Origin of the sequence: Ensifer sp. (assembly GCF_031989085.1) — a bacterium.
GTDB lineage: Bacteria > Pseudomonadota > Alphaproteobacteria > Rhizobiales > Rhizobiaceae > Ensifer.
Window position 1 is genome coordinate 115,344 of sequence record NZ_DALZXU010000009.1, and the last position, 113,510, is coordinate 228,853.

101 protein-coding genes, 1 tRNA gene and 1 pseudogene (2 of these 103 cut by a window edge) are annotated in these 113,510 nt (G+C 63.5%); 64 read left to right on the plus strand and 39 right to left on the minus strand.

Annotated features, from left to right (window positions below; all coding sequences use genetic code 11):
- From RTP54_RS26695 to RTP54_RS26710, 4 genes are all read left to right on the plus strand, one after another.
- On the plus strand, positions 1 to 55 hold the final stretch of the coding sequence (locus tag RTP54_RS26695; protein ID WP_312366740.1) for a MarR family transcriptional regulator. The gene continues 476 nt to the left of window position 1, outside the view; 55 of the gene's 531 nt are visible here — the last part of the coding sequence; its start codon lies off the left edge, out of view; the stop codon is at positions 53 to 55.
- Complete coding sequence (locus tag RTP54_RS26700) at positions 52 to 819, plus strand: DNA alkylation repair protein (RefSeq protein ID WP_312366742.1); 768 nt, start codon at positions 52 to 54, stop codon at positions 817 to 819. Before RTP54_RS26695 ends, RTP54_RS26700 begins: the two co-directional genes overlap by 4 nt.
- Positions 820 to 829: 10 nt before the next feature.
- The gene (locus tag RTP54_RS26705) at positions 830 to 1,174 is read left to right on the plus strand and encodes a DUF6616 family protein (RefSeq protein ID WP_312366744.1); all 345 of its coding nucleotides are present in this window, start codon (positions 830 to 832) and stop codon (positions 1,172 to 1,174) included.
- A 65-nt stretch (positions 1,175 to 1,239) separates the two neighbouring features.
- Positions 1,240 to 1,998, plus strand: coding sequence for an alpha/beta fold hydrolase (locus tag RTP54_RS26710; RefSeq protein WP_312366746.1), 759 nt, complete (start codon positions 1,240 to 1,242; stop codon positions 1,996 to 1,998).
- Positions 1,999 to 2,080: 82 nt separating this feature from the next.
- Here the strand turns inward: RTP54_RS26710 and RTP54_RS26715 are convergent, their stop codons facing one another.
- Positions 2,081 to 2,626: a TetR/AcrR family transcriptional regulator gene (locus RTP54_RS26715; protein WP_312366747.1), complete on the minus strand. Its 546-nt coding sequence runs from the start codon at positions 2,624 to 2,626 to the stop codon at positions 2,081 to 2,083.
- A 105-nt stretch (positions 2,627 to 2,731) separates the two neighbouring features.
- Here RTP54_RS26715 and RTP54_RS26720 point away from each other — a divergent pair, with 105 nt between their 5' ends.
- Positions 2,732 to 4,240, plus strand: coding sequence for a DHA2 family efflux MFS transporter permease subunit (locus tag RTP54_RS26720; protein WP_112807419.1), 1,509 nt, complete (start codon positions 2,732 to 2,734; stop codon positions 4,238 to 4,240).
- Positions 4,241 to 4,285: 45 nt separating this feature from the next.
- Here the strand turns inward: RTP54_RS26720 and RTP54_RS26725 are convergent, their stop codons facing one another.
- Both RTP54_RS26725 and RTP54_RS26730 read right to left on the minus strand, forming a co-directional pair.
- Complete coding sequence (locus RTP54_RS26725) at positions 4,286 to 6,220, minus strand: tetratricopeptide repeat protein (protein ID WP_112807666.1); 1,935 nt, start codon at positions 6,218 to 6,220, stop codon at positions 4,286 to 4,288.
- Between the two features lie 121 nt (positions 6,221 to 6,341).
- Complete coding sequence (locus RTP54_RS26730; protein ID WP_112807421.1) at positions 6,342 to 6,497, minus strand: hypothetical protein; 156 nt, start codon at positions 6,495 to 6,497, stop codon at positions 6,342 to 6,344.
- Between the two features lie 258 nt (positions 6,498 to 6,755).
- Here RTP54_RS26730 and RTP54_RS26735 point away from each other — a divergent pair, with 258 nt between their 5' ends.
- From RTP54_RS26735 to RTP54_RS26745, 3 genes are all read left to right on the plus strand, one after another.
- Positions 6,756 to 8,060 carry an MFS transporter gene (locus RTP54_RS26735; RefSeq protein WP_112807668.1) on the plus strand — a complete coding sequence of 435 codons (1,305 nt, stop codon included), beginning with the start codon at positions 6,756 to 6,758 and terminating at the stop codon, positions 8,058 to 8,060.
- Complete coding sequence (locus RTP54_RS26740) at positions 8,047 to 8,235, plus strand: DUF1192 domain-containing protein (protein WP_112807423.1); 189 nt, start codon at positions 8,047 to 8,049, stop codon at positions 8,233 to 8,235. The genes RTP54_RS26735 and RTP54_RS26740 overlap by 14 nt, the downstream gene beginning before the upstream one ends.
- Before the next feature lie 351 nt (positions 8,236 to 8,586).
- On the plus strand, positions 8,587 to 9,105 hold the full coding sequence (locus RTP54_RS26745) for a DUF1465 family protein (protein ID WP_112807670.1): 519 nt from the start codon (positions 8,587 to 8,589) through the stop codon (positions 9,103 to 9,105).
- A gap of 188 nt (positions 9,106 to 9,293) precedes the next feature.
- Here RTP54_RS26745 and rpmE read toward each other — a convergent pair whose 3' ends face one another.
- Positions 9,294 to 9,515, minus strand: coding sequence for a 50S ribosomal protein L31 (rpmE, locus tag RTP54_RS26750; RefSeq protein WP_053249635.1), 222 nt, complete (start codon positions 9,513 to 9,515; stop codon positions 9,294 to 9,296).
- Between the two features lie 209 nt (positions 9,516 to 9,724).
- On the opposite strand from rpmE, the gene RTP54_RS26755 reads away from it, so the two are divergent.
- Both RTP54_RS26755 and RTP54_RS26760 read left to right on the plus strand, forming a co-directional pair.
- Positions 9,725 to 11,527, plus strand: a complete 1,803-nt coding sequence (locus tag RTP54_RS26755; protein ID WP_312366752.1) for an ABC transporter ATP-binding protein/permease — start codon at positions 9,725 to 9,727, stop codon at positions 11,525 to 11,527.
- A 132-nt stretch (positions 11,528 to 11,659) separates the two neighbouring features.
- Positions 11,660 to 12,652, plus strand: a complete 993-nt coding sequence (locus tag RTP54_RS26760; protein ID WP_112807426.1) for a Bug family tripartite tricarboxylate transporter substrate binding protein — start codon at positions 11,660 to 11,662, stop codon at positions 12,650 to 12,652.
- 349 nt (positions 12,653 to 13,001) lie between these two features.
- On the opposite strand, the gene RTP54_RS26765 is transcribed toward RTP54_RS26760, so the two are convergent.
- From RTP54_RS26765 to RTP54_RS26790, 6 genes are all read right to left on the minus strand, one after another.
- Positions 13,002 to 14,651, minus strand: a complete 1,650-nt coding sequence (locus RTP54_RS26765; RefSeq protein ID WP_312366754.1) for an FAD-binding dehydrogenase — start codon at positions 14,649 to 14,651, stop codon at positions 13,002 to 13,004.
- A gap of 180 nt (positions 14,652 to 14,831) precedes the next feature.
- Positions 14,832 to 15,863 (minus strand): peptidoglycan -binding protein, encoded by a 1,032-nt coding sequence (locus RTP54_RS26770; RefSeq protein ID WP_112807429.1) that lies wholly within the window; start codon positions 15,861 to 15,863, stop codon positions 14,832 to 14,834.
- A 3-nt stretch (positions 15,864 to 15,866) separates the two neighbouring features.
- Complete coding sequence (locus RTP54_RS26775; RefSeq protein WP_112807431.1) at positions 15,867 to 16,970, minus strand: MotA/TolQ/ExbB proton channel family protein; 1,104 nt, start codon at positions 16,968 to 16,970, stop codon at positions 15,867 to 15,869.
- Positions 16,971 to 17,225: 255 nt separating this feature from the next.
- Positions 17,226 to 18,026, minus strand: a complete 801-nt coding sequence (locus RTP54_RS26780) for an inositol monophosphatase family protein (RefSeq protein WP_112807433.1) — start codon at positions 18,024 to 18,026, stop codon at positions 17,226 to 17,228.
- Between the two features lie 278 nt (positions 18,027 to 18,304).
- Positions 18,305 to 19,510, minus strand: a complete 1,206-nt coding sequence (locus tag RTP54_RS26785; RefSeq protein WP_312366761.1) for a tetratricopeptide repeat protein — start codon at positions 19,508 to 19,510, stop codon at positions 18,305 to 18,307.
- A gap of 9 nt (positions 19,511 to 19,519) precedes the next feature.
- The gene (locus RTP54_RS26790) at positions 19,520 to 20,173 is read right to left on the minus strand and encodes a thiamine phosphate synthase (protein ID WP_112807435.1); all 654 of its coding nucleotides are present in this window, start codon (positions 20,171 to 20,173) and stop codon (positions 19,520 to 19,522) included.
- Positions 20,174 to 20,275: 102 nt separating this feature from the next.
- On the opposite strand from RTP54_RS26790, the gene RTP54_RS26795 reads away from it, so the two are divergent.
- Complete coding sequence (locus RTP54_RS26795; protein ID WP_312366764.1) at positions 20,276 to 21,055, plus strand: sulfite exporter TauE/SafE family protein; 780 nt, start codon at positions 20,276 to 20,278, stop codon at positions 21,053 to 21,055.
- A gap of 97 nt (positions 21,056 to 21,152) precedes the next feature.
- On the plus strand, positions 21,153 to 21,413 hold the full coding sequence (locus RTP54_RS26800; protein WP_112807439.1) for an ArsR/SmtB family transcription factor: 261 nt from the start codon (positions 21,153 to 21,155) through the stop codon (positions 21,411 to 21,413).
- A gap of 149 nt (positions 21,414 to 21,562) precedes the next feature.
- Here RTP54_RS26800 and RTP54_RS26805 read toward each other — a convergent pair whose 3' ends face one another.
- A complete protein-coding gene (locus RTP54_RS26805) occupies positions 21,563 to 21,736 on the minus strand; it encodes a YdcH family protein (RefSeq protein ID WP_082366862.1) in 174 nt (57 codons plus the stop codon).
- A gap of 212 nt (positions 21,737 to 21,948) precedes the next feature.
- Here RTP54_RS26805 and RTP54_RS26810 point away from each other — a divergent pair, with 212 nt between their 5' ends.
- The 7 genes from RTP54_RS26810 (at position 21,949) to RTP54_RS26840 (ending at position 26,214) form a co-directional block, all read left to right on the plus strand.
- Complete coding sequence (locus RTP54_RS26810; protein ID WP_077500646.1) at positions 21,949 to 22,152, plus strand: YdcH family protein; 204 nt, start codon at positions 21,949 to 21,951, stop codon at positions 22,150 to 22,152.
- Positions 22,153 to 22,205: 53 nt separating this feature from the next.
- The gene (gene purE, locus RTP54_RS26815; protein WP_038576471.1) at positions 22,206 to 22,670 is read left to right on the plus strand and encodes a 5-(carboxyamino)imidazole ribonucleotide mutase; all 465 of its coding nucleotides are present in this window, start codon (positions 22,206 to 22,208) and stop codon (positions 22,668 to 22,670) included.
- Entirely contained in the window at positions 22,667 to 23,716 is a 1,050-nt protein-coding gene (locus tag RTP54_RS26820) for a 5-(carboxyamino)imidazole ribonucleotide synthase (protein WP_312366771.1), read from the plus strand. Before purE ends, RTP54_RS26820 begins: the two co-directional genes overlap by 4 nt.
- 176 nt (positions 23,717 to 23,892) lie before the next feature.
- A complete protein-coding gene (ykgO, locus tag RTP54_RS26825; RefSeq protein ID WP_053249625.1) occupies positions 23,893 to 24,018 on the plus strand; it encodes a type B 50S ribosomal protein L36 in 126 nt (41 codons plus the stop codon).
- 79 nt (positions 24,019 to 24,097) lie between these two features.
- On the plus strand, positions 24,098 to 24,712 hold the full coding sequence (locus tag RTP54_RS26830; RefSeq protein ID WP_112807445.1) for a hypothetical protein: 615 nt from the start codon (positions 24,098 to 24,100) through the stop codon (positions 24,710 to 24,712).
- Between the two features lie 107 nt (positions 24,713 to 24,819).
- Entirely contained in the window at positions 24,820 to 25,137 is a 318-nt protein-coding gene (locus tag RTP54_RS26835; protein ID WP_312366773.1) for a hypothetical protein, read from the plus strand.
- A gap of 66 nt (positions 25,138 to 25,203) precedes the next feature.
- The gene (locus RTP54_RS26840) at positions 25,204 to 26,214 is read left to right on the plus strand and encodes an alpha/beta hydrolase (protein ID WP_312366774.1); all 1,011 of its coding nucleotides are present in this window, start codon (positions 25,204 to 25,206) and stop codon (positions 26,212 to 26,214) included.
- A 1-nt stretch (position 26,215) separates the two neighbouring features.
- Here the strand turns inward: RTP54_RS26840 and pyk are convergent, their stop codons facing one another.
- Together pyk and RTP54_RS26850 are read right to left on the minus strand one after the other, a co-directional pair.
- Positions 26,216 to 27,655: a pyruvate kinase gene (gene pyk, locus RTP54_RS26845; RefSeq protein ID WP_112807451.1), complete on the minus strand. Its 1,440-nt coding sequence runs from the start codon at positions 27,653 to 27,655 to the stop codon at positions 26,216 to 26,218.
- Entirely contained in the window at positions 27,655 to 28,131 is a 477-nt protein-coding gene (locus RTP54_RS26850; RefSeq protein ID WP_112807674.1) for a DUF1036 domain-containing protein, read from the minus strand. Before RTP54_RS26850 ends, pyk begins: the two co-directional genes overlap by 1 nt.
- A gap of 192 nt (positions 28,132 to 28,323) precedes the next feature.
- Here RTP54_RS26850 and RTP54_RS26855 point away from each other — a divergent pair, with 192 nt between their 5' ends.
- From RTP54_RS26855 to RTP54_RS26865, 3 genes are all read left to right on the plus strand, one after another.
- Entirely contained in the window at positions 28,324 to 29,118 is a 795-nt protein-coding gene (locus tag RTP54_RS26855; RefSeq protein ID WP_112807453.1) for an N-formylglutamate amidohydrolase, read from the plus strand.
- Positions 29,119 to 29,135: 17 nt separating this feature from the next.
- Entirely contained in the window at positions 29,136 to 29,441 is a 306-nt protein-coding gene (locus RTP54_RS26860) for a DUF1244 domain-containing protein (protein WP_112807455.1), read from the plus strand.
- 228 nt (positions 29,442 to 29,669) lie between these two features.
- Positions 29,670 to 29,936, plus strand: a complete 267-nt coding sequence (locus RTP54_RS26865; protein WP_112807457.1) for a DUF2312 domain-containing protein — start codon at positions 29,670 to 29,672, stop codon at positions 29,934 to 29,936.
- A gap of 122 nt (positions 29,937 to 30,058) precedes the next feature.
- Here RTP54_RS26865 and RTP54_RS26870 read toward each other — a convergent pair whose 3' ends face one another.
- Entirely contained in the window at positions 30,059 to 31,930 is a 1,872-nt protein-coding gene (locus RTP54_RS26870; protein ID WP_112807459.1) for a DUF882 domain-containing protein, read from the minus strand.
- A gap of 180 nt (positions 31,931 to 32,110) precedes the next feature.
- Positions 32,111 to 33,707 (minus strand): annotated as a pseudogene (locus tag RTP54_RS26875) (sigma-54-dependent transcriptional regulator).
- Positions 33,708 to 33,842: 135 nt separating this feature from the next.
- On the opposite strand from RTP54_RS26875, the gene RTP54_RS26880 reads away from it, so the two are divergent.
- From RTP54_RS26880 to RTP54_RS26890, 3 genes are read left to right on the plus strand one after another with little or no spacing between them, the layout of a single operon-like run.
- Positions 33,843 to 35,702 (plus strand): M3 family oligoendopeptidase, encoded by a 1,860-nt coding sequence (locus RTP54_RS26880; RefSeq protein WP_312366780.1) that lies wholly within the window; start codon positions 33,843 to 33,845, stop codon positions 35,700 to 35,702.
- Positions 35,703 to 35,761: 59 nt separating this feature from the next.
- Positions 35,762 to 36,919 carry an aminodeoxychorismate synthase component I gene (locus RTP54_RS26885; protein ID WP_312366782.1) on the plus strand — a complete coding sequence of 386 codons (1,158 nt, stop codon included), beginning with the start codon at positions 35,762 to 35,764 and terminating at the stop codon, positions 36,917 to 36,919.
- Positions 36,916 to 37,542 carry an aminotransferase class IV family protein gene (locus tag RTP54_RS26890; RefSeq protein ID WP_312366784.1) on the plus strand — a complete coding sequence of 209 codons (627 nt, stop codon included), beginning with the start codon at positions 36,916 to 36,918 and terminating at the stop codon, positions 37,540 to 37,542. Before RTP54_RS26885 ends, RTP54_RS26890 begins: the two co-directional genes overlap by 4 nt.
- On the opposite strand, the gene RTP54_RS26895 is transcribed toward RTP54_RS26890, so the two are convergent.
- On the minus strand, positions 37,507 to 38,457 hold the full coding sequence (locus RTP54_RS26895; RefSeq protein ID WP_162703347.1) for a GGDEF domain-containing protein: 951 nt from the start codon (positions 38,455 to 38,457) through the stop codon (positions 37,507 to 37,509). The genes RTP54_RS26890 and RTP54_RS26895 overlap by 36 nt on opposite strands.
- A gap of 162 nt (positions 38,458 to 38,619) precedes the next feature.
- On the opposite strand from RTP54_RS26895, the gene RTP54_RS26900 reads away from it, so the two are divergent.
- The 8 genes from RTP54_RS26900 (at position 38,620) to RTP54_RS26935 (ending at position 47,949) form a co-directional block, all read left to right on the plus strand.
- On the plus strand, positions 38,620 to 39,498 hold the full coding sequence (locus RTP54_RS26900) for a heme-dependent oxidative N-demethylase family protein (RefSeq protein ID WP_409517219.1): 879 nt from the start codon (positions 38,620 to 38,622) through the stop codon (positions 39,496 to 39,498).
- 134 nt (positions 39,499 to 39,632) lie between these two features.
- Complete coding sequence (locus tag RTP54_RS26905; protein WP_112817083.1) at positions 39,633 to 41,084, plus strand: homospermidine synthase; 1,452 nt, start codon at positions 39,633 to 39,635, stop codon at positions 41,082 to 41,084.
- A 170-nt stretch (positions 41,085 to 41,254) separates the two neighbouring features.
- Complete coding sequence (omp10, locus tag RTP54_RS26910) at positions 41,255 to 41,623, plus strand: outer membrane lipoprotein Omp10 (protein WP_112807469.1); 369 nt, start codon at positions 41,255 to 41,257, stop codon at positions 41,621 to 41,623.
- Positions 41,624 to 41,854: 231 nt separating this feature from the next.
- Positions 41,855 to 43,702: a 5'-nucleotidase C-terminal domain-containing protein gene (locus RTP54_RS26915; protein ID WP_312366795.1), complete on the plus strand. Its 1,848-nt coding sequence runs from the start codon at positions 41,855 to 41,857 to the stop codon at positions 43,700 to 43,702.
- Positions 43,703 to 43,818: 116 nt separating this feature from the next.
- Complete coding sequence (hemH, locus tag RTP54_RS26920; protein WP_112817085.1) at positions 43,819 to 44,856, plus strand: ferrochelatase; 1,038 nt, start codon at positions 43,819 to 43,821, stop codon at positions 44,854 to 44,856.
- Between the two features lie 102 nt (positions 44,857 to 44,958).
- On the plus strand, positions 44,959 to 45,957 hold the full coding sequence (locus RTP54_RS26925) for an SPFH domain-containing protein (RefSeq protein WP_312366929.1): 999 nt from the start codon (positions 44,959 to 44,961) through the stop codon (positions 45,955 to 45,957).
- Positions 45,958 to 45,960: 3 nt separating this feature from the next.
- Positions 45,961 to 46,419, plus strand: coding sequence for an NfeD family protein (locus tag RTP54_RS26930; RefSeq protein WP_112817087.1), 459 nt, complete (start codon positions 45,961 to 45,963; stop codon positions 46,417 to 46,419).
- A 105-nt stretch (positions 46,420 to 46,524) separates the two neighbouring features.
- Positions 46,525 to 47,949, plus strand: coding sequence for an outer membrane beta-barrel protein (locus RTP54_RS26935; protein WP_312366798.1), 1,425 nt, complete (start codon positions 46,525 to 46,527; stop codon positions 47,947 to 47,949).
- Positions 47,950 to 48,227: 278 nt separating this feature from the next.
- Here RTP54_RS26935 and galU read toward each other — a convergent pair whose 3' ends face one another.
- Positions 48,228 to 49,115 carry a UTP--glucose-1-phosphate uridylyltransferase GalU gene (gene galU, locus RTP54_RS26940; protein WP_112807481.1) on the minus strand — a complete coding sequence of 296 codons (888 nt, stop codon included), beginning with the start codon at positions 49,113 to 49,115 and terminating at the stop codon, positions 48,228 to 48,230.
- Positions 49,116 to 49,509: 394 nt separating this feature from the next.
- Here galU and RTP54_RS26945 point away from each other — a divergent pair, with 394 nt between their 5' ends.
- Together RTP54_RS26945 and RTP54_RS26950 are read left to right on the plus strand one after the other, a co-directional pair.
- Positions 49,510 to 50,730, plus strand: coding sequence for a lytic murein transglycosylase (locus tag RTP54_RS26945; RefSeq protein ID WP_312366800.1), 1,221 nt, complete (start codon positions 49,510 to 49,512; stop codon positions 50,728 to 50,730).
- Positions 50,731 to 50,815: 85 nt separating this feature from the next.
- A complete protein-coding gene (locus tag RTP54_RS26950) occupies positions 50,816 to 52,051 on the plus strand; it encodes a DUF459 domain-containing protein (RefSeq protein WP_409517220.1) in 1,236 nt (411 codons plus the stop codon).
- A 135-nt stretch (positions 52,052 to 52,186) separates the two neighbouring features.
- Here RTP54_RS26950 and RTP54_RS26955 read toward each other — a convergent pair whose 3' ends face one another.
- Both RTP54_RS26955 and gltB read right to left on the minus strand, forming a co-directional pair.
- On the minus strand, positions 52,187 to 53,644 hold the full coding sequence (locus tag RTP54_RS26955; RefSeq protein WP_112807684.1) for a glutamate synthase subunit beta: 1,458 nt from the start codon (positions 53,642 to 53,644) through the stop codon (positions 52,187 to 52,189).
- 104 nt (positions 53,645 to 53,748) lie between these two features.
- Positions 53,749 to 58,473: a glutamate synthase large subunit gene (gene gltB, locus RTP54_RS26960; RefSeq protein ID WP_312366805.1), complete on the minus strand. Its 4,725-nt coding sequence runs from the start codon at positions 58,471 to 58,473 to the stop codon at positions 53,749 to 53,751.
- Positions 58,474 to 59,019: 546 nt separating this feature from the next.
- Between gltB and RTP54_RS26965 the strand changes: the two genes are divergently transcribed.
- Positions 59,020 to 60,066, plus strand: a complete 1,047-nt coding sequence (locus tag RTP54_RS26965; protein ID WP_312366806.1) for a low specificity L-threonine aldolase — start codon at positions 59,020 to 59,022, stop codon at positions 60,064 to 60,066.
- 26 nt (positions 60,067 to 60,092) lie between these two features.
- Here the strand turns inward: RTP54_RS26965 and RTP54_RS26970 are convergent, their stop codons facing one another.
- Positions 60,093 to 60,950: a LysR substrate-binding domain-containing protein gene (locus RTP54_RS26970; protein ID WP_112817091.1), complete on the minus strand. Its 858-nt coding sequence runs from the start codon at positions 60,948 to 60,950 to the stop codon at positions 60,093 to 60,095.
- Between the two features lie 96 nt (positions 60,951 to 61,046).
- Here RTP54_RS26970 and RTP54_RS26975 point away from each other — a divergent pair, with 96 nt between their 5' ends.
- Positions 61,047 to 62,036 (plus strand): bile acid:sodium symporter family protein, encoded by a 990-nt coding sequence (locus tag RTP54_RS26975; protein ID WP_312366807.1) that lies wholly within the window; start codon positions 61,047 to 61,049, stop codon positions 62,034 to 62,036.
- A gap of 54 nt (positions 62,037 to 62,090) precedes the next feature.
- Here RTP54_RS26975 and RTP54_RS26980 read toward each other — a convergent pair whose 3' ends face one another.
- Complete coding sequence (locus tag RTP54_RS26980) at positions 62,091 to 62,552, minus strand: Hsp20 family protein (RefSeq protein WP_077500592.1); 462 nt, start codon at positions 62,550 to 62,552, stop codon at positions 62,091 to 62,093.
- Between the two features lie 396 nt (positions 62,553 to 62,948).
- Here RTP54_RS26980 and RTP54_RS26985 point away from each other — a divergent pair, with 396 nt between their 5' ends.
- The gene (locus tag RTP54_RS26985) at positions 62,949 to 63,920 is read left to right on the plus strand and encodes an alpha/beta hydrolase (RefSeq protein ID WP_312366811.1); all 972 of its coding nucleotides are present in this window, start codon (positions 62,949 to 62,951) and stop codon (positions 63,918 to 63,920) included.
- Between the two features lie 27 nt (positions 63,921 to 63,947).
- On the opposite strand, the gene hisN is transcribed toward RTP54_RS26985, so the two are convergent.
- Positions 63,948 to 64,721 (minus strand): histidinol-phosphatase, encoded by a 774-nt coding sequence (hisN, locus tag RTP54_RS26990; protein WP_112817095.1) that lies wholly within the window; start codon positions 64,719 to 64,721, stop codon positions 63,948 to 63,950.
- 312 nt (positions 64,722 to 65,033) lie between these two features.
- The gene (locus RTP54_RS26995; protein ID WP_312366931.1) at positions 65,034 to 65,915 is read right to left on the minus strand and encodes an N-formylglutamate amidohydrolase; all 882 of its coding nucleotides are present in this window, start codon (positions 65,913 to 65,915) and stop codon (positions 65,034 to 65,036) included.
- A gap of 195 nt (positions 65,916 to 66,110) precedes the next feature.
- Here RTP54_RS26995 and cpdR1 point away from each other — a divergent pair, with 195 nt between their 5' ends.
- From cpdR1 to RTP54_RS27010, 3 genes are all read left to right on the plus strand, one after another.
- Positions 66,111 to 66,473: a response regulator CpdR1 gene (gene cpdR1 / locus RTP54_RS27000; RefSeq protein ID WP_025424823.1), complete on the plus strand. Its 363-nt coding sequence runs from the start codon at positions 66,111 to 66,113 to the stop codon at positions 66,471 to 66,473.
- Between the two features lie 273 nt (positions 66,474 to 66,746).
- Positions 66,747 to 66,821 (plus strand) — tRNA-Val (locus RTP54_RS27005).
- A gap of 278 nt (positions 66,822 to 67,099) precedes the next feature.
- Positions 67,100 to 67,792 (plus strand): alpha/beta hydrolase, encoded by a 693-nt coding sequence (locus RTP54_RS27010; protein ID WP_312366820.1) that lies wholly within the window; start codon positions 67,100 to 67,102, stop codon positions 67,790 to 67,792.
- A 107-nt stretch (positions 67,793 to 67,899) separates the two neighbouring features.
- Here the strand turns inward: RTP54_RS27010 and RTP54_RS27015 are convergent, their stop codons facing one another.
- From RTP54_RS27015 to RTP54_RS27030, 4 genes are all read right to left on the minus strand, one after another.
- Complete coding sequence (locus tag RTP54_RS27015) at positions 67,900 to 68,172, minus strand: hypothetical protein (RefSeq protein WP_112807503.1); 273 nt, start codon at positions 68,170 to 68,172, stop codon at positions 67,900 to 67,902.
- 35 nt (positions 68,173 to 68,207) lie between these two features.
- A complete protein-coding gene (locus RTP54_RS27020) occupies positions 68,208 to 68,390 on the minus strand; it encodes a hypothetical protein (RefSeq protein ID WP_112833932.1) in 183 nt (60 codons plus the stop codon).
- 115 nt (positions 68,391 to 68,505) lie between these two features.
- Positions 68,506 to 69,444, minus strand: coding sequence for a 4-hydroxy-tetrahydrodipicolinate synthase (gene dapA / locus RTP54_RS27025; RefSeq protein WP_312366823.1), 939 nt, complete (start codon positions 69,442 to 69,444; stop codon positions 68,506 to 68,508).
- A gap of 11 nt (positions 69,445 to 69,455) precedes the next feature.
- Positions 69,456 to 69,956, minus strand: a complete 501-nt coding sequence (locus tag RTP54_RS27030) for a hypothetical protein (protein WP_312366825.1) — start codon at positions 69,954 to 69,956, stop codon at positions 69,456 to 69,458.
- Between the two features lie 300 nt (positions 69,957 to 70,256).
- Here RTP54_RS27030 and ilvD point away from each other — a divergent pair, with 300 nt between their 5' ends.
- Both ilvD and RTP54_RS27040 read left to right on the plus strand, forming a co-directional pair.
- Positions 70,257 to 72,095: a dihydroxy-acid dehydratase gene (gene ilvD / locus RTP54_RS27035; RefSeq protein ID WP_112807511.1), complete on the plus strand. Its 1,839-nt coding sequence runs from the start codon at positions 70,257 to 70,259 to the stop codon at positions 72,093 to 72,095.
- A 164-nt stretch (positions 72,096 to 72,259) separates the two neighbouring features.
- On the plus strand, positions 72,260 to 72,688 hold the full coding sequence (locus RTP54_RS27040; protein WP_312366828.1) for a lipocalin-like domain-containing protein: 429 nt from the start codon (positions 72,260 to 72,262) through the stop codon (positions 72,686 to 72,688).
- A 35-nt stretch (positions 72,689 to 72,723) separates the two neighbouring features.
- Here the strand turns inward: RTP54_RS27040 and RTP54_RS27045 are convergent, their stop codons facing one another.
- Positions 72,724 to 73,128: a GFA family protein gene (locus RTP54_RS27045; RefSeq protein WP_312366830.1), complete on the minus strand. Its 405-nt coding sequence runs from the start codon at positions 73,126 to 73,128 to the stop codon at positions 72,724 to 72,726.
- A gap of 165 nt (positions 73,129 to 73,293) precedes the next feature.
- The gene (locus RTP54_RS27050; protein WP_162719508.1) at positions 73,294 to 73,701 is read right to left on the minus strand and encodes a GFA family protein; all 408 of its coding nucleotides are present in this window, start codon (positions 73,699 to 73,701) and stop codon (positions 73,294 to 73,296) included.
- 100 nt (positions 73,702 to 73,801) lie between these two features.
- Between RTP54_RS27050 and RTP54_RS27055 the strand changes: the two genes are divergently transcribed.
- Positions 73,802 to 74,260 carry a MarR family winged helix-turn-helix transcriptional regulator gene (locus tag RTP54_RS27055; RefSeq protein WP_312366833.1) on the plus strand — a complete coding sequence of 153 codons (459 nt, stop codon included), beginning with the start codon at positions 73,802 to 73,804 and terminating at the stop codon, positions 74,258 to 74,260.
- A gap of 145 nt (positions 74,261 to 74,405) precedes the next feature.
- Here RTP54_RS27055 and RTP54_RS27060 read toward each other — a convergent pair whose 3' ends face one another.
- The gene (locus tag RTP54_RS27060) at positions 74,406 to 74,852 is read right to left on the minus strand and encodes a MarR family transcriptional regulator (protein WP_312366835.1); all 447 of its coding nucleotides are present in this window, start codon (positions 74,850 to 74,852) and stop codon (positions 74,406 to 74,408) included.
- 61 nt (positions 74,853 to 74,913) lie between these two features.
- On the opposite strand from RTP54_RS27060, the gene RTP54_RS27065 reads away from it, so the two are divergent.
- From RTP54_RS27065 to RTP54_RS27080, 4 genes are all read left to right on the plus strand, one after another.
- Complete coding sequence (locus RTP54_RS27065) at positions 74,914 to 75,642, plus strand: thioredoxin family protein (RefSeq protein ID WP_312366836.1); 729 nt, start codon at positions 74,914 to 74,916, stop codon at positions 75,640 to 75,642.
- Positions 75,643 to 75,841: 199 nt separating this feature from the next.
- Positions 75,842 to 76,306, plus strand: coding sequence for a DUF1579 domain-containing protein (locus RTP54_RS27070; RefSeq protein ID WP_112807686.1), 465 nt, complete (start codon positions 75,842 to 75,844; stop codon positions 76,304 to 76,306).
- 70 nt (positions 76,307 to 76,376) lie between these two features.
- Complete coding sequence (locus RTP54_RS27075) at positions 76,377 to 77,147, plus strand: VOC family protein (RefSeq protein WP_312366837.1); 771 nt, start codon at positions 76,377 to 76,379, stop codon at positions 77,145 to 77,147.
- A gap of 288 nt (positions 77,148 to 77,435) precedes the next feature.
- The gene (locus RTP54_RS27080) at positions 77,436 to 79,196 is read left to right on the plus strand and encodes a GGDEF domain-containing protein (RefSeq protein ID WP_112807527.1); all 1,761 of its coding nucleotides are present in this window, start codon (positions 77,436 to 77,438) and stop codon (positions 79,194 to 79,196) included.
- 115 nt (positions 79,197 to 79,311) lie between these two features.
- On the opposite strand, the gene RTP54_RS27085 is transcribed toward RTP54_RS27080, so the two are convergent.
- Positions 79,312 to 80,220 carry a LysR family transcriptional regulator gene (locus RTP54_RS27085; protein WP_312366839.1) on the minus strand — a complete coding sequence of 303 codons (909 nt, stop codon included), beginning with the start codon at positions 80,218 to 80,220 and terminating at the stop codon, positions 79,312 to 79,314.
- Between the two features lie 111 nt (positions 80,221 to 80,331).
- On the opposite strand from RTP54_RS27085, the gene RTP54_RS27090 reads away from it, so the two are divergent.
- From RTP54_RS27090 to RTP54_RS27150, 13 genes are all read left to right on the plus strand, one after another.
- Positions 80,332 to 81,366 (plus strand): aldo/keto reductase, encoded by a 1,035-nt coding sequence (locus tag RTP54_RS27090; protein ID WP_312366932.1) that lies wholly within the window; start codon positions 80,332 to 80,334, stop codon positions 81,364 to 81,366.
- Between the two features lie 132 nt (positions 81,367 to 81,498).
- Positions 81,499 to 84,825 carry a transglutaminase family protein gene (locus RTP54_RS27095; protein WP_312366840.1) on the plus strand — a complete coding sequence of 1,109 codons (3,327 nt, stop codon included), beginning with the start codon at positions 81,499 to 81,501 and terminating at the stop codon, positions 84,823 to 84,825.
- Positions 84,826 to 87,234 carry a circularly permuted type 2 ATP-grasp protein gene (locus tag RTP54_RS27100; RefSeq protein WP_112807533.1) on the plus strand — a complete coding sequence of 803 codons (2,409 nt, stop codon included), beginning with the start codon at positions 84,826 to 84,828 and terminating at the stop codon, positions 87,232 to 87,234.
- A gap of 16 nt (positions 87,235 to 87,250) precedes the next feature.
- Positions 87,251 to 88,129, plus strand: coding sequence for a transglutaminase family protein (locus RTP54_RS27105; RefSeq protein WP_312366842.1), 879 nt, complete (start codon positions 87,251 to 87,253; stop codon positions 88,127 to 88,129).
- 209 nt (positions 88,130 to 88,338) lie between these two features.
- The gene (locus RTP54_RS27110) at positions 88,339 to 89,631 is read left to right on the plus strand and encodes a TadE/TadG family type IV pilus assembly protein (protein ID WP_312366933.1); all 1,293 of its coding nucleotides are present in this window, start codon (positions 88,339 to 88,341) and stop codon (positions 89,629 to 89,631) included.
- 226 nt (positions 89,632 to 89,857) lie between these two features.
- Complete coding sequence (locus RTP54_RS27115; RefSeq protein ID WP_112807539.1) at positions 89,858 to 92,323, plus strand: glycogen/starch/alpha-glucan phosphorylase; 2,466 nt, start codon at positions 89,858 to 89,860, stop codon at positions 92,321 to 92,323.
- Positions 92,320 to 94,530, plus strand: coding sequence for a 1,4-alpha-glucan branching protein GlgB (gene glgB, locus RTP54_RS27120; RefSeq protein WP_312366843.1), 2,211 nt, complete (start codon positions 92,320 to 92,322; stop codon positions 94,528 to 94,530). Before RTP54_RS27115 ends, glgB begins: the two co-directional genes overlap by 4 nt.
- 124 nt (positions 94,531 to 94,654) lie before the next feature.
- Positions 94,655 to 95,917, plus strand: coding sequence for a glucose-1-phosphate adenylyltransferase (glgC, locus tag RTP54_RS27125; protein ID WP_112807543.1), 1,263 nt, complete (start codon positions 94,655 to 94,657; stop codon positions 95,915 to 95,917).
- A gap of 11 nt (positions 95,918 to 95,928) precedes the next feature.
- Complete coding sequence (gene glgA / locus RTP54_RS27130; protein WP_312366844.1) at positions 95,929 to 97,371, plus strand: glycogen synthase GlgA; 1,443 nt, start codon at positions 95,929 to 95,931, stop codon at positions 97,369 to 97,371.
- Between the two features lie 6 nt (positions 97,372 to 97,377).
- Positions 97,378 to 99,006, plus strand: a complete 1,629-nt coding sequence (locus tag RTP54_RS27135) for an alpha-D-glucose phosphate-specific phosphoglucomutase (RefSeq protein ID WP_112817111.1) — start codon at positions 97,378 to 97,380, stop codon at positions 99,004 to 99,006.
- A 161-nt stretch (positions 99,007 to 99,167) separates the two neighbouring features.
- Complete coding sequence (gene glgX, locus RTP54_RS27140; protein WP_312366846.1) at positions 99,168 to 101,132, plus strand: glycogen debranching protein GlgX; 1,965 nt, start codon at positions 99,168 to 99,170, stop codon at positions 101,130 to 101,132.
- Positions 101,133 to 101,206: 74 nt separating this feature from the next.
- Complete coding sequence (locus RTP54_RS27145) at positions 101,207 to 101,695, plus strand: MaoC family dehydratase (RefSeq protein ID WP_112807551.1); 489 nt, start codon at positions 101,207 to 101,209, stop codon at positions 101,693 to 101,695.
- A 63-nt stretch (positions 101,696 to 101,758) separates the two neighbouring features.
- Positions 101,759 to 102,292, plus strand: coding sequence for a GNAT family N-acetyltransferase (locus RTP54_RS27150; RefSeq protein ID WP_312366849.1), 534 nt, complete (start codon positions 101,759 to 101,761; stop codon positions 102,290 to 102,292).
- A 46-nt stretch (positions 102,293 to 102,338) separates the two neighbouring features.
- On the opposite strand, the gene RTP54_RS27155 is transcribed toward RTP54_RS27150, so the two are convergent.
- The 5 genes from RTP54_RS27155 to RTP54_RS27175 all read right to left on the minus strand — a co-directional run bounded on the left by RTP54_RS27155 (position 102,339) and on the right by RTP54_RS27175 (position 108,710).
- Complete coding sequence (locus RTP54_RS27155) at positions 102,339 to 103,463, minus strand: zinc-dependent alcohol dehydrogenase family protein (RefSeq protein WP_312366850.1); 1,125 nt, start codon at positions 103,461 to 103,463, stop codon at positions 102,339 to 102,341.
- Positions 103,464 to 103,584: 121 nt separating this feature from the next.
- Positions 103,585 to 104,136, minus strand: coding sequence for a sarcosine oxidase subunit gamma family protein (soxG, locus tag RTP54_RS27160; protein ID WP_112833920.1), 552 nt, complete (start codon positions 104,134 to 104,136; stop codon positions 103,585 to 103,587).
- Positions 104,129 to 107,122 carry a sarcosine oxidase subunit alpha gene (locus tag RTP54_RS27165; RefSeq protein WP_312366852.1) on the minus strand — a complete coding sequence of 998 codons (2,994 nt, stop codon included), beginning with the start codon at positions 107,120 to 107,122 and terminating at the stop codon, positions 104,129 to 104,131. Before RTP54_RS27165 ends, soxG begins: the two co-directional genes overlap by 8 nt.
- Positions 107,119 to 107,439: a sarcosine oxidase subunit delta gene (locus RTP54_RS27170; RefSeq protein WP_112807559.1), complete on the minus strand. Its 321-nt coding sequence runs from the start codon at positions 107,437 to 107,439 to the stop codon at positions 107,119 to 107,121. The genes RTP54_RS27165 and RTP54_RS27170 overlap by 4 nt, the downstream gene beginning before the upstream one ends.
- 17 nt (positions 107,440 to 107,456) lie before the next feature.
- On the minus strand, positions 107,457 to 108,710 hold the full coding sequence (locus RTP54_RS27175) for a sarcosine oxidase subunit beta family protein (RefSeq protein ID WP_312366855.1): 1,254 nt from the start codon (positions 108,708 to 108,710) through the stop codon (positions 107,457 to 107,459).
- A 337-nt stretch (positions 108,711 to 109,047) separates the two neighbouring features.
- On the opposite strand from RTP54_RS27175, the gene rpsU reads away from it, so the two are divergent.
- The 3 genes from rpsU to RTP54_RS27190 all read left to right on the plus strand — a co-directional run bounded on the left by rpsU (position 109,048) and on the right by RTP54_RS27190 (position 111,032).
- Positions 109,048 to 109,260, plus strand: coding sequence for a 30S ribosomal protein S21 (gene rpsU / locus RTP54_RS27180; protein WP_025424858.1), 213 nt, complete (start codon positions 109,048 to 109,050; stop codon positions 109,258 to 109,260).
- Between the two features lie 262 nt (positions 109,261 to 109,522).
- Positions 109,523 to 110,407: a tetratricopeptide repeat protein gene (locus RTP54_RS27185; protein ID WP_112807563.1), complete on the plus strand. Its 885-nt coding sequence runs from the start codon at positions 109,523 to 109,525 to the stop codon at positions 110,405 to 110,407.
- 148 nt (positions 110,408 to 110,555) lie between these two features.
- Complete coding sequence (locus RTP54_RS27190; protein ID WP_112807565.1) at positions 110,556 to 111,032, plus strand: DUF992 domain-containing protein; 477 nt, start codon at positions 110,556 to 110,558, stop codon at positions 111,030 to 111,032.
- 169 nt (positions 111,033 to 111,201) lie between these two features.
- Here the strand turns inward: RTP54_RS27190 and RTP54_RS27195 are convergent, their stop codons facing one another.
- The 3 genes in view from RTP54_RS27195 to RTP54_RS27205 are tightly spaced (at most 9 nt apart) and all read right to left on the minus strand, a layout consistent with a single transcriptional unit that may run on beyond the window.
- On the minus strand, positions 111,202 to 112,602 hold the full coding sequence (locus RTP54_RS27195; RefSeq protein WP_112807567.1) for an NAD(P)(+) transhydrogenase (Re/Si-specific) subunit beta: 1,401 nt from the start codon (positions 112,600 to 112,602) through the stop codon (positions 111,202 to 111,204).
- A 9-nt stretch (positions 112,603 to 112,611) separates the two neighbouring features.
- Complete coding sequence (locus tag RTP54_RS27200) at positions 112,612 to 113,031, minus strand: proton-translocating transhydrogenase family protein (RefSeq protein ID WP_112807569.1); 420 nt, start codon at positions 113,029 to 113,031, stop codon at positions 112,612 to 112,614.
- Positions 113,031 to 113,510, minus strand: partial view of a Re/Si-specific NAD(P)(+) transhydrogenase subunit alpha gene (locus RTP54_RS27205; RefSeq protein ID WP_312366862.1) — the end only. The gene runs 669 nt beyond the window's last position; only the last 480 of its 1,149 coding nucleotides appear in the window; its start codon lies beyond the right edge, outside the window; the stop codon is at positions 113,031 to 113,033. Before RTP54_RS27205 ends, RTP54_RS27200 begins: the two co-directional genes overlap by 1 nt.

Genomic DNA, 113,510 nt, shown 5'->3' on the forward strand with positions numbered 1-113,510 from the left:
CGACGCCGGCCGAAAGGCTGCGCTGGAGACGGCAGATGGCGAGGCAACGCAATGAGCGCCGTCTCGCGGCGCGTCGTCGATATCGACCCGCAACATCTGCAGCAACTGAACGCCGGAACCACGGAAGCCGCAACGTTGACGGAATGCCTTGCCGTCGATTTCGAGGCGTTGATGCGGGCGGCCGTGCCGGAGGTCGGTGACGATGCCCTCGCGGCCATCGGCGCCCTAGCCAGCAGCGGCATCTCCAGGCGTATGGCGCTATCAGCCGGATTGATCCGCGAGCGGCTCGGAGACGGCGCCGTCGCGACCTTGCAGCAGCATCGCTCGGACACCGTTCGAAGCTGGGCTTGCTTCATGATCGGCGCTCATCCGACACTTGCGCTGGAAGACCGCCTCGCCGCAATCCGCCCCTTGGCAGACGATCCGCATTTCGGCGTTCGCGAATGGGCGTGGATCGCGGTGCGCCCGCAACTTGCGCAGGACGTTGCCAAGGCGATTGCGCTTCTTGCCGACTGGACGTCGTCGCCCTCCGACCGGCTGCGCCGGTTCGCCAGCGAAGCAACGCGTCCGCGCGGTGTCTGGTGCAGCCATATCGTCGCACTCAAACGCGACCCGCAAATGGCGCTTGCCATCCTTGAGCCCCTGAAGGCGGACCCGTCGCGCTACGTCCAGGATTCCGTCGGGAATTGGCTGAACGATGCCGCAAAGGATCGGCCGGACTGGGTGCGCCAACTCTGCGCCTCCTGGCAAAGCGGCCACGAAAGCGCGGCAACCGCGCGGATCTGCAAGCGCGCCCTTCGATCCCTGGATCGCCACTGAAAGAAAAGACATGACCCATTACCTGAGCGAACTCTACACCCCGAAAGAGGCCTGGCTTGCGCTTGACGCCGCCGCGCGCAACCGGTTTTTCGAGGCCGTCGGCAGCGGCCTGGCCGGGCTCTCTGCCCTCGGGGTGGAACCGATCGCCTTCGGCGCGGTTGATCCGAGCAAACGTCACGCCGCGCCGCATCGCTACTTCGCCCTCTGGCGCTTTCCGGACGAAGGCGCCTTGGACGCTCTTCTTGCCGGCATCGCCGCATCCGGCTGGCACGACTATTTCGAGACGGTCAACGCCGCTGGAAAAGCGGTCGACCTGGCCGGACATCTTGGCCAGTTGGCTGCCACCGGCAGCTGACGTAGCCTTCTGCAACGGCTAGAGTGGATGGATCGAGCACCCTCCAGGCAAGGCCGGTGGTAGCCATGACGCAAGTGACGCGACATCTCATCGCCCGAAGCGATGGCGCCAGAGTGGAGCTTTTTCAAGCCCGCTCTCCGGCCGCGGCGTCCGCCGGAGCAATCCTGTTTGTCCATGGCAATCAAGCGGGCCAGCGCCTTGGAGCGGTGGAAAACGTCGATAACGGCACACTGCTGCGCTTCTCAGCCGGCTTGAACATCACGGCAGCTGCGGTCTCGCAGCCTGGCTTCGGAGCATCCGAGGGCCCACCCGATTTCTGCGGTCCGGGTACCCAGCAGGCGATCCTGGCCGCCCTGTCGTTCTTGCGAAAACAACCCTATGTCGATCCTGGCCGCATCGTGCTTTGTGGCAACAGTCGTGGCGCTGTCGCATCGGCAATGGTCGCCACCCAGGTTGCCGATCTGCGCGCCGTTGTGCTGATGAGCGGCGTCTACGATCTCGAGGCGGCTTTTGAAGGCAGTCCGCAAGGCCTCCAACTGGCGATCGAGAAGGAGGCGGGCCTGTCGCGCGACGCTTTTCTTGCTCGCTCGGCTCTCCATCATGCCCATAAGATCCGATGTGAGGCGATGTTGCTGCATGGACGGCGTGACGATCGCGCGCCTGTTGCCCAGGCCGAATTGTTCGCACAGGCGCTCTCAGACGCCGGGCTCCCGGCAACGCTCAGCCTCTTCGACTGCGGCCATCAGATTCCGAGGGACTATGTGCGCGCGGCCCTTCACCCGTTCCTCAGGGGCATATTCGCTCCGGCTGTCACGCTTCATTAGGCAACGATAGCGTCCTTCCGTCAGGACATGCGGAAAGGCAGAGGCATGGCGAGTTTCTGTGTGCCTCTAAACCGGAAACGCCCTAGGAGGCATCCGGCACCAGAGCGACGATATCGCTGAAGATGTCGCGCCACTCCGTGTCGTCCATGTCGACGAAGCCAAAACTGCGCAACAGGAACGCGCCTTCGGTGGCCAGAAAGGCGATGCGCGCGCGGCGCCCCTCCTCGGTCGATAGATCGAGACTGTCGAGCCGCCCTCGATACCAGATCCGGTTCTTCTCCATATGCTCTTCACGCTGCAGAAGGGCGGCCATCATCCCCGACGTTCGCGCGTTTTCCGCCGTGTTCAGGTGCTCGGTAACCTCGGCATGGGCGCGCATGGCGGTCGCCGCGTCGGAGGTATCCCCCACCTTCGCCGCCACCGCATTGTCGAAATGATTGAACCACCGCTCCATCATCGCGTCGATCAGGCCATCCTTGTTGCCGAAGCAATATTGAACGCCGCCCTTGGTAATGCCCGCCGCCTTGGCGACCGCGTCTATCGTCAGGCCGGCTGCACCCACGGCGCTGACCACCGCCTCCGCCGCGTCCAGCACCTTGTCGCGATCGATCGTCCGGCGTCGCCCCATGTCAGATTCCCTCTTTCAATTCCATACGTATGTATTTATATAATCGCCCTGATGTCAACAAGGCCATAGGTCCCGCCGCGGGCGGGACGGCCACAGAGGTGTACCATGTCCCCGCATAATCGCTGGCTCATTCTGGCCATCGTGTCGAGCGCGCTGTTCCTGATCGTCGTCGATATGACCGTGCTCTACACGGCCCTGCCGCGGCTGACGCACGATCTCGGCGCTTCGGCGTCGGAAAAACTCTGGATCGTCAACGCCTACGCGCTTGTCGTTGCAGGCCTTCTGCCCGGGCTCGGCACGCTCGGCGACAGGCTCGGCCACAAACGGCCCTTCATCGCAGGCCTCGCCGTGTTCGGCCTTGCCTCGCTGATCGCCGCCTATGCGCCCAACCCGTCGGTCCTGATTGCCGGCCGCGTGCTTCTGGCCGTCGGCGCCGCGCTGATGATGCCGGCGACGCTGTCGATCATCCGGTTGACCTTCACCGACGAACGCGAGCGGGCACTGGCAATCGGCGTCTGGGCGGCCATCGCGTCGGGCGGCGCGGCCATCGGTCCGGTGCTCGGCGGCTTCCTGCTCGAGTACTTCTGGTGGGGCTCTGTCTTTCTCATCAACGTGCCGATCGTCGCAGTCGCCTTGCTGCTCGGCGTTGTCGTGCTGCCCGACAGCAAGGGCAACAAGGACCATCCCTGGGACCCGCTCGGCTCACTTCAGATCATGGTCGGCCTGATCGGCCTTGCCTATGCCATCAAGGAGATGAGCAAGCGCGAACCTTCGGCCGAGGCAGCGGTCGCCGCCGCTGCGATCGGCGCTGCTGCCCTCGTCCTGTTCGTGCGCAGGCAGAGACGCAGCCCCCACCCGATGATCGACTTCGGCCTGTTCCGCAACGCGGCCTTTTCCTCGGGCGTCGCTGCAGCCCTCGTGGCGTCGGCGGCCCTCGTCGGCGTCGAGCTCGTGCTCACGCAGCGACTGCAGCTTGTCTCAGGCTATTCGCCGCTTGAGGCCGGCATCTTCATCCTGCCGATCCCGCTTGCCGCCTTCATCGCCGGGCCGCTCACCGGCATGATGCTGCCACGCCTCGGCCCCGAAATCGTGCTGCGCACAGGCCTGATCACCGCGGCAGCCGGACTTGGCGCCTTTCTAGCCGTGCACGAAGCCGGCATGCTCGGCCAGATCGTCAGTCTTGTCGTTCTTGGCCTTGGCATCGGCGCATCGATGACGGCCGCCTCCAGCGCCATCATGTCCAATGCTCCGCCGGAGCGCGCCGGCATGGCGGCCTCGGTCGAGGAAGTGTCCTTCGAGCTCGGCGGCGCCATCGGTATCGCGGTTCTCGGCAGCGTCATGTCCGTGGTCTACACCGCGTTCATCGTGCTACCGGAAGGCGCTGGCGTATCGCCGATTGCCCGCGACAGCCTCGACGAGGCCTTGCTGCTGGCTGAAAAGCTGTCGCCCGAGACGGCCGAAAGCCTGGTGGCGCTCGCAAGGGCAGCCTTCGAAAAGGCATTTGTCGCCGTCGTGCTTTCGGCAACCGGCCTGCTGCTTGCAACCGGCGCCGGCATCTGGTGGTGCACGCGCGGCAAGGTGGGGCGACCGGTTCAAACCCACCGCGGCCATTGATCCCCATGGTCCGCGCGCCGATGCTGGCGCGCGGAGCAGCCGCGATCAGTGCCGCACCGCCTCGCATTGGGCGATGGCCTCGACCATGGCCTGGAACCGCACATGGTGGCGGACGGCATCGAGATCGGAATCCTGTTTGAACCAGAGCAACTGGTAGCAGGAACTCTGTGGCAACAGGCTCTCCAGCATGTCGAGCGCCGTGTCGACATCGCCAAGGATCGAGTAGACGCAGGCCGTGTTGTAACGCGCCACGACATCATCGGGATCGATGGCGATCGCACAGGCCGCCCATTCGCGCGCCCTGTCCGCCTCGCCCATATGGGCAAGCGCGAGCGCGCCGCGGTGGGCCGGCCCGGAATTTTCAGGGTGGGACTCCAGCGCCCGTTCCGCGCGCGAAATGCCGATCTTCGCCCAATGTCCGCGTTCGGTCTCCAGGCCGATCGACTTGTACGCGCTCATCAGATGGATCGGCGAAAGATAATCGTCCGGCCGGATTTCCGCCGCCCGCTTGAAGAACTCGATCGCCGTCTCGAATTCGCCGCGCATGAAGAGAAAGCGGCCATAGTGAAAGTTGGCCTCGTAGAGCTGGGGATCGAGCGCCAGGGCGCGCTCGAACTCGACGACGGCCTCCTCGCTCTGCCCGTCCTGATGCAGGACCAGGCCCCTTGAGGCGTGGGCCTCGGCGAGATCCGGATCAAGCGCCAACGCCCGCGCGGTCGTGTTCAGGATGCTTTCCAGCGGATACTCGTGTTCGTGCCAGTCGCGAAGGGCGGATTCGCAGTCGGCGATGCCGGCATAGGCGCGGGCAAAGTTCGCGTCGAGCTCGACGGCCTTCTGGAACATGCGCCGGGCAAGCAGCAGATAGGAGCGGGTCCAGGCATGCGAGAACCGCCGGCCACGCAGATAATAGGTATAGGCCTCGACGCTCGTCGTCGGGTCGCGCTCGATCGCCTTCTTCTCCTCCGGCAAGAGCTTGATGCGCAGCTGGTTGACGATGGCGTGGGTAATCTCGTCCTGGATGGCAAAGATGTCGGTCAGGTCGCGGTCGTAGCGGTCGGCCCACAGATGCGTGCCAGTCAGCGCATCGATGAGCTGCCCGGTGATGCGCACCCGGCCGCCGGCCTTGCGAACGCTGCCCTCGAGTATGAAGCGAACGCCGAGCTCCTGCGCCGCCGTCTTCACCCGGACCGACCGGCCCTTGTAGGTAAAGACCGTGTTGCGAGCGACGACATGCAGCTGCGAGATCTTCGAAAGATCGGTGATGATGTCCTCGGTGATCCCGTCGGAGAAATACTCCTGTTCCGGATCGTGGCTCATGTTGGTGAAGGGCAAGACCGCCACCGACAGGCCGTAGCCGTCGTCCACTGTCACCGGATGCGTGCCGTTCGCCACCTTGGCGATCTTGGTCGGCGCCCCGAGCGCCACGGAATAGACGTGCACGCCGGCTGCAATGTTCTTCAGCGCGTGCTGACCCTTGTCGACGAAGCCGACATCGAGCCGCGAGCCGACATGGTCGCGCACGGAGGCGGAGACGGCGATGCCGGAGGGTTCGGCCAGCCCCTCGAGACGGGCCGCGACGTTGACGCCATCGCCGAAAATGTCGCCATCCTCGACGATCACGTCGCCCAGATGCACGCCGATGCGCAGCTCGATGCGCTTCAGCTGCGGCACGTCCTCGTTGCGGATCAGCATGCCGCGCTGGATATCGACGGCGCAGGCGACCGCGTGCACGACACTGGCGAACTCCACCAGGATGCCGTCGCCGGTCAGCTTGACGATCCGGCCCTTGTGCCGGCTGACCTTCGGGTCCACCAGCTCGTTCTTGTGCCGCTTCATGGCGGCCAGCGTACCGGTTTCGTCAGCGCCTATGAGACGACTGTAGCCCACGACATCGGCAGCGAGGATGGCGGCAAGGCGGCGTTCCAAGTAACCCCCGAATTCATCTCCTTGATGAAGCGGACAATCTAGCGCGTTCTTCATCATCTGTCCTGCGCACTTTTCCAGCTACTACTATTGATCGAGTAACGGGATAGCAGAGTAGATCCGATGGTGCAGTTTCCAAAGGTACAACCGAGGCGCACACAACGACAGATTGGGCCGATTAGGGTCGAATGAGCACCGTGATCATCATCATGACGATCGCAAAGACGGCGATCTTCCAGAAGTCGCGCCGTTGCCTGAGCCCCGGCAGGCCGATCGGCCAGACCAGCTGGATGGCCATCGCCAGAAGCAGAATGATCGCCAGCGCCTTCGACATATCCAGCCTATCCCGGGATTTATTCCCAAACCCGGCGCCAGTGTCACGCCGCCGTCACCTTGTCGTCGCATGGAACGGCGCCTACCGCTTCGGCCTGCAACCGCGTCAACCCGAAATTCGATTCCGAATTACGGGATGATGCGTTAGAGGGCTATTGTTTCCGTCACCGATTTGCAATGACCGGCCGGACAGAATCCGGCTGGCAATTCGGGGCATGCCGCCCTAACTTGCTGACGGCAGAACGATTTCGGATGGATGATGAGAAAAAACCTGCTTCCCGTCGCCTCTCTCCTGCTGGGCACGCTGTTTCTCTTCCTGGGCAACGGCCTGCAGGGCCTGCTTCTGCCGGTCAGGGGCACCGCCGAAGGCTACCCCACCACCATCCTCGGCCTGATCGGCACGTCCTGGGCTGCGGGCTTCGTGCTTGGCTGCTTCTTCGCCCCGAACGTGGTCAAGCGCATCGGCCATGTGCGCGCCTTCAGCGTCTTTTCGTCGCTGATTGCCATCGTCGCGCTGACCACCGGCATCCTGATCGACCCCACCTGGTGGCTGATCCTGCGGGCGCTCACCGGCTTCGCCACCGCCGGCACATCGATGATCATCGAAAGCTGGCTCAACGAGCGCGCCACCAATGAGAGCCGCGGCGTCATCTTTTCCCTCTACATCGCCATCACGCTCTTCGGCGTCGTCGGCGGCCAGATGATGATCCCGTTCGGCGATACCTCGACCAGTACCCTCTTCATGATCTGCGGCATTCTCTATTGTGTCGCGATGCTGCCGACGCTGTTGTCGAAAGCCGCAACGCCGCAACCGCTGAAACAGGTCCAGCTCGACCTGCGCGGGCTCTATCGCAATTCCCCGGTCTCGTTCCTCGGCATCCTGCTCGTCGGTATCGCCAACGGTGCCTTCGGCACGCTCGGTGCCGTTTTCGGCCGCCAGGCAGGTCTCTCCGACAGCACCGTGGCGGCGATGATGAGCGTGGCGATCTTTGCCGGCGCCGTCATGCAGTTGCCCGCCGGACGCCTCTCCGACCGCATCGACCGGCGCTACGTGCTAGCAGCCCTCGCCGCCGTCGGCGCACTTGCGGGGCTCCTGATCTTCCTGGTCGAACCGACCCAGGTCTGGATCGTGCTGACGCTGATCGCGATCTATGGCGCCGCGGCCAACGCGCTCTACCCGATCGCCGTTTCGCATGCCAACGATTTCGCGACCGCCGAGGATTTCGTCAAGGTTTCCGGTGGCTTGCTGCTGCTCTATGGTATCGGCACCATCATCGGCCCGACCATCGGCGGCCCGGTCATGACCGCAACCGGCCCCTATGGCCTGTTCATGATCACCGCCTGCGCCCATATTCTCATCACCGCCTACGCCATCATCCGCAGTCGCATGCGTGCACCGGTTCCCGTCGCCGAGCGCGATGCGTTCTCGCCGATCAATGCCGGCACGACCATGACACCGGAGAGCCTGCAGCTGTCGCCGCGCGCAGCGCCTTTCGACGAAACACATGACGAAGGCGGCGATATCGACCCGGAACAGGAGGAAAAGCCGAATGGGCCTGTTTGACGAAGACCAGCCAAAGAAGAAACTTGCGCACGAGATCGGCAGCGACCTGTCCCTGTTGTCGGTCGACGAACTCAGCCAGCGCATTGCTCTTTTGAACGAGGAAATCGCCCGACTCGAGGCGGAGCGTGAGCGCAAATCCGCAAGCCGATCGGCCGCCGAAAGCCTGTTTCGCTGACAGCGGCACAAGGACATCCGGACCGAAACGACGCTTTCTTAACGGTATATTAAGCATTTTCCGCGATAGTCTTCCTATCCGGAGCTTTCCGGACTCAGACAATTTCTCCGACTGGCGAATGGGTCTGATTTTTCTCCCTGTTTTACCTTGAGAGCCGCTTTCCGCGGCTCTTTTTTTGTTTTGTCATAGGGTGCTGCAAAGAATTGTGGAGATTAACCCTTTCTTAAGAATGCTCTTGCGCGAAATGCGCTATGGCATCATTCTTCAGCCATAGAGGCCGGCAAGGAAACTTTTCCCAAAGCCGCCCGTTACCCGACTGTCGTGATGCGTTTGAACCAGGGAAAACAGGTCATGTCCGAACGAGGATTGAATACCGTCAGTTTCGCGGGCCACGCGGCGGCGTCGGCGCAATTCAAGGCGCTCTATTCGGAAGGCATGGGTCTGGTCGAAGAAACGGCGAGCTATCTCGACGGCCCGGGACGGCTGGCATCCAAGGTCCTGCCGCGCATGGCGTCGGTGCTCTACGCAGCGGAATCCATGCGCCTGACCACGCGCCTGATGCAGATGGCATCCTGGCTCCTGCTGCAGCGCGCCGTCAACAACGGCGAGATGAGCCGCGACCAGGTGCTTTCGGAAAAGAGCAAGGTTCGCCTCGACAGCTTCAACGTCGACCGCGCCGCACCGGGCTGGAACGAACTGCCGGAAGCCTTCCGCGATCTGATCGAGCGTTCGCTGCGCCTGCAGAACCGCGTCGCCCTGCTCGACCGCGAGATCTACCGCCCGCAGGAAGCCTCGACCTTCGTTCCGGACAACCAGAACGGCGTCAAGGCTCAGATCAAGCTGCTCCAGACGGCCTTCGGCACCAACTGATTTTCAAGAGTATTCGGCAGTCCTCTGCCAGCGAAACGGACCCGGCCCTCAAGCCGGGTTTTTTCATGCGCCGTTTCGGCGACCCACCTTCGCCCGGCGACAGGAGGTCCATGGGGCGACAAATAAACGCAGAACAACAAAAAGCCCGGCAGAGCCGGGCTTCGAAAACGCGCCAAGAGAGCGTGCGATTAGAGGCCGAGGCCTTCGAAACGCTTCTTGAACTTGGAGACGCGGCCGCCGCGGTCCATGAGCTGCTGGTTGCCGCCGGTCCAGGCCGGGTGCGACTTCGGGTCGATTTCCAGGTTCATGGTGGCGCCTTCAGAACCCCAGGTCGAGCGGGTTTCGTACTCGGTGCCGTCAGTCATGACCACCTTGATCAGGTGATAGTCGGGATGGATATCTGCCTTCATAATGATCTTCCTAGAGTTCCAGGGTCCAATTGTCGCAAGGCATTGCGACTTCGAGACCGAACACGTAAATGAAGCCGCAGACCGCCAGATGGGCCACGGCTTCCCAATTCGATGCCGTGCCTATACATGAAGGTCTGCGGGATAACAAGTGCCGCGCGGAAGACTCATGGGCAAACCCGCCCCCTCCGTGATTGGCGAACGGGGGTCATGTGTCCGAACGAGAAAACCAGTCGCCAGCGCGCAAATCCATTCGCCCTCTCGCCACGCTGATACCCTACCTCAAGCGCTATCGCTATCTGGTCATCGGCGCCGGGATTTCGCTCGTCGTTGCCGCGGTGACCACCCTGACACTGCCGCTTGCCGTCAGGCGCATGGTCGACAACGGCTTTTCCAATTCCGACAGCGGTTTCATCAATACCTACTTCGCGATGCTGATGATGCTTGCCATCATCCTCGCCCTGGCAAGCGCGGCGCGCTACTACTTCGTCATCACCCTTGGCGAGCGCATCGTCGCCGATCTCAGGCGCAATGTCTTCAGGCACGTCACCCGCCTCTCCGCCTCGTTCTTCGACGTCAACCAGTCGGGCGAGATCGTCTCGCGCCTGACGGCAGACACGACGCAGCTCAAATCCGCCGTCGGCGCCACGGCTTCCGTCGCGCTGCGCAACCTGATCCTGTGTCTCGGCGCCATCGGCATGATGGTCTATACCAGCCCGAAGCTGTCGAGCCTGGTGCTGGCCGCCATCCCGGTCATCGTCTTCCCGCTGGTCGGCTTCGGCCGCTCGGTACGCCGCCGCTCGCGCCAGGCGCAGGACACGCTGGCGACGGCCTCGGCCTATGCCGGCGAGGCGATTGCCGCCTCGCGCACGGTCCAGGCCTTCAACAGCGAGGACATCGCCAACAATCGCTTCGGCTCGGCCGTCGAGGACGCCTTCGGCGCGGCCCGCTCGGCGATCAAGGCGCGCTCCATGCTGACGGCCTTCGCCATCACCATGGTGTTCGGCAGCGTCGTCGCAGTGCTCTGGTTCGGCGCACGCGACGTGCTCGCGGGCAATCTGTCGGCCGGAACGCTCAGCCAGTTCCTGCTCTATTCGGTCTTTGCCGCGGGCAGCCTCGGCTCGCTGTCCGAAGTGTGGGGCGAACTCTCGCAGGCAGCCGGCGCCGCCGAGCGGTTGAACGAACTGTTGAGTGAGGTTCCCGACATCAAGGCGCCGGAAAACCCTGTTGCCATGCCGCAGCCGGCGCTCGGCGCCATCAGCTTCGACAATGTCTATTTCGCCTATCCCGCACGCCCCGATTACAAGAGCCTCAACGGCCTGAGCCTGACGGTCAAACCAGGCGAAACCGTCGCCATCGTCGGCCCGTCGGGCGCCGGCAAGAGCACGGTCTTTTCGATGCTGCTACGGTTCTACGATCCGACGAAGGGCACCGTCACCGTCGATGGCGTCGATATCCGCAGCGCCGACCCCAAGGAACTGCGCGACCGCCTGGCGATCGTGCCACAGGACGTCACCATCTTCGCCTCCTCCGTTCACGACAACATCGCCTTCGGCCTGCCCAGTGCGAGCCGCGAGGCGGTGCGCGCCGCGGCCATCGCCGCCCAGGCCGACGAGTTCATCGGCCGGATGGAAAACGGCTACGACACGCTGGTCGGCGAGCGCGGCATCACGCTTTCCGGTGGCCAGCGCCAGCGCATCGCGATTGCACGCGCCATCCTGCGCAACGCGCCGATCCTGCTGCTCGACGAAGCCACCTCGGCGCTCGACGCCGAAAGCGAAACCCTGGTGCAAAAGGCACTCGAAGGCCTGCTGCACGAGCGCACCACCCTTGTCATCGCCCACCGGCTCGCAACCGTACTGAAGGCCGATCGCATCCTCGTCATGGAACATGGCCGCATCGTCGAAGAGGGCACCCATGCGTCGCTGATCCGCAAGGACGGGCTCTATGCCAAGCTCGCCCGGCTGCAGTTCAACCACGGCGCCGAGGAACTGTTCCTGAAGACGGTCAAGTAATACAAACACGACGATAGTCGCATGCCGGCGTGCCCCGCATGCCATTGCAGCTCAAAAGCCGGACCCTATTCTATAGGTGCCGGCTTTTTTCGGCCGCCACGACAGACGTGGACTGTTCAGGGAGGAACATTGATGACGTTTTCGAACTTGACCCGACGCGCAGCAATTGCGCTCGGCTTCACCGCACTCACCATCTTCGGCTCCGGTATCCAGGCAAACGCCCAGGGCTTTCCGGATCGCGCCGTCACCCTCGTCGTTCCCTTTGCCGCCGGCGGCTCGACCGACGTGGTGGCGCGCATCGTCGCGCAGAAGATGTCGGAGGATCTCGGCCAGCAGGTCATCGTCCAGAACGTCGCCGGCGCCGGTGGCAACCTCGGTGCCGACAATGTCGCGCGCGCCGACCCGGATGGCTACACGATCCTGATGGGCACGGTCGCGACCCACGCCCTCAACCCGCTGATCCTCAAGACCAAGCCCTATGACCCGGAGAAGGATTTCGCGCCGATCTCGCTTCTGGTCGTCGTGCCGAACGTTCTGGTGGTCAACCCGGCGCTACCGGCCAAGACGGTCGAGGAACTGCTGGCGCTCCTGAAGGCCAAGCCCGACGAATATGCCTATGCCTCGTCGGGCAACGGCACGCCGCTGCATCTGTCCGGCGAACTCTTCAAGAAGATGGCCGGCGTCAACATGCAGCATATCCCCTACAAGGGGGCCGGCCCGGCGCTGAACGACGTCATCGGCAATCAGGTCCCGATCATGTTCGACAACCTGCCGTCCTCCTCCGGCCACATCAAGGCCGGCACCTTGCGGGCGCTGGCGGTGACGACGGCCGAACGCGCGCCGTCCTTCCCGGATGTTCCAACCGTCGCCGAGGCCGGTATTCCGGGCTATGAAACCTACACCTGGAACGCGCTGTTTGCCCCGGCCAACACGCCCGAGCCGGTTGTCGCCCGCCTCAACGAGGCCGCCAACAAGGCGCTTGCCGACCCGGCCGTGGTCGAGCGCATGAAGGAGTTCAGCGCCACCATCGTCGGCTCGACACCCGCGGAACTCGGCGCCCACGTGAAGGCGGAACTGGCGAAATGGACGCCTGTCGTTCGCGACGCCAACATCCAGATGGATTGATCGCGGTTATAGGACCGGATCGGCGGATCGGCCCCTCATCCGGCTGCCGCCACCTTCTCCCCGCTCGGCGGGGAGAAGGGAACCGGAGCGACGTCTCGCCAAGCTCTTCAGCATCCTTCGTGCGAATGTCTGAACGCACAGCGCTCTAGCGTTCGCATCCGGCACGATGCCAAAGACACGCTGTGCACCCTTGGCGGTCCCGACCAAAAATCGCTTCGCACTCGCCCTGGAGATCCTGGCTACGACAAGTGTCGGGCCGGCTGTGACATTCGTCCCCTCTCCCCGCCCGCGGGGAGAGGGTTAGGGCGAGGGGCCACGCCACCGGGCAACAATGCTCGGGCGGCTCCCCTCAAACCGTCCCCCCGGCACCCCGCCCGGCCACCCGGCCGGAATAGATGCAGCCGCCGAGAAACGTGCCTTCCAGCGCATTGTAGCCGTGCATGCCGCCGCCGCCGAAGCCGGCCACTTCCCCCGCAGCATAAAGCCCCGGCACCGGTTCGCCCGATTGTTCCAGCACCTGGCCCGACAGGTTGGTCTGCAGCCCGCCCAGCGTCTTGCGTGTCAGGATGTGCAGACGCACGGCAATCAGCGGTCCGGCCTTGGGATCGAGCAGGCGGTGCGGCTTGGCCGTGCGCAGCAGCCGGTCTCCGCGGTAGGATCGCGCCCCGCGGATTGCCGTGACCTGCGCATCCTTGGAGAACGGGTTGGCGATCTCGCGGTCGCGCGCCTCGATCTGGTCGCGCAGGTGATCGAGCGAAAGCCGGTTCTCGCCGGTCAGAGCATTCATCGCCGGCACGAGATCGTCGAGCCGGTCGCGCACCAGGAAGTCCTCTCCCTTGTCCATGAACGCCTGAACAGGTCCGGGCGGGTTCTTGCCCAGCCGCTTGAGCAGGAGCGAGATGTTCTTGCCGGTCAGATCCGGGTTCTGCTCTGAACCGGAGAGCGCGAACTCCTTCTTGATGATCGCCCGCGTCAGGATGAACCAGCTGTAGTCGTGGCCGCTGTCGCGGATGGCCTTGAGCGTGCCGAGCGTGTCGAAGCCGGGCATGGCCGGCGCCGAAAAACGGTTGCCGTCGGCATCGCACCAGAACGACGACGGGCCCGGCAGGATGCGAATGCCATGGTCCGGCCAGATCGGGTCGAAATTCCGAAGCCCCTCGGTATAGTGCCACATGCGATCGGCGTTTATCACCGCGCCGCGGGCGCGGCCGGCGATTTCCAGCATGCGGCCGTCGACATGGTGCGGCACGCCACAGACCATCGTCGCCGGCGGTTGGCCGAGCCGCTTGCGCGGCCAGTTGCGCCGCACCAGCTCATGGTTGCCGCCGATGCCGCCAGACGTGACGATGACAGCGCCCGCCGATATCTCGAAATCACCGTCCACGTCACGCGTGCTGCGTACGCCCCGGCCGACCGGATCGGCTTTCAGCACGGCCCCGCGTGCACCGGTGACCGCGCCATCCGTCACCACCAGTTCGTCGACCCGATGGCGGAAGCGAAAACGGACCAGACCGCGACTTTCCGCCTCCCGCGTCAACCGCACGAACGGCTCGATGACGGCGGGGCCGGTGCCCCAGGTCACGTGGAAGCGCGGTACCGAATTGCCGTGTCCATGCGCAAGGCCGCCGCCGCGCTCGGCCCAGCCCACGACAGGGAACCAGCGCATGCCGAGCGAATGCAGCCAGCTGCGCTTTTCACCGGCAGCGAAATCGAGATAGGCATCTGCCCACAAACGCGGCCAGTGATCCTCCGGGCGGTCGAACTGAGACGACCCCATCCAGTCCTGGCGAGCAAGTTCCCGGCTGTCCCTGATACCCATGCGGCGCTGCTCGGGACTATCGACGAAGAACAGGCCGCCAAGTGACCAGAAGGCCTGGCCTCCGAGGTTCGGCTCCCCCTCCTGATCGAGAACGATCACCTTGCGACCAAGAGCCGCCGCCTCGGATGCCGCCACAAGTCCGGCAAGCCCGGCACCGACCACCAGTACGTCACAATCCATCCAAGGTGCCTCCCCGCATCCTCAGGAGATGCGAGCCCGCGCGTTGATCCTCGGGGACACCAGCCCTCTCCGGCATCCACGAGGACGCAGGCTTCGCACATCCCTCGGCGCCAAGTGTTACGCGCACGTCAAGGTCAATTCAAGTGCAATGGCGCGCCGGCTCGGCGTCGCCTGCCGACCCTATTTCTCGGTCAGCTTCAGCTCGATGCGGCGGTTCTGCGATCGCGCCTCGACGCTGTCCCCCGAAGCGATTGGCTGATACTCGCCGAAACCGGCTGCAACCAGCCGGTCGGCCGGCACGCCCTTCGAGATCAGGAACTTGACGACGGATGTGGCACGCGCTGACGAGAGCTCCCAGTTGTCGGCATATCGGCCGGTGCCGGAAAGCTGGACGTTGTCCGTGTGCCCGTCGACGCGCAGCACCCAATTGATCTCGGCCGGGATTTCCTTGGCGAGATCGAGCAGCGCCGTGGCGAGCTTGGCCATTTCGACCTGGCCTTCGGGATTGAGTTCGTTGCCGCCAGAGGGGAACAGCACCTCGGACTGGAAGACGAAGCGGTCGCCGACGATGCGAATGTTTTCGCGATCGGACAGGATTTCACGCAACCGCCCGAAAAAATCGGATCGATAGCGGTTCAGCTCCTGAACCCGCTGCGCCAGCGCGACGTTCAGCCGGCGGCCGAGATCGGCGATCTTGGTCTGCGAGGACGCGTCCTTGGCTTCGGAGGCCTGCAGGGCCTCTTCGATCGCCGCGATCTGGCTGCGCAACGCAGCGATCTGCTGGTTGAGAAGCTCGATCTGGCTCATGGCCCGCGCGCTGGTCTGGCGCTCGGCGTCGAGCTCGGCACCGACGCGTCCGAGCTTCTCGCTGGCGGCATCGGCGCTGCCGGCGCCCTTGTCGAGCAAGGCCTGGAGGCGGGATCGTTCGCCTTCGGACTGGGAGAGGGACGCCTGCAGGTTGGCGAGCGAATCCTCAAGATCCTGCTTGCCGCTCTTTTCAAGTGCAAGCAGTTGCGTCAGCTCGTTGATCTGGCTGTTCAGCCGCGTCAGCACCTCGTCCTTGCCACTGATCTCGCGGCTGAGCAGGAATTGCGCCAGCACGAAGACGCTGAGCAGGAACATGATCGACAGGAGCAGCGTCGACAGCGCGTCGACGAAGCCGGGCCAGTAATCGATCGTGCGCTGTGTGCGGCCTTTACGGGCAAGCGCCATGGATCATTCCCCTCCGGTGTCGTCCGCATGGCTGAGCTTGGCCTGCGATCCGGACTTTTCACCGTTGACGGCGATACGCTCGGAGTGACCGATGCGCGTGGTCAGCTTGTCCAGCGTCTTGCGCATGGCCTTGGCCTCTTCCTGCTGCGCCTCGATCCAGTCGCGCAGCATCTGCTGCTCGCCTCGCATGTTCTTGACCAGGCCCTGAATGCCCTCGGCAAGGCTCGCCATTGCCGCGGTCGTGCGCTGGTTGGATCCGCCCTCGTGGTTGAGGCGGACGAGCTGGTCGGTCAGTCGCTTCAGCTCCTCGACGGGAGCGCCAGTCGGCAGGCCACCGTCCACCGACAGTTCCGAACCGACGTCGGTCACGGAGGACAGCCAGTTCTCAAGCTCGGTGTAGAAGCGGTTCTGCGCCCGGCCCGCCTGCAGGTCGAGGAAGCCCAGGATCAGCGAGCCGGCAAGGCCGAAGAGCGAGGTCGAAAACGCCGTGCCCATGCCGGTCAGCGGCGCCGACAGCCCCGTCTTCAGAGCGCCGAGCACGTCCTCGGTGCTGCCGGACCCGGCATCCAGCGACTGGATGACGGTATTGATCGAGCCGATGGTGCCGAGCAGGCCCCAGAAGGTGCCAAGCAGGCCGAGGAAGACCAGCAGGCCGGTGAGATAGCGTGTGGTGTCACGCGATTCATCGAGCCGCGTAGCGATCGAGTCCAGGATCGAGCGAAGCGCCGTCGTCGAGATCGCCGTCTGGCGACCGCCGATCAGCGCGCGCATCGGCGCCAAAAGCACCGGATCGCGCCCGACCTTGTCGGCGCTGCCGGCAGCACGGAAGGAGTTGAACCAGCGCACTTCGGGACGAAGTCCGAGCACATGGTTGAACGCCAGGAGGATGCCGATCAGCAGCACCCCGAGGATCAGGCCGTTGAGGCCCGGATTGGCAAGGAAAGCATTGTGCGCCTGCCGAAAGAGGATCGCGCCGACGAAACCGACGATGATCAGGAAGATCACCATGGTCCAGAAGAAATGCATGGGGCTCGAAAGCTTATGCGGGTTGTAATCTGCGTCCACGCCTTCCCGACCGTCCCACCCGGACAGATGCAGTTTCGTCATGGGTATACCATTCTCCCGGTTGCAAATGGCGGAACGGTGCCGCGACGCGTCGGAGCCTACTGCATAATTCCTCAAATCGGAATCGATTTAAGGAGAAAGTTGTGCCGTGGCTTCGGTGCGCCGGACCATCCACAGCGCATCCCTTGCGAGGTGTCGCGCTGTAGGCGAACTTTGTGCCGAATTGAAGGAAAAACAAAAGCCTCCGACGCACCGGGCGCCGGAGGCTTGATATCCGGATCGCGTTCGAACCGCCGATTACTTCGCCGGGACCGGACGATGAACGACGTCGCGCAGCGCCTTGGTGATGTATTCGTTGCCGCAGATGATCGAACCATCGTCGACCGGCTTGGCGCCGCCGTTGATATCCGTCGTCCAGCCACCCGCTTCGCGGATCAGAAGCACGCCGGCCGCGATGTCCCAGGCCGCAAGGTCGCGCTCCCAGTAGCCGTCGAAACGACCGGCCGCCACATAGGCGAGATCGAGCGAGGCCGAACCCATGCGGCGGATGCCGGCGACTTCGCCCATCACGTGGCGCAGTTCGATCAGGTACTTGCCGTGGTTGCCGCGGCCGAGATGCGGCGTGCCGGTGGCGATCACCGCGTCCGAGAGCGCCTTGCGGGCCGCCACGCGCAGGCGACGGTCGTTGAGGAAGGCGCCACCGCCACGCTCGGCGGTGTAGAGCTCGTCGGTTGCCGGGTTGAAGACGACGGCGCCGACGATCTCGCCCTGGCGCTCGAGCGCGATCGAGACCGCAAAATGCGGAATGCCGTGCAGGAAGTTGGTGGTGCCGTCGAGGGGGTCTACGATCCAGCGGTGGGCGCCATCGGTACCGATGATCTCTTCGCCTTCCTCACCGAGGAAACCGTAGGTCGGCCGCGCCTTCAGCAGCTCTTCGCGGATCAGCTTTTCAGCCTTGCGGTCGGCCTGGGACACGTAGTCGCTCGGCCCCTTGAGCGAGACCTGCAGGTTCTGAACTTCACCGAAATCGCGTGCCAGCGACTTGCCAGCCTTGAAGGCGGCCTGAACCATGACATTGAGAAGAGCTGAGCGGGCCATCTGGCGATCCTTGTGAAGCGAAGGCCGATCGAGCCTTCCCGATCGGACATTGAACCTGGGTGACGGAACATGGGGAGGCACCTGCCGGTCGGGCAAGGCCTGTGATGATGTTCCATCGTCAAAAAACCGAGTGAAGATCACTCCGCCCGGGGCGGGCCGGAAAACCGGGGCGCCAGGGGCTGAAATCGGGGCTTCAAGACCACAAAAACCCCGGAAGTTCAAGAGAAATAGCGCCTGAACCCCGCGAACGGCCAAGATTCAGGCGACTGAAATACCGGTCAGGTCGAACGGAACTTGTTGGCGGCACTGAGCGCTGCCTTCTGCTGCTGCTCGTTGAGGCCGAGGTAGAAATCCTCCAGCGCATCGTCCTTGAGCCCGGCGCGGCGCGACAGCACATACCACTTGGCCGCCTCGACCGGGTTGGGCCGGGTGCCGATGGCGTTGACGTAGAGATGCGACAGCCGGTTCTGCGCCACGACGTTGCCGCCTTCGGCCGCCCGCTTCATCCAGCCGAAGCCGTCTTCCAGGTTGCGGTCGCCGGCAATGCCTTCGATCATCCAGATGGCGATGTCGAGCTGAGCGGTGTCGTAGCCGGCATGGGCGGCGCGCAGCAGCCATTCCCTTGCCCGTGCCCGCTTGCCCTCGTCGATACCGTCGACGTTCACATAGATCTGCGACAGCGCGTATTGCGCGTCGGCGATCCCCTGCTCGGCCGATTTTTCGTAGTAGGGCATGGCTGCCTTCAGACCCTTCGGGCCCGGACTGTCGGCGACCAGCGTCTGGCCGTAATTGAACTGGGCCGATGCATTGCCGAGGTCGGCCGCCTTCTTCATCAGCTCTTCCGACTTGGCGCGGTCGCGCTTGACGTAGCGTCCTTCCATCAGGATCAGGGCATATTTGAACATGGCAGCCGGGTCGCCGTTTTCGGCCGCCTGCCCATACCAGAATGCCGCCTGCTTGGCGTTGCGCACGACCCCAAGCCCCTGCTGCAGGATTTCGGCGACAAGCGTCTGGGCCGCGGGATCGCCGAGCTGCGCGCGCGGCAGGGCGAGATCCATCGCGGTCAGATAATAGCCACGCTGAAAGGCGCCATAGGCCTCGTCCACCTTGCCGGCGAAGGGCTTTTCCGCAGGCAGAGCCGGCAATTGAGCGCCCATGCGGTCAAAGACGGTGACGCCCTGCGAGGGCACCGTGCCGTCCGCGGCCTTCTTCTTGTCCGCCGCACCGGCCGGCTTGCCCGCCGGCGTGCCTTCTCCCGGCATCGCCGCACCATTGAACGGAGTAATGCGGCCACGCTTGGCAGCGCCGCCGTCCTCCGGGCTGGCGCCCTGCTCCAGCGTCGGTACAGGCGTTTTCTGCGCGGGAACCTGTTGTTCCTGCGCTGGAACCGGCTGCTCCTGCGCAAACGCCGGCATCGCCACGGCAGCGGCGACGGCAAGAAGGGCAACGCCCCAATGGAGCTTTGACGACGGGCGGTTCAACATCGATAGGTCTTAATCTTCAAACCGTGGCGCTTTTTCGTCAAGAAGCGCGTTGACCGCCGCGACCACTGAAGGCGCCTGGCCGGGCTCGCCAAAGACGGCCAGGCGAAGGGCGACGAACTCGGCGCCGGTCTCGGCAGCCGCCAGCGCCGATTGCGGGTCGGTGCCGCCCATGACGATGCAAGGGATCTCGATCATCGACGCCCACCATTCGGCCAGCGCCAGGTTCTTCGGATGTGCATCCGGCTTGATGTCGCCATCGATCTTGCCGAAGAACACGTAATCCGGCCGCACTTCGCCGATTTCAAGCGCGTGATGACGGTCGGCCGCGTTGCCGCCGCCGACGATGAGCTTCGGCGTATGCTTCTCGACCGCCTCGCCGAGCGCCTCGGCATTGCCGGAGATGTGCAGGCCATCGGCCTTGGCTCGGCCGGCGACGCGGGTATCGCCATCGATCAGCGCAGCAGCACCCGCTTCCTGGATGACCGGCACCAGAAGCTCGGCGTGTTTCTGGAACTCGCTGTCATCGAGGCCGTATTGCGGCACGATCACCGAGGCGACGTCGCCGCCCTTCAAGGCGTCGGCAAGCACCTTGGCGCGTTCTGCCGGATCGGCGATCTCAGGTGCGATCAGCACCAGGCGGCAGCGTTCACTTGTCTTGCTCATGACATCCATTTCCGGCTGCACCCGCCTGTCGGCGGAAACCAGCGCTCGATTTCGTTTGGGAAAACCGATAGACGGAGACGTCAAAAGGATCAACCGCCACCGATGCTTCCCGACCTGGACTTCTATCTCGTCGCCATCCCGGCGGTTCTTCTCGTGGGCCTCAGCAAGGGCGGCATGGGCGAAGCCCTCTCGCTGATGGGCGTGCCGATCCTGTCGATGGCCGTCTCGCCGGTTCAGGCCGCAGCACTGCTATTGCCGATCCTGATCGCGATGGACCTCGTATCGCTCTGGATGTGGCGCAAACATGGCGACCGCAAGACGCTGGTCATGCTCTTGCCCGGCGCGATCGCCGGCATTCTCATCGGCTGGGCAACATCGGCCTATGTCTCGCGCGATTTCCTGCGCCTGATCATCGGCCTCATCACCGTGCTGTTCGTCCTGCGCTATGTCTACAATGTCTGGCGCATGCGCAATGGAATAACCATCGCGCCCAAGCAGCAGCGGGCCGGTCCCGCCGCGCTCTGGGGTTCCTTTGCCGGCTATGGCAGCTTCGTTGCGCACGCCGGCGGCCCGCCCTTCCAGATCTACGCCCTGCCGCTGCAACTCGATCCACGCGAATATACCGGCACGATCGTCCGCTTCTTCGCCATCCTCAACGCCGTCAAGCTCATCCCCTATTTCGCGCTGGGCCAGCTCGACATGAGCAATCTCAAGATCTCCGCGACGCTGTTTCCGCTGGCGATCGTCGCCACCGTCTGTGGCGCCTTCATCGTTCGTCGCATGAAGCCGCAGATCTTCTACCCCTTCATGTATAGCATGGCCTTCATCGCCGGTCTGAAGCTGTTGTGGGACGGCCTGAACAGCCTGCTGGCCGGGGCATGATCGCATCAAAGCAATCGGTTATGTTGCAAAGCAAAAGACGAATGCCGCATTGCACAATTTTCTTGCCGCCCCGCAAGAATTCGCCTAACCTCTGTTCATGACCATTGCGGACCCCTTCGATGCCATCGCAGATCCCAACCGGCGATACCTGCTGGAGGAGTTGCGACGCGCGCCGAAGACGGTCAACGAACTGGCCGTGGGATTGCCGATCAGCCGCCCGGCGGTATCGCAGCACCTGAAGGCGCTTCTGGATTGCGATCTGGTTTCGGTCGAGGCCAATGGCACTCGCCGCATCTACACCATCAACCGCCCGGGGTTCGACAGGCTGAACCTTTGGCTCGATCAGTTCTGGGCGTGAGCGTAACCGTTGGCTGACACAAATCGACCGGGTCTCAAACCCGGTCGAGCGATCCGTATCTTCCGTTGAGGGGGATTGGTTGTGAACCTTGTCGCGCCGTCTCCTACGAGAGGACGCCTCCCGTTGTTACTGGGAAATACCGCTTACAATCAGTGAGTCGAGGAACGAATCCTTTCGATTTCGTCCTTGATGCGCAGCTTCCTTCGCTTGATGTCGCTGATCATTTCGTCCTCGGTGGACGGCTGGTTCATTGCTGCATGAAGCTCCTGCTCCAGTGCGCCATGTTTTTTCTCAAGCGTTGCAAGATGAGCCTCAATGGTCATTGGCAGTCCCTTCCTTTTGCTTGCATCCGGCAGGTAAATGCCGGATGTTCCATGGTTGTAACCTTACTACTGTGCCACGCCATTTTTCATTTGTCGAAGGCGAAATGATGACGACGGATAACTTCCCGTTACCGCCCAAGATGTGATAGAGCGGCGCATGAAATTCCGGTTCGAGGAGGACTTCGCAACCGGGCTGATGGGGATCGCTTTGCATGCCGGACCAGGACCAGGCCGAACTCAGATTGACCGCCGCGCGGCTGAGGCAGGAACATGAAGACTATGATGCCGCCATCAACGCCATGATCCAGACCGGCTGCGATGCGCTGAGAGTCCAGCGCATGAAAAAGAAGAAGCTGGTCATCAAGGACAAGATTACCAAGATCGAAGACCAGATCATTCCCGACATTATCGCCTGAAGCGGAACATCAAAGACGTGCTCGACACCACGACCCCACCCGTCGCCATCATCATGGGCAGCCAGTCCGACTGGGAGACGATGAAGAACGCCGCCGACACGCTCGACGCGCTCGACATCGCCTATGAAGCCCGCATCGTCTCCGCGCACCGCACGCCCGACCGGCTCGTCAGCTTCGCCAAGGGCGCGCGCGACGAAGGCTTCAAGGTCATCATCGCCGGCGCCGGCGGCGCTGCCCATCTGCCGGGCATGTGCGCCTCGATGACGCCGCTGCCGGTCTTCGGCGTGCCGGTGCAGTCGAAGGCGCTGTCCGGCCAGGACAGCCTGCTGTCGATCGTGCAGATGCCGGCCGGAATTCCCGTTGGGACGTTGGCCATCGGCCGCGCCGGCGCGGTCAACGCGGCACTGCTGGCAGCAGCCGTGCTGGCGCTCAGCGACAACGACCTGGCCGACCGCCTCGACGACTGGCGCGAGCAGCAGACCGTTGCCGTCGCGGAGTATCCGGTAGACGACGCATGACCACCATCGGCATCATTGGTGGCGGCCAGCTCGCCCGCATGCTGGCCATGGCCGCCGCACGGCTGAATTTCCGCACCGTCATTCTCGAGCCACAGCCCGACTGCCCCGCAGCGCAGGTGGCCAACGAGCAGATCGTCGCCGCCTATGACGACGAGCGCGCCCTCGATGCGCTGGCTGCAGCCTGCGATATCGTCACCTACGAATTCGAGAACGTGCCGGTCGCTGCCGCCGAGCGGCTTGCCCTCGACAGGCCGGTCTTCCCGCCGCCGAAAGCGCTGGAAGCCGCCCAGGACCGCCTCGTCGAAAAACGCTTCCTCAACGACAGCGGCATCGCCACCGCCCGCTTCCACGCCATCGACAGCCAGGCCGATCTGGAAGCCGCCCTCGCCGACTTCGGCGGCTCCGGCGTGCTGAAGACCCGGCGCCTTGGCTACGACGGCAAGGGCCAGCGCGTGTTCCGGTCCGGTGACGACAGCCCGCAGGGCGCTTTCGAAGCGCTCGGGTCGGTGCCGCTGATCCTGGAAAGTTTCGTACCGTTCGAACGGGAAATCTCGGTTATCGCCGCCCGCTCGACCGATGGAACGGTCGCCTGCTACGATCCGGCGGAAAACGTCCATCGCAACGGCATCCTCCACACCTCGACCGTCCCTGCCGAAATCGGCGCCGCGACCCGAGACACCGCGCACGCCGCGGCCAAGGCCATCCTCGATGCGCTCGGCTATGTCGGCGTCATCGGCGTCGAGTACTTCGTTCTGGCCGACGGCAGTCTGGTTGCCAACGAAATGGCGCCCCGCGTGCACAATTCCGGCCACTGGACGGAAGCCGCCTGCATCGTCTCGCAATTCGAGCAGCACATCCGCGCCGTCGCCGGCCTGCCGCTCGGCAATCCCGTGCGCCACTCCGACTGCGTGCTGCAGAACCTGATCGGCGACGACATCGAGGATGTGCCCGCCTGGCTTGCCAAGGACAACGTTCTGGTCCATCTCTACGGCAAGACGGAAGCGCGACCGGGGCGCAAGATGGGTCACATCACCCGCCTCACCTGAGCCTCAAGGCCACAGAAATGCGGGGCAAGGCGCCAAAATCCGGCCTCTTGCGGTTGACACAACTGGGGTGACACGGTATTTGCCATCCCACCTTATGGAGCGCGCTGAATGGCGCGCTTTTGATTGTTAGAAATACCGGGCGAATTTTGTTTCCCCGAAACCTGCGGATCAGGAAAATGAAGATCAAGAATTCGCTCAAGTCGCTGAAGACCCGCCACCGCGAAAACCGTCTGGTTCGTCGCAAGGGCCGCATGTACATCATCAACAAGCAGAACCCGCGCTTCAAGGCACGTCAGGGCTGAGGCCCGACCGGCTTCTGTTTCGACCTCGCTTCGGCGATGTCCCAGAATTGATTTTGAAACTATTCCGTGGCGAGCTAACATGCTCGCCATGCGAGTTTTTGTACCCCTGATTCTGGCGTGTTCCGCCCTCCTCGCCGCTTCGACTGGAGCCGGCACCCTTGCTCTCGCCGCAGAGGCGACACCGCAAACGGAGGCCGCCAGCCTCACCACGCCCAAGCAGCGACTGGACACTCTGTTCGCCGACCTGAAAAAGGAACGGGACGCCGACAAGGCGCGTGAACTGGCCAACCAGATCCGCATGGAATGGCAGGATTCCGGCAGCGCCACGGTCAATCTGCTGATGCAATGGGCCGACAAGTCGATCACCGACAACAAGCAGGCGGCCGCCCTCGATATCCTCGACCAGGTGATCACCCTCGCGCCCAGCTACGTCGAAGGCTGGAACCGCCGTGCGACGCTGCACTACACCATGGGCAACTATCGCAAGTCGATGTCGGACATAAATCACGTCCTGTCGCTGGAGCCGCGCCACTTCGGCGCGCTCGCCGGCATGGCCGCCATTCTCGGCTCGGCCGGCAAGGACGAGCTGGCGCTGCGCGCCTGGGAGCAGTTCCTGGCGATCTATCCCGCCGACCGCAAGGCACAGGAGCAAATGGGCGAGCTGACCGAGAAGCTCGCCGGCAGCAAGACGTAAAGTCGCCGGATGCCTTCCGCATCCCCCGGCGATCCTGAGCCTTGCCGTGGCCGCGCGTCGGTTCATCGAGCCGGTCTGGCTCGAACAGGATCGTGGCCGGATCTTTGATGCACCCCCTGCCCCTTCGCGATGGACCTGCAGCCGTACGAGCCTGTTACCGTCGCGCGTCGCGCCTGTCTCCCGACGGCCCTGAATTCGGTCCGTTCAGCTTTTGCGCGAGCGCCGGCTGGCAGAGCCACGCACGGGTCGAATGCGGCGACCGCATCGTCGACATCATTGCCGATCAGTTCGGCGCCCCTCCCGTTCCGATCACCGGCCAGCAGGATCGCCGCTACGGCAGGGGCGAGGCCGACGGTCCCTGCCGGCGTTTATTCTCGCCCGTCATCGCGCCGTCGACGAAATCTGGCCACGATGGCTCTGCATGAGCCTGATGGCTGCGACAGCCGTCACCTGAACCCCTAAGCCGCCGAGCAAGAGGATCCGCCGAGACAATGGTTCTAGCCGTTCTGTTCATCGTCGCTCTGACCCTCGCAGGCATTGCCTACAGCCTGCGCAGTGCGCGCCACATCAGCGCCCGGTTCCCGAATGCGGGCGAACTGATCGACGTCGGCGGCTTCCGCATGAACAGCGTCCACCTGCCGGCGACGGCCGGCGCGGACCTCGCGCCCCTCGTCTTCATCCATGGCGCCAGCGGCAACCTGCTCGACCAGATGCACGCTTTTGCTCCAGCCTTCGGCGGCAGGGCGGAAATGCTTTTCGTCGACCGACCGGGCCACGGCTATTCGGAGCGCGGCGGGCGGGAAAACGACCGTCCCGACGGCCAGGCAGACGCAATTGCCAAGCTCATGGACAAGCGAGGCATGGCGCGGGCGATCATCGTCGCACACTCCTTCGGCGGTGCGATTGCCGCGAGCTTCGCGCTGCGTCATCCGGAAAAGGCCGCCGGGCTCATTCTGCTCGCGCCCGCCACCCACCCCTGGCCCGGAGGCATCGACTGGTATTACCGCTGGACGGCGCTTCCCTATGTCGGATGGTTGTTTGCGCACACGCTGGCAGCGCCGATTGGCCTCCGGCGGATCGAAAGCGGCACGCGCTCGGTCTTCTATCCCAACCGCCGGCCTGACGATTACGTCGACAAGACGGCGCCGCATCTGGTGCTGAGACCGCTCGCCTTTCGCAACAACGCGGTCGATGTCGCCAATCTGCACGCATATGTCAGCGAGGTTGCACCGCGATACGGCGAGATCGCCGCCCCGACGATCATCGTCAGCGGCGACAGCGACGATATCGTGCTCGCCGACATCCACTCACGCGGCCTGGCGCGCGACATCGCCGGAGCGCAACTGCTTTGGATCGGCAACCTTGGCCACAAGCCAGATTACGTCGTCACCGATGTCGTCGTGGCGGCGGTCGAGAAGCTCTCCGGCCACCCCACCGACCTCGACAAAATAACAAGGCGGGCCGAGGCCCGCCTTATCATGCAACCGAAAGAGGCTCGTTAGATCAGATGCCGCTAAGGCCATCCGAGCCGATATAGGCGATGCGCAGCATGTTGGTTGCGCCCGGGGTTCCGAGCGGCACGCCGGCCGAGATGATGACGCGTTCGCCGGGCTTGCCGAAGCCCTCATGGGCGACGATGCGGCAGGCGCGATTGACCATGTCGTCCAGATCGGTCGCGTCCTCGGTGACGACGCAGTGCAGGCCCCAGACGACCGAAAGGCGACGGGCCGTCTGCACGATCGGCGACAGCGCGATGATCGGGACCTGCGGGCGCTCGCGGGCGGCGCGAAGGCCGGTCGTGCCGGATGACGTGTAGCAGACGATTGCCGACAGCCGGAGCGTCTCGGCGATCTGGTGGGCAGCGAGCGAAATCGCGTCGGCACCGGTTGCCTCGGGCGGGGTGCGCTGCGCGTAGATGATGCTGGAATAGTGCGGGTCGCGCTCGACGTTGCTGGCGATCGACGCCATGGTCGAGACGGCTTCGACCGGATAGTCACCGGAGGCCGATTCCGCCGACAGCATGATCGCGTCGGCGCCTTCGAACACGGCGGTCGCCACGTCGGAGACTTCGGCGCGCGTCGGGACCGGTGCGGAGATCATCGATTCCAGCATCTGGGTGGCAACGACCACCGGCTTGCCGGCGCGGCGACATGCGCGCGTCAGCTGCTTCTGCAGGCCCGGCACGGATTCGAGCGGCATTTCGACACCAAGGTCGCCACGCGCCACCATCAGCGCGTCGGACAACTCGATGATCTCGTCGATCCGCTCCAGCGCCTGCGGCTTCTCGATCTTGGACATCAGGCCGACGCGGCCACGGGCGATCTTGCGAACCTCGGCCAGATCCTCCGGACGCTGGACGAAGGACAGCGCCACCCAGTCGAATTCGCCCGTCGCCAGAACGGCGTCGAGGTCGGAGCGGTCCTTGTCGGTCAGAACGCCGACAGCCAGCAGCGTGTCGGGCAGGCTGACACCCTTGCGGTCGGAAATCCTGGTGCCGGCAACCACCGTCGTGACGATGCTCTTGCCGTCGGTCTTTTCAGCGCGCAGGTGCAGCTTGCCGTCGTCGATCAGCAGGCGATGGCCGGGCTTGACCGCTTCGAGGATTTCCGGGTGCGGCAGGAACACGCGGGTGCTGTCGCCCGGCTCGTCCTTGTTGTCGAGGGTAAAGGTCTGGCCGACCTTGAGCTCGACCTTGCCTTCGGCAAACTTGCCGACGCGCAGCTTCGGACCCTGAAGGTCGCCGAGAATGCCGATCGGCCGACCACAGCGCGCTTCAACCGCACGGATGCGCTGCACCAGCGTGCGCATCACCTCGTGGCTCGCGTGGCTCATGTTGATACGGAACAGATCGGCCCCCGCCTCGTGAAGCTTCTGGATCATCTGCTCGTCGGAGGACGCCGGTCCGAGCGTGGCGAGGATTTTGACTTTTCTGTTCCGCTTCATCAATTCTGGCTTTCCTGCGTGCCGGGCGTTTCCGAAAGCTGAACCATCCAGCTTCCTTGCCGCCCCGTGTCGTATTCCTTGAATCCCATCCGCTGGAAGCCGCGGGCGAAGCAGTCCTGCACGCCCGAGATCTTGAATTCGTTTTCGGCGACGCACATGTTGACGTCGCCGGTCCAGCGGCCGCCGCGGGCCGCATCTTCAGCGTAGAGATAATAGTATCGCGATTGAAGTTCGCCCTCGATCAGGGTCGCGCAGGAGGTGGCGGGAACCTGCCACCAACCCTCGGTAACCCAGCCCTCCTTGGCCCGGTAACCGATCGCCACGCCGACCAGGTTTTGCGTTCCGTTGCAGACGCGAAAATCTGCGCGGGCCTCGCCAGCGAACAAAAATGAGCCTGAAATTGCCAGCGAAAACAGGAGGATCCCCCCCAATGTCGACAGCCCCGGCTTCGCTTTGGAAAATGGATATCTGGACACGGTTTCCAAGGGAACTCCGTTTTGATTTGTGTGGCCTTTCTTGCGACGGCCAGCCCGGAAAGTCAACGCAACTCTAATCGATTACATCGCGCTGATTGCGTGCCGATTGCGCAATACAGTTGCGTTTTTCTTGTGAATGTCGCCGACGCGTGCAATCAAAAAGAACACCGACCGAAAGCTGACTGGAACGGCATGCAACCCTATTCGCCCTATGAGGTTATCGAAGCCAACCCCACAACCGGCCTGGTCCTGCTCGCCGATCACGCCATGAACCGCCTGCCGGCCGAATATGGTAGCCTCGGCCTGCCGGAAGCCGCCTTCCAGCGGCATATCGCCTATGACATCGGCGTCGAACATCTCGTTCGCCGGCTCTCGGCCGCGCTCGATGCACCGGCCGTGCTCGGCTGCTTTTCGCGCCTCCTGATCGACCCCAATCGCGGCGAGGACGATCCGACGCTGATCATGAAGATCTCCGACGGCGCGATCATCCCGGCAAATCACCCGATCACCGGCGAGGAATGGGACAACCGGCTAAACCGTTTCCACCGCCCCTATCACCACGCGGTGGCCGAGACGCTGGAGCGATGTGCGGCAGCGTCCGGTGGCGCGCCGCTGGTCATTTCCATCCATTCCTTCACGCCCGCCTGGAAAGGCATTGCCCGCCCCTGGCATGCGGCCGTGCTTTGGGACAACGACCCGCGTGCCGTCCTGCCGCTGATCGAGAAGCTCGAGGCACCGGGCGACATCGTCGTCGGCAACAACGAGCCCTATGACGGCGCCTTGCGCGGGGATACGATGTTCCGCCACTGCATGGCGCCGGGCATTCCCCACGCGCTGATCGAAGTTCGGCAGGACCTGATCTCCGACGAGGCCGGTATTGCCGCATGGACGGATCGGCTGGCCCCTGTTCTTGCCGGTCTCAATGCACGCCCCGAATTGCACCGCTACCAGCGCCACCCCTCGCGCACCGGCGCCTACGACAACTGAGACGAGGAACCACGGTCATGACCGATCTTACTGCGGACCAGATCACCGCCTTCGAGGCCGCCGCCTTCCGGCGCCTCACCCAGCACCTGCGTGAACGCAGCGACGTGCAGAACATCGACCTGATGAACCTGGCCGGCTTCTGCCGCAACTGTCTGTCCAATTGGTATCGCGAAGCGGCCAACGAGGCCGGCGTGCCCCTCGACAAGGAGCAATCCCGCGAGATCGTCTACGGCATGCCCTATGAAGAATGGCGAGCCTTGCACCAGAAGGAAGCCTCGAGCGAGCAAAAAGCCGCCTTTGAGGTCAATCGCCCGAAAGAATAGGGCTTGAAACGCGCGGCGATTGCTGGAATTCGGTTGCCGCGCTTTAAGCTGTTGTTTTTGTGCATGTCGTCATCGCCAATCCGCCCAACAATTTCGCGCGACGTGGCTTTGCGCCGGCCGACTGCCACGGAAATGCCCGTGTTGTTGCGCAATGGCCCTTGACCTTGGCCGCCGTTCGCGGCACGTCACGGCACCCAAGAATTTCATTCCCCGCAAAAGGAGAAGACCATGTCGGATGCACACGGCGTCGCACGCGACCAACTCCGCGCTTTCATCGAACGGATCGAGCGCCTGGAAGAAGAAAAGAAGACCATCGCCGACGACATCAAGGACGTCTACGGCGAAGCCAAGTCCACCGGCTTCGATGCCAAGATCTTGCGCAAGGTCATTTCCATCCGCAAGCAGGACGCCGACGAGCGCATGGAGCAGGAAGCGATCCTGGACACCTACCTGCAGGCGCTCGGCATGATCCCGGCCGCGGCCGAAGACGAATAGTCTCTCCGCAATAGACAACAAAAAACCCGCCGGTCTCGCCGGCGGGTTTTTTGTTGATCGTAGAGCATTTCCAGGAACGGCCCGCTCCCGGTTGTGTCGGAAGCGTTCCAGATGCGCAAAGCTCAGTTGGTGCTGAACTTCTTCACTTCCATGAAATTCACAGCGGAGCCGCTGAAGCGGGCAGTATCGACCGACGAGCCTGCAGTGCTGTTGAAGCCTGCGGCATAGACGGTCGTCGGCGCGGTGCGCAGCGTCTTGGAGACGAAGCGCGGAGCCTTCACCGGCTTGGAAAGCGTGGCGACCCGGCCGGCCGAAAGCGCCCATTCGGAGATGATCTTCTGCGTCAGCTTCGGCTCTGTGCGAACCGACGAACGGGTCGCGGCTTCGGCATCGTGCTTCTTCGGACGACCACCCTTGGCCGGCGCTTCAGCCTCGGTGGCCAAGGCGCTGTCAAAGGCGTTGGCACGAGCATTGGTCGACGCCTGCGGTGCATAGGCGGCCATTTCCACCGGCTGGCGGGCAGGCTGGCGCTCAGTTTCTGTCGGCGCGGCCAGAGCGACGCGCGTCGATGCCTGGGCTGCGGTGTCGCGCGGCGGCACGGCCGAGGCCATGACCGGGCGTTCTGCAAAGGCTGGAACGGCGACCTTGGCGTCTGCGACGGCAGCAAGGGCCGCTTCGCCAGCCGGGCGCATGGCCGGCACCGGCACGAAGCCGAGCGCCTGCATGTCTGTTGCCAGCGGATCGACCGAGGCGACAAGCGTTTCGCCGGCGGCGGCATTCGCAGTCCCGCGATCAAGCATCTGCGGGACCGGCACCTTCATGGAAGCCAGATCGGCAAATTCGCTCGGCATTTCCGGCGTCTGCGGCAGGGCAGCCGCAAGCGCTTCCTGGGCCGGGTTCTGCTGCGGTGCAACCAGCGCAACCGCTACGCCACCGTTTCCAGTCGGATCCTTGAAGGCGGGGCGAACGGCCGGGACCGGCGCATTGATATTTTGATCGGCGGCAACCGTCGGCTGCTGCTCGGTCGCGACAGAGCCGGCGACACCAGGCAACGCTTCCTGAGCTGCCGGGGCAGACGCCGTCTGCACCTTGGCAGGCGCTGCGCCACCCTCGTCGTCGGAGCCCGGACCGGCTGCGATTGCCGAGGGTTCTTCATCCTCGTCGCCGCCGGCGCCGAAGAGCATCGCGAACAGGTTGCCGCGGCGCTTGCCACTCTCGGCATCGCCAGCCTTGGCGCCACCGCCGGCAACTTCCATTGCCGAGGCACCAACGCGACGCTTGTAGTCGGCCACGGCCTGGTTATAGCCCGGAAGCGGCTTGCCGTCGGAGGGGACGTGCATGGTCTTGCCGTCGGGGAAAAGACGGGCGAGTTCGTTGCGGCTCATGCGCGGCCAGGCGCGAACGCCGCCGACATCCATGTGCACGAACGGCGAGCCCGATGTCGGGTAATAGCCGACGCCGCCAACCTCGAATTTCATGCCGATTTCCCGCACCGTCTTCAGCTTGACGTCGGGAATGTAGAAGTCCATCGCCTTGCCGAGCATGTGCTGGCTCTTCTTGGCAACGCCCTTGGAGCGCGAGCGCAGCATGCCGTTGGTGGCAGGCGAACGGTAGGCCGAAACGACGTGGATGTAATCGCGCGAACCGCTCTTGGTATAGACTTCCCACACCAGATCGAGCAGGCGCGGATCCATCTTCGTCGGCTCGTTGCGACGCCAGTCGCGCAGGAAGCGGTTGATCTGCTGCAGGCCCTTCGGGTCATAGCGACCGTTGCGCTTGTAGGTGATCTGCGCCTTTTCCTGCGTATGGATGAAATAGAGCTTGAGCGTCCGCGTCTGGCCGGCGGCCTCGACGGGAGGCGCCATGCCAGGCGTAACCAGCGACACCGCAAGGACGATCGACGTCAGAACCTGCGGTACCTTACGGGTCATCGCCGAGCAGAGTCTGCTAGCTAAGGAGCCGAGAGGCTTCTTAAAACCGAACAAATTTGGCATTCAATCCCCGTCCGACGGACAACCGTGCTTCGCTGTCTCAGATGACTGTCAAATAAGGTGACAGCATGGCATATATGCCACAGTCGTCACCGCCCCTTATAATATAGTGAACACTTCACTAACAAGGTCTAAACGGCGGCGATCCAATTGCACGGCTAATGAATCGTGAATGCGTCGATTTTATGCCGCCTCTCGCAGGGGATTGTCGGGATCGATGCCGTAATCCTTGAGCTTTCGGTAGAGCGTCGACCGGCCGATGCCGAGCTTGCGCGCCACCTGGCTCATCTGGCCCCGGTAGAATTTCAGCGCGAAACGAATCAGTTCCTCCTCCACTTCGGCCAGTTTGCGCACGTCTCCGCCCTCGTCGACGCTGGCAATCGCGTTCTCCATGCGGCCATCATGCGTGCCCTCGGTTTCCATGGATTTGGCCGTGCTGGCAAAATCCGGATAGACGCTTGCGGCCGGGTCGACGGCAGCGGCCGGCCGCTCGGGCCCGGCATCGCCCCAGGAAAAGCCGGTGCGGTCGGAGACGACGTAGCCGGGGATCTGGGTGGCGATCTGCGGGAAATCCTTGACCGTCAGCTCATGGCCTTCCGCAAGCACCACGGCGCGGAAGATCGCATTTTCCAGCTGGCGGATATTGCCCGGCCAGTCATAGGCGGTCAGCAGGGCCATCGCGCCGCCCGATACGGTCAGCGGCGTGCTGAGCCGCTGCTCGGACGCAAAGCGGTCGACGAAGGAGCGCACGAGAACCGGAATGTCCTCCTTGCGCCGGCGCAACGCCGGAATGGTGATCGGGAAGACGTTGAGGCGGTAATAGAGGTCCTCGCGGAAGCGGCCCTCGCGCACCTCGTTGATCAGGTCCTTGTTGGTGGCTGAGATCAGCCGAACGTTGACCCGGTGCGGATGGCGCGCGCCGATCGTTTCGATCTCGCCTTGCTGGACGGCGCGCAACAGCTTCACCTGGACTTCGAGCGGCAGGTCGCCGATCTCGTCGAGGAAGAGCGTGCCGCCGTCGGCATCGACGAACTTGCCGCTGTGTTTTTCCGTCGCGCCGGTAAACGCGCCCTTCTCGTGGCCGAAGAGAATGCTCTCGACCAGATTGTGGGGGATGGCGCCACAGTTGACGGTAATGAACGGCTTGCCCGAGCGGTCGCTGGCCGACTGGATGGCGCGGGCGACCATTTCCTTGCCGACGCCGGACTCGCCTTCGAGCACGATCGGAATGTTGGACTGCGCGGCCCGGCGGGCAAGATCGATCACCCGGATCATCGCCGGGCTCGCCGACACCACGTCTTCGAAGCCGACGGCACCGCCGCGCGGACGACGGGAGGTCTTTACCTTGCCGTCACGGCTCGCCATCTTCAGCGCGTTGCCGAGCGCCACCGACAGCCGTTCCGGCGAAACCGGCTTGACCAGGAAGTCGAACGCCCCGGCCTGCATCGCATGCACCACGGTCTCGATGCCGCCCTGCCCCGTCTGCACGATGACGGGCGTATCGACGCCCCGTTCCGCCAGCGCTTCCAGAAAGCCGTGACCGTTCATTTCCGGCATCAGCAGGTCGAGAAGGATGACGTTGATGATGCCGCCCTTGCGCTCGAGCAGCTCCAGGCCGCTGCGGCCGTTGTCGGCGAGATGCGCAACGTGACCGAGACGCTCGATCATGTTGGTCAGCAACCGGCGCTGCACCGGATCGTCATCGATGACAAGAATGTGTGATGTCACGGAAGCCTCCTGCTTTGGACACGCGGTACTTTTGGCCAACGTCATGTGCCAAATCACGTCAGGCATCTGTGCCATAAAGGGCTGAACATCATGTTTTGAGAAATGCTTGCATTTTATCCATTGGCGGCGATAGCAATGGAACCCGTATCGCTTGCCTCTTCCTGTCACGAACATGAGAAATCCGACGATGACCCTCCACACCTTCGCTCCCGAGAAAACCGTCGTGCGCGCTGCTGCCGGCCCCGCAGCAGGTGCCGCCGCCGCGCTCGGCGATCTGCCCTCCTGGCGGCTGGAGGACCTCTACCCGTCCGCGAATTCGGAGGAATTCCGCTCCGACATGAAGAAGGCCGAAGCGGATGCGGTCGCGTTCGAAACAAGGTGGAAAGGCAAGCTTGCCGACGCCGCGACAAAGAGCGGCAACGACGGCATCGGTGCCGCCGTGAAGGAGTTCGAGGCGCTGGAAGACGTTATGGGACGCATCGCGTCCTTTGCCGGCCTCACCTATTTCTCCGACACCTCGAAGCCGGAAAATGGCAAGCTCTATGGCGACGTGCAATCGAAGCTGACCGACATGTCGGCCCATCTCCTGTTCTTCTCGCTCGAGCTCAACCGCATCGACGATGGCGTGATCGACGCAGCGCTTGCCAACGACAGCCTGGCCGCCCATTACCGGCCCTGGCTTCTCGACCTGCGCAAGGACAAGCCCTACCAGCTCGACGACAAGCTCGAGCAGCTGTTCCTCGAAAAATCGATGACCGGGGCCGCCGCCTTCAACCGCCTGTTCGACGAGACCATGGCGTCGCTGACCTTTGTCATCGATGGCGAGACGATGCCGCTCGAAATGGCGCTGAACCTTTTGCAGGATCCCTCGACCGAGGTGCGCAGAAAGGCGGCGATGGCGCTGGCCGAAACCTTCAAGGCCAACATCCGCACCTTCACGCTGATCACCAACACGCTCGCCAAGGACAAGGAAATCTCCGACCGCTGGCGCGGTTTCGAGGATATCGCCGACAGCCGCCACCTTGCCAACCGCGTCGAGCGCGAGGTCGTCGATGCGCTGGCGGAAGCGGTGAAATCAGCCTATCCGCGCCTCTCGCACCGCTATTACGCGATGAAGGCAAAGTGGCTCGGCATGGAACAGATGGATTTCTGGGATCGCAATGCGCCGCTGCCGGAAACGCCGAACGCGCTGATCTCCTGGAACGAAGCCAAGGACACCGTGCTTTCGGCCTACCATGCCTTCGATCCGGAAATGGCCGCGATCGCCCGTCGCTTCTTCGACGACAGCTGGATCGATGCGCCGGTTCGTCCCGGCAAGGCGCCAGGCGCCTTCGCCCACCCCACAGTGCCCTCGGCCCACCCCTACGTCCTCGTCAACTATATGGGCAAGCCGCGCGACGTGATGACGCTTGCCCACGAACTCGGCCACGGCGTGCACCAGGTGCTCGCTGGCGGCCAGGGCGCGCTGATGGCCTCGACGCCGCTGACCCTCGCCGAAACCGCATCGGTCTTCGGTGAAATGCTGACCTTCCGCGCCCTTCTCGACCGGACGAAGGACAAGCGCGAGCGCAAGGCGATGCTCGCCCAGAAGGTCGAGGACATGATCAACACGGTCGTTCGCCAGATCGCGTTCTACGAGTTCGAGCGCAAGCTGCACACGGCGCGCAAGGACGGCGAACTGACCGCGGACGATATCGGCAATCTCTGGCTGTCGGTGCAGGCGGAAAGCTTCGGCCCGGCGATCCGGGTCTCCGAGGGCTACGAGACCTACTGGGCCTACATCCCCCACTTCATCCACTCGCCATTCTACGTCTATGCCTATGCTTTCGGCGATTGCCTGGTGAACTCGCTTTATGCCGTCTACCAGAATGCCGAGACGGGGTTCCAGCAGAAGTACTTCGAACTCCTGAAAGCGGGCGGCACGAAGCATCATTCGGAATTGCTGGCTCCGTTCGGCCTCGACGCCACCGATCCGTCGTTCTGGGCACAGGGCCTGTCGATGATCGAAGGGCTTATCGACGAACTCGAGGCGCTTGATAAGGCGTGATCCGGCGCGGGCCGAGCCCGCTCTCGATCATTGGGCAGGCTGGCAGCAAAGCGGCATCGATGAACGAAAACGCACCCTATGTGCTTTTCCGGGACGACAGCGAAAACCGGACCACGGTTTTCGCCCAACCGGAGCGCGTCGTCACGGCGCGCACCAAGGCCGAGTTCCACCGCGGCCTTGCCGAACTTGAACGGGCCCATGCGGCCGGCAAATGGATTGCCGGATACATGGCCTACGAGGCCGGCCATCTGTTCGAGGAGAAGCTGAGCGCCTTCGCGAAGGAGGGACGCGAAACGCCGTTGATGTCCTTCGGCATCTTCGACGCGCCGAGCGACGACCATCCGCTTGCCGAGCCGCAACGACGGATCGAGAACGAACCCTTTCTCGCCAATCCGCGCGCCGCCTGGGATTTTCCGACCTATCGCCAGCGGTTCGAGCGGCTGCATCAGCACCTGCGCCAGGGCGATTGTTACCAGGCAAACCTGACGATGCCGATCCGGGCGCGCTGGTCCGGCGATCCTCGCGCCGCCTTCTGGTCGCTGATCGAGCGCCAACCGGTCAAGTATGGCGCCCTTGTCGCGCTCGACGGCCCCATTCTCGTCTCGCGCTCGCCCGAGCTCTTCTTCCGGGTCGATGCCGACAGGTGGATCGAGACGCACCCGATGAAGGGCACGGCAAAACGCGGCAGGTCGACGCAGGAAGATGCCGACATCATCGCGGCCATGCGCGCCGACGAGAAGACGCAAGCCGAAAACCGCATGATCGTCGACCTGCTGCGCAACGACATCTCGCGCATCACCGAGGTCGGAACGCTCGACGTGCCCAGGCTCTTCGACATCGAGACCTACCCGACCGTGCACCAGATGGTGAGCCACGTCAGGGCCAAGCTGCGACCCGAAGTCGGCATCACGGACATCTTTGCAGCCCTCTTCCCTTGCGGCTCGATCACCGGCGCGCCGAAGATACGGGCGATGGAGATCCTGCACGATCTGGAAGACGGCCCGCGCGACGCCTATTGCGGTGCGATCGGCTTCATCGCGCCTGGCGGGGTCATGCGCTTCAGCGTCGCGATCCGCACCATCTCGCTGTTTGCCGATGGCGAGGCCGTGTTCAATGTCGGCGGTGGCATCGTCTTTGATTCCGGCGCCCAGTCGGAATATGACGAATGCCTGCTCAAGGCGCGCTTTGCCCTTGGCGACGCCGAGATCGCCCGATGACGGATTTCTCGCTGATCGAGACCCTGCGCTACGAGCCCGATGCCGGTTTCGTGCGCTTGCGGCTGCACCTCGCCCGGCTGAAGAGATCGGCACGCAGACTGGGCTTTGGCGGCGCCGAGCGGGCGCAAGAGGAACTGCAAAAGGCCGTCGCGGGTGCGGCTGGCCCCCTTCGGATCCGACTGACGCTTGACCGGCAGGGCGCCATCGCCGTGACCACGGCAGCCTTTGCGCCGCTTTCCGCAGACGCGGTCTGGCGCGTGGGTCTCGCCGAGACACGGCTTTCGTCCGAAGACAAACTCTTGCGGGTCAAGACGACGCGGCGCAGCGTCTATGAGACGGCGCGCGCCGAATTCCCGTCAGCCGAGGTCGACGAGGTGCTTCTCCTCAACGAAAAAGGCGAAGTCTGCGAAGGAACAATCACCTCGATTTTCCTCGACGACGGCAGCGGCTTCCTGAAGACGCCGCCGATCGCCTGCGGACTTCTGGCCGGTGTGCTCAGGACCGAACTCATCTGCCAGCGGCGGGCGCGCGTCGCCCGGCTTTCTCCGGACGACCTGGCAAAAGGCGATCTCTATGTCGGCAATTCGCTACGGGGCCTGATCCGGGCGAAGCTCCGGGTCTGAGCCCGGCAGGGTATAGCGTTTCACCCGGTCGCGCCCGTCGCGCTTGGCAAGGTAGAGCGCCTCGTCGGCGCGGGCATAGATGTCCTTGACGCCATCGCCTTCGCGATATTCGGCAAGCCCCACCGAGCAGGTGTAGTAGAACTCCGGAATGCTGGCGAGCGGCCTGGCGCTGCGCACCTTGTCGAGCAGACGGTCGAGGATCATGTTGCCTTCGCTGATCGTGGTGTCGGGCAGGATCAGCATGAACTCTTCGCCGCCGATGCGGCCAAAGCAATCGGAGCGGCGCACGAATTCCTGCATCTGGCGGGCGAAGTCGAGCAGGACCTCATCGCCTTGATGGTGGCCGTAGCGATCGTTGATCGCCTTGAAGTAGTCGATGTCGATGATCGCGACGCATCCCCACATATGCGGGTTCTGGGCGCAATTGGCGATAAACTCGCCGAGGCGTCCCATGGTGTGGCGCCGATTGGGGACGTTGGTCAGCTCGTCGACCTGCGAGGCCCTGAGTGCGAAATCCCGATCCTGGCGCAGCGCCCGCTCCTCGACACGGACGGTGGTGATGTCGACGGCAACACACAGCATGCATCCCTTGGCATCGACGGTTTCCGTCATCCACAGCCAGCGGCCGTCATGCAGGTCGGTCTCCACCGTGCGAAACGGGATCTTGCCGCGCCGATTGATCGTCGAGGCTATCCAGCCTTCGATGTCGTCGGTCGAAATTACCGTTCCGCGACCGGCCGCATGGTTGCGCCGGATGATCTCCGCCCAGGTCGGCGTCTCGTCGGCGCCAACGAAGTAAGCGGCGCGAAAAGCCTCGTTGGCAAATTGCAGCCGATCGTGCTGGTCGTAGAGCGCCATCAGCACGGGCGTTTGGGCCTGCAGGCCCATCAGGGTCTTTATGTGGTCGCCGGTCACGTTCAGTCTGCAACGCCTCCATTTCGGGCAAGGAACCAACAATCATGGCGCGTGGCGGTTGATTGTAACAAAGCTATAGCACGAAGAGCTTGTGACAAGCTTCGGCCCATGCGAAACGAAAGGGAATATGGTTAAATCGCGAGAATGATCCGGTCATCGCGCATGAAACACACGCCCTACGACGGCTCCTCCAAGCCCTTCACCATCGGCCTCGCACAACTCGACCCCGATCGCTGGATCGAGCCGGACGACCAATTGCAGCACTATCTCGACCAGAAGGCCCATTTGCTGGCGCGCTCCCGCGACGCCGTCTTCGTTGCAGAAGACGACACGCAGCAGGCACAGAAGGAGGTCCTGCAGACCCTCTGCGCGTACCTGCCGGCACGCTATCCCGAACTCTACCATCGCGATGGCGATGCGATGCTGGTCGGCGGGAGGCGCGTGGCGCTATCGGGCGACGAGGCGCTGGTCGTTGCCGGCTCGCTCATTCAGGACGATCTGGCGATCATGCAGCGCAGCGTTCGCGGCTGGCGCCTTGGCGCCGCCTTTATCGCCTTTCCCTCGTCCTGGTCGCTCGCCGAGAAATTCGGACGCACGATGGACGAGATCCACGCGCCTGTTCCCGGCTTCGAACACGGCACCCGCAATGCCGAGCTCATTGCCCGCATGTTCGACAACCTGCCGCCCGGCCGCTTCGTCGAGCGCTTCAACTGGGCCGTCAATGTCGACGGTTCGCTGCATCTGCCGAAGTCGAAATCCGAAGGTGTCTCGGCCGCCGCCATCGATCTGACCGAAGAGAGCGCCTTCATCCGCATCGAGCGCCAGACGCTGCGAAAACTGCCCGAAACCGGCGCGATCGTCTTCACGATCCGCATCTACTCCGATCCCCTGGCGCTGCTGCGACAGCGGGCGGACGCGGCCGCCCTGGCGCTTTCGTTCATCGAGCAATTGCGCGCGCTCGACCTGCAGCAGGCGGCCTATAAGGGCCTGGTCAGCAAGCGTGACGCGCTCATTTCGGCGCTTGTTTCCATCGCTGGTTAAACAAAATCGCATATTAGCGTTGACCGGCCGGCCCTTTATTGTGACAGCAATCTGTGCTCTAGGGCCTATCAAACGGCGCGAGCCGCGTTATTCAACATCGTCTCAGGGAAAGTTTCCTCAGGAGTAAGACCAAAATGGCAGACACCAACTATCCGGTTTACGGCGAGATCACCGGCCCGATCGTCATGATCGGCTTCGGTTCGATCGGCCGCGGCACCTTGCCGCTGATCGAGCGCCACTTCAAATACGACAAGAACCGGTTGATTGTGATCGAGCCGCGTGAGGATGCAGCCGACAACGAGATCTTCGAGCGCCACGGCGTGCGTCACGTTCGCGCCCACGTGACGAAGGACAACTACAAGGAGCTTTTGAAGCCGCTCCTGACCGAAGGCGAAGGCCAGGGCTTCTGCGTCAACCTGTCGGTCGACACCGGCTCGGTGGATCTGATCAAGATGTGCCGCAAGCTCGACGTCCTCTACATCGACACCGTCGTCGAGCCGTGGCTCGGCTTCTACTTCGATGCCGAAATGGACAACGCATCGCGCACCAACTACGCCCTGCGCGAAACGCTGCGCAAGGAAAAGGAAAAGAACCCGGGCGGCACCACGGCCGTTTCGACCTGCGGCGCCAACCCGGGCATGGTCTCGTGGTTCGTCAAGCAGGGCCTTCTGAATCTTGCCAACGATCTCGGCGTCAAGTTTGAAGAGCCGCATCAGGACGACCGCGAAGGCTGGGCGAAGCTGATGAAGAAGGTCGGCGTCAAGGGCATTCACATCGCCGAGCGCGACACCCAGCTGACCAAGAAGCCGAAGCCGCTTAACGTCTTCTGGAACACCTGGTCGGTCGAAGGCTTCATCTCCGAAGGTCTGCAGCCGGCCGAACTCGGCTGGGGCACCCACGAGAACTGGATGCCGAAGAACGCCAAGAAGCACAAGAAGGGCTGCAAGGCAGCGATCTATCTGGAGCAGCCGGGCGCCAACACCCGCGTGCGCAGCTGGTGCCCGACACCCGGCCCGCAATACGGCTTCCTCGTGACCCACAACGAGTCGATCTCGATCGCCGACTTCTTCACCGTGCGCGACAAGGACGGCGAAGTCACCTATCGCCCGACCTGCCACTATGCCTACCATCCGGCCAACGACGCGGTGCTCTCGCTGCACGAAATGTTCGGCAATGGCGGCAATGCGCAGCCGGTCCATCACGTCCTCGACGAGAAGGAACTCGTTGAAGGCGTCGACGAACTCGGCGTCCTGCTCTACGGCCACGACAAGAACGCCTACTGGTTCGGCTCGCGCCTGTCGCTGGAAGAAACCCGCCGCATAGCCCCCTACCAGAACGCCACCGGCCTGCAGGTCACCTCGGCCGTTCTCGCCGGCATGGTCTGGGCGATCGAAAACCCGAAGGCCGGCATCGTCGAAGCCGACGAGGTGGACTACAAGCGCTGCCTCGAAGTGCAGCTGCCCTATCTCGGCCCGGTCGAAGGCCACTACACCGACTGGACCCCTCTCGACGGTCGCCCGGGCCTGTTCCCGGAAGACATCGACACCAAGGATCCCTGGCAGTTCAAGAACATCCTCGTTCGCTAAGCTGCTGACATCGCGATACATCCAGCCCGGGGCATTTCTGCCCCGGGCTTTTTTGTCCATATGGGAAAAGCCCGGCGTGCTCGCCCGACCGCTCTTGCTTTCAACTCTTGATCGCGGCATGGTTCGGCGAAACGAAACGGACGCTCGGCACCTAGCGAGGGAAATCGCCAATGAAGCCATTCGCAATTCTGACCGTTGTCGCGACCGCCGCGGCTCTGGCCTCCTGCCAGTCGTCGCCCCGGGAGGTCGGAGGGGCACCGCCCGCACGCCAGGCAGCTGGTGTCGAAGGCGCCTGGTCGGATCCGAACGGCATCGTGTCGACTTTCGCTGGAGGGACCTTCTCGACCCGCACCACCGACAGCAACCAGCTCCTGGCATCGGGCAACTACGTCAAGCTCAGCCCGACGCTGGTCGAGATCAACATGACCTCGCTGGTTCGCAACACCCAATCCAAGGTCAATTGCGCTCTGGTGACGACAAACCAGCTCAATTGCACCACAGATGCCGGTGCCCAGTTCTCGCTGGCGCGTCGCGGCTGAAAGCAATTTCCGGCAATGGATCGAAGCCCCCGCAAGGGGGCTTTTTTTGTTGAATTTGTATGACTTAACCCTAGTTACAAATCAGACAACCGGAGGATGGTTTTAGCGCTTGAAGTCGCGTCGAAGTGATGAAAACATCCGCTCCGGCAAAGCCACCCCGGTCGGGGGGACGGGATCCGTGACACAGGTCTGCAGCCGGCCGGAAGACAACAGGCAAAACAGGAGAACATCATGATCAGACACATGCGGACCGGCCTGATGACCGCGTCCATTTTCGCCCTTTCCTCGGGCGCAGCCTTCGCCGATTATGAACTGAACATCCTGCACATCAACGATCTCCACTCCCGCATCGAATCGATCAACAAGTTCGATTCGACCTGCTCGGCTGAGGAGGAAGGCAAGAACGAGTGCTTCGGTGGCGTCGCCCGCCTGAAATCCCTGATCGACCAGAAACGCCAGGACCTCTCTGGCAAGAACGTGCTGCTTTTGAACGCTGGCGACAACTTCCAGGGATCGCTGTTCTTCACCACCTACAAGGGCCTGGCTGAAGCCGAATTCCTGAACCTGATGAAGTTCGACGCGATGACCGTCGGCAACCACGAATTCGACGAGGCGGAAGATGGCCTTGCCGGCTTCCTCGACAAGATCCAGTTCCCCGTCGTTACCGCCAACGTCCTGCCGAGCCACAAGTCCAAGATCGGCGACCGCATCAAGCCGTCGATCGTGCTCGACCTGGGCGGCCAGAAGGTCGGCATCGTCGGCGCGGTCGCCAACGACACGCCCGAGCTTTCCTCCCCCGGCCCGGATATCCTGATCGGCGACGACGTCGCGACCACAACCGCCGCCGTCGAAGAGCTGAAGAAGCAGGGCGTCGACAAGATCATTGCGCTCACCCATGTCGGCTACCCGCGCGACCTCGCCGCGATCGCCAAGATCCCCGATGTCGACGTCGTCGTCGGCGGCCATTCGCACAGCCTGCTGTCCAACACCGACGAAAAGGCCGAAGGCCCCTACCCGACGATGGTCGACAACCCGGGCGGCTACAAGGTCCCGGTTGTCCAGGCCGGTTCCTACTCGAAATATCTCGGCGATCTCGTCGTCACCTTCGACGACAAGGGCGTGGTCAAGGCTGCCAAGGGCGACCCGATCCTGGTCGACAGCTCGATCAAGCCGGATCAGTCTGTGCTGACCCGCGTCGCCGAACTCGCCAAGCCGATCGAAGAACTGCGTTCCAAGATCATCGGCAAGACCGAGGCGCCGATCGACGGTTCGCGTGACAATTGCCGCGCCAAGGAATGCGAAATGGGCAGCCTGGTGGCCGACGCCATGCTCGACCGCGTCAAGGGCCAGGGCGTGACGATCGCCATCACCAATGGCGGCGGCCTGCGCGCCTCGATCGATGCCGGCGACGTGTCGATGGGCGAAGCGATCACCGTTCTGCCGTTCCAGAACACCGTCGCCACCTTCCAGATCAAGGGCGACGGCATCCGCGAGGCGCTGGAAAATGGTCTCAGCAAGCTCGAAGAGGCCGGCGGCCGCTTCCCGCAGGTCGCGGGCCTGAAATACTCGTTCGACCGCTCGAAGCCGGTCGGCAGCCGTGTCGTCTCGGTCGAGGTTAAGGATGGCGCGGCCTACGGCCCGCTCGATCCGGCCAAGACCTACTCGCTCGTCACCAACAACTACATGCGCAACGGCGGCGACGGCTACGACGTATTCAAGACCAAGGGCGAGAATGCCTATGACTACGGTCCGGGTCTCGAAACCGTTCTTGCCGACTACCTCGCCGCACACCAGCCGTTCAAGCCCTACACCGACGGCCGCATCACCGAAGTGGCTGCTGCCGCAGGAGCCACGACTGAAGCACCGGCAACGGAAGCCAAGCCGGCAGCAGACGCAGCTGCCGCCACGCCGGCCTCCGGGCCGCAGAAGCACGTCATCGCCAAGGGCGACACGCTCTGGGATCTCGCCAAGACGTTCTACGGCGACGGCGCCCTCTGGGCAAAGATCTCGGCGGCCAACGGCAAGCCGGCTCCGCGGCACCTCCATGTCGGCACCGAACTGGAGATTCCGGCAAAGTAAGACAATTTGCCTCTACTTTCAGAGCCGGCGCGGGCTTCCCCGCGCCGGCTTTTCTTTTTAGAAGGATTTGAAACCGAAGGCAGTGCTCCGATTGAACGGGGCCGACGAGGACCGAGATGACCGATAAGCTTGCCACGACCACCCCCGCCAACCACCCTTCCGTCAAATCCGGGAAGGTCGGCGTTCTCCTGGTCAATCTCGGCACGCCTGATGGCACCGACTACACGTCGATGCGCCGCTATCTCAAGGAGTTCCTGAGCGACCGCCGCGTCATCGAATGGTCGCGCCTGTTCTGGTATCCGATCCTCTACGGCATCGTGCTCAACACCCGCCCCGGCAAGGTCGGCAAGGCCTACGAGATGATCTGGAACAAGGATCTGAACGAGAGCTACCTGCGCACCTATACGCGCAACCAGGCGACCCTGATGGCGGAGGCGTTCGCCGACCAGCCTCATATCGTCGTGGATTGGGGCATGCGCTATGGCCAGCCGTCTATCGCCTCGCGCATGGAAGCGCTGCAGAAGGCCGGATGCGAACGCATCCTGGTGTTCCCGCTCTATCCGCAATATGCGGCGGCCACCACCGCCACCGTCAACGACAAGGCCTTCGAGGCCCTGCTCAAAATGCGCTGGCAGCCGGCGCTGCGCACCGTGCCGCCCTATCATGACGATCCCGTCTATATCGACGCTCTGGCGACGTCGATCGAGCGCCATCTGGCGACGCTCGACTGGGAGCCGGAAGTGGTGCTCACCTCCTTCCACGGCATCCCGAAGAGCTACTTCGACAAGGGCGACCCCTATTATTGCCAGTGCCAGAAGACGGCGCGGCTGCTGCGCGAAAAGCTCGGCTGGTCCAAGGACAAGCTGCAGGTGACCTTCCAGTCCCGTTTCGGCCCGGAGGAGTGGCTGCAGCCCTATACCGACAAGACGGTGGAAAAGCTGGCGCAGGACGGCGTCAAGCGCATCGCGGTCATCAATCCAGGCTTCGTTTCCGACTGTCTGGAAACGCTCGAGGAGATTGCCGAACAGGCAGCCGAAAGCTTCCACCACAACGGCGGCGAGAAGTTTGCCCATATCCCCTGCCTCAACGACAGTGCCGAGGGCATGACCGTTCTCGAACATGTGGTGCGGCGCGAGCTAAGCGGCTGGCTTTGAAACGGAAATCTTGAACCGCCCGCTTGAAATAGACTGACCGACGCCCACGTCTGGGTTAGAGTGCCACCTCAAACAGGGGTTGTGAGCATGGGTGATTTGTCTTTGGGCGGACTGGATATCGCGGTTATCGCATTCGTGGTTCTCGTCGTGCTGGTTCTCTTTGCCGGCATCAAGACGGTGCCGCAGGGTTATCGCTATACGGTCGAGCGTTTCGGACGCTATACCAAGACGATGGAGCCGGGCCTCAACATCATCGTCCCGTTCATTGACCGTATCGGCGCCAGGATGAACGTGATGGAGCAGGTGCTTGACGTTCCGACCCAGGAAGTCATCACCAAGGACAATGCCAGCGTATCGGCCGATGCTGTCGCCTTCTACCAGGTGCTGAACGCCGCCCAGGCCGCCTACCAGGTCGCCAACCTCGAAAACGCCATCCTCAATCTGACCATGACCAACATCCGTTCGGTCATGGGGTCGATGGACCTCGACGAGCTGCTGTCGAACCGCGACACCATCAACGACAAGCTGCTGCGCGTGGTCGACGAGGCCGCCAACCCCTGGGGCATCAAGATCACCCGCGTCGAGTTGAAGGACATCGCGCCGCCGAAGGATCTCGTCGACGCCATGGCGCGGCAGATGAAGGCCGAGCGCGAGAAGCGCGCCCAGGTGCTGGAAGCCGAAGGTTCGAGAAACGCCCAGATCCTGCGTGCCGAGGGCGCCAAGCAGTCGGCGATCCTGCAGGCTGAAGGCCAGCGCGAGGCCGCGTTCCGCGACGCCGAGGCACGCGAGCGTCTGGCCGAGGCCGAGGCCAAGGCGACGCAAATGGTATCGGCAGCGATCGCTGCCGGCGATGTCCAGGCGATCAACTACTTCGTCGCCCAGAAATACACCGAGGCGCTGGCCTCGATCGGCACCGCCAACAACCAGAAGATCATCCTGATGCCGATGGAGGCGTCGGCGCTGATCGGCTCGCTCGGCGGCATTGGCGCGATCGCCAAGGAAGTGTTCGGAAACGACCCGTCGCCCGCTCCCCGTCAGCGCCAGTCGCCGACACCGCGCACCGGCCCGGTATCGGGCCCGTTCGAACCGCAAGGAAAGTAGGCGATGGTCCAGCGCATCATCCTGGAACTCGGCCCCTGGAGCTGGTGGGTTCTCGGACTCGTCCTACTCGCCGCCGAAGTCGTGGCACCCGGCGTCTTCCTCGTCTGGATCGCGATTGCAGCACTCATTACCGGCGCATTGTCGCTGTTGCTCTGGGACACGGTCGTATGGGGCTGGCAGGTCCAGTTCATCGTCTTCGCGCTGCTGTCGATCATCTCCGTCCTCATCGGCCGTCACTTCGTCTCCTCCTCCGCACGAGTGACGGACGAACCGTTGCTCAACCAGCGCGCCCAGAGCCTTGTCGGCAGGACGGCCGTGCTTGAAAAGCCGATCGCCGAGGGACACGGCCGCGTGCGCCTGGATGATACCATCTGGATCGTCGAGGGCCCCGATCTGCCCGCCGGCACCCGCGTGCGCATCGTTGCCAGCCACGGGCGCAATCTGACGGTCGAGAGCGCCTGATCGCACCCTGCCGACGACACCAAATTTCCGTTTGGAAACGATTGGTTAACCACGCGGCTTTACGATTGCGAAAGGATTGCAATCAGGCTTGCGGACAAACGGCAGATGGTGCCAGACCACTTACGCTCGACGGGACAGGACGCGAGGCGTTTTACGCTGACGGCGTTGCTGTTGGCCGGCACCACGTTGGCCGCCCCGCTTGCGGCCAAGGCCCAGACCGCGACCACCCCAGGCGTTGTTGTCACTGCCCCCACCTCCGCTGCCCCGGCAATCGCCGATCCGCAGACAACCGGTGCGGTCAACGCCGACGACCTGTCAGCAGCCTCCGATGAGGATCTCATTCGCCTCAACCGCCGCGAACCGACAATCGACGGATTGCGCACGCGCATCGATCCCGACGATAACCGCGCGATCGGTGTGCGCATCGGCACCTTCACGCTCCGGCCTGAAATCAGCGAGACGCTGAACCACGAATGGCGCAAGGATGGCGATACCAAGCAGAACCGCGGCTATCTGGAAACCGGCATCCGCGGCACGCTGACGTCGGACTGGTCGCGGCATGAGCTGACTGTCACCGGCGCCGGCGTGATACAGAGCAATGTTTCCGGAGAGGGCGAGGAAGAACCGCGCGCCGATATCGACGCGGAACTGCGCCTCGATCTCTGGGATGAGACGGTGGCGCGCCTGCGGGCGGGCTACAGCTTCGAGCGCGAGGACGCCGACGATCCGAACGCGATCTCCAATGCCAAGACCCAATCGGGCGTCAACACCTACCGGCTGGGTGCTGCGATCGAGCGTGACTTCGGCCTCATCCGCGGCTCGGTCGGGCTCGATTTCGAACGGCGCACCTATGGCGACGTCGAGCTCGAAAACGGCACGACGCTCTCCGTCGAGGACCGCAACCGCAACAGCGGCACGCTGACGGGACGCATCGGCTACGAGCTGTCGCCGGCGCTGATCCCGTTCATCGAGGCATCGGTCGGACAATCGACCTACGACCTTCGAAAGGACACGCTCGGTTTCGAACGCTCCTACCAGAGCTACGCGACACGCGGCGGCCTGGAGGTCGACCTCGGCGAAAAGCTCAACGGCGAGATGGCCCTTGGCTACGAGACATACCGGTTCGAGGACGACCGTTTGAGCGACGTCAGCGGCCTGTCCGTCGACGGCCGCATCAACTGGTCACCCCAACGCGGCACCGATGTGCTTTTCGGGCTCACGACCGGGCTCAACCCGTCGACGACGGCGGGCGATTCCGGTTCGATCGATTACACGCTGATCAACATCATCACCCACGAGATGCGCTCCGATCTCGTCGCGCGGTTGTCCAACACCCTGACCATCCGCAAGTATCCGTCGGACAGCCGCTCATCCGACGAGACGACCTGGCGCACCGGCGCCGGCCTGACCTACGACGTCAACCGCTACCTCGCGCTGACGGGCGACGTCAGTTACGAACGCACCACGCGCGACGTCGGCGACCCCACCGACATCACCCGCGTCGGAGTCGGGCTGACGCTCAGGCGCTGAGGCCAAGACCCCTCCACATTCCAGCGGACTCGAATTGCATTTCGAGCGAACAATCAAAAGGCCGCGTCCCTGGGGAGCGCGGCCTTGAGCATGATGCCAACCGTTAGAAACGGCCGCGTAATCAGCAGCTCGTTCAGTGTTCCCTCATTCCGGCCTAGTGCCGGAATCCAGCGAACTGATGTCCGTCAGGTCAAAAGACCCTTCAGTCCAGAGACTTGCGCCCGACCTTCCCAATCCTTGGGACTGATTTTGTCAGGCGTCTCAACGTCTGCCGGAAATTACTTCAGGCTGCCGAGCAGCGCCTTCAGCGGCCCCTCGACGGTCGGGCGGATATCGCCGCGTTCGAGCGCGAAAGCGACGTTGGCGAGGATGAAGCCATCCTTGGCGCCGCAGTCATAGGTCTCGCCGCGGAAGTGGTAGGCGGCAAACTGCTGGTTCTCCGACAGCTTCAGCATCCCGTCGGTCAGCTGGATTTCGTTGCCGGCGCCGCGTTCCTGCTTTTCGAGGATCGGGAAGATTTCCGGCTGCAGGATGTAGCGGCCGTTGATGAAGAAGTTCGACGGCGCTGTTCCAGGCGCCGGCTTTTCGACCATCTTGGTGATCTTGAAACCGTCGCCGACCTTGTCGCCGACACCGACGATGCCGTACTTGTGGGCCTGATCCGGGGCGCATTCCTCGACCGCGATGACGTTGCCGCCGCTCTGTTCATAGAGCTCGACCATACCCTTCAGGCAGCCCTTCTCGCCCTTCATGATCATGTCGGGCAAGAGCAGCGCGAACGGCTCGTTGCCGACCAGCTCGCGGGCGCACCAGACGGCATGGCCAAGGCCGAGCGGCGCCTGCTGACGGGTGAAGCTCGTCGTGCCGGCCTTCGGCAGAATATTGTCGAGCAGCTCGATCTCGATCTTCTTGTTGCGCTCGCGCAGCGTCTGGTCGAGCTCGACCTGGATGTCGAAATAGTCCTCAATCACGGCCTTGCTGCGACCGGTGACGAAGATCAGATGCTCGATACCAGCTTCCATCGCTTCGTCGACGACATATTGAATGACCGGCTTGTCCACCACCGTCAGCATTTCCTTCGGCACAGCCTTGGTCGCCGGCAGGAAACGCGTACCCAGACCAGCGACCGGGAACACGGCTTTGCGGACTTTACGCTTGTCGGTCATCGGTATCTCCTTCAATGGGATTTCAATCCTGAATGTTGCTGTAAAAATCCTTAAATCAAAATCAATTTAAGGAATCGTCAGCGCTTTGCAGTGCGGCGGCAATCTCTACGCAACGATGTGAACGCAGGCTGAACCGGGACAACGAAAATGCGATTCTGCATCCTATCCGCATTTTCTTCGCCGCAAGACGCATTGGCCTTTTCATGGTAAAGGGTTTGTTGACCACGTTTCTGTAGATTCGTCCTGATCCGTCGCTGCATCGACTGCGGCCGGATCCGAAAACGGGAGCCGCCGGCGGTCTGCGAACCGCTGAGGCTGGCTCCAGACTGCCACCATGCGGAGATGTCCCGGCTATGACGGCCGAGGCTCCGCAGAGAAACGGAACCGACAGCTGATGATCAGAAACCGCAGGACGTTTTTCCGTCATATCGCAGCCGCCTTCGTCCTATCCGCCGTCGCGCTTAGCACCTCCCCTGCGCGCGCCGATGCCGGATTCCAGAGCTGGATCAACAACTTTTACGCTACTGCCGCAAAGAGCGGCATCAGCCAGGCGACCTATCGCAAGGCTTTTTCCGGCGTGAAGACGCCGGATCAGACGGTGCTCGAAAAGGCCAACTTCCAGCCCGAATTCAAGCACAAGATCTGGGAGTACATCGATTCCCGCGTCAATCCCTACACCAAGCGTGTCGGCCAGGAGATGGCCGCCAAGCACGCCCGCACGCTGAACGCGATCGAGAAGCACTACGGCGTCGACAAGACCATTCTCTTGGCGATCTGGTCGATGGAATCGAACTACGGCGCCGTGCTCGAAAAGGACGACCGCCTGCACTATGTGCCGCGGGCACTGGCAACGCTTGCCTATGCCGATCCCAAGCGCGCGAAATTCGCCAAGACCCAGTTGATCGCCGCACTCAAGATCCTGCAGAGCGGCGACATCACCCCGCGCGAACTGACCGGCTCCTGGGCCGGCGCCATGGGACACACGCAGTTCATCCCGACCAGTTATCTGCTCTACGCCGTCGACGCGGATGGCAACGGCCATCGCGATATCTGGAATTCGGTTCCCGATGCGCTGGCCACCGCCGCCAACCTCTTGAAGAAGAACGGCTGGCAGCCGGGCGAAACCTGGGGCTACGAGGTGGCACCGCCGGCCAACGCGGCAAAATATTCAGGGCAGACGAAGACGCTCGCGCAATGGGCCGCACTCGGTTTCCTGCGTCCGAACGGCAAGGGCTTCCGCAACGGCAACTCGCGCGCCGAGTTGAAGATGCCGAGCGGCGGCAACGGCCCCGGCTTCCTGATGACCAAGAACTTCTTCGTCATCAAGCGCTACAACGCCTCCGATAGCTACGCGCTCGGCGTCGGCCTTCTTGCCGACCAGATCGCCGGTTACGCCGGCATGCAGCAGCGCTGGCCACGCCCGGACGGCTCGCTCGACATCAGCGAGAAGTTCGAGCTGCAGAACCGCCTGAAGGAACTCGGCTACTACAGCGGCGAGGTCGACGGCAATTTCGGATCCGGCTCCAAGGCTGCGATCCAGGCATTCCAGTCGCAGAACGGCCTTGCGCCGGACGGGCAGCCGACGCAGCATCTGCTGCGTGCCCTGCGCAACTGACGCGACGCCCAATACGTGACGGCGGCCTTGATGCCGCCGTCCGTTCGTTGGATGATCAGACATGCAAGCGAAAACCAGGGCCTCGATGACAGCAAAGACTAGACCCTTCAAGGTCGCGACGATGATCATCGCCGCGGCCGCGATGCTGTTTGTCGGCTTTGCCGCGAGCTTCGCCGAAGCGCAGGAGCGGGTGCAGCGACGCAATCTGTTCCAGATGCTGTTCGGCGGGCTCACGCGTGAACGCCGCGTCATCGACGAACGCTACGAATTTCCCGAACAGCCGCGGCCACGGCGTGCGCGCCAGAGCCAGAACCCGCAACGCCAGAAGGCTCCGGGCCAGCTGAGGGCAAAGCCGGTGATCGCCGATGCCGCGCCGGTGCCGCAGCCGGTGGAAAAAGCGCCCGATGCCAAGAAGGTCCTCGTCGTCGGTGACTTCATGGCCGGCAGCATCGGCGACGGCCTGAAGACCGCCTTCGAGATGACGCCCGGGATCACCATCGAGACCCGCGCAAACGGCTCGTCCGGCCTGGTGCGCGAAGACTATTTCAACTGGCCGGCAACGCTGCCGAGCTATGTCGACGAGACCAAGCCATCGGTCATCATCATCAGCCTCGGCGCCAATGACCGCCAGCAGATGCAGATCGGCAGCACCAAGGAAAAATACCGCAGTGACCTCTGGAACGAGGAGTATCGCAAGCGCGTCCACGCGTTGGCGGAACTTGCGCACAAGGAAAAGCTGCCGGTTCTCTGGGTCGGCATGCCACCGTTCCAGTCGGCCGCGATGACCGCCGACATGGTGACCTTCAACGGCATCTATCGCGAGGAAGTCGAAAAGGTCGGCGGTCAGTTCGTCGATATCTGGGACGGCTTCGTCGACGAGGCCGGGAAATTCGTGCTGACGGGTTCCGACATCAACGGCCAGCAGGTTCGCCTGCGTGGCGCCGACGGCGTCAACCTGACCAAGGCCGGCAAGCGCAAGCTCGCCTTCTATGTGGAAAAGGACATTCGCCGGCTGCTTGGGGATGCCGCCGCCACCGACAAGGACGTGCCCGGCGCCGATGGGCTGAAGGATCTGGTGGTGACCGCGCCGCTTGCCAACGAAGACATCGTCAAGACCCAGCCGATCGGCCTGACCGACCCGGATCTGGACGGTGCTTCAAGCCTTCTCGGCGACGCCGCCCCCAACAAGGGCACCGGCAAGAGCCCGCGCGACCGGTTGGTCGACCGGGGCGATGTGGCCGCAGCGCCTGCCGGCCGTGTCGACGATTTCCGCCTGGCCAAGCCTGGCACGGTCATCAGTAATCCGGTCATCCGGAACTAACCTTCGATCGAACGGCCGTGCGATCAGCCGCTGCAGCCTGGGCGAACTAACCACACAGCCTTTCACCAACCGCCTTGAACGCGAAAGGGCTCCGCCGTCACCGGCGGAGCCCTTTCATGCTTGGGAGTTATGTCTTCAGCGCGGCAGGATTGACGATCCCATCAACGCCTCGTCGATGGCACGGGCGGCCTGGCGGCCCTCGCGGATGGCCCAGACGACGAGCGATTGGCCGCGGCGCACGTCACCGGCCGTCCAGAGCTTGTCGACCGAGGTCTTGTAGTCACGGTCGTTGGCAACGACGTTGGTCGAGCCGCGGCGGTCGGTGTTGAGCGTCAGCTTGTCGCCGAGATCCTTCAGCACGCTGTCGGTGAACGGACCACTGAAGCCGATGGCGATGAAGGCGAGATCGGCCTTGATGATGAACTCCGTGCCGGCGATCGGCTTGCGGCGATCGTCCACCTGGCAGCACTTGACGCCGACGAGGTTCCCGTCCTCGTCGCCAACGAACTCCAGGGTAGCGACCTGGAACTCGCGGATGGCACCCTCGGCCTGGCTGGAGGAGGTGCGCATCTTCGTCGCCCAGAACGGCCAGACGGCGAGCTTGTCTTCCTTTTCCGGCGGCTGCGGGCGGATGTCGAGCTGCGTCACCTTGACGGCGCCCTGGCGGAACGCAGTGCCGACGCAGTCGGATGCGGTGTCACCACCACCGACGACGACGATGTGCTTGCCACCGGCAAGGATCGGCGCCGACGGCCAGCCAGTGCTGTCGATGTTCTCGCGGCCGACGCGGCGGTTCTGCTGCACGAGATACGGCATGGCATCATGCACGCCGGCGAATTCGACGCCCGGGATACCGGCATTGCGCGGCGTCTCGGATCCGCCGCAATAAAGCACGGCGTCGTGGCCCTCGATCAGTTGCTCGACCGGAAGATCGACCCCGATGTTGACGCCGCAATGGAAGGTGACGCCTTCGCCCTTCATCTGTTCGACGCGGCGATCGATGAAGTTCTTCTCCATCTTGAAGTCGGGAATGCCGTAGCGCAGCAACCCACCAGGCTTGCTCTCGCGCTCATAGAGATGAACTTCGTGGCCGGCGCGCGCCATCTGCTGTGCAGCCGCCATGCCGGCCGGGCCCGAACCGATCACGGCGACCTTCTTGCCGGTCTTGGTGACGGCCGGCTGCGGTACGATGTAGCCCATCTCATAGGCCTTGTCGGCGATCGCCTGCTCGACGGTCTTGATCGCGACCGGCGCATCCTCGAGGTTCAGCGTGCAGGCCTCCTCGCAAGGCGCGGGGCAGACGCGGCCGGTAAACTCCGGGAAGTTGTTGGTCGAATGCAGGTTGCGGATCGCCTCTTCCCAGTTGCCGTTGTAGACCAGATCGTTCCAGTCGGGGATCTGGTTGTGCACCGGACACCCGGTCGGCCCATGGCAGTAGGGAATGCCGCAGTCCATGCAGCGCGCTGCCTGCTTCTGCACTTCCGGTTCCGACATCGGAATGGTGAATTCGCGGAAATGGCGGATGCGGTCGGACGCCGGCTGGTACTTTGCCACTTGCCGGTCGATCTCGAGAAAACCAGTTACCTTACCCATCGTATCATCCTGATAGCTATGCGTCTGAACAGGCGCCTTTGACAAGCGCGCGTGATGAACCCCCGAACCCTTTTCGGAACCGGGAGCCCTTTTCACCGGGGCCTCTATTCGGCCGCCTCTGCCATTTTCATGCGTTCCATGTCTTCGAGCGCACGACGATATTCGACCGGCATGACCTTGCGGAATTTCGGCCGGTAGTCTGCCCAATGATCGAGGATCGCCTTCGCCCGGGGCGAACCCGTGTGGTGCAGGTGATTGGAGATCAGCTGGTAGAGCCGCTCCTCGTCGTGACGCGTCATGTCGCCGGAGACGTCGACCATGCCCTTGTGCATGATGTCGCCACCGTGATGATGAAGCTTCTCGAGCATGTCGTCCTCTTCCGGCACCGGCTGCAACTCGACCATGGCCATGTTGCAGCGGCGCGCGAAATCGCCTTCCTCGTCGAGCACATAGGCGACGCCGCCGGACATGCCGGCCGCAAAGTTGCGCCCGGTCGCGCCGAGAACGACGACGACACCGCCGGTCATGTATTCGCAGCCGTGGTCACCCACGCCTTCGACGACGGCAACGGCGCCCGAGTTGCGCACGGCGAAACGTTCGCCGGCAACGCCGTTGAAGTAGCACTCGCCCGCGGTCGCACCGTAAAGCACGGTGTTGCCGACGATGATGGAGTCTTCCGGCACGATTTTCGCGTTTTCCGGCGGTCGAACGATGATGCGTCCACCCGACAGACCCTTGCCGACATAGTCGTTGCCATCGCCCACCAGGTCGAAGGTGATGCCGCGCGCCAGGAACGCCGCGAAGGACTGACCCGCAGTTCCCTTCAGCGTGACGTGGATCGTATCGTCCTTCAGGCCCTTGTAGCCCCAGCGCTTGGCAAGGGCGCCCGAAAGCATCGCGCCGGCAGAGCGGTCGACGTTCTTGATCTCAGCTTCGAAGGCGACAGGCGCCTTGGTTTCCAGCGCGAGCTTGGCCTTTTCGATCAGCGTGCGGTCGAGCACGTCGTCGATCGGGTGCTGCTGGCGGCTGGTCCAGTAGGTCTCTTCCTTGGCAGCCTCGACCTTGTGGAAGATCTTCGAGAAATCGAGACCGTTGGCCTTCCAGTGGGCGAGCGCATCGTCCTTCTCCAAGAGTTCGGAAGCGCCGATGATTTCATCGAGCTTGCGCACGCCGAGCGAAGCGAGGATCTCCCGCACTTCCTCGGCAACGAAGAAGAAGTAGTTGATGACGTGCTCGGCCGTGCCCTTGAAGCGCTTGCGCAGCACCGGATCCTGGGTGGCGACACCGACAGGACAGGTGTTGAGGTGGCACTTGCGCATCATGATGCAGCCGGCCGCAATCAAGGGAGCAGTCGCAAAGCCGAATTCATCGGCGCCCAGAAGCGCGCCGATGATGACGTCGCGACCGGTCTTCAGGCCACCATCGACCTGAAGGGCGACGCGCGAGCGAAGGCCGTTGAGCACCAGCGTCTGCTGGGTCTCGGCCAGGCCGATTTCCCAGGGGCTGCCGGCATGTTTCAGCGAGGTCAGCGGCGAAGCACCGGTGCCACCGTCGAAGCCGGAGACGGTGATATGGTCGGCGCGCGCCTTGGCGACACCGGCGGCAACCGTGCCGACGCCCACTTCGGAGACCAGCTTGACGGAAACGTCTGCCTCCGGGTTGACGTTCTTCAGGTCGTAGATCAGCTGCGCCAGATCTTCGATCGAGTAGATGTCGTGGTGCGGCGGCGGCGAAATCAGGCCGACGCCCGGCGTCGAATGCCGGGTCTTGGCGACGGTCGCATCCACCTTGTGGCCGGGCAGCTGGCCGCCCTCACCGGGCTTGGCACCCTGGGCCACCTTGATCTGCAGCATGTCGGCATTGACAAGGTATTCGGTGGTCACGCCGAAGCGGCCGGATGCGATCTGCTTGATCGCCGAACGCTCCGGGTTCATCGAACCATCGGGCAGCGGCAGGTAGCGGTCGCTTTCCTCACCACCTTCACCGGTGTTCGACTTGCCGCCGATCCGGTTCATGGCGATCGCGAGCGTCGTATGCGCCTCGCGGCTGATCGAGCCGAAGGACATGGCGCCGGTCGAGAAACGCTTGACGATGTCGGCGGCCGATTCCACCTCGTCGACGGAGATCGGCTTGCGGCCGGCAGCCTCTGCACCCTTGACCGTGAACAGGCCACGGATCGTGTTCATCCGGAGCGCCGAGGTGTTCACCATTTCGGCAAACTCGCGGTAGCGGTCCTGTGCATTGCCACGCACGGCATGCTGCAGCGAGGCGATCGCGTCCGGCGTCCAGGCATGGCTTTCGCCACGCATGCGGTAGGCATATTCGCCGCCGATATCGAGCGTGTTGGCCAGCACCGGATCGGCGCCGAACGCCGCCTTGTGACGGGCGACGGTCTCGGCTGCGATTTCATCGAGGCCGATGCCCTCAATCGTCGTTGCCGTGCCGAAGAAGAACTGGTCGACGAGCTTCGACGACAGGCCGACAGCGTCGAAGATCTGCGCGCCGCAATAGGACTGGTAGGTCGAAATGCCCATCTTGGACATGACCTTGAGAATGCCCTTACCGACCGCCTTGATGTAGCGGTAAACCACTTCGCTGCCATCGACTTCCTTGGGGAAATCGCCGCGCTTGTGCATGTCGGTCAGCGTGTCGAAGGCGAGATACGGGTTGATCGCCTCGGCGCCGTAGCCGGCAAGCAGGCAGAAGTGATGCACTTCGCGCGGCTCGCCCGATTCGAGCACGATGCCGACCGAGGTACGCAGGCCCTTGCGGATCAGGTGGTGGTGCACGGCAGCCGTTGCCAAAAGCGCAGGGATGGCCACCCGGTCCGGACCGACCTGGCGGTCGGAAAGCACGATGATGTTGTAGCCGCCCTTGACCGCCGCTTCGGCGCGCTCGCACAGCCGATCGAGCATTTCCGGCATGCCTTCGGCACCGCGCGAAATGTCATAGGTGAAGTCGAGCGTCTTGGTGTCGAACCGGTCCTCGGTGTGACCGATCGAGCGGATCTTTTCCAGATCGCCATTGGTCAGGATCGGCTGACGGACTTCCAGTCGCTTGGCGTGCGCCATGCCGGCATGGTCGAGCAGGTTCGGACGCGGGCCGATGAAGGAGACGAGGCTCATCACCAGCTCCTCGCGGATCGGATCGATCGGCGGGTTGGTGACCTGCGCGAAGTTCTGCTTGAAGTAGGTATAGAGCAGCTTGCGCTTGTCCGACATCGCCGAGATCGGCGTGTCGGTGCCCATCGAGCCCACGGCTTCCTGACCGGTCGTCGCCATCGGCGACATCAGGATCTTGGTGTCTTCGAGCGTGTAGCCGAAGGCCTGCTGGCGGTCGATGAGGGAGACGTCGCGACGAAGCGCGCGCGGCTCTACCGGCTTCAGCTCTTCCAGGATCAGCTGTGTGTCTTCAAGCCACTTGCTGTAGGGATGCTTGGTTGCAAGCGAAGACTTCACCTCTTCGTCCGAGATGATGCGGCCCTGCTCCATGTCGATCAAGAGCATCTTGCCCGGCTGCAGGCGCCACTTCTTGACGATCTTTTCCTCGTCGACCGGAAGCACGCCGGCTTCGGACGCAAGGATGACGCGATGGTCGGAGGTGACGATGTAGCGGGCCGGACGCAGGCCGTTGCGGTCGAGCGTCGCGCCGATCTGGCGGCCGTCGGTGAAGGCGACCGCTGCCGGTCCGTCCCACGGCTCCATCAGGGCGGCATGGTATTCGTAGAACGCCTTGCGCTCCGGCGACATCAGCTGGTTGCCGGCCCACGCTTCCGGGATCAGCATCATCACCGCATGCGACAGCGAATAGCCGCCCTGCACCAGGAATTCGAGCGCGTTATCGAAACAGGCTGTGTCCGACTGGCCCTCGTAGGAAATCGGCCAGAGCTTGGAAATGTCGTCGCCGAAGAGCGGCGAGGACACCGACGCCTGGCGGGCCGCCATCCAGTTGACGTTGCCGCGCAGCGTGTTGATTTCGCCGTTGTGGGCAACCATGCGATAGGGATGCGCCAGCTTCCACGACGGGAAGGTGTTGGTCGAGAAGCGCTGGTGCACGAGGGCGACGGCCGACTGGAAGCGCTCGTCCTCCAGGTCCTTGTAGTAGGCGCCGACCTGGTAGGCGAGGAACATGCCCTTGTAGACAACGGTCTGGGTCGACAGCGACACGACGTAGAAGCCGAGATCGCCGCCTTCGGCCTCCGCATAGATGCGGTTGGAGATCACCTTGCGCAGCGTGAACAGACGGCGCTCGAACTCGGCATTGCTGGCGGCATCGCGGCCGGCGCCGATGAACACCTGGACATGGTGCGGCTCGGTCGCGGCAATGTCGGGCGCCTTGGACAGCGATGAATTGTCGACCGGCACGTCGCGGAAGCCGAGCACGTGCTGGCCTTCCTCGGCGACGACTTCGTTGATCACGTCCTTGAAGTGGGCGATCAGCTTTTCGTCGCGCGGCATGAACAGGTAGCCGACACCGTATTCGCCGGCCTTCGGCAGGGTGACGCCCTGCTTGGCCATTTCCTCGCGGAAGAAGCGGTCGGGGATCTGCACCAGGATGCCGGCGCCGTCACCCATCAGCGGGTCGGCACCGACGGCACCGCGGTGCGTCAGGTTTTCGAGCATGAAGAGGCCGTCGCGCACGATCTGGTGCGACTTCTCACCCTTCAGATGCGCGACGAAGCCGACGCCGCAGGCATCGTGTTCGTTGCGCGGATCATAGAGACCCTGTTTTCGCGGCAGGCCGGACGGGAAAGCGGGCGTTTTTTCAGCCGTCGCAACAGTGTGTGCGAGGTTGAGCCCAGATTGCTGTGATGGCGTGTGATCCGTCATCGTCTTCCCTCCTGTTGAACCCGGCACGTACCGGGCATCCCTGCGCCCGCGCATGGCTCTTCGTCGCATGCATTCGCATGCCGCAAAGCCGGGGCATTCATCGTCTCATGATCCTGATCAGGTCGCAAATAATGCACGGCATCATCAGGCAGTGATGTCAGTGACCATCCTGATGGCAGGCGATAACAACCGGATGAAATCCGGCGGATCCCCCTGCGCCACACGCCGATTGCCGATTTTTTGGGCAGTTGCGGCGATTGTTCCGGTCCCTAGACCGAAATAGGACAGCAAGACTGTCCTATTTCATGCGCTCTATGCCAGAAACCGCCCCCCTCCGCAAGGGGCATATGAGCATTTATTGGAAGAGATTTTGCCGAACATTGCCGGAAATTTCGCGGTTTTATAATTTTATTACGACAAACCGGCTTTTTCTTCCTTTTGGTTTCAAACTGGTATCCTGTTGGCCTCCGAACCCGGCACCGTGATTGATCCGCCCGGCAACTGGGCTATGGTCGCCCATACGACCGCAAAACAGGACGACATGTGATGATTTTTTCCTCTGATAACTGGGCCGGTGCCCACCCGACCATCGCCCAGAGCCTCGTGACCCATGCCGATGGCTATGCGTCGGCCTACGGCACCAGCGAGCTCGACCGGAAGGTGGAGAAGAAGCTTTCGGAGGTCTTCGAACACGATGTCGCGGTCTTCTTCGTCGGCACTGGAACCGCTGCCAACTCGCTGGCGCTTGCAAGCTCCAACCGCGCCGGCGGCGTGGCATTCTGCCACCGCGAGGCCCATGTGATCGCCGACGAATGCGGCGCACCGGAATTCTTCAGTCATGGCGCGCGGCTGAAGCCCGTCGATGGCAAACACGGCAAGATGGATGCGGCGCGTCTGGAAACGGAAATTCGCCGCTACCCGCTCGACAATGTCCATGGCGGCCAGCCGATGGCGGTGACGCTGACACAGGCGACAGAAAGCGGCACCGTCTACTCACTCGACGAGATCGAGGCGATCGCGGCCGTCGCCAAGGCGCACAAGCTGCCGCTGCACATGGATGGCGCCCGCTTTGCCAATGCGCTCACCAGCCTTGGGGCCACCCCCGCCGAGATGACCTGGAAGCGCGGCGTCGAGCTCGTCTCCTTCGGCGGCACGAAGAATGGCTGCTGGTGCGCCGAGGCGCTCATCCTGTTCAATCTCTCCAAGGCGCATGAGATGCACTTCCTGCGCAAGCGCGCGGCACAACTGTTCTCGAAATCGCGCTTCGTCTCCGCCCAGTTCGACGCCTATCTTGAGGGCGATCTCTGGCTCGACCTCGCCCGCCATTCGAACGCCATGGCCCGGCGCCTTGCCGACGGCATCGCCGCGTCTCGCACGAGCCGCCTCGGCTGGCCCGTCGATGCCAACGAGGTCTTCGTCATCCTGAAGAACGACGTGGCGGCGAAATTGCGCGAGCAAGGCGGCGTCTTCTACGACTGGCCGGTTCCGCACGATCTGGCCGGAAGCCTTGCAGCCGACGAGGGCCTCTACCGTCTGGTCACCAGCTTTGCCACGAAGGCGGACGACGTTGACCGCTTCATCGCCGCCTGCTGAGGCATGCGGTCCTGCAGGGCCGGGCCTCAGGCCTGGCCCTGAAGCGTGCGCACCTTTGACAGGATTTCCGTCGAGAGAGCGGCGATCAATGCCTGGTCGGCGCCCTTGCTCGGAACCAGCACGAACTCGACGTCTTCCAGGGGTGGCAAGGTGCCCGCGGGTATCTCCCTGAGACCCGGGGGCGCCATGCTGCGCGGCTGGACGAGCACGCCCATGCCAGCCTGGGCTGCCGCCGTCAGCCCGCTGAGGCTGCCGCAGGTGCACACGATCCGCCACGGCAGCCGGTGCCGGTCGAGCACTTCGAGCGCCACGCTGCGGGTGATGCTCGGCGGCGGAAAGGCAATCAGTGGCAGCACGCGATCGCGCTTGATGCGCTCGGGATCGCGTGCGAGCCAGACGAGCGGCTCACGATAGACCAGTTCGCCACGCGGATCGCCGAGCCGGCGCTTTGCCAGCACCAGATCGATCTCGCCGCCATCCTGCATCTGGTAGAGCACGCCACTCAGCGCCACCGTCAGCTCCAGTTCCACCGACGGGTGCGCGCGCACGAAATCTTCGAGCACGCCCGGCAACCGGCTCGTGACGAAATCCTCCGATACGCCCAGCCTCAGGCGACCGCGAAGGCTGCTTTCGGCAAACAGCGCCTTGACCTCGTCGTCGATCGCTAGCATCGAACGGGCGTGCGCAAGCAGGGCCTGGCCATCGGTCGTCAGCGACACCCGATGCGTGTCGCGGGCAACGAGCTTGCGGCCAACGGCAGCCTCAAGCCGTTGAATATGCTGGCTGACCGTCGATTGCCCGAGCGCCAGTTTCTCGGCAGCCAGCGTAAAGCTACCCATCTGTTCCAGCGCCACGAAGCTGCGCAATTGCACGAGGTCGAGCATGGGTTATCCACCTTCACGATAACTGTTATTCCTTGCATCCTGCTTCATAATGACATTTCTCGGCAAGGTGTTTTCTCAATCGAGCCTGTGACAGCCATGCGCCGCTACCTTCCTGACACCTTCACCCTGCTCCTGCTTCTCACCGTGCTTCTGGCCTCATTGCTGCCGATCCATGGTGACGCAACCGCCTGGTTCGCCATGGCGACCAAGGTGGCGGTCGGGCTGGTGTTCTTCCTGCATGGTGCGCGGCTTTCGCGCGACGTCGTCATCGCCGGCTTCCTGCACTGGCGCCTGCATCTGGCGATCCTGGCATCGACCTTCGTGCTTTTCCCGGTCATCGGCCTTGCCATCGGCTTCGTGCCGGCATCGGTCCTGCCGCCGGCGCTCTATACCGGTATCCTGTTCCTCTGCGTGCTGCCGTCGACAGTGCAGTCGTCGATCGCGTTTACGTCGGTTGCCGGCGGCAATGTTCCAGCCGCGATCTGCTCGGCGTCGGCCTCCAACATTTTCGGCATGTTCCTGACGCCGCTTCTGGTCGGCCTGCTGTTTTCCGCCGGTGGTCATGGCGGCGTGTCGCTGGATGCGCTGGAGCAGATCCTGCTGCAACTTCTGGCGCCATTCATTGCAGGTCAATTGCTGCAGCCCTGGATCGGCGGCTGGATCCGGGCGCGCAAGGGCCTGCTTGCGCCCGTCGACCGCGGCTCGATCCTGATGGTCGTCTATCTAGCCTTCAGCCAGGCGGTCACCTCCGGCCTGTGGCAGACCTTTTCGCTCGCCGATCTCGGCGTGCTGGTGGCAATCGAGGTCGTCATGCTGGCGCTGGTGCTGGCCGTCACCATGTTCGGCAGCCGCCTTCTCGGCTTCAACCGCGCCGACGAGATCGCCATCACCTTCTGCGGCTCGAAGAAGAGCCTCGCGAGCGGCATCCCGATGGCGAGCGCCATCTTCGCCGGCCAGAACATCGGCGCGATCGTCTTGCCGGTCATGCTCTTCCACCAGATCCAGCTGATGGCCTGCGCGGTGATTGCCCAGCGTTATGCCGCCCGCAAGGAACAGGATGCAATTGCCGAACCCGTGCGGACATGACGAAAAAGGCGGCGTCCTTGCGGGCGCCGCCTCTTCGAGCTTGGGAGGTGCTGGTTAGAGGCTTTGGGCCTCGATCTGCTTCGGCTGCGAGGCGACCGACGTAATGTCGATCCGGCGCGGCTTGGCTGCTTCCGGGATCTCACGGGTGAGGTCGATGTGCAGCAGGCCGTTCTTCAGCGAAGCGGACTTGATCTCCACATGGTCGGCCAGCTGGAAGCGGCGTTCGAAGGCGCGCTTGGCAATGCCGCGATGCAGGAACTGGTTTTCTTCCGCCTTTTCCTCGCTCTTTTCGCCCTTGATCGTCAGCGTGTGTTCGCGCGCTTCGATCGACAGTTCGGTTTCGTCGAAGCCGGCAACTGCCATGGTGATGCGGTAGGCGTTTTCGCCGGTGCGCTCGATATTGTAGGGCGGATAGGTCTGGGCCTGGTCAGGCTGGCCGAGGCTGTCGAGCATGGTGAAGAGACGATCGAAGCCGACGGTGGAGCGGTAGAGCGGGGAAAAATCGACGTGACGCATGGTGTCCTCCTGGGAGCAACTGTTTGCGATATCTGGTCAGCCACCCCATCCAGGCAGCGGCGCGACCGGTGAACGGACCCGTTATCGGCGTCCGTGATCAGAAGATGGGAATGCGATTTCCGCAGTTCAAGACACGCCATTCCAACTTTCTTGCGCCCGGTGAACGGCGCATGAATGGACGGTTCGGCCACGGTTCAGATCGTCAGGCGTAGAACGGCGACACTGGGAGGAAATCTCCTGGGGCTGAAGTGACATGTCCCTTCTCCTTCAGCGGCCGGAAACGGTGATCGTCCGGATTTCACCCACCGTTTCCGGCTTTTTTCTTTGACGGCGCCAGGCCTGCCGCCTATCCCTGATGATACCGATCAACGCGTTTTCACCCTGGTTTCGTCCGTCATGCCCACGATCCTTCGCTCCACCCCTGACAATCCGATACCGGACAATCACGTGGCGGGCTTCTTCGATGGAGCCGGCGGCCGCAAGATCCGCTATGCCATCTTCAAGACCAGGACGCCGGTGGCGCGCGGCACCGTCGTCTTGCTGCAGGGCCGCAACGAATCGATCGAGAAATACTTCGAGACCATCGCCGATCTCAACGCGGCCGGTCTCTGGGTCGCGACCTTCGACTGGCGCGGCCAGGCGGGTTCCGAGCGGCTTTTGCCGGAGCCGGGGCGCGGGCATGTCGAGCGCTTCTCCTATTACGAACGCGATCTCACCACCTTTCTCGAGCAGATCGTCCTGCCGGACACGCGGCTGCCGTTTTCGATCGTCGCCCATTCCATGGGCGCGCTCGTCGCGCTCTCGCTCGCACCTGTCCTGTCGAGCCGCATCGACCGGCTGGTGGTGCTTGCTCCCTTCGTCGGCCTCGGCGACCAGGTGATCGGCGAGCGCAGCATTGCGGGCATGGCGACCATGATGCGCTGGCTCGGTCTCGGGCAATTGCCATTGCACGCAGACAAGGGCAATCGCCCCTTTGAAAACAATGTGATGACCGCCGATCGCCGCCGTTATGCGCGCAACGTCGCCTTGAGCGAAGCCTATCCGGAGTTGCGGCTCGGGCCGCCCTCGGCGCGCTGGCTGACGGAAGCCTTCCGCGCGATGCGGCGCGTCACGCGGCGCGAGCACCTGACCCGCATCACCCTGCCGACGATCATCCTCGCGCCGACGGCCGACCGGCTGGTGCCGCATCTCGCCGTCGAATGGCTGGCGCGCAATTTCCGCGCCGCTCACATGATCCCGATCGACGGCGCCCGCCACGAATTGCTGCACGAGGCCGATCGCTATCGCGCCCAGGCGATGGCCGCCATTCTTGCCTTTGTCATTCCCGATGAAGATGAGACGGACGAGGGCGAAGGCGAAGCAGCCTGAAAGGGCGTACGCCAGCGGTTGCCGCGATCAGCCTTTTAGAATTTGCAGCGCCTGCGCATGCAGTTCGGCGCTGCCGGCTGCGATGACTTCGCCGCCCATTTCCGCCGGGCCGCCCTGCCAGTTGGTGACGATGCCGCCCGCCTGCTCGATCAGCGGGATCAGACCACCGACGTCATAGGGCTTCAGCCCGCATTCGATCACAAGGTCGACATGGCCTGCCGCCAGGAGCGCGAAGGCGTAGCAATCGCAGCCGTAGCGGAACAGCCGCACCTTGTCTTGCAGCGCCTCGAAGCGGATCTTGTTGTCGCCGGCATAAAGATGCGGCGACGTCGTGAATAGCACAGCGTCCGAAAGGCTGTCGCAGGCGCGGGTCGACAGCACCTTGTCGCCGTCAGGGCCGCGATAATGCGCCGTCTTGCCGTCGGCAAAGAAACGCTCGCCGGTAAAGGGCTGATCCATCAGCCCCATCACCGCATCGCCGTTGCGGTAGAGACCGACCAGCGTGCCCCAGACCGGCAGACCGGAGATGAAGGCGCGCGTGCCGTCGATCGGGTCGATCACCCAGACATATTCGCGGTCGAGCCCGACATTGCCGTGCTCCTCGCCCAGAATGCCGTGATCGGGGAAATTCGCCTCGATCAGCGCCCGGATCGCCGCTTCCGCCGACTGGTCGGCTTCCGTCACCGGATCAAAACCGCCCTCGAGCTTGTTGACCACGCTCGTGCCGATCCTGAAGCGCGGCAGGGTTTCCGCCTTGGCGGCATCGGCGAGACGGTCGAAAAAGGAGCGGTCAGGTAGCATGTCACTCTCTTTAGGGAGGGAAGAAGGAGGGTCCGATCTGAATAGACGATATTTGCAGAAAGGCAAACGGCCGAGCAACCACGAAGGAGCAGTTCGGCGCCTGTCTCCGCCCCCGCCTTGCCGCGTCGCCGCGGTGAAATTCCTTTGCCGCACTGCAAAAGTTTTCACTCGCTCAACTTGACAATTGTGCAGTGCAATATTAGGGTTTTCATGCAGTCACTCGTGACTGTAAATACCCTCCTTGGGTGTTTCCTCCCTAGACTTAACCGCGCCACTGGCGCGGTTCTTTTTGAGGTCTGACGGGAAAAGCCATTACTCCGCGGCAAGCGGCAGATAGGCGCCATAATCCTCGACATGCCGCGAAAGCGACGCGATGAAGCTGGTGAGATCGGCGACCAGCGCGGCGAAACCGGGCTTCCTGATGAGCGTCGTCTCGTCGACATAGAGCCCGCGGTTGATCTCGATCTGCAGCGCATGCAGACCGCGGCTCGGCCGGCCGTAATGTTCGGTGATGAAACCGCCGGCATAGGGCTTGTTGCGCGCGACCGTGTAGCCGAGCTCCTGCAGCAGATCCACGGCCATCCTGGACAGCTCGGCTGCGGCGCTGGTGCCATAACGATCGCCGATAATGAAATCCGGCCGCTGGGCGCTACCCGGAAGATGCACATTGCCCGGCATCGAGTGGCAGTCGATCAAGACCGAGAGCCCGAATTGCACATGCGTCCGGGCAATCAGCTTGCGCAGGGTCGCATGATACGGCTTGTAGATCGTCTCGATCCGCTCCAGCGCCTCTTCGACGGGGAAACGGCCGCGATAGATTTCCATGTTCTCGGCGACAAGCCGGGGCACGGTGCCAAGACCGCCAGCCACCCGCATCGAGCTGATATTGGCGTGCGGCGGCACTGGCCCGTCGAACATGCGCGGGTCGAGTTCGTAAGGCTCGCGATTGACGTCAAGAAAGGCTCTCGGGAAATGCGCCAGAAGCATCGGCGCGCCGAGGAACGTCGCGTTCTGGAACAGCTCATCGACGTAATGATCTTCGGACCGGCGGATCGCCAGCGCATCGAGACGCGACTGATCGAGAAAGGCCTGTGGATAAGAGCGGCCGCTGTGCGGTGAGTTGAATACGAAGGGAATACGCTGGCTTGCAGGTTCCAGAACCTCAAACAGCTCCCTCTGCGCCATCTCCCCCATCGGAACCCTTTTTACCATGTCCGGTTCTTGCCGTTGTCATCATGTTGCCAGTTGGCCGGCTCTGTGTCCATAGTGGGCCCAATGCGGTATATGGGGAGTTGACGCGCGGCGTTCACGAGATATTTACCCCGTTGCGGTTTGGATAGAACGCCGCAATCCATGCGCAATAAATAAAGAGAAGCAACGGCTGAGTTCATGACTGTGAAAATCCTTCTTGCCGAAGACGACAACGATATGCGCCGGTTCCTGGTAAAGGCGCTCGAAAAGGCTGGCTACAAGGTCATGTCCTACGACAACGGCGCCAGCGCCTATGACCGCCTTCGCGAAGAGCCCTTCTCGCTTCTCCTGACCGACATCGTCATGCCCGAAATGGACGGCATCGAGCTTGCCCGCCGGGCGACCGAACTCGATCCCGACCTGAAGGTGATGTTCATTACCGGTTTTGCCGCCGTCGCGCTCAACCCGGATTCGAAGGCTCCGAAGGACGCAAAGGTCCTGTCGAAGCCCTTCCACCTTCGCGACCTCGTCGACGAGGTCAACAAGATGCTGGCCGCCTGAGGCCGGGCATTTTTTCCACAGCCGCTGCCACCGTCTGCAACAGTCGAGACGGATTGGCGCGGATTTCAAATCGACCGCCGCGATCCACAGGGATCTTCGGCGGTCTTTTTATTTCAGTGACTTACGCTGAAAGCCCGGAATTCCGGGGCTTCCGGCGGGCGACAAAAGGCGGCGCAAAGCGGCCGAAAACGCCCTTCGAAATTTCTGTCAAAAAACCTGCACAAACCCTATTGACGCGACAGCGGGTTCTATGGTCTATGCGCCTCATCGGATGGGCGTGTAGCTCAGCGGGAGAGCACTACGTTGACATCGTAGGGGTCACAGGTTCAATCCCTGTCACGCCCACCATCCTTTACTCAGGCGAACGTCCCCATCGCCTGGAACCTTCCCAGAGACGGCATTGTATACGAAGACGTAGCAGGTGCAGCCGCGCCGCGTGATGTTTCGCGCGGCCAGATCGCGACGGCGTCCGCCCGTCCCGGGGCACTGCGCCATGGATCAACCGGCCTTGCCGCCCTACCTTGATCTCGTGAGCTCAAGGCATCCACCCGTCATCAAGCCGACGCCACGGCGAGGCAAGAATGCCCGAACTCCGAAAACCCACCTGGGAACGAAAGGAACGGACTATGCCGGCCATCAAGAATATCGTGCTTGTCCATGGTGCCTGGGGTGACGCCTCGCATTGGCGCCACGTCATACCCCCGCTGCATGCCAAGGGTTACAACGTGAGGGCAGTGCAGAACCCGCTGACCTCGCTTGCCGACGACATCGACCGGACATCGCGGCTGGTAGCGGCACAGGACGGCCCGACGCTGCTGGTCGGCCACTCCTATGGCGGCGCGGTGATCACCGGCGCCGGTCATGCCGGAAATGTCGCGGGCCTTGTCTATATCGCCGCCTTCGCGCCCGACGAGGGCGACAGCCTCGGCAGCATCTTCGCCCGGCGCGATCCGCCTTCAGGGGCCGGCAGCATCCGGCCGGACGAGGATGGTTTCCTTTGGCTCGAGCAGGCGACGTTCCGCCAGAGTTTTGGCCAGGATCTCGGCGAAACCGAAGCGCTGGTCATGGCTGTCGCGCAAAAGCCGATTGCGGGACGCTGCTTCGAGGACAAGTCCGGCCCGCCGGCCTGGAAGGTGAAGCCCAGCTGGTATCAGGTGTCGAGCCGCGACAACATGATACCGCCTGAAACCGAACAGTGGATGGCCGAACGCATCAAGGCGAAAAAGACGATCACGCTCGATGCGAGCCATGCGTCCCTGGCTTCGCACGCCCCCGAAGTCATCGCACTGATCGAGGAAGCGATCGCCTCGCTCGCCTGACGCCACCCCCTGCGCAATCCACTGCCCCGGGACATGTCTCGATCTCCGGGGCAGAATGGCCGTGCTCGACGCACCCGCCAACGCGCCAGCGCAACAGCGCTTGGAGGTCAGGCGCGGCGCTGAGGCTGCCTGCGTGCCGTGGATTTGCCGACGAACGGTCCGAGATCGATGGCAGATCCTTCCGGGGCCCGGCAAACGTCCTCCGGATGGCGGTCGCTTGCTTCCACCGCGAAATGGATTGCCGCGTCCTCGTTGGTGAAAAGCCCTCCGACCAGTCCCTTGCGATCGGACACGACCCACCATCCGTGGCGATCACGCCCGACAACGAAACGCGCCCGCGCCTGGAAACCGCGCCGCACCTGCTGCTGCATACTGCCCATGGTCCAATGGTCCTCGTTGATGAAAATGCGGCAACTCAGCCGGCAAGCCAGGGAATGACGATCTGGATGGCATAGGCGAGCACGAGCACGATACCGAGACGGATGCCGATCCCGACAAAGGCGTCGCGAACGACGCTGTTGTCGGCGGCGCAGGCCTCGGTCTCCTGCGACCTGCGTCTCTGTTCCGCCTGCGCAGCAAGATGGGGAAAGCGTGACATGATCTGTCTCCTTTGATGTGTCTGGTGCGTGGCAGTGGCCCGAGCGGCTGTGCACAACGGCAAGAGCCGTCCAATCTGCGATGACATCGAGCGACCCGGCCGATCTCGGTTGGCTTCAACTGGCGAGCGCCAGCGGCACATGCGGGCTCGCATGCCTCTCGACGCGGGTCTCGATGAGCGGCTCGAGAGCCGAGCGGATCTCGGCCGCCGTCTCGGGCGACACCGCCGTCAGCGGCAGACGCACCTCGGGGCTGAGGCCCCGCGCCAGATGCAGCGCGTACTTGATCGGCCCCGGATTGCTTTCGCGCTCAAGCGCCGTGAACAGGGGCTGCAGGCGCTGGTGGATGGCGATGGCCGCCTGGCCGTTGCCGGTCGCAATCGCGTGGTGCAGCGACACCATCAGCCGCGGAACGACATTCGCCGCCACCGAAATGGTCCCTTGCCCGCCGCAAAGATTGAACGGCAGCGCCGTCTGGTCGTTCCCGGAGAGGTGGGCAAGCCGCGCCTTGAGCGACGGCGACGACCCGAGAAAGCGTCCAATATCTCCCGTCGCATCCTTGATGCCGGCGATGCCAGGCAGTTGCGCCAGTCGTTCGAGCGTGCGCGGTGCGATATCGACACCGGCGCGCGACGGCACGTTGTAGATGATCACGGGCAGATCGACGGCCCCGACCACCGCCTCGTAATGGCGGTAGATCCCCTCCTGCGAGGGTTTGTTGTAGTAGGGCGCGACGATGAGCGCCGCGTCGGCGCCGAGCGCCTTGGCCTCCGCCGTGCGTTCGATCGTCGTCTCCGTGCAATTGGTGCCCGTCCCGGCGATCACCGAGATCTTTTTTTCCGCCACCTCGAGGCAGCGCTCGATGACCATCGACCACTCGGCGCGCGAAAGTGTCGCCGCCTCGCCGGTCGTGCCACAGGCGACGATGCCGCAAATGCCGTGGCGGACCTGCCACTCGACGAGCGACATCAGGCCGATGGCGTCGACCTTGCCGTCCTTGAATGGCGTAATCAGCGCCGTAACCGCCCCTTCGAGGCGGAGCGAATGATCGCTCATGGAAATATCCTTCAGGTTGGAAGATGACCGCGGCCGGTGCTGCCGCTTGCAATGGAAAAAGCCCGGCAGCAGTTGAGGAAGGCAGCAAGGATCGCCGAGGCCAGATCGGCATGGCGCCCCTTGAACGTGACACGACCCGCCCCCTCGGGAGCGTAGCGCAGGGTGCACGTCCAGATGCCGCACTCATGGCTGAGTGTGCGCAGGCAGAGCTTGGCCCGTGTCGATGTCGTCAGATGGATGATGGCATCGACCAGCGCGTCCGCTGCCATCAGTTCGCGAAACCGCCGCGACGGCCAGTCGAACGGCGCAAGGTCGGTTCCGTCGCGAAGCAGCCGCACGGCCTCCCAGACATGATGTTCGCGAAGGCGGCGAACCGCCGCGATGCGAACGAGCAGAAGCTTCAGGCCGTCCGGCCCGCCTTCAACAGGGTCAGCCCCTTCGAAGCGGTCGAGACGGGGTCGGTGATCGGACGTATCGGAACGATGGCGAAAGCTGAAATCGTGAAGGGTCATGATATCCACCCGTTGTCGATGGGTGAAAGCTACCTCTGCCCCGCGTCCGGTTTCGATTGCGACTTGCAACGGCCGGCATAAGATTTTCATAAGGGCATCGCCTAACCGGTGTGCAAGGCTGGAACACGGCGCTAGACTGGCGAAAGGGGCTCATATCCGGCCGGAATGCAGGCGATATCGCGTCGAAATAATCTGACGCAAAAGATGACGCGCACGCAATTTTGCGCTAGGTAGCCCTGCACTGGCGGTCGGTGACCGTCCTATCAGCCAATGACATTTCGTCCTTGAAGGAAAACGTCCATGCCTGCCTATCGCTCCCGCACCACCACCCACGGCCGCAACATGGCCGGCGCCCGCGGCCTTTGGCGCGCGACGGGCATGAAGGATGGCGACTTCGGCAAGCCGATTATTGCGGTGGTCAACTCGTTTACCCAGTTCGTGCCGGGCCACGTGCACCTCAAGGACCTCGGCCAGCTCGTCGCCCGCGAGATCGAGGCGGCCGGCGGCGTCGCCAAGGAATTCAACACCATCGCCGTCGATGACGGCATCGCCATGGGCCATGACGGCATGCTCTATTCGCTGCCGTCGCGCGAAATCATCGCCGACAGCGTCGAGTACATGGTCAACGCCCACTGTGCCGACGCCATGGTCTGCATCTCCAACTGCGACAAGATCACCCCCGGCATGCTGATGGCGGCGCTGCGCCTCAACATCCCCGCCGTCTTCGTGTCCGGCGGGCCGATGGAGGCCGGCAAGGTCGTGCTGCACGGCAAGACCCACGCGCTCGACCTGGTCGACGCCATGGTCGCCGCCGCCGACGACAACATTTCCGACGAAGACGTCAAGGTCATCGAGCGCTCCGCCTGCCCGACCTGCGGCTCCTGTTCCGGCATGTTCACCGCCAACTCGATGAACTGTCTGACCGAAGCCCTCGGCCTGTCGCTGCCGGGCAATGGCTCGACGCTGGCGACGCACGCGGATCGCAAGCGCCTGTTCGTCGAGGCCGGCCACCTGATCGTCGACATCACCCGCCGCCACTACGAACAGGACGACGAAAGTGTCCTGCCGCGCAACGTCGCCTCCAAGCAGGCCTTCGAAAACGCGATGGCACTCGACATCGCCATGGGCGGCTCGACCAACACCGTCCTGCACATTCTCGCTGCCGCCCATGAGGGCGAGGTCGATTTCACCATGGCCGACATCGACCGGCTGTCGCGCAAGGTTCCCTGCCTTTCGAAGGTGGCGCCGGCCAAGAGCGACGTGCACATGGAAGACGTCCACCGCGCCGGCGGCATCATGTCGATCCTCGGCGAACTCGAAAAGGGTGGCCTGATCAACCGCGATTGCCCGACGGTGCACAGCGAAACCCTCGGCCACGCCATCGACCGCTGGGACATCACCCGCACGACGAGCGAAACCGTGCGCAAATTCTTCAGCGCAGCACCCGGCGGCATCCCGACCCAGGTCGCCTTCAGCCAGGAAGCCCGTTGGGACGAACTCGACACCGACCGCGAAAAGGGCGTCATCCGCTCGGTCGAGCATCCCTTCTCCAAGGACGGCGGCCTTGCGGTCTTGAAGGGCAACATCGCGCTTGACGGTTGCATCGTAAAAACCGCCGGCGTCGACGAGAGCATCCTGAAATTCTCAGGGCCCGCCCGTGTCTTCGAAAGCCAGGATTCCTCGGTCAAGGCAATCCTTGCCAACGAGATCAAGGCCGGCGACGTCGTCGTCATCCGCTACGAAGGTCCGAAGGGCGGCCCGGGCATGCAGGAAATGCTCTATCCGACGAGCTACCTGAAGTCGAAGGGCCTCGGCAAGGCCTGCGCTCTGATCACCGACGGCCGCTTCTCCGGCGGCACCTCGGGCCTTTCGATCGGCCACGTTTCGCCGGAAGCGGCCAATGGCGGCACGATCGGCCTGGTGCGCGAAGGCGACATGATCGACATCGACATCCCCAACCGCACGATCAGCCTGCGGGTCGACGAGGCGGAACTTGGCCGCCGCCGCGCCGAGCAGGACGCCCAGGGCTGGAAGCCGGTCGAGATCCGCAAGCGCAAGGTGACAACGGCGCTGAAGGCCTACGCGGCCTTTGCCACCTCGGCCGACCGCGGCGCCGTTCGCGATCTCGGCGATCTCTGACCGAACGACATTTCAAGAGACCGTAAGCCCCCGTTCGCGGGGGCTTTTTTCTGGACCGCCGGAGGTCCGTCCCTCTTTGCGTGCCATCGACGGCATCCGGCGACCTGTTCCACGCGCGATTCACCTGCTATTTTAGATTTACCTAATCTTCATAGGGGCGAACGATGGCGGACGCGACAGATCTGCTCGGCACGTGGAAAATGCTCACCTGGACCCGAAAGGCGGTAGCATCGGGTGTGGTTACCGATGCCATGGGTCCCGACCCCGTCGGCTATCTCTCCTACCAGCCGGATGGCCGCATGACCGCCGTCGTCGTCAAGCGCCAACGCCCGGTGCCGAACGGCGCCACGCCGACCGATGAGGAAAAGGTCGCGCTGTTTGATTCCATGCTCGCCTATGCCGGTGGCTATTCGCTCGAGGACGGCAAGATCGTCCATCATGTCGATGCCAGCTGGAACCCAATCTGGGGCGCGTCGGACCTGATCCGCCCCTATATCCTCGACGGAACACGGCTGGTGATCCATAGCGCTCCCGGCATCGACCCGACCACGGGCGAAGAGGTCACCTATCATCTCGAATTCCGCAAGGTCTGAAAGACGCCGTTGCCCCTCGCCGGGCCACCGCCGTATCACAGATGCCGCGTCTCGGCCGGCGGATGGAACCAGTTGTTGTTGCGCCCGTCCATGTACTGGACCGGCACCTCCGCGAGCACGGTGGGATCGACGTCGTCGAGCGTCGCGACGTTGACGGAGTAATAGGCGCCGCCGATCTCCTCGATATAGCCGTGGCCGAAGGCGGCGATGCCGCAGGTCTTGCAGAAGCGATGATGCACGCTGTCGCTGCCGAAGTGGTAGTCGGCGATATCGACCTCTTCGGCCTGCAGTCGGAACGCATCCGGCTTCACGATCGCGCCCCAGTAGCGCTTCTTCCAGCAGATCGAGCAATTGCATTTGCCCGTACCCGCATCGAGATCGATGTCGGCCTCATAGCGGATCTTTCCGCAATGGCAACTTCCCCGATAGGTCATTTTCATCGCCTTCACTCCCGGATCAGAACGACGCCCGTCTTGAACGCCAACATGACAATTTGTTGTCATTTATCTCGCATATTGACAATACGTTGTCAATTGCGGGATTGGCGGGATTTTGACGAACAGGCCGGTGGCTCGACGGGCGGCGCGCCCGATGGTGGAGGCGATCTAGAGATGCCTGACCTCGGCGGGGGCGTTCTCCCAATTGTCGTTGCGACCATCCATGTAGACGACGGGCGCCTCGGCAAGCGCGGCCGGGTCCACCCCATCGAGGCAGGCGAGATTGATGGAATAGTAGGCGCCGCCCAGTTCCTCGACATAGCCATGGCTGAACGATGCGATGCCGCAGGTCCGGCAGAAGCGGTGATGCCCGACCCTGGCGCCGAACTGATAGTCGCCGATATCGGCCTCCTCGCACACCAGCCGAAAATCGCCGGGCCGCACCTGCGCGCCCCAGTAACGCACCTTGGCACAGAGCGAACAGTTGCACTTGGTCGTGCCGGCATCGAGGTCGAAATCGGCCTCGTAGCGCACCGCGCCGCAATGGCAACTGCCCTTGTAGGTCCGCTTGGCCACGGCAAACTCTCCCGCTTCGATCAAAACGCTTGCGACAGGCACGCCACCATGACAACATGCTGTCATCACGCACCATGCCACATTGGTAGTCACTGTCAACATGACCGATCCCGTTCGCACACCCGCCGGAAACGCCTTTGCCGAGTTCGCCATCTCCGTGTTGCGCCTCGCCGGCCCGTTGACGGCGGCGGGCGACGTGCTTGCGAAGCCCTCCGGGCAGTCCGCCGCCCGCTGGCAGGTGCTTGCAGCCGCCAGCCACGCACCGATGTCGGTCGCCGATGCCGCCCGCACGCTTGGCCTTGCGCGACAGGGCGTGCAGCGTATCGCCGACCTGCTCGAGGAAGAGGGGCTGATCGCCTATGGCGACAATCCGGCGCACCAGCGCGCCAAGCTAATGATGCCGACGCCGCGCGGCGAAGCGGTGCTCGATGACATCAAGGCGAGACAGGCCGTCTGGGCCGATGCCTTCGGCGCGCAACTCGGTGAGGAGCGGCTGAAGCAGGCATCAGCGTTGATCGGCGAGGCCATCGCCCTTCTGCGTGATCGTCCCTCTGCGTGACCGTCAGGCGGCCGGTTGGAGGATCGCCGGCAAAGGCGGGACGCGATTGCGTCAGGAACAGACGCACGGACGAACAGATCGAGTGCATCGACCGTTCCGCTATCCGAAAAAGCCAGGCTCGCGACCACCTGACCATGTAGCCGAGCTAGGCAAGCTGCTGGAGATCATTGCGCAAACGCTCCGGCCCGCCCTGCCCGAGCCTCTCGTCGACGAGCGCATGCGTCGTCTTCCAGATCGGTACGGCCTGCGCCAGCAGGCGTTCACCCTCAGGCGTCAGCCGCAGCCGACGCGACCGCCGATCCTCCTCGTCGGCAAAGATCTCGACCAGCCCGCGCCGCTCCAGCGGTTTCAGCGCCGCCGTCAGCGTCGTTCGGTCCATCGCCAGAAGCAGCGCCACGGCGCGCATGTTCGGTGGGCTGGCGCGATTGAGCGACATCATCAGGGAGAACTGGCCATTGGTGACATCGAGCGGGCGCAGCGCATCGTCGAACTGGCGCGCGATCGCACGGGCCGCACGCTGGACATGCAGACACAGACATGTGTCCTTGACGAACGCGGTGGTCTCGAACGGGATGGTCGGTGTTTTTGACATTGCTGATTAATGTTGATATCAACATAATTAGTCAAGTGCAACGTTGGAAGGAGGAACGGGCATGAGACAGGAGCACGCAGTCGTATCGCCGCGTGAATGGCTGAAAGCGCGAAAAGCGCTTCTGGATCTCGAAAAGGAACACACCCACTTGAGGGACAAGGTGAACGCGGCGCGCCGTGCCTTGCCCTGGGTCAAGATGGATAAGCCCTACGTATTCGACACGCCGGACGGCCGGAAATCGCTCACGGACCTTTTCGACGGGCGCAGCCAGCTCGTCGTCTACCACTTCATGTTCGGCCCGACCTGGGAGGCCGGATGTCCCGGCTGCTCGTTCCTCGCCGATCACTTCGACGGCATGCTGCCCCACCTCAATCACCACGATGTCACCCTGATCGCCGCCTCGAATGCCCCGCTGTCGAAGCTGGACGCCTACAGAAGGCGCATGGGCTGGCACTTCCCCTGGGTTTCGGCCGAGGGCAACGGCTTCAATCGCGACTTTCACGTCACCTTCACGCCCGACGAACTTGCTGGCGGCACGGTCGTCTACAATTTCACCGAATTGGACAGTGCCAACGCCCACGAGGAACTGCCCGGCCTCAGCGCCTTCCAGATGACGGACGACGGCAGCGTCTACCACACCTACTCCACCTATGCCCGCGGGCTGGAGGAAATGGTCGGCACGCTGATGCTTCTCGATCGCGCACCCAAGGGGCGAAACGAGGATGGCACACAAGGCTTCGTGCGTCGCCACGACGAATACGAGGAAACGCCGCGCCGAAAGGCCGGTTGAGCCCGCCGGCATCGCGCCCCGGGCGGAACCTTTCCGCTCCGGGCGCGTTATTTCCCGCTAATATCCCGGATCGCCGCGTCGCATCCGGATCGACCGTATCGCATTCCTGATCGACCGGTTCGCGTCCCGGATCTGTTTGCCCGGATCTGTTTGATCGTGTCCCTGATCGATTTTCACACGCATGGAAGAGGATGCTTCGGTGAAGACGGAACCGGAAGAAGCTCATCGCTGGCTCGAACAATTGCTCGGCGACTGGACCGTGCGCACGGAGGGCGTCCCCGAAACGGGCACGCCATGGACAGAAAAAGTCCGCAGCCTCCAGGGGCTCTGGGTGGTCTGCGAGGGCCAGGGCACCATGCCCGACGGCAGGTTCGGCCAGACCGTCATGACGCTCGGCTTCAACCCCGAAACCCGGCGCTTCGTCGGCACCTGGGTAGGCTCCATGATGACCCATATGTGGATCTATGACGGCGAGCTCGAACCGGACGGGCTGACGCTATCGCTTTACGCTGACGGCCCGGACTTCGATGCGCCGGGAAAGCTGGCGAGTTATCGCGACGCGATAACCCTTGAGGGCCAGTCCCGGCGATGGCTTGCCGCCCATGTCAGGACGCCGGATGGAGCTTGGAAGGAACTGATGACGGCAGAATACAACCGTCTTTGACCTTGCGTTTCATCGACCGCGCCCGGCCGGGATCGGTCGGCCGCTTCCATTTGCAACCGGAGGACAGAATATGGCAGGCCATCACGGCAAATTCGTCTGGTACGAGTTGATGACCACGGATACGAAATCTGCAGAGACCTTCTACAGGGACGTCGTCGGATGGGACGCGCGCGACGCCGGCATGCCGGGCGTGAGCTACACCCTGTTTACCAAGGGTGACCAACAGGTTGCTGGCCTGATGACCATGCCCGAGGGCGCACTGGAGATGAACGTGCCTCCCGCCTGGCTCGGCTATATCGGTGTCGACGACGTCGATGCGGCAGCCGCGACGGTCGCTGCCAAGGGCGGCAAGATCCACCGCGCACCCGACGATATCCCCGGCATCGGCCGCTTCGCCATCGCCACCGATCCCCATGGCGCAGTCTTCGCCCTGTTTAACGGCATCGGTGACCCACCCCCGGCCGTCGACCCGATGTCTCCCGGTCAGATCGGTTGGCACGAACTGATGTCCGGCGATCTCGACACGGCCTTTCCCTTCTATTCCGAGAGCTTCGGCTGGACGAAGGATCACGCCATGGACATGGGCGACATGGGCATCTACCAGATCTTTGCCATCGACGGTGCGCAGGCCGGCGGCATGATGACCAAGCCAAAGGATATCCCGTCCCCCTACTGGCTCTATTACATCACCGTCGCCGCACTCGACACCGCCATCGAGCGCATCAAGTCCGGTGGCGGCAAGATCGTGCTCGAGCCGATGGAAGTGCCCGGCGGCGCCTGGATCGTTCAGGCACTCGACCCGCAAGGCGCGCTCTTCGCCCTGGTCGGTCAGCGAGGTTGACCTGACGGAAATCGGCCCGCCCGGCGTCCGTCGATGGGCTCCGGACGGGCGGACGACTAGCGTCTGCGCCACAGGTTGCCATGACAACCGTCAGGACCTGCGCTGCACGCATCCCTCAGTTGCGGTTTTACCCATGGTATTTTAGGGTATTTCAGGGATATTTAACACCTTATGCGATAGTACTGTGGCCCGTATCACTGATCGCGGAAAGCAATCCTTCTCCGCGGCAAGACATTGTCGCGCATCCGGAACTCCGACCGGTAGCATTGGTGGACCAGCCTCGCGCAAATGACGAAACACTCCAACGACCAGCGACAGGCAAGAGAAGGCGGTCGAGACATTCGCTCCGCCAAGATGCTGCGCCGCAAATTGCAATGGCTGATCGCCATCGTCGTGGCCTGTACGGGCGTGCTTGCGACCGAGATCATAGCAGCTTCCTATTCCGATTTTGTGGTGGCAAGGCGCAACCTGGCTGAAGTCATGGCGTTCTGTCGTATCCTGGATGCGGCCACCTACCTTTCGGCCGAGCGCGGGCCAGCCAACGGGGTGATGGGCGTCGGCGTCGCGGCCGGTTCACCCGTCGAGGCGCGCCTTGTCGAATTCCGTGCGCGCAGCGACGCAGCCCTTGCCGAGATCATCGCGGGTGCAACCGATGGCAGCCGGCCCGAGCCGGGAACGGCACTCCTGCCGATCCTTGCGGAAGTCCAGCGCCGCCTGGAGGTCGCCCGCAACGAGATTGACCGAATAGCCGCCACGCCCCCTGAACGCCGTGATCTCCGGGATATCCAGAACGCGATCGAAGGCATGTTTGCGGTGATCGACGCCATGCGCCCGGCCTTCGACTGGAACATTCAGCGCCTGACCAACACCGATCCAGATCTCGCCGGCATCGCCATTGCCGCCCACATGCTCGCCAATCTGCGCGAAGACGGCGGCCGCCTGGCATCCCAGCTGATGGCTCCGGTTGCGGTCGGCAAGCCGCTTGAGGCGAAGAACATCGCCGACAGCGAACGCACGCGTGGCCGCTTGCAGGAAATCTGGTCCGTGGTCGGCAAGCCTGGTGCGCTTCCCGGGCTGAAGCCGAAGAATATCGCCGACATCGCCGCGATAGAACACGAGTTCTTCGGCGAAGGCTTCGCCATCATCGACAGCATCGTCTCCGTCGGCCGCAATTCCGGCAACTATCCCGTCACGGCCGAGCAGCTGACCGACCGCTACGTGCCGAAGATGAAGCCGCTCGAAATCCTGCGCCGCGACTTCATGGATGCAACCGTCGAGAGGCTCGCCAACAGCAAGACCCAGGCGTCGGTCAAGCTGGCGATCGCCACCATCGCCACATTTGCCCTGTTCATCGTCCTTCTGGTTCTCATGCGCCGCGCGCGATCGCTCGTGTTTGAGCCCCTGCTGCTCGCCCGGCACAGCATCATCGAGCTTGCCAACGACCGCCCGATCACCCGGCTCACCGGCAAGGGTGGCGAAGGCGAAATGGGACGGCTCTTCGATGCGATCGACGTGCTTCGCCTCAGGCTCGACGAACGCGCGCTCCTGATGAAGCACCTCGAACGCCAGGCCGAAACCGACGAGTTGACCGGCCTTCTCAACCGTCGCGCGCTGGAACTGATCGGCGGTGCGGAGGATGCTTCAGGCAGTGACAAGAATGCCTGCCTGATCCTCATGGACATCGACCACTTCAAGCAGATCAACGACACCTACGGCCATCTCGTCGGCGACATCGTGCTCAAGGAAACGGCCCGCATCATCCGCTATTCGGTTCGCTCGTCCGATCTGGTCGCCCGCTTTGGCGGCGAGGAATTCGCCGTCATTACGCCCGGCGACGATCTCGAGGCAGCCTGCGCCCTTGCCGAGCGCATCCGTGCCAATCTGGCGCGCGCGCCCATCACCTTTGCAGACGGTCAGGAACTCACGGTGACCGCAAGCTTCGGCGTGGCTGGCGCCAACGCCAATCCGGGCTGGAAAGGCCTGATCGAAAGCGCCGACACCGAGCTCTACCGGGCGAAGTCCGAAGGTCGCAATCGCGTCTGCGGCTAGGCATTTCCAGACAAGGTGTGAAGCGCTCCGTCCGGACGTGCGCCGGAAAAGTGTCCGTGGCGTTCTGTGCCCCAAGGACAAGACGCGCTCACGGCCGAAAGACGCTTCGCAGTGGTCAGCCGGAAAGCCGCGCCCGCGTCGCCAGAAAATCGAGCATCACCCTGACACGGGAGGGAAGAGCCCCGCCCTGTCCCTGGAAAACCGCGTGAAACGTCTCGCGGTCCCCGGGATTGAGATGTTCGACAAGCCGCACGAGCCTGCCGGCGGCAATGTCGTCGCTGACCATGAAGGTCGCTAACCGCGCCAGACCAACGCCCGCCAGCGCCAGCTTGCGCAACCCCTCGCCATCGCTCACGCGCAGCTTTTCGCTCGGCCGCAGCAAGGTCGTTTCGCCATCGGACAGGAGCGGCCATCCATCGACGGCCCTTGCATAGCTGAGGCTCAGGCGATTGTGCGCCGTAAGGTCGTCGAGGCACTCCGGCCTGCCGCTGCGCTCGAGGTATGACGGGGACCCGACGATGGTCATCGACGTGCTGCCAAGCTTGCGCGCAACAAGCCTGGATGCCTTGAGGGGTCCGGCGCGGATCGCAATGTCGACGCGTTCCGCCATCAGGTCGACGACCGCATCGGTCTGGATGATGTCGACCGACAGCTCCGGATACGCGCTCAGAAACTCCGGCAGCAGCGGCATCAGCACATGGGTGGCGAAGGACGCGCTGGCGTTGATGCGAACGCGACCCGCCGGTACGTCGCCGGCAGCCGCCTGACGCTCGGCGTCGTCGATATCTGCAAGAATGCGGGCCGCCCGCTCGTGAAAGGCGCAACCCTCCGGCGTCAGCTGCAATTGCCGTGTCGAGCGGTTGATCAGCCGGACGCCGAGCCGCTCCTCCATCCGTTGCACCAGCTTGCTGACGGCCGATGGTGTCATGGAGCATTCGCGCGCCGCCGCCGAGAAGCCGCCGAGTTCGACGGCCCTGACGAAAACGGCCATTTCGCCGGAGCGGTTGATCGCGTTTCGAGACATGTGACTTCAGCTCACAAATGATATTCCTGCAAATGGTCTACCTCTCAAATGCCGGATACACCACCTCTGTGTTGCCGACACAGGCATGGGAAGCAACGAGGAGTTCGAATGATGGAATACAGACGGCTTGGATCATCGGGATTGAAGGTTCCCGCCCTCAGTTTCGGCGCCGGCACCTTCGGCGGCAAGGGACCGCTTTTCAGTGCCTGGGGCAACAGCGACAACGCCGAGGCGCGCCGTCTCGTCGACATATGCATCGAGGCCGGCGTCAACCTGTTCGACACCGCCGACGTCTATTCCGACGGTGCCTCCGAAGAGGTGCTCGGCGCAGCCATAAAGGGCCGGCGCAACGACGTGCTGATCTCCACCAAGATGTCGCTGCCGATGGGCGATGGCCCGAACGATGCCGGCTCCTCCCGCTCGCGCCTGATCAAGGGCGTCGACGATGCTCTTCGCCGGCTCGGCACCGACTATATCGACCTCATGCAGCTGCATGCCTTCGACGCCGGCACGCCAGTCGAAGAAGTCCTGTCGACGCTCGACACCCTGGTGCGATCCGGCAAGCTGCGTTACGTCGGCGTTTCCAATTTTGCCGGGTGGCAGCTGATGAAATCGCTCGCCGCGGCCGAGAAACACGGTTATCCGCGCTACGTCGCCCATCAGGTCTACTACTCGCTCGTCGGGCGCGACTATGAATGGGAACTGATGCCGCTCGGAACCGACCAGGGCGTTGGCGCACTCGTCTGGAGCCCGCTCGGTTGGGGGCGGCTGACCGGCAAGATCCGCCGCGGCCAGCCCTGGCCGGAAGGCAGCCGCCTTCATGACACGGCCGCCTTCGGCCCACCTGTCGATGACGACAAACTCTACGATATCGTCGACGTGCTCGATGAGCTGGCAGGCGAGACCGGCCGGACCATCCCGCAGATCGCCATCAACTGGCTGCTGCAGCGCCCGACGGTATCGAGCGTCATCATCGGCGCCCGCAACGAAGAGCAGCTGCGCCAGAACCTCGGCGCCGTCGGCTGGTCGCTGACCGCAGAGCAGATTGCCCGGCTCGACAAGGCGAGCGCCAAGACGCCTGCCTACCCGCACTTCCCCTATCACCTTCAGGAAGGCTTTGCCCGCCTGAACCCGCCGGCCGTGTGATCCACCGACCCGAACGGCAGACGCGCCGGAGAAATCCGGCGCTGTCTTTCGCGCTTGCTTTCTCTCTTCGCATTGCACAAACTTCCCGGGAATGGCGGCATCAGACCTGCCATCAAGGGGACAAAATCCGGTATGTCGATCAAGGCCAGTATCTACCACCTGACCCACTATACCTATGACCGCCCGATCAGGCTTTCACCCCAGATCATCAGATTGAAGCCGGCGGCCCATTCCAAGACCAAGGTCATCAGCCACGCGCTGAAGGTTTCGCCCGCCAATCACTTCGTCAATCTGCAGCAGGATCCCTACGGCAACTATCTTGCCCGCTACGTCTTTCCCGACCCTGTCACCGAGCTGAAGATCGAAGTCGATCTCGTCGCCGACATGACGGTCTACAACCCCTTCGACTTCTTCATCGAGGAGGAATCGGAGCACTGGCCCTTCGCCTATCCGGAGGAGCTGATCGACGACCTGAAGATCTACATGACGCCGGAACCGATGGGACCGGCACTCGCCGCGTTCATGGCGACGGTCGACCGCTCGCGCCAGCGCACCGTCGACATGGTCGTCGGCATCAATGCGCGGCTGCAGCAGGAGGTCGGCTACGTCATCCGCATGGAGCCGGGCGTGCAGTCGCCCGAGGAAACGCTGACATCGGCGAGAGGATCCTGTCGCGATTCCAGCTGGCTGTTCGTGCAGATCCTGCGCAATCTGGGTTATGCCGCCCGCTTCGTCTCCGGCTATCTCATCCAGCTCGCGCCCGATCTCAAGGCGCTCGACGGCCCCTCCGGCACCGAACATGATTTCACCGATCTGCATGCCTGGGCAGAAGTCTATCTGCCCGGCGCCGGCTGGGTCGGCCTCGACCCGACCTCCGGCCTTCTGACCGGCGAGAGCCACATACCGCTCGCCGCCACGCCGCATTATCGCAACGCCGCCCCGATTTCCGGCGGCTTCTTCGGCGACCCTGAAACCCGCACCGACTTCGCCTTCGACATGAAGGTCGCACGCGTCGCGGAGCACCCGCGCATCACCAAACCCTTCTCCGACCAAAGCTGGGAAGCGCTGAACGCCCTCGGCAACCATGTCGACCAGGTCCTCTCTGACAACGATGTCCGCCTGACCATGGGCGGCGAGCCGACCTTCGTGTCGATCGACGACTTCGAGGCCGAGGAATGGAACACCGAGGCTGTTGGCCCAACCAAGCGAGAGAAGGCGGATATCCTCATTCGCCGGCTGCGCGATCGTTTCGCGCCCGGCGGTTTCCTGCATTATGGCCAGGGCAAATGGTACCCGGGCGAAAGCCTGCCGCGCTGGACCTTCTCGCTCTATTGGCGCAAGGACGGCGTGCCGATCTGGCGTCAGGCCGATCTCATTGCCGAAGAGAACGGGCGCCGCGACGTCACGGCTGACGATGCCGAGCGCCTGCTGCATGGCCTGGCGGCCGAGCTGGACGTGCCGCCCGAGATGGTCTTGCCGGCTTTCGAAGACCCGGCCGACTGGCTCCTCAAGGAGGCGAACCTTCCCGATAACGTCGATCCCGCCAATTCGAAGCTGAAGGACCCGGAAGAGCGCAGCCGCATGGCGCGCGTGTTCGAGCGCGGCCTGACCGAGCCCACCGGCTACGTGCTGCCGGTGCAGGCCTGGAATGCCCGCGCCGCCGGTGTCCGGTGGATGAGCGAGAAATGGCAGACCCGGCGCGGCCGGATCTTCCTGGTCCCCGGCGACAGCCCCGTCGGCTATCGCCTGCCGCTCGGCGCCCTGCCTTATGTCGCCCCTTCAGCCTATCCCTATATCCACCCGGTCGATCCGACCGTTCCGCGCGACGACCTGCCGGATTTCACGGAGACCAGCGCGCGCCCACAGTATTCGCGTTTTCAGGCATCGCAAACACCGGAAAGCCCTCAAGCGGCGCCCCGCGACGAAATCGCCGGGCTGGTGCGCACCGCCGTCAGCGTCGAGCCGCGCGACGGCCGGCTCTGCGTCTTCATGCCGCCGACGACCAGCGTCGAGGAGTATCTCGACCTGATCGCAGCGACCGAACGGGCAGCCACGGCTCTGGGCCTGCCGCTTCATATCGAAGGCTACGCGCCGCCGCACGACGAGCGCATCAACGTCATTCGCGTGGCGCCCGACCCCGGCGTCATCGAGGTCAACATCCATCCGGCGGCCGGCTGGCAGGAGTGCGTCGACATCACCACGGCAATTTATGAAGAGGCGCGGCAAAGCCGGCTCGGCGCCGACAAGTTCATGATCGACGGCCGCCACACCGGCACCGGCGGCGGCAATCACGTCGTGGTCGGCGGCGCCAACCCCAATGACAGCCCGTTCCTGCGTCGACCCGACCTGTTGAAGAGCATCGTGCTGCACTGGCAGCGTCACCCGTCGCTCTCCTACCTGTTTTCCGGCATGTTCATCGGGCCGACGAGCCAGGCACCGCGCATAGACGAGGCCCGCCACGATCAGCTCTACGAGCTGGAGATCGCGATGGCGCAGGTTCCCTCGCCCGGGTCGGCAGCGCCGCCACCGCTGCCCTGGCTGGTCGACCGGCTGTTTCGCAACCTGCTCGTCGACGTCACCGGCAACACCCACCGCGCGGAAATCTGCATCGACAAGCTGTTCTCGCCGGATGGCCCGACCGGCCGGCTCGGCCTCGTCGAATTCCGCGGCTTCGAGATGCCGCCCAATGCCCGCATGTCGCTGGCCCAGCAACTGCTGGTGCGCGCACTCATCGCCCGGTTCTGGAAACAGCCGCTCGAGGGCCGCTTCGTGCGCTGGGGCACGGCGCTTCATGATCGTTTCATGCTGCCGCATCACGTCTGGCAGGACTTCCTCGAAGTGCTCGCCGATTTGCGCGCCCATGGCTTCGACCTTCGTCCGGAATGGTTCGAAGCGCAGCTCGAATTTCGTTTTCCCTTCTGCGGCGAGGTCGAATACGAGGGCGGTAAGCTCGAGATCCGCCAGGCGCTGGAGCCCTGGCACGTCATGGGCGAGCAAGGCGCGATCGGCGGCACGGTGCGCTATGTCGACAGCTCCGTCGAACGACTTCAAGTCAGGCTGGATACACCCAATCCCGAGCGTTTCACCGTCACCTGCAACGGCCGTCCCGTGCCGCTGACGAAGACCGGAGCCAATGGCGGCGCGGTTGCCGGCGTCCGCTACAAGGCCTGGCAGCCGGCAGCCGGTCTGCACCCGGTTTTGCCCGTGAACACTCCCCTTACATTCGATATCTATGATAAATGGTCGAATCGGGCGATTGGCGGATGCGTCTACCATGTCGCCCATCCGGGCGGGCGCAGCTACGAAACATTTCCGGTCAACGGCAACGAGGCAGAAGCGCGGCGACTGGCGCGGTTCGAGCCCTGGGGCCACACTCCGGGAAGCTATCTGCTTCATCCGGAAAGCCCGTCGACGGAATTTCCGATGACGCTTGACCTCAGACGTCCGCCAGGAGCGTAAATGGCGAAGAAGCAGACAGCAACGGCAGACCGGCTGGGTGTCGAGGACGATCCGGTCTTCGGCTACCGTGCCCTCCCCGGCATCGCCGACGAGATGCTCGATGCGCAGGGCAACGTCCGGCCCGTCTGGCAGCGGCTGCTTTCGACGCTCGGACGCCTCGACGAGACCGACCTTGCCAACCGCTTCGCCCGCGCCGACCGGTATCTTCGCGACGCCGGCGTCTTCTATCGGGTCTACGGCGGCAAGGACAGCTCGGAGCGAAGCTGGCCGCTGTCGCATATCCCCGTTCTCATCGACGAACACGAATGGGCGACGGTCTCGCAGGGCCTGATCCAACGGGCAGAGCTTCTGGAAAAGGTGGTCGCCGACATCTACGGCGAAAACCGACTGGTACGCGAGGGCCTGCTGCCGCCGGCGCTGGTTGCCTCCAACCCCGATTTTCTCCGGCCGCTCGTCGGCGTCAAACCCGCCGATGGCCATTTCCTGCAATTCATCTCCTTCGAGATCGGCCGTGGACCTGACGGCAACTGGTGGGTGCTCTCCGATCGCACGGAGGCGCCATCGGGCGCCGGCTTCGCGCTGGAAAACCGGGTCGCCACCACGCGTGCCTTTTCAAACCTCTATGCCGAGACGCATGTGCATCGCCTCGCAGGCTTCTTCGGCGCCTTCCGCGACACCCTGCAGGCGCGCAAGCTGCATCCGGACGACCGCATCGCCGTGCTCTCGCCGGGGATCGCCAACGAGACCTATTTCGAACATGCCTATATTGCTCGCTACCTCGGCTTCATGCTGCTCGAAGGCGAAGACCTGACGGTTGTCGGCGGCCGGGTGATGGTGCGCACCGTCGCCGGGCTCAAACCCGTCGGCGTGCTCTGGCGCCGGCTCGACGCCGCCTTTGCCGATCCGCTCGAACTCAACCAGTCCTCGCATATCGGCACGCCGGGGATCGTCGAAGCCTTGCGCGCCGGGTCCGTCGCCATCGTCAACGCGCTCGGCTCCGGCATCGTCGAGACGCGCGCCTTCCTCGCCTTCCTGCCGGCGATCTGCCGTCATCTGCTCGGCGAGGACCAGAAGCTGCCGTCGATCGCGACCTGGTGGTGCGGACAGACATCCGAACGGGCGGCAGTCGCCGCCAATATCGAGCGCATGGTCATCGGCCCCGCCTATGCGACGCGGCCCTTTTTCGACGACAACGGCCAATCGGTGCTCGGGGCCTCGTTGGCCGAAAAGGGCGAGGCGTCGATCGCTGCCTGGCTCGACGCCGAAGGCGGCAAGCTTGTCGGCCAGGAGGCCGTCACGCTGTCGACCACGCCCGCCTGGGTGCGCGGGCGGCTGACGCCGCGCCCGATGAGCCTGCGCGTCTTTGCCGCCCGCAGCCGCGACGGCTGGCAGATCATGCCCGGTGGCTTTGCGCGCATCGGCTCGGGCGACGATGTTGCCGCCATCGCCATGCAGGCCGGCGGCACGGCGGCCGACGTCTGGATCGTCAGCGACCGGCCGGTCGAACGCACCACCCTTCTGCCGGCCGAAGAAAGCTTCACCCGCAACATGCCGGGCAGCCTGCCGAGCCGCGCCGCCGACAACCTGTTCTGGCTCGGCCGCTACATCGAGCGGGCCGAAGGGGCGTTGCGCATCTTGCGCGCCTGGCACGGCCGGTTTGCCGAGACAGCCGACCCGAGCCTGCCCCTGTTGCAGGACGTCACCGACTATCTGGCGGCGCTGGATATCGATACCCGACAGGCGGTACCCGACAGCCTGCTGGCCAATATCTCAAGCGCGCTGTTCAGCGCCGGCAACATCCGCGACCGCTTCTCGCCGGACGGCTGGCTGGCGCTCAACGACCTCTCGCAGACGGCGCGCAGGTTCCATGCAACAGTGCAGTCGGGTGATGATGCGACCCGCGCCATGACCGTGCTGTTGCGCAAGCTTGCCGGTTTTGCCGGCCTGGTGCACGAAAACATGTATCGCTTCACCGGCTGGCGCTTCCTGTCGATCGGCCGCTACATCGAGCGTGGCCTGCATATGACGCGGCTGCTCGGCCATATGTCCGGCCCGAACGCACCCGATGGCGCCTATGACATGCTGCTCGAGATCGGCGACAGCGTCATGACCCATCGCCGGCGCTACAACGTCAACACGGCTGCACTGACGGTGACCGACCTCCTGGCGCTCGATCCGCTTAACCCGCGCTCGGTGCTCTATCAACTGAACGAGATCAAGACCGAGGTCGAGCTCCTGCCGAACGCCTATGTCAACGGCCAGATGTCGCCCTTCTACCGTGAGGCGATGCGTCTGCATTCGGGTCTTGCGGTAATGACGCCGGAGGCGATGAACCTTGGCGTCTACGAGAGGCTGGAGCGGGACCTGGAAGCGCTCTCCAACATTCTCGCAAACACCTATCTCGGCTGACCTTCAGGACGCGCCCATGCTCTACGACATCAGCCTGAAGATCACCTACGGCTACGAAGTGCCCGTGTCGGGCGGGCGCCATCTGGTGCGCGTCATGCCGGCAACGCTTACCGGTCGCCAGCGGCTCGTCGTCGGATCGCTGAGCTGCCAGCCGATGCCGGCGGAGCGCTCCGAAAGCGTCGACTTCTTTGCCAATCCCTTCACAGCGATCCTGTTTCGCTCCGCCCATGACGATCTCGTGATCCGCATGCAGGCGCGCGTCCAGGTGGAACCGTTGCCGCTGACGGCGGATTTTTCCGCCGACCTGTCCCGTCTGCCGGCAGACCTTGCGGCGTGCTGGTCGGTCGATCCCGATGCCCCTCACCATTTCGTCGGTCCGAGCCCATTGCTGGCCGAGGTCCCTGAGATTGCCGATTATGCCCGGGCCCTTGTCACCCCCGGCATGACGATCCGCCAGATCGCGACAGCGATTTGCGCCCGCATCCATCGGGACTTCGTCTACGACGCCGAGGCGACCACGGTGAACACGACGGCTGCCGAAGCCTTCGCGCTCAAGCGCGGTGTCTGCCAGGATTTCACCCATGTGATGATCGTAGCGCTCAGAAGCCTTGGCATTCCCGCCGGATATGTTAGCGGATTCTTAAGAACAATTCCTCCTGCAGGCAAGGAGCGCCTTGAAGGGGCCGACGCCATGCACGCCTGGGTTCGCATCTGGTGTGGCACCACTGCGGGTTGGCTGGAACTGGATCCAACCAACAATATTCCGGCAGGAACCGACCATATCGTCGTCGGCCATGGCCGCGACTACGGCGACGTTGCACCTGTCATCGGCGTCCTGAAGAGCTATGGCGGGCAGAAGACGGAACAGGCCGTTGACGTCATTCCGGTCACCTGACCCAGATCGAGACAGGGCATTCCCGTTTTCAGACACCGTCGCATCGCCCGAACACGCTGTAACCGCTGGATTTCCTGCATTCCGCTAAAATTGTAGCGATCGTCTGAACGTTATCGTAAGTCACCCCCGCTAATGTCGCCCTCAAGCTTGCAACGTGTTCCTTGGGGTGTGCAGAGATGGGAAAACGATCCACGATCAATCGGTCCTTCATGGCTATGCTGAAGGACCGTGGCGGAAACTTCGGCATGATGGCGGCCCTGGTCTCGCCATTGCTCCTGGCCGCCGGTGGCGTTGCCATCGACATGGCGAACATGGTGACCACGAAGAACCAGATGCAGGATGCGGCAGACGCCGCAGCACTTGCAGCCGCGTCCGCCCTGGTCTCCAAGACGGCGGAAACGCCCGAAAAGGCCAAGGAGATCGCCTTGAACTTCCTGGGGGCGCAAGCAACGGGGAACGCCGCCGAGACACCTGAAGGCGCCGACGGCGCCGGCCAGGGCGCAGCCTCCGGCGCGACTGCCACCGCGCAACCGGGGGACGCGGCAGCAAAGCCGAGCGTCGACATCAAGGAGACAGCAGTCGGCAAGAGCGACAAGGCGTATAAGGTCACGGTCGTGAACAAGAAGCTCATTCAGTTCAACGCCATGACACGGTTGCTCGGCCAGGAGTCGATCCAGCTCGAAACCATCGCGGTCGCCGAGAGCGCCACGGAAACGCAGAACGCGATGTCGATGTACCTCGTCCTCGACCGCTCGGGCTCCATGGCGTTCAAGACGGACGTCAAGGACGAAAGCCGCAGCAAATGCGTTAACTGGACGTCGGAGAACTGGGGACAGAGCAACGTCAAAGAGACAGCCCCCTGCTACTTCGAGAAGATCGTCGCCTTGAAGTCTGCCGTGGAGAAACTGCTGAAGCCGCTGGCCGATGCCGACCCCGGCAAGAAATATGTTCGTGTTGGCGCGGTATCGTATGAGAGCAAGATGAATGCGGCAGAGCCGTTGGCCTGGGGAACGACCAAGGCGAACACTTACGTTCAGGCTTTGCAACGGAACGGCGGAACCGATTCCAGCGGCGCTTTTGCAAAGGCCGTCGCTGATCTCAAGCTGACCACTGAAAACGATGTCCACAAAACAGCCAACGGCCTCGTCCCGAAGAAATTCATCGTCTTCATGACCGATGGCGAAAACACGCATCTGAATGGCACTGCTTTGAAGTTGGCTGCCAAGCCGAACCCCGAGCCGGAATACGACGCCAAGACGTACGTCCCTAGGGATTCCGCGTCTGACACCGCAACCCTCACAGCATGCGCCGATGCAAAGAAGGCCGGGATCAGGGTGTTCACTATCGCCTTCATGGCGCCGAACCAGGGCAAATCCCTGCTGGAAAGATGCGCCAGCAACCCGTCTGACTACAAGGCGCCCGAAAAAGCCGAGGAACTGCTTGCCGTTTTCGGTGAGATCGGCGCCCAGACTTCAGGCAAGATGGCACGCCTGACAAAGTAAACAAACAAAAGCGCGCAAGCATTGTGCCGCCCGGTCCCGCCGGGCGGCATTTTTCGTTCTGAAGACCGTGCCGGATCGCGATGCGTCGTCACACCTTCTGCCCTTCAGGCAATTCTAATCCTTTTAAAAACAGCTGTTGCAAGCGCTTCGGATCGATGCATAAATTGCCCATCCCCGGTCGGTTCCGGCCTGCGACCTCCCAACGCAACAGGGTAAGACAGTTCTGATGATGAACAAGATTTCCGCCAACGAACTGCCGCAGCCCGCACTTCGTTCCTCCGAACCCGATCAGCTTGCCGTCGAAATTCTCGAGCGCCTGAAGTACCGTATCGGCAAGGATCCGAAGGTCGCAAAGCCGCATGACTGGCTGACGGCCGCGATCCTCGTGGTGCGCGACCGCATCACCGACAAGTGGATGGATTCGACCCGCCAGACCTACGCGACCGGCGCCAAACGCGTCTATTATCTCTCGCTCGAGTTCCTCATCGGCCGGCTGATGCGCGACGCCATGACCAATATCGGCCTGATGGAGGAGATGCGCGATGCGCTTGCCTCGCTCGGTGTCGATATCGACGTCATCGCCCTGCTCGAGCCCGACGCGGCCCTCGGCAACGGCGGTCTTGGCCGCCTCGCCGCCTGCTTCATGGAATCGATGGCGACCGTGGACGTGCCGGCCTATGGTTACGGCATCCGTTACATGCACGGCCTGTTCCGCCAGCAGATGGCCGATGGCTGGCAGGTGGAACTGCCGGAGACCTGGCTTGCCCACGGCAACCCCTGGGAATTCGAGCGCCGCGAAAGCTCCTATGAAATCGGCTTCGGCGGCGCCGTCGAGACCGTCAATGTCGACGAGGAAATCCAGCGCTTCGTCTGGAAGCCGGCCGAGCGCGTGATCGCCACCGCCTTCGACACGCCGGCGGTTGGCTGGCGGGCCAAGCGCGTCAACACGCTGAGGCTCTGGACGGCACAGCCGATCGACCCGATCCTGCTCGATGCCTTCAACGCCGGCGACCATATCGGCGCGCTGCGCGAAAGCAACAAGGCGGAAAGCCTGACCCGCGTGCTCTATCCGGCCGACGCCACGCCCGCCGGCCAGGAGCTTCGCCTGCGCCAGGAGTATTTCTTCTCCTCCGCCTCGCTGCAGGACATCCTGCGCCGCCACCTGCAGCAGTATCCGGATTTCACCTCGCTGCCCGATGCCGTCGCGATCCAGCTCAACGACACCCACCCGGCGGTCTCGGTCGCCGAACTCGTCCGGCTGTTGACCGACCTGCACGGCCTCGATTTCGAGCAGGCCTGGGACATCACCCGCCGCACGATTTCCTACACCAACCACACGCTTTTGCCGGAAGCGCTCGAAAGCTGGCCCGTGCCGCTGTTCGAGCGGCTGCTGCCGCGCCACATGCAGATCGTCTATGCGATCAACGCCAAGATCCTGATCGAGGCGCGCAAGCAGAAGGGCGCCACCGACCAGGAGATCCGCAACATCTCCTTGATCGACGAAAGCGGCGATCGCCGGGTGCGCATGGGCAATCTTGCCTTTGTCGGCTCGCACTCGATCAACGGCGTCTCGGCGCTTCATACGGAGTTGATGAAGGAAACGGTGTTTGCCGACCTGCACAAGCTCTACCCGGATCGCATCAACAACAAGACCAACGGCATCACCCCGCGCCGCTGGCTGATGCAATGCAATCCCGGCCTGTTCAGCCTGATCCGCGAGGCGATCGGCGACGAGTTCATGGATAATACCGAGGCGTTGCAGGCGCTGGACGCCTTCGCCGACAAGCCGGAGTTCCAGGAGCATTTCGCCGCCGTCAAGCGCGCCAACAAGGTCAAGCTCGCCCAGCTCGTTCAGAGCCGCCTCGGCATCAGGCTCGACCCGTCGGCGATGTTCGACATCCAGATCAAGCGCATCCACGAATACAAGCGCCAGCTGCTCAACATCATCGAGGCGGTGGCGCTCTACGACCAGATCCGCTCGCATCCCGAGCTCGACTGGGTGCCGCGCGTCAAGCTGTTTGCCGGCAAGGCGGCGCCGAGCTACCACAACGCCAAGCTGATCATCAAACTGGCAAACGACGTTGCCCGCGTCGTCAACAACGACCCGGCCGTCCGCGGTCTTCTGAAGATCGTCTTCGTGCCCAACTACAATGTCTCGCTGGCCGAGATCATCGTACCTGCCGCGGACCTCTCCGAGCAGATCTCGACCGCCGGCATGGAGGCGTCGGGCACCGGCAACATGAAGTTCGCGCTGAACGGCGCGCTGACGATCGGCACGCTCGACGGCGCCAATGTCGAGATGCGCGACTGGGTCGGCGAGGAGAACATCAAGATCTTCGGCCTGACCGCCGAGGAAGTCACCAACGCCCGCGCCGAGGGCCACAATCCGCGTGCCATCATCGAGGGCTCGCGCGAGCTGTCGCAGGCGCTGCAGGCGATCGCATCGGGTGTGTTTTCGCCCGATGACCGCAACCGCTTTACCAGCCTTGTCGATGGCCTCTACAATCACGACTGGTTCATGGTCGCGGCCGACTTCGAAGCCTACGCCAAGGCGCAGCGCGAGATCGACCAGCTGTGGACGACGCCATCCGCCTGGTATTCCCAGGCCGTGCGCAACACCGCGCGTATGGGCTGGTTCTCGTCCGATCGCACCATCCGGCAATATGCCGGGGAAATTTGGAGAGCCGGATGACCCCTTCGGCCGGCAAGGACCCGGAACCTGCAGCTTCAGCCCTGCTGTCAACGCCGGCCATTGCGGCCATTCTCACGGGCACGCATGACGATCCCTTCGCCGTTCTCGGCCTGCATCCGGTGGGCAAGACCTACGTCGCGCGCTGCTTCATTCCGGATGCCGCAAGCGTGGCGGTTGAAACGCTGGCGGGCAAGGAACTCGGCACCCTCGAACGGCGCGATGATGCCGGCTTTTTCGAGGGGCCGGTCTCGCTGCGCAAGATCCAGCCGGTGCGCTATCGCGCTCGCAACGATGGCGGCGAGTGGATCGTCGTCGATCCCTACTCCTTCGGCCCGGTGCTCGGCCCGATGGACGACTATTACATGCGCGAGGGCTCGCATCTGCGGCTGTTCGACAAGATGGGCGCCCACCCGCTCAACCATGAGGGCGCCGAGGGCTATCACTTCGCCGTCTGGGCTCCGAATGCCAGGCGCGTTTCGGTGGTCGGCCAGTTCAACGACTGGGACGGGCGCCGCCATGTAATGCGCCTTCGCACCGATACCGGCATCTGGGAAATCTTCATCCCCGGCGTCGAAGCGGGCCTTGCCTACAAGTACGAAATCCTCGACCGCCAGGGCACGCTGCTGCCTCTGAAGGCAGATCCCTTCGCGCGCCGCTCCGAGCTTCGGCCGAACACCGCCTCTGTGACGACGCCTGAGATCGCGCAAGCGTGGGAAGACGAGGCGCATCGCGCCCATTGGGCGTCCGCGGATGCCCGTCGCCAACCGATCTCGATCTACGAGGTGCATGCCGGCTCATGGCAGCGCCGCGACAACGGCGACATGCTGTCCTGGGACGAGCTTGCCGACCGGCTGATCCCCTATTGCGTCGACATGGGCTTCACCCACATCGAGTTCCTGCCGATCTCCGAATTTCCCTACGACCCCTCCTGGGGCTACCAGACGACAGGCCTCTATGCGCCGACGGCCCGCTTCGGCGAGCCGGAAGGCTTCGCCCGCTTCGTCAATGGCTGCCACAAGGTCGGGCTCGGCGTCATCCTCGACTGGGTACCGGCGCATTTCCCGACCGACGAGCATGGTCTGCGCTGGTTCGACGGTACAGCACTCTACGAGCACGAAGATCCGCGCCAGGGCTTCCACCCGGACTGGAACACGGCGATCTACAATTTCGGCCGCCAGGAGGTGCTGTCCTTCCTCGTCAACAACGCGCTCTACTGGGCGGAGAAATTCCATGTCGACGGCCTGCGCGTCGATGCGGTCGCCTCGATGCTTTACCTCGATTACTCGCGCAAGCATGGCGAATGGGTGCCGAACGAATACGGCGGCAACGAAAATCTTGCAGCGGTCCGCTTCCTGCAGACGCTGAACACCGAAATCTATGGTTCCCACAAGGGCATCCTGACGATTGCCGAGGAATCGACCTCCTGGCCCAAGGTGTCGCATCCGGTCCATGCCGGCGGTCTCGGCTTCGGCTTCAAGTGGAACATGGGCTTCATGCACGACACGCTGCAATACATGTCGCGCGAGCCGATCCACCGCCGCCACCACCACAACGACCTGACCTTCGGCCTGCTTTACGCCTTCAGCGAAAACTTCGTGTTGCCGCTGTCCCATGACGAGGTCGTGCATGGCAAAGGCTCGCTGATTGCCAAGATGACCGGCGACGACTGGCAGAAGTTCGCCAACCTGCGGGCCTACTACGCCTTCATGTGGGGCTACCCCGGCAAGAAACTGCTGTTCATGGGCCAGGAATTCGCGCAATGGCGCGAGTGGTCGGAGGAGCGCGCGCTCGACTGGAACCTGCTGGAATATCACCTGCACGAGGGCATGCGGCGCCTGGTGCGCGACCTCAACGGCACCTACCGCTCCAAGCCGGCGCTGCATGCGCGCGATTGCGAGGGCGACGGCTTCGAGTGGCTGATCGCCGATGACCGCGACAATTCGGTCTTTGCCTGGCTGCGCAAGGCGCCGGGCGAAAAGCTCGTCGCCGTCATCACCAATTTCACGCCCGTCTATCGGGAAAGCTACACGATCCCGCTTCCGGTCGCGGGTCGCTGGAAGGAAGTGCTGAACACCGACGCGGAGATCTACGGGGGGAGCGGCAAGGGCAACGGCGGCGCCGTTCAGGCACAAAAGGACAAGACAGGAGCGATAACCGCCAGCATCACCTTGCCGCCCTTGGCAACGCTGATGCTGGAGCAGGATTAGAGCCTTTCCCGCCAACCGCCCGAAGCGGTTGTCCTGGGAAAGGCGTCAAGAAATTTCGAGGGCCGCAAGGCGTCGCAAAGGTCGCGTTGACGATCCCGAAGAACAATCAATTTGGGGAGGACAAATGGTGGAAAAGCGTACGCAACCCTTGGCCCGAGATGCCATGGCCTATGTTCTCGCTGGCGGCCGCGGCAGTCGCCTGAAGGAATTGACCGACCGGCGGGCAAAGCCTGCGGTCTATTTCGGCGGCAAGGCCCGCATCATCGATTTCGCCCTCTCCAACGCGCTCAACTCCGGTATCCGCCGCATCGGCGTCGCCACCCAATACAAGGCGCATTCGCTGATCCGCCATCTGCAGCGCGGCTGGAACTTCTTCCGCCCCGAGCGCAACGAAAGCTTCGACATCCTGCCGGCAAGCCAGCGCGTCTCCGAGACGCAATGGTACGAAGGCACCGCCGACGCGGTCTACCAGAACATCGACATCATCGAGGATCATGGCGTCGAGTACATGGTCATCCTGGCGGGCGACCACATCTACAAGATGGACTACGAATTGATGCTGCAGCAGCACGTCGATTCCGGCGCCGACGTCACCATCGGCTGCCTCGAGGTGCCGCGCATGGAGGCGACCGGTTTCGGCGTCATGCATGTCGACGACAAGGATCGCATCATCGCCTTCGTCGAGAAGCCGGCCGACCCGCCGGGCATTCCCGGAAATCCCGGCATGGCGCTCGCATCCATGGGCATCTACGTCTTCCATACCAAGTTCCTGATGGACCTGTTGCGGCGCGACGCCGCCGATCCGAAATCGAGCCGCGACTTCGGCAAGGACATCATCCCCTATATCGTCGACAACGGTAAGGCGGTCGCCCACCGCTTCAACCAGTCCTGCGTCCGCTCGGATTTCGAGCGCGAGGCCTATTGGCGTGACGTCGGTACGATCGATGCCTATTGGCAGGCCAATATCGACCTGACCCACGTGACGCCGGAACTCGACATCTACGACAGCACCTGGCCGATCTGGACCTTCGCCGAAATCAAGCCGCCGGCCAAGTTCGTGCATGACGACGAAAACCGTCGCGGTTCGGCGACCTCCTCGCTGGTGTCTGGCGACTGCATCATCTCCGGCGCTGCGCTTAATCGCAGCCTGCTTTTCACCGGCGTCCGCGTAAATTCATATTCGCGACTGGAAAATGCCGTCATCCTGCCCGATGTGAAGATCGGTCGTCGCGCGTTGCTGAGCAACGTGGTGATCGACAGCCGCGTGGTCATTCCGGAAGGCCTCGTCGTCGGCGAAGATCCGGAGCTGGATGCGAAGCGCTTCCGCCGTTCGGAAAACGGCGTTTGCCTGATCACCCAAACGATGATCGACAAACTGGGAATGTAGGTCCGCCGTTGATGAACATCCTTTCCGTTGCGTCCGAAGTGTATCCGCTGGTCAAGACCGGGGGGCTTGCCGATGTCGTCGGCGCCCTGCCGGCCGCACTGTCGCCGCACGGTATCCGCACCCGCACTCTGGTGCCGGGCTATCCCGCGGTGCTGCAGAAACTGAAGAAGAAAAAAAAGGTCGGCAGTTTCGCCAACCTGTTCGGCAGCCCGGCCTCGGTTCTGGCCGCCGACCTCGACGGGCTCGACCTTCTGGTGCTCGATCTGCCCGCACTCTACGAGCGCGACGGCGGTCCGTACATCGACGCGACCGGCCGCGACTATGTCGACAACTTCCGCCGCTTCGCCGCGCTGTCGCTGGCCGCGGCCGAGATCGCCGCCGGCGATGTCGTCGCCGGCTTCAAGCCCGATATCGTCCATGTGCACGACTGGCAGACGGCGCTGACCCCGGTCTACATGCGCTTTGGCCGCGCCGCCGCGACGCCGACGGTCATGACCATCCACAACATCGCCTTCCAGGGCCAGTTCGGACCGGAGGTCTTTGCCGAACTGGCGCTGCCGCCGGAAGCCTTCTCGATGCAGTTCGTCGAATATTACGGTGATGTCGGCTTCCTCAAGGGCGGCCTGCAGACGGCGAACGCGATCACCACCGTCAGCCCGTCCTATGCGCAGGAGATCCTGACGCCGGAATTCGGAATGGGCCTCGAGGGCCTGCTGAAGAGCAGGCTTTCCGATCTTTCCGGCATCGTAAACGGCATCGACGCCGACGTCTGGAATCCGGCAAGCGACCCGTTGATTGCCCAGCATTTCACCGCCACGACCTTGAAGCAGCGCGGCGCCAACCGGCGGGCGCTCGAACAACGCTTCGGCCTCGAACAGGGCACCGGCCCGATCTTCTGCGTCATCAGCCGGCTCACCTGGCAGAAGGGCATGGACCTTTTGGCCGAAGTTACCGACGAGATCGTGGCGATGGGCGGCAAGCTCATCGTTCTCGGCTCCGGCGATGCCGCGCTCGAGGGCGCGCTGCTTGCCGCCGCCTCGCGCCATCGCGGCCATGTCGGCATGGTCACCGGATATAACGAGCCGCTCTCGCACCTGATGCAGGCGGGATCGGACGCGATCCTCATCCCGTCGCGCTTCGAGCCTTGCGGGCTGACCCAGCTTTACGGTCTGCGTTACGGCTGCGTACCGGTCGTCGCGCGCACCGGCGGTCTCGCCGATACCATCATCGACGCGAACGAAGCCGGGTTGTCGGCCAAGGTCGCGACCGGTTTCCAGTTCACACCGGTCAACACCGACGGGTTGCGTCTTGCGATCCGGCGCGTCTTCCGTGCATACAACGATCCGAAAGTCTGGGCGCGTGTGCAGACCCAGGGCATGAAATCGGACGTATCCTGGGCAAGAAGCGCCGAGCGTTACGTCTCTCTATATTCCGGTCTTCTCGGGAAAGGCTAAAACACAATGATAAGAACAGTCACCACCACGCCCTATGGCGACCAGAAGCCCGGCACCTCGGGCCTGCGCAAGAAGGTTCCGGTGTTCCAGCAGAAGAACTATGCCGAGAACTTCATCCAGTCGATCTTCGACGCACTCGAAGGCTTTTCCGGCCAGACCCTGGTGATCGGCGGCGACGGCCGCTACTACAACCGTGAGGTCATCCAGATCGCCATCAAGATGGCGGCGGCCAACGGCTTCGGTCGAGTGCTCGTCGGCCGCGGCGGCATCCTGTCGACGCCTGCCGCATCCAACGTCATCCGCAAGTACCAGGCCTTCGGCGGCATCGTGCTTTCGGCCAGCCACAATCCCGGCGGCCCGACCGAAGACTTCGGCATCAAGTACAATATCGGCAATGGCGGCCCGGCGCCGGAAAAGGTCACCGATGCGATCTATGCCCGCAGCCAGGTGATCGACACCTACAAGATCTCCGACGTCGCCGACGTCAACCTCGACGCCGAGGGCACGCAGGAGATCGACGGCATGACGGTCACGGTCATCGACCCCGTCGCCGACTACGCCGCGCTGATGGAAAGCCTGTTCGACTTCGACGCCATCCGCAAGCTGATCGCCGGCGGCTTCCGCGTCGTCTTCGACGCGATGAGCGCGGTCACCGGTCCTTACGCCAAGGAGATCATCGAAAAGCGCCTCGGCGCGCCGAAGGGCTCGGTGATGAACTTCATTCCGCTGCCGGACTTCGGCGGCCACCATCCGGATCCGAACCTCGTGCATGCCCGCGCGCTCTACGAGACGATGATGGCGCCCGACGCACCCGATTTCGGTGCGGCCTCCGACGGCGACGGGGACCGCAACCTCGTCATCGGCCGCGGCATCTTCATCACCCCGTCCGACAGCCTGGCGATGCTGGCGGCCAACGCGCATCTGGCGCCGGGCTATGCCAAGGGTCTCGCCGGCATCGCCCGTTCGATGCCGACGAGTGGGGCTGCCGACCGGGTCGCCGAAAAGCTCGGCATCGGCCTCTACGAGACGCCGACCGGCTGGAAGTTCTTCGGCAACCTTCTCGATGAGGGCATGGCGACGATCTGCGGCGAGGAAAGTGCGGGCACCGGCTCCAACCACGTGCGCGAAAAGGACGGCCTCTGGGCGGTTCTGCTCTGGCTCAACATCCTGGCCGTGCGCAAGGAAAGCGCGCTCGACATCGCCCGAGATCACTGGGCGACCTACGGCCGCAACTACTATTCGCGCCACGACTACGAGGAAGTGGACAGCGATGCCGCCAACGGCCTGGTGGCCGCGCTTCGCGACCAGCTCGCGACCCTGCCTGGAAAGTCCTTCGGGGCGCTCAAGGTCGCGACGGCGGACGACTTTGCGTACAACGACCCGGTCGACCACTCCGTCAGCAAGAACCAGGGCATCCGCATCCTGTTCGAAGGCGGTTCGCGCGTGGTCTTCCGCCTGTCGGGCACCGGCACTTCGGGCGCGACGCTGCGCGTCTATATCGAGCGTTTCGAACCGGATCCGGCCCGTCACGATATCGACACCCAGGAGGCGCTTGCCGACCTCATCCTCGTCGCCGACGAGATCGCTGGCATAAAGACCCGCACGGGCCGTACCGAGCCAAGCGTCATCACCTGACGGAGCGGCCCATCGGGGCGCTCCAAGACCCGACATTGCTGCTGCCCAGTTCTTTGGATCGGGCTCGATCTAGAAACGGGGCAGCAGACTTGAAGCGTTACAGCGTCCTTGCGCGTCATCTTTGACACGTGGCGTTGCAAAAACCGAGGGGTGCCTGATTGATGCCGACCGCTGCACTGCCACCCCTCGGCGCTACCCTGACATCCGACGGTACGCGCTTTGCCGTCTGGTCGCGCAATGCCGCACGTATCGACCTCTGCCTGTTCGATAAGGCGGGCGGAAAGGCGCTACAGCAGCTACCGATGACGCGTAACGGCGACGTGCACAGCCTGTTGGTTGCCGACGCGCCGAAAGGGACCCGCTACGGCTTTCGCGCCGACGGCGTCTATTCGCCCGATCACGGTCTCTGGTTCGATCCGTCGAAGCTGCTGGTCGACCCCTACGCCATCGAACTCGACCGGCCGTTCCGGCACGATCCGAGGCTCACCATATTCGGAGAGGACACCGCAGACCTCGTGCCGAAGGCGATCGTCACAGACATCAAGACCGCCAAGCCGAAGCCGCCGATCTTCAAGACAGGCGGGCTGATCTACGAGATCGCGGTCAAGCCATTCACGGCCTTGCGCCAGGACATTCCCGAGGCCAATTGCGGTACGGTCGCAGCACTTGCCGAGCCCGCCATCATCGCGCATCTGAAGCGACTTGGCGTTTCCGCCGTCGAACTGATGCCGATCGTCGCCTGGATCGACGAGCGCCACCTGCCGCCGCTCGGGCTCTCGAACGGCTGGGGCTACAATCCGATCGCGCCGATGGCGCTCGATCCCAGGCTGGTGCCGGGCGGGGTCAAGGAGCTTCGCCAGACGGTCGAGGCGCTGCGCAAGGCCGGCATTGGCGTCATCCTAGATCTGGTCTTCAATCATTCCGGCGAAAGCGACCGGCTCGGCACCACGCTCTCGATGCGCGGGCTCGACAACCTTGCCTACTATCGCCACGTCACCGACAGGCCCGGCGATCTCATCAACGACACCGGTTGCGGCAACACGATTGCCTGCGACCATCCGGTCGTACAGGCGCTGATCCTCGACAGCCTGCGCCATTTCGTGCTGGCGACCGGGGTCGACGGCTTCCGCTTCGATCTCGCCTCGATCCTCGGGCGCGACATGACCGGCTTCCACCGCGACGCGCCGCTGTTTGCAGCCATCCACGCCGATCCCGTGCTTGCCGATCGCATCCTGATCGCCGAACCCTGGGATATCGGCCCCGGCGGCTATCAGCTCGGCAATTTTCCAGCGCCCTTTCTCGAATGGAACGACCGGGCCCGCGACGACGTCAGGCTTTACTGGCGCGGCGACCGGCATGTGATCGGCGCGCTTGCGACAGCGCTCGCCGGCTCGTCCGACACCTTCGCCCGCTGGGGCGACGCCGGCACCCGGACGGTCAACTTCATCGCCGCCCATGATGGCTTCACCCTTGCCGACATCGTTGCCTATGCCGGCAAGCACAACGAGGCCAACGGCGAGGAGAACCGCGACGGTCACAACGAGAACCATTCCTGGAACAACGGCGCCGAGGGCGAGACCGCCGACCCCGAGATCGTGGCCGCCCGCCGGCACGACGTCATGGCTCTGATCGGCACTCTGTTTGCCTCACGCGGCACGATCATGCTGACCGCCGGCGACGAGGGCGGGCGCACGCAACGGGGCAACAACAATGCCTATTGCCAGGACAATGCCATCACCTGGATCGACTGGGACGCCATGGACGAGAGGCTGGTTGCCCACACCGCGGCGCTGTCGGCACTCAGAAAGCGCTTCCATGTCTTCGGCGAGACCACCTTCTTCACCGGCAACGGCGATGTCGACTGGTTGCGCCTCGACGGCCACAGGATGGCGGCAACGGATTGGGAGCACCCGGCAACCGACAACCTGATGATGGTGCTTGCGACCCGCGACGGCAGCAGGAAGCGACCAACGCGGCTTGCCGTCATCGTCAATCGCAGCCACGCGCCACACCCGTTCCACCTTCCCGAAAGCCTCGACGGCCGCTGGCAGGATGCGCTTTCCGCCAAGCCGCCGCCGACCTTCGTGCCCGCGCGCTCGGTTTCCTTCTTCGTCGAGAATTTCTGAACCATTCCGACCACTTGCTAGACATCACCCAGCAGGCCTATAGATTCGGCGGGGGCCACTTTCAGGACAGTCACATGCTGAAGGATATTTCACTTACCGACATCATGCCGCGCGTCGGCACCGAGATCGGCGTCTCCGACTGGATCACGGTGACGCAGGACATGATCGACAAATTCGCCGAGGCAACCGGCGACTACCAGTATATCCACGTCGACCCGGTGCGCGCCGCCGCCGAGACGCCGTTCGGTGGCACGATCGCCCATGGCTTCCTGTCGCTGTCGCTGTTGTCGGCGATGAACTACAGCTGCCTGCCGAAGATCCGCGAACAGACGTTGGGCATCAACTACGGCTTCGAGAAGGTGCGCTTCGTGGCACCGGTCAAGACCGGCAAGCGTGTGCGAGGGCACTTTACCATGTCCGACGCGCGCTTCCGTGGCGCCAGCATGCTGATGATCACCTACGATGTCAGCGTCGAGATCGAAGGCGAACGCAAACCGGCGCTGACCGCCACCTGGCAGACGATCATCCAGTTCGATCCGAAGGACCGCCCGGCCGATGCCTGAGGCAAGGGCAGCCCGACAACACCTGCACGACCCAGCTTGCACCTGGGCGGGGAAATCGACGCGATGATCGTCGAGCCGGCCGACGGCCGCTTTGTCCCGGACTTTGCGGCATGCGATTTTTCCTTCGAAGTCACGGCGGAGGTTCTGCCACCGTTTGACGGGCCAGGGCTCGGCGGCATCAGGGAACTGGAAGCCTACCGAAAGACCTACCACACGAACCCCGTCGAACTGATGGAAGCGGCGAGCGATGATGATGCCGCGCTCTTCGTTGTGCGTGAAGCGGACCGGATGCTCGGCTACATCGCATTGTCCATTAGTTGGAACGGCTACGCCGAGATCGATGATATCGCCGTCGATGCCTCGGCGCGCCGTGCCGGCGTCGCCGTGGCGATGATGGACAGGGCCGTGCAATGGGCAAGAGACCACAGCCTGGCGGGACTTCGCCTCGAAACCCAGTCCAACAATGTTGCAGCCTGCCGTTTCTACGCACGATACGGTTTCGAGCTGGCCGGCTACGACCGCTATCTCTATACGGCGCTCACCCCGGACACGCGCGAGGTTGCGCTCTATTGGTATCTTCGTTTCGACGCCGACTAGAGCGCCGTGCGTTCGTATGAACGCGAAAAGGTCGCTCTAAACCTGATCAAAATACGATGACGTGGCGGATGACCTTGCCCTGGTCGAGCAGGTCGAAGGCCTCGTTGATCTCCTCGAGCGGTCCCGTGCTCGACAACAGCCTGTCGACCGGCAACTTGCCGCGTCTGTAGAGCCCGATATAGCGCGGAATGTCGCGGCTCGGCACGCAGCTTCCCATGTAGCTGCCGCGAAGCGTGCGCTCTTCGGCAACAAGGCTGACCGCCGGAATGGCGATCTGGCTCGACGGATGCGCAAGGCCAGCCGAAGCCGTCGCCCCGCCGCGACGGGTGATGCGATAGGCAAGCTCGAACGCCTTGACGGAGCCTGCCGCCTCCAGCGCATGGTCGACACCGCCCGATGTCGCCTCGCGGATCGTCTCGGCCACGTCAGGAGCGGTGGCGACGAATGTGTCGGTCGCACCGAGCGAGCGCGCCAGCGCCAGCTTGTCCTTGCTCAGATCAATCGCCACCACCCGCTCCGCCCCGGACGCGACCGCTCCGAGAACCGCGGCAAGCCCGACACCGCCGAGGCCGACGATTGCCACCGACTGGCCCGGCTGAACCCGGCAGGTATTGACGATGGCCCCGACGCCGGTCAGCACCGCGCAACCGAAAAGCGCTGCCTCGACCAGCGGCAGATCGGCGTCCACCTTGACGGCTGAACGACGCGACACCACCGCGTGCTCGGCAAAGCCGGATACGCCGAGATGGTGGTGGACCGGAACGCCGTCGCAGTGGATCCGGCGTGCGCCTGAAAGCAGCGTTCCCCGGCCGTTGGCCTCGGCGCCGGGAAGGCACAGCGCCGGGCGGCCTTCGGCGCAGGGCAGGCAATGACCGCAACTCGGCATGAAACTCATCACCACCCGGTCGCCGGGCTTGAGGTCGCTGACCGCGCTGCCGACGGCCTCGACCGTTCCCGCCGCCTCGTGGCCGAGCGCCATCGGCACCGGGCGCGGCCTGTCGCCGTTGATGACGGAAAGATCGGAATGGCAGAGGCCGGCCGCGCCGATGCGCACCAGCAACTCGTCGGGACCAGGCGGGTCGAGATCGACCGTCTCGATGGAGAGCGGCCGCGACCGTGCATAGGGCCGCTCGACCGGGGCGTGCCTGAGCACGGCTGCGCGTGTTTTCAACCTATCCTCCCGCTTGTATCGGGGGACAGCTTAGCCGCCGGAGGTCGCCGGGGGCAAGGTCGCATCGGTGCCTGACGATCGGCCTATGAGACCGCCAAGCCCCTGCTGCACGTTGTCGATGCTAGTGGCCGGCGTCCGCCGCCCCTTCCGACAGCATGCCGAAGACGTAGGGCGAAAACGACCGCCAGCATTCGACGCGGAACGTGTCCTCGGCGATGCGCAGGAGCACGATTTCCACCTTGCCGAGGATCGTGCGCGAGCAGGCGCCAACAGGAAAGATCGCCAGCGACAGGTCCTGCGGGCAGCCGCTGTTGATGGCCACCTCCGCACCGGGTCCGCTGACGATGACGGCAACGTTGCGATGGGAAACGTCGACCGCCGAATGCAGCGTGCCGCTGGTGGCCGAAGCCGCCATCAGGTCGGCTTCGCTCTCGTCGATGACAAGCCATTCGTCCGGGCCGAGCCAGAGCGCATGGCGCTTGCCACTTGAAGCCGAAGTCTTCGGCCTGCTCGGCAAGGTCACACCCAGCGCCGCCGAAAGACCGGCAAGCGCATCGGTGCCGGCCCTGAGCGACAGCCGCGAAGCGGCCGGTGCCGGCGTCAGGATCACGTCGGTAAACCCGCCGCGCGCGGTCAGAGCCGCCTTGCGGGTTGCAGTTGCCAGATCAGCCATGGAGGCGACCCCCTTCCTTGTCAAAGAACACCATGTCGCTCACCTCGACGGCGATCGTCCTGTCGGCCATCGGCACGTAGAGTGTCTGGCCGAGGCGGGCGCGGCCGCCGGCAACGACGGCAAGCGCGATCGAGCGACCGCAGTTTTCCGACCAGTAGGACGACGTCACATGGCCGAGCATCGTCATCGGCTTCGGCTGGTTCGGATCGGCGACGATCTGTGCGCCCTCCTCCAGCACGACGGTCGGATCCTTCGTGAGGAGGCCTACGAGCTGCTTGCGACCCTCCTTGACCAGATCCGGTCGCTTGAGGCCGCGAATGCCGACGAAATCGGTCTTCTTCTTCGAGACGGCCCAGGACAGCGCCGCGTCGTCGGGTGTGAGCGTCCCGTCGGTGTCCTGGCCGACGATGATATAGCCCTTCTCGGCGCGCAGCACGTGCATGGTCTCGGTGCCGTAGGCGCAGGCGCCCATCGGCTCTGCCCGTTCCCAGATCGCTTCCCAGACCGCCTGGCCGTAGTCGGCCGGCACGTTGACCTCGAAGCCGAGCTCGCCGGTGAACGACATGCGGAACAGCCGGGTCGGCACACCGCAGATCTTGCCCTCGGCCACGCTCATATGCGGGAAGGCTTCGTTGGTAAGATCGATGCCCTCGACCAGCGGCGCGATGATCTCGCGCGCCTTCGGACCCTGGACGGCGATGACGGCCCATTGTTCGGTCGTCGACGTAAGCCAGACCTTCAGGTGTGGGAACTCCGTCTGCAGGTAGTCTTCCATGTGGTTCATCACCCGCGGCGCACCGCCGGTGGTGGTCGTCACGTGGAAGCGGTCCTCGGCGAGCCTGCCGACAACGCCGTCGTCATAGACGAAGCCGTCGTCGCGCAGCATGATGCCGTAGCGGCAGCGGCCGGGTTTCAGCGTGTCCCAGGCGTTGGTGTACATCAGGTTGAGGAACTGAGCCGCATCCGGGCCGACCACCTCGATCTTGCCGAGCGTCGAGGCGTCGAACAGGCCGGCGACCTCGCGCACGGTCTTGCATTCGCGCGCCACCGCCTCGTGCATGCCCTCGCCCGCCTTCGGGTAGAACCAGGCGCGTTTCCAGTTGCCGACATCCTCGAACGCAGCACCTTGCGCCTCTTCCCAGGCATGAACGGGCGTCTTGCGCGCGGGATCGAACAGGTTCCCACGCGAATGATTGACGATCGCGCCAAAGGTGACCGGCGTATAGGGCTGGCGGAAAGTTGTCAGCCCCACCTGCGGAATGTCCTTGCCGAGTGCTTCTGCGGCAATCGCAAGGCCATGCATGTTGGACAGCTTGCCCTGGTCCGACGCCATGCCGTTGGTGGTAAAGCGCTTGATATGCTCGATCGACTGCATGCCCTCGCGCACCGCAAGCCGGATATCCTTGGCGCAGACATCGTGCTGGAAGTCGATGAAGGCCTTGACGCTGGTGTCGGACCCGGCGCCTTCGGCCGCCCCGATCATGCCCCCGGTCCAGCCATAGGCGTTGTCGCCGTGCAGCGTCACCTGGGTGCCGCCCTCGGCGCCGGCCGCACGCGCGGTCAGCTCACCGGCGGCGAGCGCCTCGTCGATCGTTGCCTGCAGGTCGTCGGTGCCGTTGCATGCGCCGATCGACAGGCAATCCTGCAGATAGGTGCCGGGCAGGAAGCGCTGCGTTTGCGCATCGAACTTCACCTTGCCGCGCGATTGCGAGAATAGATGCACCGACGGCGTCCAGCCGGAGGAAACCAGCAGCGCATCAACCGCGATCTTGCGCGCCGATCCGCCGCCATTGCGGGCGACGCTGATCGACGATACGCGCAACTTGCCGCCGGCATTGACGACGGAGTGGCCGGTCAGCACCTCGATCCCGAGGCGGCGGGCTTCCGCAAGCACCGCTTCGCCCGGGTTATCGCGGCAATCGACGATAGCAGGGACGGCAACGCCGGCGCGCTTCAGGTCGAAGGCAGCTTCATAGGCGGAATCGTGGGCCGTGTAGACGCCGACCTTCGAGCCGACGGCAACACCATAGTGATTGAGATAGGTACGGCCGGCAGAGGCGAGCATGATGCCCGGACGGTCGTTGTTGGCGAACACCATGTGGCGTTCGATCGAGCCGTTGGCGAGGATCACTTTCTTGGCCCGCACCTGCCACAGCCGCTCGCGCGGCAGTGCCTTGTCGAGCGCCGGCAGATGGTCCGTCACCCTTTCGACGAGGCCGACGAAATTGTGGTTGTAGTAGCCAAAGCCGGTGGTGCGCGTCAGCACCGTGACGTTGTCCATCGCCGCAAGCGTCCTGGCGGTCGCCTGCGCCCAGTCCCAGCCATCCTTGCCGTCGATCGTCGTGCCGCGTTCATAGCGCAGCGCCCCGCCGACATCTGGCTGCTCGTCGCAGAGGATCACCTTGGCACCCGCCTTGGCCGCGGCAAGCGCTGCCGAAAGGCCGGCGACGCCGGCGCCGATGACGAGGACATCGCAATGGGCATAGCGGCTGGCATAGTGGTCCGGATCCGCTTCCGTCGGCGCCACGCCGAGGCCGGCGGCACGCCGGATGAAGGGTTCGTAGATCGCGTGCCAGGCAGCCTTCGGCCACATGAAGGTCTTGTAATAGAAGCCGGCGGCAAAAAATGGCGACAGGAGATCGTTGAAGCCGCCGACGTCGAAGGCGAGCGACGGCCAGCGGTTCTGTGATTCAACCTTCATGCCGTCGAAGACTTCCTGCACCGTGGCGCGCACGTTCGGCTGGCGGCGGGCCGCGTCGCGCGAAACGTCGAGCAGCGCGTTCGGCTCTTCGGCACCGGCCGAAAGAATGCCGCGCGGACGGTGGTATTTGAACGAGCGCCCAACGAGGTGAATGCCGTTGGCAAGCAGGGCCGAGGCGACCGTGTCGCCTTCAAGGGCCGTCAGCGTGCGTCCGTCGAAGGTGAAGCGGGCAGTGCGCGCCGGCGTCAGGCGTCCGGCACCTGCGATACGATTGGTGCCGCTCATCGTGCCGCTCCCTTGTCCCGCTCGCCGTTCAGAATGGCGGCCACGTCGGGCTTGGGTTCGCCCGCCTTGTAGGTGGTGTAAAACCGGTCGCTGACCGTATCGCGCGCGGCGTTGAAGAACCGGCCGCAGCCGTGGATATGGCGCCAGCGCTCGAAGATCAGACCCTTGGGGTTCTGACGCAGGAAGAAGTACTCCTCGAATTCCTCGTCCGTGATGTCGGCGATGTTGTCGGGACGCGCGATATGAGCGTCGCCGGCGCCGCGGAATTCGAGCTCGGAGCGCTCTTCCTCGCAATAGGGGCAATAGATCAGAAGCATCTCGAAATCCTTGGCAATCAGTGCGCAACGGCGGCAGCGGCCGCCTCGTCGATCAGTCGGCCGGTGCGGAAACGGTCAAGCGTCAGTCCGGCGGAAAGCCGGTGCGGTTCGCCCTTTGCGATCAGATGGGCAAAGAGGTTGGCCGAACCCGGCGTCGCCTTGAAGCCGCCCGTGCCCCAGCCCGCGTTCAGGAACAGGCCCGGAACCGGTGTAACGCCCTGGATCGGCGAACGATCCTGCGTGACGTCGACGATGCCGCCCCATTGCCGCATCATCTTGACGCGACGGAACATCGGGAAGAGTTCGCAGATCGCATCCAGCGTGTGGGTGATGATCTGCAGGCCGCCCGTCTGGGAGTAGGAATTGTACTGGTCCGTGCCCGCGCCGATGACGAATTCGCCCTTGTCGGACTGCGAGATATAGGCGTGCACCGAATTCGACATGACGACGCAGGGGAAGATCGGCTTCAACGGCTCCGACACCAGCGCCTGCAGCGGCTGGCTCTGCAGCGGCACGCGCACGCCTGCCATTTCCATCAGCACCGAGGAGTGACCGGCAGCGGACACGCCGATCTTTTTCGTGCCGATGAAGCCGCGATTGGTGTCGACGCCGGTCACATGGCCGTTCTCGTCGCGGCGGATACCCGTGACCTCGCAGTTCTGGATGATGTGCACGCCGCGATCGGACGCGCCACGGGCATAACCCCAGGCAACCGCATCGTGGCGGGCCGTGCCGCCGCGCCGCTGGAGAGCTGCGCCGTTGATCGGGTAGCGGGCGTTCTTGGCGATGTCGAGCGGCGGGCAATAGGCCTTGGCCTGCTCCGGCGTCAGCCACTCGTTGTCGATGCCGTAGAGGCGATTGGCATTGATGTGACGCTTGAACGACTGCTGGTCGTGGATGTTGTGCGACAGCATCATAACGCCGCGCGGTGAATACATGACGTTGTAGTTCAGATCCTGCGACAGGTTCTCCCAGAGCTTCAGCGAGTGCTCGTAGATGTCCATGCTCTCTTCATAGAGATAGTTGGACCGGATGATCGTGGTGTTTCGGCCGGTGTTGCCGCCGCCGATCCAGCCCTTTTCGAGCACCGCGACATTGGTGATGCCGTGCTCCTTGGCGAGGTAGTAGGCAGCACCCAGACCGTGGCCGCCGCCGCCGATGATGATCACATCATAGTCCTTGCGGGGCTCGGGCGAGGCCCATTGCGGCCCCCATCCCTTGTGGCCGCGCAAAGCCTCGCGCGCCACGGCAAAAACTGAATATTTGCGCATCCGCCTGTTACTCCATGAACCCCGGTGATCATTCTCGTTGGCGTTAGAAATCGCAAATCCGGCGCCCACGCAACGTTTCTTTTGCGACGCAAACGCGCGGACTTGCGCGCAGTTGCGACATCGCCGCGTCGCGCCATCTGCGGCGTGATGATACACATGCCTGGCCGCGGTTGCGGATTTTTCAGCACGGCCTGATGTCCTCGCTGGACTTTCCGCCGATGATCTGGTATCCGCACCTTCAATCGTCGAGCTTTCAGCTCAGCGAACGTAGCTTTTTTTGCCTCCGACACCTGACGTGAGGCATCAACTCGAAACAACCAAAGGAACGGGATTTCACGTGCAGGTACTTGTCCGCGATAACAATGTTGATCAGGCGCTCCGCGCTCTCAAGAAGAAGATGCAGCGCGAAGGCATTTTCCGCGAAATGAAGATGCGTGATTTCTACGAAAAGCCGTCCCAGAAGCGCGCCCGCGAAAAGGCTGAAGCCGTTCGCCGCGTCCGCAAGCTGGCACGCAAGCGCGCACAGCGCGAAGGCCTCGTTGCCCGTTAATTTGTCGATTTTTCGACGCTTTTCGATCTAAGTCGGGCGGGGGCGAAATATCGCCGCCGCCTTTCTTTTGGTATGGACATCTTTTCCGTCGTCGGGCTAGCGTGACAATCGCAGCCGGCAACGGTGGCCGGTGCGGCGCTTGACGCCGGACGGTTTGCCGCAGGCTCAGTTAGCCTCGGCTGTGGAGCCCCGCGAATTTCGCCGGTCTCCGTTAACGGGAAGCCGATGGCTTTCGGACCTAGTCGCATTGAGGGATCGACCTTTGACACTTGCTGCCATGACTGCGGACGTCGCCGGTTTCACCACCCAAGAGGCGCGCCGCCGCCACCAGCGCAAGCCGAAGCTTGCCGCCATGCTGCTTCTCGGATCGGCCCTGCTTCTCGCGGGTTGCCAGACCGAAGGACCGGAATCGATGGCCAAGGTGGAGCGCGAACAGGGCTCGCAGGGCAATATCGCCTCGCTATCGAGCGTGATCGCCTCCAATCCGAGCGATCCGGAAGGCTACAACGTTCGCGGTTCTGCCTATGGCCGTGCCGGCGAGTACCGCCGCGCCATCGCCGATTTCGACCAGGCGATCCAGCTGAACCCGCGTTTCTACCAGGCCTTTGCCAACCGGGCGCTCGTTCATCGCAACATGGGCAACACCCAGGCGGCCCTTGCCGACTACAACATGGCGCTGCAGCTGAACGCCAACTACGACGTGGCCTATATTGGCCGCGGCAATCTCTACCGCCAGGCCGGCCAGCTCGATTCCGCCTTCAACGATTTCAACAAGGCGATCCAGCTCGACACCACCGACCCGCGCGCCTACCACAATCGCGGCCTGATCTACCAGGCGCGCAACCAGCACGGCCAGGCGATCGAAGACTTCTCGACCGCGATCTCGCTGTCGCCGAGCTCGCCGGAACCCTATAACGGCCGCGGCATTTCCTACGTCGCCCAGGGCGATGACGACAACGCCTTCTCCGACTTCAACACCGCCATCACGCTCGACGGCAAGGTTGCCGAATCCTGGGCGAACCAGGCTCTCGTCTATGAGCGCAAGGGCGACAAGGTGAAGGCCTCGAAGTCCTACTCGCACGCCCTGCAGCTCGACCCGAAATACGAGCCGGCGCGCGCGGGCCTCGCCCGGGTGAAAGCCTCGTAACAGGCAAGACTGCCCTCCCTCTTCAACGCCCGCGACCACGTCGCGGGCGTTTTCGTTTGCCCGTTGCGCCGATCGCTTCATCCGCGACGAAGGGAACCTTCCCGGCCACCATCCGTTTGCCCCACGGAATGACAACGGAGAGTGACCCATGATCAAGAAGACCATCATTGCGACGCTGGCCCTGGCAGCCCTTAGCGCCGGCCCGTCCGCAGCCCAGAACTATGTCGCGCTCGGCCGCCTCGTCTGCGGCTCCGACGGCGGCACGGGCATGATCCTCACTTCGACGAAGAACCTCCTGTGCACCTTCACCCCGGCCAACGGCGCGCCGAAGGCAAGTTATGCCGGTACCATTCGCAAGATCGGCATCGACATCGGCAAGACCGGCAAGAGCACCATGGTCTGGGATGTGCTGGCCAAGACCGGCACGCCCGTGACTGCACATGCCCTTGCCGGCGAGTATTACGGCATCGGCGCCGATGCCAGCCTCGCCGTCGGCGGCGGCGCCAAGGTGATCGGTGGCGGCACCAACAAGGCCTTCATGCTGCAGCCGGTCAACGTACAGGTTCAGGAAGGCCTGAACATCGCAATCGGCGTCGACGAACTGACGCTCGCGCCTGCGAGCTGACGGCGCGGCCCCTCACGCAATGCCGGCGGGATGATCCTCGCCGACAGGCGTCGAGCTGTCGGGGAGGCCGACCCCTCCACAGCATGCCTGCTTCACCGGCAGTTCGACGCACGCAACGAAAACGCCCGCCAATAGGCGGGCGTTTCCATGCGAGCCTTGGCCTCTGCCGTCAGGCGTGCAGCGCCTTGACGATGTCCTCGGTCACCTTCTTGGCGTCGCCGAGCAGCATCATCGTGCCGTCCTTGTAGAACAGCGTGTTGTCGATGCCGGCATAGCCGGAGCCGAGCGAACGCTTGACGAACAGGCAGGTCTTGGCCTTGTCGACATCGAGGATCGGCATGCCGTAGATCGGCGAGGACGGGTCGTCGCGCGCGGCAGGGTTGGTAACGTCGTTGGCGCCGATGACATAGGCGACATCCGCCTGGGCGAATTCCGAGTTGATGTCTTCGAGCTCGAACACCTCGTCATAGGGAACGTTGGCTTCCGCAAGCAGAACGTTCATATGGCCGGGCATACGGCCGGCAACCGGGTGGATCGCGTATTTCACGTCGACGCCTGCGGCCTTCAGCTGGTCGCCGAGTTCGCGCAGTGCATGCTGCGCCTGGGCAACGGCCATGCCGTAACCCGGAACGATGATCACCTTGGAGGCGTTGGCCATCAGGAAGGCCGCATCGTCGGCAGCACCCTGCTTGACGGTGCGCTGGACGCCGTCGTCGACGCTGGCTGCCGCCGCCTCCCCACCGAAGCCGCCCAGGATGACCGAGATGAACGAACGGTTCATGCCCTTGCACATGATGTAGGACAGGATCGCACCGGACGAGCCGACGAGCGCACCGGTGATAATCAGCGCCAGATTGCCGAGCGTGAAGCCGATGCCGGCCGCTGCCCAACCCGAATAGGAGTTGAGCATCGACACGACCACCGGCATGTCGGCGCCGCCGATCGGGATGATGATCAGGACGCCGAGCGCCAGCGACAGCAGGACGATCAGCCAGAACACCGTCGTGCTCTGGGTGACGACCAGCAGGATCACCAGCACGACGAGGGCGATCGCCAGGCCCGCGTTAACGACGTGACGGCCGCTCAGCATGATCGGCTTGCCGGACATGCGTCCGTCGAGCTTCAGGAAGGCGATGATCGACCCGGTAAAGGTGATCGCACCGATGGCGACGCCGAGCGACATCTCGACCAGCGCCTGGGCGTGAATGTCGCCGAGGGTGCCGATGCCGAAGCTTTCGGGCGCATACATCGCCGCGGCGGCGACCATGACGGCCGCCAGACCCACGAGCGAGTGGAAAGCGGCGACAAGCTGCGGCATCGACGTCATGGCAATGCGCCGGGCGATCACCGCGCCCGCACCGCCGCCGATGGCAAGGCCGAGCACGATCAACAGGAAACCGCCGAAGGTGGGCTTGGCCAGAAGCAGCGTGGTGACGATGGCAATGCCCATGCCGACCATGCCGTAGGTGTTGCCCTTGCGGCTGGTGGCCGGGTGCGACAGGCCGCGCAGCGCCATGATGAAGAGCACGCCCGAGACGAGATAGAGGAAGGCTGCGAAGTTAGCGTTCATCGGCCGGCCTCACTTGTCTTTTTTCTTGTACATGGCAAGCATGCGCTGGGTGACCAGGAAGCCGCCAAAGATATTGACCGAGGCAAGCACCAGCGCGATGAAGCCGAAACCGGTCGCAAGCCCCGAGGCCGAGATGCCGACGGCGAGCAGAGCGCCGACGACGATGACCGACGAAATCGCGTTGGTGACGGCCATCAACGGCGTGTGCAGGGCCGGCGTCACCGACCAGACGACGTAGTAGCCGACGAAGATCGACAGCACGAAGATCGCCAGGCGAAAGACGAACGGGTCGATCGCGCCGCCAGTTGCGCCATGCGCCAATGCACCGGCTGCGTCGGCGGTTTCGGGCAGGTTCAGCGCTGCCTGCTGGACGGCCGCAACCGCCTTGTCGAGTGCATCGAGCGCTTTTTCCAATGCTTCGTTGGCCATCAAAGATCCCCCTTCTTCTTCGGCTCGAAATTCGCGTTGACGATGGCGCCGCCATGGGTGAGCGCCGTCGCCTTGACAAGCTCGTCCTCCATGTTGAGCGCCAGCGCCTTGGTTTCCTTGGAGACCATGGTCTCCAGGAAGGTCACGAGGTTCTTGGCATAGAGGCCGGAGGCGGATGCGGCGATCCGGCCGGGCACGTTGAGATGGCCGACGACCTTGACGCCTTCGACGTCGGCGACCTTGCCGGGCTCAGCACCTTCGACATTGCCGCCCCGTTCGATGGCGAGATCAACCACGACCGAACCGGGCTTCATGCTCTTGAGCATCTCGCGCGTGACGAGCCGCGGCGCCGCACGGCCGGGGATCAACGCCGTGGTGACGACGATGTCCTGCTTGGCGATGTGTTCGGCAACAAGCGCTGCCTGTTTCGCCTGGTATTCCTTGGACATTTCCTTGGCGTAACCGCCGGCGGTTTCGGC

What these genes read in the sequence shown, in the direction of transcription:
- RTP54_RS26700 (WP_312366742.1), top strand. Translation starts at nt 52, where the DNA reads ATGAGCGCCGTCTCGCGGCGCGTCGTCGATATCGACCCGCAACATCTG.
- RTP54_RS26705 (WP_312366744.1), top strand. Translation starts at nt 830, where the DNA reads ATGACCCATTACCTGAGCGAACTCTACACCCCGAAAGAGGCCTGGCTT.
- RTP54_RS26710 (WP_312366746.1), top strand. Translation starts at nt 1,240, where the DNA reads ATGACGCAAGTGACGCGACATCTCATCGCCCGAAGCGATGGCGCCAGA.
- RTP54_RS26715 (WP_312366747.1), bottom strand. Translation starts at nt 2,626, where the DNA reads ATGGGGCGACGCCGGACGATCGATCGCGACAAGGTGCTGGACGCGGCG.
- RTP54_RS26720 (WP_112807419.1), top strand. Translation starts at nt 2,732, where the DNA reads ATGTCCCCGCATAATCGCTGGCTCATTCTGGCCATCGTGTCGAGCGCG.
- RTP54_RS26725 (WP_112807666.1), bottom strand. Translation starts at nt 6,220, where the DNA reads ATGAAGAACGCGCTAGATTGTCCGCTTCATCAAGGAGATGAATTCGGG.
- RTP54_RS26730 (WP_112807421.1), bottom strand. Translation starts at nt 6,497, where the DNA reads ATGTCGAAGGCGCTGGCGATCATTCTGCTTCTGGCGATGGCCATCCAG.
- RTP54_RS26735 (WP_112807668.1), top strand. Translation starts at nt 6,756, where the DNA reads ATGAGAAAAAACCTGCTTCCCGTCGCCTCTCTCCTGCTGGGCACGCTG.
- RTP54_RS26740 (WP_112807423.1), top strand. Translation starts at nt 8,047, where the DNA reads ATGGGCCTGTTTGACGAAGACCAGCCAAAGAAGAAACTTGCGCACGAG.
- RTP54_RS26745 (WP_112807670.1), top strand. Translation starts at nt 8,587, where the DNA reads ATGTCCGAACGAGGATTGAATACCGTCAGTTTCGCGGGCCACGCGGCG.
- rpmE (WP_053249635.1), bottom strand. Translation starts at nt 9,515, where the DNA reads ATGAAGGCAGATATCCATCCCGACTATCACCTGATCAAGGTGGTCATG.
- RTP54_RS26760 (WP_112807426.1), top strand. Translation starts at nt 11,660, where the DNA reads ATGACGTTTTCGAACTTGACCCGACGCGCAGCAATTGCGCTCGGCTTC.
- RTP54_RS26765 (WP_312366754.1), bottom strand. Translation starts at nt 14,651, where the DNA reads ATGGATTGTGACGTACTGGTGGTCGGTGCCGGGCTTGCCGGACTTGTG.
- RTP54_RS26770 (WP_112807429.1), bottom strand. Translation starts at nt 15,863, where the DNA reads ATGGCGCTTGCCCGTAAAGGCCGCACACAGCGCACGATCGATTACTGG.
- RTP54_RS26775 (WP_112807431.1), bottom strand. Translation starts at nt 16,970, where the DNA reads ATGACGAAACTGCATCTGTCCGGGTGGGACGGTCGGGAAGGCGTGGAC.
- RTP54_RS26780 (WP_112807433.1), bottom strand. Translation starts at nt 18,026, where the DNA reads ATGGCCCGCTCAGCTCTTCTCAATGTCATGGTTCAGGCCGCCTTCAAG.
- RTP54_RS26785 (WP_312366761.1), bottom strand. Translation starts at nt 19,510, where the DNA reads ATGTTGAACCGCCCGTCGTCAAAGCTCCATTGGGGCGTTGCCCTTCTT.
- RTP54_RS26790 (WP_112807435.1), bottom strand. Translation starts at nt 20,173, where the DNA reads ATGAGCAAGACAAGTGAACGCTGCCGCCTGGTGCTGATCGCACCTGAG.
- RTP54_RS26795 (WP_312366764.1), top strand. Translation starts at nt 20,276, where the DNA reads ATGCTTCCCGACCTGGACTTCTATCTCGTCGCCATCCCGGCGGTTCTT.
- RTP54_RS26800 (WP_112807439.1), top strand. Translation starts at nt 21,153, where the DNA reads ATGACCATTGCGGACCCCTTCGATGCCATCGCAGATCCCAACCGGCGA.
- RTP54_RS26805 (WP_082366862.1), bottom strand. Translation starts at nt 21,736, where the DNA reads ATGACCATTGAGGCTCATCTTGCAACGCTTGAGAAAAAACATGGCGCA.
- RTP54_RS26810 (WP_077500646.1), top strand. Translation starts at nt 21,949, where the DNA reads ATGCCGGACCAGGACCAGGCCGAACTCAGATTGACCGCCGCGCGGCTG.
- purE (WP_038576471.1), top strand. Translation starts at nt 22,206, where the DNA reads ATGGGCAGCCAGTCCGACTGGGAGACGATGAAGAACGCCGCCGACACG.
- RTP54_RS26820 (WP_312366771.1), top strand. Translation starts at nt 22,667, where the DNA reads ATGACCACCATCGGCATCATTGGTGGCGGCCAGCTCGCCCGCATGCTG.
- ykgO (WP_053249625.1), top strand. Translation starts at nt 23,893, where the DNA reads ATGAAGATCAAGAATTCGCTCAAGTCGCTGAAGACCCGCCACCGCGAA.
- RTP54_RS26830 (WP_112807445.1), top strand. Translation starts at nt 24,098, where the DNA reads ATGCTCGCCATGCGAGTTTTTGTACCCCTGATTCTGGCGTGTTCCGCC.
- RTP54_RS26835 (WP_312366773.1), top strand. Translation starts at nt 24,820, where the DNA reads ATGCACCCCCTGCCCCTTCGCGATGGACCTGCAGCCGTACGAGCCTGT.
- RTP54_RS26840 (WP_312366774.1), top strand. Translation starts at nt 25,204, where the DNA reads ATGGTTCTAGCCGTTCTGTTCATCGTCGCTCTGACCCTCGCAGGCATT.
- pyk (WP_112807451.1), bottom strand. Translation starts at nt 27,655, where the DNA reads ATGAAGCGGAACAGAAAAGTCAAAATCCTCGCCACGCTCGGACCGGCG.
- RTP54_RS26855 (WP_112807453.1), top strand. Translation starts at nt 28,324, where the DNA reads ATGCAACCCTATTCGCCCTATGAGGTTATCGAAGCCAACCCCACAACC.
- RTP54_RS26860 (WP_112807455.1), top strand. Translation starts at nt 29,136, where the DNA reads ATGACCGATCTTACTGCGGACCAGATCACCGCCTTCGAGGCCGCCGCC.
- RTP54_RS26865 (WP_112807457.1), top strand. Translation starts at nt 29,670, where the DNA reads ATGTCGGATGCACACGGCGTCGCACGCGACCAACTCCGCGCTTTCATC.
- RTP54_RS26870 (WP_112807459.1), bottom strand. Translation starts at nt 31,930, where the DNA reads ATGCCAAATTTGTTCGGTTTTAAGAAGCCTCTCGGCTCCTTAGCTAGC.
- RTP54_RS26880 (WP_312366780.1), top strand. Translation starts at nt 33,843, where the DNA reads ATGACCCTCCACACCTTCGCTCCCGAGAAAACCGTCGTGCGCGCTGCT.
- RTP54_RS26885 (WP_312366782.1), top strand. Translation starts at nt 35,762, where the DNA reads ATGAACGAAAACGCACCCTATGTGCTTTTCCGGGACGACAGCGAAAAC.
- RTP54_RS26890 (WP_312366784.1), top strand. Translation starts at nt 36,916, where the DNA reads ATGACGGATTTCTCGCTGATCGAGACCCTGCGCTACGAGCCCGATGCC.
- RTP54_RS26900 (WP_409517219.1), top strand. Translation starts at nt 38,620, where the DNA reads ATGAAACACACGCCCTACGACGGCTCCTCCAAGCCCTTCACCATCGGC.
- RTP54_RS26905 (WP_112817083.1), top strand. Translation starts at nt 39,633, where the DNA reads ATGGCAGACACCAACTATCCGGTTTACGGCGAGATCACCGGCCCGATC.
- omp10 (WP_112807469.1), top strand. Translation starts at nt 41,255, where the DNA reads ATGAAGCCATTCGCAATTCTGACCGTTGTCGCGACCGCCGCGGCTCTG.
- RTP54_RS26915 (WP_312366795.1), top strand. Translation starts at nt 41,855, where the DNA reads ATGATCAGACACATGCGGACCGGCCTGATGACCGCGTCCATTTTCGCC.
- hemH (WP_112817085.1), top strand. Translation starts at nt 43,819, where the DNA reads ATGACCGATAAGCTTGCCACGACCACCCCCGCCAACCACCCTTCCGTC.
- RTP54_RS26930 (WP_112817087.1), top strand. Translation starts at nt 45,961, where the DNA reads ATGGTCCAGCGCATCATCCTGGAACTCGGCCCCTGGAGCTGGTGGGTT.
- RTP54_RS26935 (WP_312366798.1), top strand. Translation starts at nt 46,525, where the DNA reads ATGGTGCCAGACCACTTACGCTCGACGGGACAGGACGCGAGGCGTTTT.
- galU (WP_112807481.1), bottom strand. Translation starts at nt 49,115, where the DNA reads ATGACCGACAAGCGTAAAGTCCGCAAAGCCGTGTTCCCGGTCGCTGGT.
- RTP54_RS26945 (WP_312366800.1), top strand. Translation starts at nt 49,510, where the DNA reads ATGATCAGAAACCGCAGGACGTTTTTCCGTCATATCGCAGCCGCCTTC.
- RTP54_RS26950 (WP_409517220.1), top strand. Translation starts at nt 50,816, where the DNA reads ATGACAGCAAAGACTAGACCCTTCAAGGTCGCGACGATGATCATCGCC.
- RTP54_RS26955 (WP_112807684.1), bottom strand. Translation starts at nt 53,644, where the DNA reads ATGGGTAAGGTAACTGGTTTTCTCGAGATCGACCGGCAAGTGGCAAAG.
- gltB (WP_312366805.1), bottom strand. Translation starts at nt 58,473, where the DNA reads ATGACGGATCACACGCCATCACAGCAATCTGGGCTCAACCTCGCACAC.
- RTP54_RS26965 (WP_312366806.1), top strand. Translation starts at nt 59,020, where the DNA reads ATGATTTTTTCCTCTGATAACTGGGCCGGTGCCCACCCGACCATCGCC.
- RTP54_RS26970 (WP_112817091.1), bottom strand. Translation starts at nt 60,950, where the DNA reads ATGCTCGACCTCGTGCAATTGCGCAGCTTCGTGGCGCTGGAACAGATG.
- RTP54_RS26975 (WP_312366807.1), top strand. Translation starts at nt 61,047, where the DNA reads ATGCGCCGCTACCTTCCTGACACCTTCACCCTGCTCCTGCTTCTCACC.
- RTP54_RS26980 (WP_077500592.1), bottom strand. Translation starts at nt 62,552, where the DNA reads ATGCGTCACGTCGATTTTTCCCCGCTCTACCGCTCCACCGTCGGCTTC.
- RTP54_RS26985 (WP_312366811.1), top strand. Translation starts at nt 62,949, where the DNA reads ATGCCCACGATCCTTCGCTCCACCCCTGACAATCCGATACCGGACAAT.
- hisN (WP_112817095.1), bottom strand. Translation starts at nt 64,721, where the DNA reads ATGCTACCTGACCGCTCCTTTTTCGACCGTCTCGCCGATGCCGCCAAG.
- RTP54_RS26995 (WP_312366931.1), bottom strand. Translation starts at nt 65,915, where the DNA reads ATGGGGGAGATGGCGCAGAGGGAGCTGTTTGAGGTTCTGGAACCTGCA.
- cpdR1 (WP_025424823.1), top strand. Translation starts at nt 66,111, where the DNA reads ATGACTGTGAAAATCCTTCTTGCCGAAGACGACAACGATATGCGCCGG.
- RTP54_RS27010 (WP_312366820.1), top strand. Translation starts at nt 67,100, where the DNA reads ATGCCGGCCATCAAGAATATCGTGCTTGTCCATGGTGCCTGGGGTGAC.
- RTP54_RS27015 (WP_112807503.1), bottom strand. Translation starts at nt 68,172, where the DNA reads ATGGGCAGTATGCAGCAGCAGGTGCGGCGCGGTTTCCAGGCGCGGGCG.
- RTP54_RS27020 (WP_112833932.1), bottom strand. Translation starts at nt 68,390, where the DNA reads ATGTCACGCTTTCCCCATCTTGCTGCGCAGGCGGAACAGAGACGCAGG.
- dapA (WP_312366823.1), bottom strand. Translation starts at nt 69,444, where the DNA reads ATGAGCGATCATTCGCTCCGCCTCGAAGGGGCGGTTACGGCGCTGATT.
- RTP54_RS27030 (WP_312366825.1), bottom strand. Translation starts at nt 69,956, where the DNA reads ATGACCCTTCACGATTTCAGCTTTCGCCATCGTTCCGATACGTCCGAT.
- ilvD (WP_112807511.1), top strand. Translation starts at nt 70,257, where the DNA reads ATGCCTGCCTATCGCTCCCGCACCACCACCCACGGCCGCAACATGGCC.
- RTP54_RS27040 (WP_312366828.1), top strand. Translation starts at nt 72,260, where the DNA reads ATGGCGGACGCGACAGATCTGCTCGGCACGTGGAAAATGCTCACCTGG.
- RTP54_RS27045 (WP_312366830.1), bottom strand. Translation starts at nt 73,128, where the DNA reads ATGAAAATGACCTATCGGGGAAGTTGCCATTGCGGAAAGATCCGCTAT.
- RTP54_RS27055 (WP_312366833.1), top strand. Translation starts at nt 73,802, where the DNA reads ATGACCGATCCCGTTCGCACACCCGCCGGAAACGCCTTTGCCGAGTTC.
- RTP54_RS27060 (WP_312366835.1), bottom strand. Translation starts at nt 74,852, where the DNA reads ATGTCAAAAACACCGACCATCCCGTTCGAGACCACCGCGTTCGTCAAG.
- RTP54_RS27065 (WP_312366836.1), top strand. Translation starts at nt 74,914, where the DNA reads ATGAGACAGGAGCACGCAGTCGTATCGCCGCGTGAATGGCTGAAAGCG.
- RTP54_RS27075 (WP_312366837.1), top strand. Translation starts at nt 76,377, where the DNA reads ATGGCAGGCCATCACGGCAAATTCGTCTGGTACGAGTTGATGACCACG.
- RTP54_RS27080 (WP_112807527.1), top strand. Translation starts at nt 77,436, where the DNA reads ATGACGAAACACTCCAACGACCAGCGACAGGCAAGAGAAGGCGGTCGA.
- RTP54_RS27085 (WP_312366839.1), bottom strand. Translation starts at nt 80,220, where the DNA reads ATGTCTCGAAACGCGATCAACCGCTCCGGCGAAATGGCCGTTTTCGTC.
- RTP54_RS27090 (WP_312366932.1), top strand. Translation starts at nt 80,332, where the DNA reads ATGGAATACAGACGGCTTGGATCATCGGGATTGAAGGTTCCCGCCCTC.
- RTP54_RS27095 (WP_312366840.1), top strand. Translation starts at nt 81,499, where the DNA reads ATGTCGATCAAGGCCAGTATCTACCACCTGACCCACTATACCTATGAC.
- RTP54_RS27100 (WP_112807533.1), top strand. Translation starts at nt 84,826, where the DNA reads ATGGCGAAGAAGCAGACAGCAACGGCAGACCGGCTGGGTGTCGAGGAC.
- RTP54_RS27105 (WP_312366842.1), top strand. Translation starts at nt 87,251, where the DNA reads ATGCTCTACGACATCAGCCTGAAGATCACCTACGGCTACGAAGTGCCC.
- RTP54_RS27110 (WP_312366933.1), top strand. Translation starts at nt 88,339, where the DNA reads ATGGCTATGCTGAAGGACCGTGGCGGAAACTTCGGCATGATGGCGGCC.
- RTP54_RS27115 (WP_112807539.1), top strand. Translation starts at nt 89,858, where the DNA reads ATGATGAACAAGATTTCCGCCAACGAACTGCCGCAGCCCGCACTTCGT.
- glgB (WP_312366843.1), top strand. Translation starts at nt 92,320, where the DNA reads ATGACCCCTTCGGCCGGCAAGGACCCGGAACCTGCAGCTTCAGCCCTG.
- glgC (WP_112807543.1), top strand. Translation starts at nt 94,655, where the DNA reads ATGGTGGAAAAGCGTACGCAACCCTTGGCCCGAGATGCCATGGCCTAT.
- glgA (WP_312366844.1), top strand. Translation starts at nt 95,929, where the DNA reads ATGAACATCCTTTCCGTTGCGTCCGAAGTGTATCCGCTGGTCAAGACC.
- RTP54_RS27135 (WP_112817111.1), top strand. Translation starts at nt 97,378, where the DNA reads ATGATAAGAACAGTCACCACCACGCCCTATGGCGACCAGAAGCCCGGC.
- glgX (WP_312366846.1), top strand. Translation starts at nt 99,168, where the DNA reads ATGCCGACCGCTGCACTGCCACCCCTCGGCGCTACCCTGACATCCGAC.
- RTP54_RS27145 (WP_112807551.1), top strand. Translation starts at nt 101,207, where the DNA reads ATGCTGAAGGATATTTCACTTACCGACATCATGCCGCGCGTCGGCACC.
- RTP54_RS27150 (WP_312366849.1), top strand. Translation starts at nt 101,759, where the DNA reads ATGATCGTCGAGCCGGCCGACGGCCGCTTTGTCCCGGACTTTGCGGCA.
- soxG (WP_112833920.1), bottom strand. Translation starts at nt 104,136, where the DNA reads ATGGCTGATCTGGCAACTGCAACCCGCAAGGCGGCTCTGACCGCGCGC.
- RTP54_RS27165 (WP_312366852.1), bottom strand. Translation starts at nt 107,122, where the DNA reads ATGAGCGGCACCAATCGTATCGCAGGTGCCGGACGCCTGACGCCGGCG.
- RTP54_RS27170 (WP_112807559.1), bottom strand. Translation starts at nt 107,439, where the DNA reads ATGCTTCTGATCTATTGCCCCTATTGCGAGGAAGAGCGCTCCGAGCTC.
- RTP54_RS27175 (WP_312366855.1), bottom strand. Translation starts at nt 108,710, where the DNA reads ATGCGCAAATATTCAGTTTTTGCCGTGGCGCGCGAGGCTTTGCGCGGC.
- RTP54_RS27190 (WP_112807565.1), top strand. Translation starts at nt 110,556, where the DNA reads ATGATCAAGAAGACCATCATTGCGACGCTGGCCCTGGCAGCCCTTAGC.
- RTP54_RS27195 (WP_112807567.1), bottom strand. Translation starts at nt 112,602, where the DNA reads ATGAACGCTAACTTCGCAGCCTTCCTCTATCTCGTCTCGGGCGTGCTC.
- RTP54_RS27200 (WP_112807569.1), bottom strand. Translation starts at nt 113,031, where the DNA reads ATGGCCAACGAAGCATTGGAAAAAGCGCTCGATGCACTCGACAAGGCG.